General features: G+C 53.6%; 85 protein-coding genes. 46 read left to right on the top strand and 39 right to left on the bottom strand.

The genetic code is table 11. The features are described 5' to 3' along the window. On the top strand, positions 1–94 hold a 94-nt coding region (locus ACO0LK_RS24160; protein ID WP_422974573.1), incomplete at its 5' end, for an IS3 family transposase. 84 nt (positions 95–178) lie between these two features. On the opposite strand, the gene ACO0LK_RS24155 is transcribed toward ACO0LK_RS24160, so the two are convergent. Further along, on the bottom strand, positions 179–1,408 hold the full coding sequence (locus tag ACO0LK_RS24155) for an MFS transporter (protein ID WP_422979633.1): 1,230 nt from the start codon (positions 1,406–1,408) through the stop codon (positions 179–181). 78 nt (positions 1,409–1,486) lie between these two features. Here ACO0LK_RS24155 and ACO0LK_RS24150 point away from each other — a divergent pair, with 78 nt between their 5' ends. The 3 genes from ACO0LK_RS24150 (at position 1,487) to ACO0LK_RS24140 (ending at position 6,610) form a co-directional block, all read left to right on the top strand. Further along, positions 1,487–2,800: a hemolysin family protein gene (locus ACO0LK_RS24150; RefSeq protein WP_422979631.1), complete on the top strand. Its 1,314-nt coding sequence runs from the start codon at positions 1,487–1,489 to the stop codon at positions 2,798–2,800. Between the two features lie 90 nt (positions 2,801–2,890). Continuing rightward, positions 2,891–4,165, top strand: coding sequence for an Hsp70 family protein (locus tag ACO0LK_RS24145; RefSeq protein WP_422979629.1), 1,275 nt, complete (start codon positions 2,891–2,893; stop codon positions 4,163–4,165). A gap of 192 nt (positions 4,166–4,357) precedes the next feature. Continuing rightward, the gene (locus ACO0LK_RS24140) at positions 4,358–6,610 is read left to right on the top strand and encodes a bifunctional diguanylate cyclase/phosphodiesterase (protein WP_422979627.1); all 2,253 of its coding nucleotides are present in this window, start codon (positions 4,358–4,360) and stop codon (positions 6,608–6,610) included. A gap of 147 nt (positions 6,611–6,757) precedes the next feature. Here ACO0LK_RS24140 and ACO0LK_RS24135 read toward each other — a convergent pair whose 3' ends face one another. After that, positions 6,758–7,351: a Spy/CpxP family protein refolding chaperone gene (locus tag ACO0LK_RS24135; RefSeq protein WP_422979625.1), complete on the bottom strand. Its 594-nt coding sequence runs from the start codon at positions 7,349–7,351 to the stop codon at positions 6,758–6,760. A gap of 379 nt (positions 7,352–7,730) precedes the next feature. Between ACO0LK_RS24135 and ACO0LK_RS24130 the strand changes: the two genes are divergently transcribed. Next, positions 7,731–8,456, top strand: coding sequence for a response regulator (locus ACO0LK_RS24130; RefSeq protein WP_186950761.1), 726 nt, complete (start codon positions 7,731–7,733; stop codon positions 8,454–8,456). After that, entirely contained in the window at positions 8,456–9,802 is a 1,347-nt protein-coding gene (locus ACO0LK_RS24125) for an ATP-binding protein (protein ID WP_422979623.1), read from the top strand. Before ACO0LK_RS24130 ends, ACO0LK_RS24125 begins: the two co-directional genes overlap by 1 nt. A 39-nt stretch (positions 9,803–9,841) precedes the next feature. Here the strand turns inward: ACO0LK_RS24125 and ACO0LK_RS24120 are convergent, their stop codons facing one another. Continuing rightward, positions 9,842–10,366, bottom strand: a complete 525-nt coding sequence (locus ACO0LK_RS24120) for a hypothetical protein (RefSeq protein ID WP_422979621.1) — start codon at positions 10,364–10,366, stop codon at positions 9,842–9,844. Between the two features lie 38 nt (positions 10,367–10,404). Further along, positions 10,405–11,181 (bottom strand): 4,5-DOPA dioxygenase extradiol, encoded by a 777-nt coding sequence (gene ygiD, locus ACO0LK_RS24115; RefSeq protein ID WP_422979619.1) that lies wholly within the window; start codon positions 11,179–11,181, stop codon positions 10,405–10,407. 136 nt (positions 11,182–11,317) lie between these two features. Between ygiD and ACO0LK_RS24110 the strand changes: the two genes are divergently transcribed. Next, positions 11,318–11,788, top strand: coding sequence for a DUF2721 domain-containing protein (locus ACO0LK_RS24110; protein ID WP_422979640.1), 471 nt, complete (start codon positions 11,318–11,320; stop codon positions 11,786–11,788). A gap of 211 nt (positions 11,789–11,999) precedes the next feature. Here the strand turns inward: ACO0LK_RS24110 and ACO0LK_RS24105 are convergent, their stop codons facing one another. Continuing rightward, on the bottom strand, positions 12,000–13,397 hold the full coding sequence (locus tag ACO0LK_RS24105) for a hypothetical protein (RefSeq protein WP_422979617.1): 1,398 nt from the start codon (positions 13,395–13,397) through the stop codon (positions 12,000–12,002). Between the two features lie 200 nt (positions 13,398–13,597). Between ACO0LK_RS24105 and ACO0LK_RS24100 the strand changes: the two genes are divergently transcribed. Then, positions 13,598–15,259 carry a long-chain fatty acid--CoA ligase gene (locus ACO0LK_RS24100; protein WP_422979615.1) on the top strand — a complete coding sequence of 554 codons (1,662 nt, stop codon included), beginning with the start codon at positions 13,598–13,600 and terminating at the stop codon, positions 15,257–15,259. A gap of 683 nt (positions 15,260–15,942) precedes the next feature. Here ACO0LK_RS24100 and ACO0LK_RS24095 read toward each other — a convergent pair. Together ACO0LK_RS24095 and ACO0LK_RS24090 are read right to left on the bottom strand one after the other, a co-directional pair. Beyond that, a complete protein-coding gene (locus tag ACO0LK_RS24095) occupies positions 15,943–16,476 on the bottom strand; it encodes a PaaI family thioesterase (protein ID WP_422979613.1) in 534 nt (177 codons plus the stop codon). Next, positions 16,476–16,949 carry a PaaI family thioesterase gene (locus tag ACO0LK_RS24090; RefSeq protein ID WP_422979611.1) on the bottom strand — a complete coding sequence of 158 codons (474 nt, stop codon included), beginning with the start codon at positions 16,947–16,949 and terminating at the stop codon, positions 16,476–16,478. The genes ACO0LK_RS24095 and ACO0LK_RS24090 overlap by 1 nt, the downstream gene beginning before the upstream one ends. A gap of 98 nt (positions 16,950–17,047) precedes the next feature. Here ACO0LK_RS24090 and ACO0LK_RS24085 point away from each other — a divergent pair, with 98 nt between their 5' ends. Next, positions 17,048–18,073: a GlxA family transcriptional regulator gene (locus tag ACO0LK_RS24085; RefSeq protein WP_422979609.1), complete on the top strand. Its 1,026-nt coding sequence runs from the start codon at positions 17,048–17,050 to the stop codon at positions 18,071–18,073. Between the two features lie 196 nt (positions 18,074–18,269). After that, a complete protein-coding gene (locus ACO0LK_RS24080; protein WP_422979607.1) occupies positions 18,270–18,902 on the top strand; it encodes a PilZ domain-containing protein in 633 nt (210 codons plus the stop codon). Between the two features lie 60 nt (positions 18,903–18,962). Here the strand turns inward: ACO0LK_RS24080 and ACO0LK_RS24075 are convergent, their stop codons facing one another. Continuing rightward, positions 18,963–19,670, bottom strand: coding sequence for a glycine-rich domain-containing protein (locus ACO0LK_RS24075; protein WP_422979606.1), 708 nt, complete (start codon positions 19,668–19,670; stop codon positions 18,963–18,965). Positions 19,671–19,929: 259 nt separating this feature from the next. On the opposite strand from ACO0LK_RS24075, the gene ACO0LK_RS24070 reads away from it, so the two are divergent. From ACO0LK_RS24070 to ACO0LK_RS24045, 6 genes are all read left to right on the top strand, one after another. After that, on the top strand, positions 19,930–21,609 hold the full coding sequence (locus tag ACO0LK_RS24070) for a methyl-accepting chemotaxis protein (protein WP_422979604.1): 1,680 nt from the start codon (positions 19,930–19,932) through the stop codon (positions 21,607–21,609). A gap of 61 nt (positions 21,610–21,670) precedes the next feature. Beyond that, positions 21,671–22,522 carry an HDOD domain-containing protein gene (locus ACO0LK_RS24065; RefSeq protein ID WP_422979602.1) on the top strand — a complete coding sequence of 284 codons (852 nt, stop codon included), beginning with the start codon at positions 21,671–21,673 and terminating at the stop codon, positions 22,520–22,522. A gap of 169 nt (positions 22,523–22,691) precedes the next feature. Continuing rightward, entirely contained in the window at positions 22,692–23,672 is a 981-nt protein-coding gene (locus ACO0LK_RS24060; RefSeq protein WP_422979600.1) for an MBL fold metallo-hydrolase, read from the top strand. A 78-nt stretch (positions 23,673–23,750) separates the two neighbouring features. After that, positions 23,751–24,989 carry a cytochrome P450 gene (locus ACO0LK_RS24055; protein ID WP_422979598.1) on the top strand — a complete coding sequence of 413 codons (1,239 nt, stop codon included), beginning with the start codon at positions 23,751–23,753 and terminating at the stop codon, positions 24,987–24,989. Positions 24,990–25,021: 32 nt separating this feature from the next. Then, a complete protein-coding gene (locus tag ACO0LK_RS24050; RefSeq protein ID WP_422979596.1) occupies positions 25,022–26,188 on the top strand; it encodes an ABC transporter substrate-binding protein in 1,167 nt (388 codons plus the stop codon). A 17-nt stretch (positions 26,189–26,205) separates the two neighbouring features. After that, positions 26,206–27,102 carry a polysaccharide deacetylase family protein gene (locus ACO0LK_RS24045; protein ID WP_422979595.1) on the top strand — a complete coding sequence of 299 codons (897 nt, stop codon included), beginning with the start codon at positions 26,206–26,208 and terminating at the stop codon, positions 27,100–27,102. Positions 27,103–27,105: 3 nt separating this feature from the next. On the opposite strand, the gene ACO0LK_RS24040 is transcribed toward ACO0LK_RS24045, so the two are convergent. Both ACO0LK_RS24040 and ACO0LK_RS24035 read right to left on the bottom strand, forming a co-directional pair. Continuing rightward, on the bottom strand, positions 27,106–27,426 hold the full coding sequence (locus tag ACO0LK_RS24040) for a DMT family transporter (RefSeq protein WP_422979638.1): 321 nt from the start codon (positions 27,424–27,426) through the stop codon (positions 27,106–27,108). A gap of 368 nt (positions 27,427–27,794) precedes the next feature. Next, the gene (locus ACO0LK_RS24035; RefSeq protein ID WP_422979593.1) at positions 27,795–28,016 is read right to left on the bottom strand and encodes a SlyX family protein; all 222 of its coding nucleotides are present in this window, start codon (positions 28,014–28,016) and stop codon (positions 27,795–27,797) included. Between the two features lie 165 nt (positions 28,017–28,181). On the opposite strand from ACO0LK_RS24035, the gene ACO0LK_RS24030 reads away from it, so the two are divergent. Further along, on the top strand, positions 28,182–29,582 hold the full coding sequence (locus tag ACO0LK_RS24030) for a glycoside hydrolase family 18 protein (protein WP_422979591.1): 1,401 nt from the start codon (positions 28,182–28,184) through the stop codon (positions 29,580–29,582). Between the two features lie 71 nt (positions 29,583–29,653). Here ACO0LK_RS24030 and ACO0LK_RS24025 read toward each other — a convergent pair whose 3' ends face one another. Then, entirely contained in the window at positions 29,654–30,682 is a 1,029-nt protein-coding gene (locus ACO0LK_RS24025; RefSeq protein ID WP_422979589.1) for an alpha/beta hydrolase, read from the bottom strand. A 320-nt stretch (positions 30,683–31,002) separates the two neighbouring features. On the opposite strand from ACO0LK_RS24025, the gene ACO0LK_RS24020 reads away from it, so the two are divergent. Further along, on the top strand, positions 31,003–32,079 hold the full coding sequence (locus ACO0LK_RS24020) for an HDOD domain-containing protein (RefSeq protein ID WP_422979587.1): 1,077 nt from the start codon (positions 31,003–31,005) through the stop codon (positions 32,077–32,079). Between the two features lie 207 nt (positions 32,080–32,286). Here ACO0LK_RS24020 and ACO0LK_RS24015 read toward each other — a convergent pair whose 3' ends face one another. Continuing rightward, positions 32,287–32,616, bottom strand: a complete 330-nt coding sequence (locus ACO0LK_RS24015) for a hypothetical protein (RefSeq protein ID WP_186950566.1) — start codon at positions 32,614–32,616, stop codon at positions 32,287–32,289. Positions 32,617–32,760: 144 nt separating this feature from the next. Continuing rightward, positions 32,761–32,964: a hypothetical protein gene (locus ACO0LK_RS24010; protein WP_422979585.1), complete on the bottom strand. Its 204-nt coding sequence runs from the start codon at positions 32,962–32,964 to the stop codon at positions 32,761–32,763. A gap of 368 nt (positions 32,965–33,332) precedes the next feature. On the opposite strand from ACO0LK_RS24010, the gene ACO0LK_RS24005 reads away from it, so the two are divergent. Beyond that, positions 33,333–34,898, top strand: coding sequence for a DUF4080 domain-containing protein (locus tag ACO0LK_RS24005; protein ID WP_422979583.1), 1,566 nt, complete (start codon positions 33,333–33,335; stop codon positions 34,896–34,898). A 133-nt stretch (positions 34,899–35,031) separates the two neighbouring features. Here the strand turns inward: ACO0LK_RS24005 and ACO0LK_RS24000 are convergent, their stop codons facing one another. The 5 genes from ACO0LK_RS24000 to ACO0LK_RS23980 form a co-directional block, all read right to left on the bottom strand. Continuing rightward, positions 35,032–35,409, bottom strand: coding sequence for a hypothetical protein (locus ACO0LK_RS24000; RefSeq protein ID WP_422979581.1), 378 nt, complete (start codon positions 35,407–35,409; stop codon positions 35,032–35,034). 49 nt (positions 35,410–35,458) lie between these two features. Next, positions 35,459–36,214 carry a substrate-binding periplasmic protein gene (locus ACO0LK_RS23995; protein ID WP_422979579.1) on the bottom strand — a complete coding sequence of 252 codons (756 nt, stop codon included), beginning with the start codon at positions 36,212–36,214 and terminating at the stop codon, positions 35,459–35,461. Positions 36,215–36,354: 140 nt separating this feature from the next. Next, positions 36,355–36,675: a metal-sensing transcriptional repressor gene (locus ACO0LK_RS23990; RefSeq protein ID WP_422979577.1), complete on the bottom strand. Its 321-nt coding sequence runs from the start codon at positions 36,673–36,675 to the stop codon at positions 36,355–36,357. Between the two features lie 80 nt (positions 36,676–36,755). Further along, positions 36,756–38,234, bottom strand: a complete 1,479-nt coding sequence (locus ACO0LK_RS23985) for a sensor histidine kinase (RefSeq protein WP_422979575.1) — start codon at positions 38,232–38,234, stop codon at positions 36,756–36,758. Beyond that, the gene (locus tag ACO0LK_RS23980) at positions 38,234–38,908 is read right to left on the bottom strand and encodes a response regulator (RefSeq protein WP_422979573.1); all 675 of its coding nucleotides are present in this window, start codon (positions 38,906–38,908) and stop codon (positions 38,234–38,236) included. Before ACO0LK_RS23980 ends, ACO0LK_RS23985 begins: the two co-directional genes overlap by 1 nt. A 377-nt stretch (positions 38,909–39,285) precedes the next feature. On the opposite strand from ACO0LK_RS23980, the gene ACO0LK_RS23975 reads away from it, so the two are divergent. The 10 genes from ACO0LK_RS23975 to ACO0LK_RS23930 all read left to right on the top strand — a co-directional run bounded on the left by ACO0LK_RS23975 (position 39,286) and on the right by ACO0LK_RS23930 (position 49,190). After that, positions 39,286–40,401, top strand: a complete 1,116-nt coding sequence (locus ACO0LK_RS23975; RefSeq protein ID WP_422979571.1) for an ABC transporter substrate-binding protein — start codon at positions 39,286–39,288, stop codon at positions 40,399–40,401. Positions 40,402–40,514: 113 nt separating this feature from the next. Beyond that, the gene (locus ACO0LK_RS23970; RefSeq protein ID WP_422979569.1) at positions 40,515–41,525 is read left to right on the top strand and encodes a Bug family tripartite tricarboxylate transporter substrate binding protein; all 1,011 of its coding nucleotides are present in this window, start codon (positions 40,515–40,517) and stop codon (positions 41,523–41,525) included. Positions 41,526–41,673: 148 nt separating this feature from the next. Continuing rightward, positions 41,674–42,723 (top strand): ABC transporter substrate-binding protein, encoded by a 1,050-nt coding sequence (locus tag ACO0LK_RS23965; protein ID WP_422979636.1) that lies wholly within the window; start codon positions 41,674–41,676, stop codon positions 42,721–42,723. Positions 42,724–42,845: 122 nt separating this feature from the next. Further along, positions 42,846–44,624, top strand: a complete 1,779-nt coding sequence (locus ACO0LK_RS23960; RefSeq protein ID WP_422979567.1) for an ABC transporter permease — start codon at positions 42,846–42,848, stop codon at positions 44,622–44,624. A 70-nt stretch (positions 44,625–44,694) separates the two neighbouring features. Beyond that, positions 44,695–45,759 carry an ABC transporter ATP-binding protein gene (locus ACO0LK_RS23955; protein ID WP_422979565.1) on the top strand — a complete coding sequence of 355 codons (1,065 nt, stop codon included), beginning with the start codon at positions 44,695–44,697 and terminating at the stop codon, positions 45,757–45,759. Between the two features lie 166 nt (positions 45,760–45,925). Beyond that, a complete protein-coding gene (locus ACO0LK_RS23950) occupies positions 45,926–46,345 on the top strand; it encodes a hypothetical protein (RefSeq protein ID WP_422979563.1) in 420 nt (139 codons plus the stop codon). Positions 46,346–46,399: 54 nt separating this feature from the next. After that, positions 46,400–47,341 (top strand): 4-hydroxy-tetrahydrodipicolinate synthase, encoded by a 942-nt coding sequence (dapA, locus tag ACO0LK_RS23945; protein WP_422979561.1) that lies wholly within the window; start codon positions 46,400–46,402, stop codon positions 47,339–47,341. Positions 47,342–47,380: 39 nt separating this feature from the next. Further along, a complete protein-coding gene (locus ACO0LK_RS23940; protein ID WP_422979559.1) occupies positions 47,381–48,028 on the top strand; it encodes a hypothetical protein in 648 nt (215 codons plus the stop codon). 18 nt (positions 48,029–48,046) lie between these two features. Next, a complete protein-coding gene (locus ACO0LK_RS23935; RefSeq protein ID WP_422979557.1) occupies positions 48,047–48,544 on the top strand; it encodes a hypothetical protein in 498 nt (165 codons plus the stop codon). Between the two features lie 22 nt (positions 48,545–48,566). Further along, on the top strand, positions 48,567–49,190 hold the full coding sequence (locus tag ACO0LK_RS23930; RefSeq protein WP_422979555.1) for a hypothetical protein: 624 nt from the start codon (positions 48,567–48,569) through the stop codon (positions 49,188–49,190). Between the two features lie 89 nt (positions 49,191–49,279). Here the strand turns inward: ACO0LK_RS23930 and ACO0LK_RS23925 are convergent, their stop codons facing one another. From ACO0LK_RS23925 to kdpF, 7 genes are all read right to left on the bottom strand, one after another. Beyond that, positions 49,280–50,023, bottom strand: a complete 744-nt coding sequence (locus tag ACO0LK_RS23925; protein WP_422979553.1) for a TorF family putative porin — start codon at positions 50,021–50,023, stop codon at positions 49,280–49,282. 180 nt (positions 50,024–50,203) lie between these two features. Next, positions 50,204–50,923, bottom strand: a complete 720-nt coding sequence (gene kdpE, locus ACO0LK_RS23920; protein WP_422979551.1) for a two-component system response regulator KdpE — start codon at positions 50,921–50,923, stop codon at positions 50,204–50,206. Next, on the bottom strand, positions 50,920–53,670 hold the full coding sequence (gene kdpD, locus ACO0LK_RS23915) for a two-component system sensor histidine kinase KdpD (RefSeq protein ID WP_422979549.1): 2,751 nt from the start codon (positions 53,668–53,670) through the stop codon (positions 50,920–50,922). Before kdpD ends, kdpE begins: the two co-directional genes overlap by 4 nt. 42 nt (positions 53,671–53,712) lie before the next feature. Then, positions 53,713–54,285, bottom strand: coding sequence for a potassium-transporting ATPase subunit KdpC (gene kdpC, locus ACO0LK_RS23910; RefSeq protein ID WP_186950650.1), 573 nt, complete (start codon positions 54,283–54,285; stop codon positions 53,713–53,715). A 48-nt stretch (positions 54,286–54,333) separates the two neighbouring features. Beyond that, complete coding sequence (gene kdpB, locus ACO0LK_RS23905; RefSeq protein WP_422979547.1) at positions 54,334–56,454, bottom strand: potassium-transporting ATPase subunit KdpB; 2,121 nt, start codon at positions 56,452–56,454, stop codon at positions 54,334–54,336. Positions 56,455–56,538: 84 nt separating this feature from the next. Continuing rightward, positions 56,539–58,359 carry a potassium-transporting ATPase subunit KdpA gene (gene kdpA / locus ACO0LK_RS23900; protein WP_422979545.1) on the bottom strand — a complete coding sequence of 607 codons (1,821 nt, stop codon included), beginning with the start codon at positions 58,357–58,359 and terminating at the stop codon, positions 56,539–56,541. Then, on the bottom strand, positions 58,359–58,448 hold the full coding sequence (gene kdpF, locus ACO0LK_RS23895; protein WP_186950609.1) for a K(+)-transporting ATPase subunit F: 90 nt from the start codon (positions 58,446–58,448) through the stop codon (positions 58,359–58,361). The genes kdpA and kdpF overlap by 1 nt, the downstream gene beginning before the upstream one ends. 388 nt (positions 58,449–58,836) lie before the next feature. Between kdpF and ACO0LK_RS23890 the strand changes: the two genes are divergently transcribed. Beyond that, the gene (locus ACO0LK_RS23890; RefSeq protein ID WP_422979542.1) at positions 58,837–61,860 is read left to right on the top strand and encodes a bifunctional diguanylate cyclase/phosphodiesterase; all 3,024 of its coding nucleotides are present in this window, start codon (positions 58,837–58,839) and stop codon (positions 61,858–61,860) included. Here ACO0LK_RS23890 and ACO0LK_RS23885 read toward each other — a convergent pair. After that, on the bottom strand, positions 61,842–62,735 hold the full coding sequence (locus ACO0LK_RS23885) for a Dyp-type peroxidase (protein ID WP_422979540.1): 894 nt from the start codon (positions 62,733–62,735) through the stop codon (positions 61,842–61,844). The two genes, ACO0LK_RS23890 and ACO0LK_RS23885, sit on opposite strands and share 19 nt — an antisense overlap. Before the next feature lie 57 nt (positions 62,736–62,792). Here ACO0LK_RS23885 and ACO0LK_RS23880 point away from each other — a divergent pair, with 57 nt between their 5' ends. After that, entirely contained in the window at positions 62,793–62,963 is a 171-nt protein-coding gene (locus ACO0LK_RS23880; RefSeq protein ID WP_422979538.1) for a hypothetical protein, read from the top strand. Positions 62,964–62,989: 26 nt separating this feature from the next. Continuing rightward, complete coding sequence (alaC, locus tag ACO0LK_RS23875) at positions 62,990–64,243, top strand: alanine transaminase (protein WP_422979536.1); 1,254 nt, start codon at positions 62,990–62,992, stop codon at positions 64,241–64,243. 69 nt (positions 64,244–64,312) lie between these two features. Here the strand turns inward: alaC and ACO0LK_RS23870 are convergent, their stop codons facing one another. Beyond that, entirely contained in the window at positions 64,313–65,479 is a 1,167-nt protein-coding gene (locus ACO0LK_RS23870) for a mandelate racemase/muconate lactonizing enzyme family protein (RefSeq protein ID WP_422979534.1), read from the bottom strand. Between the two features lie 105 nt (positions 65,480–65,584). On the opposite strand from ACO0LK_RS23870, the gene ACO0LK_RS23865 reads away from it, so the two are divergent. Continuing rightward, complete coding sequence (locus ACO0LK_RS23865; RefSeq protein WP_422979532.1) at positions 65,585–66,475, top strand: LysR family transcriptional regulator; 891 nt, start codon at positions 65,585–65,587, stop codon at positions 66,473–66,475. A gap of 32 nt (positions 66,476–66,507) precedes the next feature. Here ACO0LK_RS23865 and ACO0LK_RS23860 read toward each other — a convergent pair whose 3' ends face one another. Continuing rightward, positions 66,508–67,245, bottom strand: a complete 738-nt coding sequence (locus ACO0LK_RS23860; protein ID WP_422979530.1) for a siderophore-interacting protein — start codon at positions 67,243–67,245, stop codon at positions 66,508–66,510. Between the two features lie 38 nt (positions 67,246–67,283). On the opposite strand from ACO0LK_RS23860, the gene ACO0LK_RS23855 reads away from it, so the two are divergent. After that, positions 67,284–67,754: a MarR family winged helix-turn-helix transcriptional regulator gene (locus ACO0LK_RS23855; RefSeq protein WP_422979528.1), complete on the top strand. Its 471-nt coding sequence runs from the start codon at positions 67,284–67,286 to the stop codon at positions 67,752–67,754. A 39-nt stretch (positions 67,755–67,793) separates the two neighbouring features. Next, positions 67,794–68,855 carry a histidinol-phosphate transaminase gene (hisC, locus tag ACO0LK_RS23850; RefSeq protein WP_422979526.1) on the top strand — a complete coding sequence of 354 codons (1,062 nt, stop codon included), beginning with the start codon at positions 67,794–67,796 and terminating at the stop codon, positions 68,853–68,855. Between the two features lie 33 nt (positions 68,856–68,888). Here hisC and ACO0LK_RS23845 read toward each other — a convergent pair whose 3' ends face one another. After that, a complete protein-coding gene (locus tag ACO0LK_RS23845) occupies positions 68,889–69,383 on the bottom strand; it encodes a hypothetical protein (protein WP_422979524.1) in 495 nt (164 codons plus the stop codon). Between the two features lie 7 nt (positions 69,384–69,390). Continuing rightward, positions 69,391–69,876: an asparaginase domain-containing protein gene (locus ACO0LK_RS23840; protein ID WP_422979522.1), complete on the bottom strand. Its 486-nt coding sequence runs from the start codon at positions 69,874–69,876 to the stop codon at positions 69,391–69,393. 160 nt (positions 69,877–70,036) lie between these two features. Between ACO0LK_RS23840 and ACO0LK_RS23835 the strand changes: the two genes are divergently transcribed. Continuing rightward, positions 70,037–70,810 carry an L-asparaginase gene (locus ACO0LK_RS23835; protein ID WP_230412412.1) on the top strand — a complete coding sequence of 258 codons (774 nt, stop codon included), beginning with the start codon at positions 70,037–70,039 and terminating at the stop codon, positions 70,808–70,810. Between the two features lie 27 nt (positions 70,811–70,837). Here the strand turns inward: ACO0LK_RS23835 and ACO0LK_RS23830 are convergent, their stop codons facing one another. From ACO0LK_RS23830 to ACO0LK_RS23815, 4 genes are all read right to left on the bottom strand, one after another. Then, positions 70,838–71,425: a YdcF family protein gene (locus ACO0LK_RS23830; protein WP_422979520.1), complete on the bottom strand. Its 588-nt coding sequence runs from the start codon at positions 71,423–71,425 to the stop codon at positions 70,838–70,840. 102 nt (positions 71,426–71,527) lie between these two features. Next, the gene (locus ACO0LK_RS23825; protein ID WP_422979518.1) at positions 71,528–74,524 is read right to left on the bottom strand and encodes a VIT domain-containing protein; all 2,997 of its coding nucleotides are present in this window, start codon (positions 74,522–74,524) and stop codon (positions 71,528–71,530) included. A gap of 89 nt (positions 74,525–74,613) precedes the next feature. Beyond that, positions 74,614–76,548 (bottom strand): putative bifunctional diguanylate cyclase/phosphodiesterase, encoded by a 1,935-nt coding sequence (locus tag ACO0LK_RS23820; protein ID WP_422979516.1) that lies wholly within the window; start codon positions 76,546–76,548, stop codon positions 74,614–74,616. 419 nt (positions 76,549–76,967) lie between these two features. Then, the gene (locus tag ACO0LK_RS23815) at positions 76,968–77,945 is read right to left on the bottom strand and encodes a D-2-hydroxyacid dehydrogenase family protein (protein ID WP_422979514.1); all 978 of its coding nucleotides are present in this window, start codon (positions 77,943–77,945) and stop codon (positions 76,968–76,970) included. A gap of 424 nt (positions 77,946–78,369) precedes the next feature. Here ACO0LK_RS23815 and ACO0LK_RS23810 point away from each other — a divergent pair, with 424 nt between their 5' ends. Next, on the top strand, positions 78,370–80,220 hold the full coding sequence (locus tag ACO0LK_RS23810) for a phosphoenolpyruvate carboxykinase (GTP) (protein WP_422979512.1): 1,851 nt from the start codon (positions 78,370–78,372) through the stop codon (positions 80,218–80,220). A 161-nt stretch (positions 80,221–80,381) separates the two neighbouring features. Here the strand turns inward: ACO0LK_RS23810 and ACO0LK_RS23805 are convergent, their stop codons facing one another. Both ACO0LK_RS23805 and ACO0LK_RS23800 read right to left on the bottom strand, forming a co-directional pair. Further along, on the bottom strand, positions 80,382–80,804 hold the full coding sequence (locus ACO0LK_RS23805; RefSeq protein WP_422979510.1) for a DUF2798 domain-containing protein: 423 nt from the start codon (positions 80,802–80,804) through the stop codon (positions 80,382–80,384). 60 nt (positions 80,805–80,864) lie between these two features. Next, a complete protein-coding gene (locus ACO0LK_RS23800) occupies positions 80,865–81,182 on the bottom strand; it encodes a hypothetical protein (protein ID WP_422979508.1) in 318 nt (105 codons plus the stop codon). 135 nt (positions 81,183–81,317) lie between these two features. Here ACO0LK_RS23800 and ACO0LK_RS23795 point away from each other — a divergent pair, with 135 nt between their 5' ends. From ACO0LK_RS23795 to ACO0LK_RS23760, 8 genes are all read left to right on the top strand, one after another. After that, positions 81,318–82,292, top strand: a complete 975-nt coding sequence (locus tag ACO0LK_RS23795) for a LysR family transcriptional regulator (RefSeq protein ID WP_422979506.1) — start codon at positions 81,318–81,320, stop codon at positions 82,290–82,292. A gap of 155 nt (positions 82,293–82,447) precedes the next feature. Next, positions 82,448–84,487, top strand: a complete 2,040-nt coding sequence (locus tag ACO0LK_RS23790; RefSeq protein WP_422979504.1) for a sensor histidine kinase — start codon at positions 82,448–82,450, stop codon at positions 84,485–84,487. 63 nt (positions 84,488–84,550) lie between these two features. Then, positions 84,551–85,267 (top strand): riboflavin synthase subunit alpha, encoded by a 717-nt coding sequence (locus ACO0LK_RS23785; protein WP_422979502.1) that lies wholly within the window; start codon positions 84,551–84,553, stop codon positions 85,265–85,267. 65 nt (positions 85,268–85,332) lie between these two features. Further along, positions 85,333–85,773 carry a YybH family protein gene (locus ACO0LK_RS23780; protein ID WP_422979500.1) on the top strand — a complete coding sequence of 147 codons (441 nt, stop codon included), beginning with the start codon at positions 85,333–85,335 and terminating at the stop codon, positions 85,771–85,773. Positions 85,774–85,874: 101 nt separating this feature from the next. Beyond that, positions 85,875–86,378, top strand: a complete 504-nt coding sequence (locus tag ACO0LK_RS23775) for a protein tyrosine phosphatase family protein (protein WP_422979498.1) — start codon at positions 85,875–85,877, stop codon at positions 86,376–86,378. Positions 86,379–86,589: 211 nt separating this feature from the next. Next, the gene (locus ACO0LK_RS23770; protein ID WP_422979496.1) at positions 86,590–91,719 is read left to right on the top strand and encodes an MG2 domain-containing protein; all 5,130 of its coding nucleotides are present in this window, start codon (positions 86,590–86,592) and stop codon (positions 91,717–91,719) included. 74 nt (positions 91,720–91,793) lie between these two features. Then, a complete protein-coding gene (gene pbpC, locus ACO0LK_RS23765; protein WP_422979494.1) occupies positions 91,794–94,199 on the top strand; it encodes a penicillin-binding protein 1C in 2,406 nt (801 codons plus the stop codon). Between the two features lie 117 nt (positions 94,200–94,316). Then, a complete protein-coding gene (locus tag ACO0LK_RS23760; RefSeq protein ID WP_422979492.1) occupies positions 94,317–94,685 on the top strand; it encodes a hypothetical protein in 369 nt (122 codons plus the stop codon). Between the two features lie 128 nt (positions 94,686–94,813). Here ACO0LK_RS23760 and ACO0LK_RS23755 read toward each other — a convergent pair whose 3' ends face one another. Further along, entirely contained in the window at positions 94,814–95,260 is a 447-nt protein-coding gene (locus ACO0LK_RS23755) for a GNAT family N-acetyltransferase (protein WP_422979490.1), read from the bottom strand. Beyond that, positions 95,257–96,336 carry a serine hydrolase domain-containing protein gene (locus tag ACO0LK_RS23750; protein WP_422979488.1) on the bottom strand — a complete coding sequence of 360 codons (1,080 nt, stop codon included), beginning with the start codon at positions 96,334–96,336 and terminating at the stop codon, positions 95,257–95,259. Before ACO0LK_RS23750 ends, ACO0LK_RS23755 begins: the two co-directional genes overlap by 4 nt. 236 nt (positions 96,337–96,572) lie before the next feature. On the opposite strand from ACO0LK_RS23750, the gene ACO0LK_RS23745 reads away from it, so the two are divergent. Then, a complete protein-coding gene (locus tag ACO0LK_RS23745; RefSeq protein ID WP_422979486.1) occupies positions 96,573–96,935 on the top strand; it encodes a YXWGXW repeat-containing protein in 363 nt (120 codons plus the stop codon). A gap of 222 nt (positions 96,936–97,157) precedes the next feature. Here ACO0LK_RS23745 and ACO0LK_RS23740 read toward each other — a convergent pair. Continuing rightward, a partial coding sequence (locus ACO0LK_RS23740) for a beta strand repeat-containing protein (protein ID WP_422979484.1) occupies positions 97,158–99,064 on the bottom strand: 1,907 nt, incomplete at its 5' end.

Genomic DNA, 99,064 nt, shown 5'->3' with positions numbered 1-99,064 from the left:
GGATTATATTCACTACTATAATCACGACCGGATCAAGGTCAAACTAAAAGGACTGAGTCCTGTGCAATACAGAAATCAGTCCTTGGCTACTTAGATAATTAACGTCCAACTTAATGGGGTCACTTCACTTGAAGTCCGCTTTTTTGTTTTTATTGCACCTGCTTTTATTTTCTTCTCATTACGCTTTGCGCAAATGCCGCATCGCCAGCGTCAGCGCCATCACCTGCACGGTAGCCGCCAGAAAGAAGGGCGCTCCCAGCAGGATACTGCCCTTGTCCAGATGGCTGACCTGCCCCACAAGCGATGTTCCTATCAGGGTTGCGAACACACTCATGATGCTGGCCAGCCCAGTCAGTGAACCCATGGCAATACCTTGCGAACGCGCATTCACGGCGCGTGAAAAAAACCCCTGCAAGGCGGGGCCTGCTGCAAATGCCAGCACATTACACAAGATCAGCACATACATCATCCAGCCCTGATTCGCCAGGCCATACAGGGTCAGGGCGATGGCAGAAGAAGCCAGACCAATCAGCACCGCATTGGCATCACCCACACGTTTTATATAACGGCCCAGAAACACGCCCTGCATCAGCACGCTTGAAATACCGACCATGAACAGCGACAAGCCGTTTTGCATCGGTGTCCAGCCAAAGCGCAATTCGGTCGACAAGACCCAGGTGGTCTGAAGGGTGAATTGGGCAAACATGGTCAACGCATAGACCCAGACCAGGGCGCCAACACCGCTCAGGTGCGATAAACCACGCAGACCGGCAAAAGGATTGGCGGCAGTAATATGAAACGCCTTGCGATGATCAGGGGCAAGCGATTCAGGCAAAGAGAAATAACCGTACACCACGTTCGCCAGCGACACCGCAGCTGCCAGGTAAAACGGGTAATGAATATGTGACTCGCCCAGCACACCACCGATTACCGGCCCGCAGATAAAACCCAGACCAAACATGGCACCTATTTTACCCAGTGCCTTACTGCGGTTTTCCGGGCTGGACACGTCAGCGATGTAGGCATTGGCTACCGACAGGTTGCCAGCCGTCACGCCGCCGATGGCGCGCACCACCAGCATCCAGTAAATGCTGGTGACCTGGGTCAGCAAGAGAAAATTCAGCCCCAGTCCAAATACACAGGTCAGCAATACCGGACGACGGCCAAAGCGGTCGCTGAGTGCGCCTATCATGGGTGCAAAGACAAACTGCATAACGCCATAAATGGCGACGATGGCCCCATACCAGTAAGCCTGGCTGTCAGCCTGGCCAATATAGCTGCCCACCAGGCGTGGCAAGACGGGAATGATGAGCCCTATGCCAAGAATATCCAGAAATACGGTAATCAATACAAAACGCACATTGGTCGGTAGCGGTTTGGCCGCATCAACCTGCTCAGGATTCGTCATATCTGCTGACTTTCAGGCGGAATAATCAAAGCGCAATAGTATATGATTACCGCTGGATACACCCGCCAAGAGGACAATATGGCTTTGTTTGACCACTTTCTGATCATTGCCCTGCTGGTCGCCATCAGTGCATTTTTTTCCATGTCAGAAATTTCGCTGGCCGCCGCACGCCGGGTAAAACTGCAAATACTTGAAGCAGAGGGGGATTTGCGCGCTGCCAAGGTGCTGGCATTACAACAGGAGCCCGGGCATTTCTTCACCGTGGTGCAAATCGCCCTGAATGCGGTTGCCATACTCGGTGGTATTTTGGGTGAACAGGCGCTGACGCCGTATATTTCCAGGCTGTTCATCTCTATCGTAGGGCTCAACAACTGGGTGGAAACAGCCAGTTTCGTCACATCCTTCCTGTTCGTGACTTCGCTGTTCATCCTGTTTGCCGATCTCATGCCCAAGAAAATTGCCATGATTTCACCCGAAGCGGTGGCCATGCTGGTGGTCGCCCCCATGCTCTTGTGTGTGCGGCTGTTCAAACCGCTGGTCTGGGTGTTCAACGGCCTGGCCAACCTGCTGCTGCGCATGTTGAATTTGCCTACCGAAAGAAACGAAAAAATTACCTCGGACGAAATCTATGCCATGGTGGATGCCGGTGCCGAAGCCGGGGTCCTGCAAGAACGCGAACACCATATGATAGGCAATGTGTTCGAGCTGGAAAGCCGCACCGTGCCGTCGGCCATGTCGCAGCGCGACAGCATCGTCTACTTCACCTTGCAGGATACGGATGTGGTGATACGGCAAAAAATCGCCGAGCATCCGCATACCAAGTTCCTGGTCTGTGATGGCCATATCGACAACGTGGTCGGCTATGTCGAATCCAAGGACATCCTTAAGCGTGTACTCACCAACCAGGCATTTTCCAAGGTGCAGGAATTATCCATACGCACCGCTTTGGCCGTACCGGATTCGCTGACCCTGTCAGAAATGCTGGAACAGTTTAAGGGGACGCGCGAAGATTTTGCCGTCATCCTGAATGAGTATGCACTGGTAGTGGGCGTGATCACCCTCAATGACGTGCTGAGTACGCTGATGGGTAACCTGGTTCATCCTTTCATGGAAGACCAGATCGTCCAGCGTGATGCCAGTTCCTGGCTGATCGATGGCGCCACGACGATAGAAGATGTCTGCCGCGCCCTTGATATTGATGCCTTGCCTGAGCAGGGCAGCTATGAGACTATCGCTGGTTTCATGATGACCATGTTGAAGAAGATACCCAAGCGCACCGATTACGTCATGGTCGGGGTGTACAAGTTTGAAGTCGTCGATATTGATCATTACCGGATTGATCAGTTACTGGTGGTGCGTATGTCTTCCCACGACGCCATACATACTGTCTGAGCATGTGGTCATCATCCCGCCCGGCAGCACTGCCGGGCAAATCGCTGGAACAGTGTGTTCTGAGTCTTTGGTTTTTTATCAGGAAGTTTCATGTCGCAAGCATGTGGAGTAGATTTTGGTACCTCGAATTCAACGGTAGGCTGGCATCGTCCAGGCCAGTCAGCATTGTTGCAGCTTGAAGAAGACAAAGTCACCCTGCCATCGGTCGTATTTTTCAATGTCGAAGACGATGAAGTCACTTACGGCAGAGCTGCGCTGAGCAACTACCTGGCTGGTTATGAAGGGCGTCTGATGCGCTCCATGAAAAGCCTGCTTGGCACCAGCCTGATGGATGGGCAGACTGAAGTACAAGGCAAGGCCCTGCCTTTTCGCCACCTGCTGGCACAGTTTATTGGCGAGTTGAAACAACGCGCAGAAAAATCGGCCGGCACCCATTTTGACCGCGCCGTACTGGGTCGCCCCGTGCATTTTATCGATGACGACAGCAAGGCCGATCAACTGGCCCAGGATACGCTGGAAGAAATTGCCCGCGCTGCCGGTTTCAAGGAAGTACAGTTCCAGTTTGAACCGATTGCTGCCGCCTTTGATTATGAATCACGCATAGAAAAAGAAGAACTGGTCCTGATTGCCGATATCGGCGGTGGTACTTCCGATTTTTCCCTGGTGCGCCTATCACCGCAACGCGCCAGCAAGCTTGAGCGCAAGGACGACATCCTGGGCAATGGCGGCGTCCACCTTGGCGGCACCGATTTCGACAAATACCTGAGCCTGACCCATGTCATGCCCCTGCTTGGCCTGGGCGGACGGCTGGGTACGCAAATCGAGGTGCCATCCAGCTATTACTTCAACCTGGCCACCTGGCACACCATCAACCTGGCCTACACACAAAAAGTCTGGCGTGAGTTGCAGGAAGTCTATCGCGACATCAACAGTGCCGATCTGCGCCTGCGCTTCGAACGCCTGCTACGCCTGGTGGAAGAACGCGATGGCCACTGGCTGGCCATCCGCTCGGAAGAAGCCAAGATATTATTGTCAGATCAACAATCCATCAGCCTGCCGCTGGATCGCCTGCGCAGCAAGCAAAGCAGCGCAGCCTGCCTGCTGGAACTGGACCAGGCAGGCTTGCAGACTGCCATTTCGCAATTGACCATACAGATAGGCGATACCGTCAACAGCGTACTACAGGCTGCCCAGGTCAGGCCGGAACAGGTCGATACCGTCTTCTTTACCGGTGGCTCCAGCGGTGTACGTGGCTTGCGCCAGCAAATTGCCAGCATCGTGCCAACCGCACGCAAGGTCGAGGGTGATCTTTTTGGCAGCATCGGTTCAGGCCTGGGTCTGGATGCAGCACGTCGTTTTGCCTGAGACACAGAGGCTCTCCATTTCACTATTGCTCACAATAATCTGTGGCTAGTGAAACAAAGAGGGTATTTTTTCCTGCCCTTGTAGCGGCAAACTTACACTATACTGGAATGCATAAGAGCAAGTATCCATGATGCAGGCCCCCGCGCCATGAATCCCAGATCGTAATAATGAACTTTTCTAACCGGAGAAGGCATGTCGAATGTACAAGGTGATGATGACGAACTATTCATCATAGAAGATACAGCAGACATCTCCGGAGACCCCCGGCTGATACGCAGCTGGAAAGTGGCGATCGTCGATGATGATGAAGATGTCCACAGCACCACCTGCTTCGCCCTACAGTATGTACAAATACTGAACCGCCCGCTGGAATTCATCCATACCTATTCCAAAGACGAAACACGCCGGGTATTTGCGGCAGAGAGCGATATCGCCGTGGTCTTGCTGGACGTGGTCATGGAAACCGAACATGCCGGTCTGGAACTGGTCAGTTTCATACGTGACGAGCTGGGCTGGGCAGACACCCGCATCATCCTGCGAACCGGCCAGCCCGGCTATGCGCCGGAAGAAGAGGCAATACGCGACTATGACATCAATGACTACAAAACCAAGAATGAACTGACACGCAAGAAACTGCTGACTTCGCTGACTGCCGCCATCCGTTCGTATGAACAGATACGCACGATAGATGCCAGCCGGCGTGGTCTGCACCAGATTATCACGTCCAGCGCTGCATTCACCTTTGATCATGGCATCCAGGCATTTGCCAGTGGCGTGATTACCCAGATTGCCGCCCTGTGTGGGGTACCGCCCGAAGGCTTGCTGTGCGCCCAGGGTGAATTGAATGAAATGGACGAAGAGGCAACACCCGAGATCTTCAATGTCATTGCTTCGGCCGGGCATTACAGCCAGTTGATGAATTGTCCGATTGAAAAAATTGATGACACCAAGATACGGCATGCATTGCGGCATGTACTGACCAGACGTGAACCACTGTTTGGCCCTTACAGCATGACCCTGTATTTTTCCGGACGTGGCGACCGGCCGCTGGCTGCGTATGTCGACCTGCCTTTCCCGCTGTCAGACATCAACCGTGACCTGCTGGAGGTATTCTGCGCCAATCTCGGGGTCTGCCTGGACAACCTCAGCCTGGTCAATCAGCTTAAAAATCATGCTTACCGCGATCAGTTGCTGAAGCTGCCAAACCGCCTGAAATTCATTGATCAGATCAGCGCGGCACTGGAACAACATCAGCCGGCACAAATGGTGGCATTGCTGGACATTGACGATTTTGCCGAAATCAATGATGTGCTTGGCCATCACTATGGCGACCTGCTGCTGAAAGCCGTGGCTGACCGCCTGCGTGAGCAGTTGGGGGAAGGGGTATTTTTTGCCCGCATCTCTGGCGATGTATTCGGTTTGCTGGGCGACCAGGATTTGCTCGACCCCGATACCCTGCGGCAGTTGTTTAGCCTGCCGTTCACGATAGAAGCCACTGCACATTCGGTGTCCATGTCCATAGGCATGGTGGCACTGGAAGGTTATCACGGCGACGGTGCCGAGCCGCTCAAGGACGCCAGTATCGCTTTGAAACGTACCAAAATACAGCAGCGCGGCAGTTGCACCCTGTTTACCCGTTCCATGGGTATAGAAATACGCGAACGCGCCACCCTGATGCAACATCTGCACAAAGCTTTTGATGCCGAGCGCCTGTTCCTTATGTATCAGCCACAGGTCGATCTGGAAACCGGACATTTTACCGGCCTGGAAGCCTTGATACGCTGGCGCACCGACGAGGGTGTGCTGATACCGCCAAATGATTTCATTCCCCTGGCCGAATATTCCGGCCTGATCATTAGTCTGGGTGCCTGGGTATTGCGTACCGCCTGTTTCATGATGGTCAGACTGCAAAAAGCCGGCATCGCACCACAACGCATGGGAGTGAATGTATCGGTCATACAATTCCGCCAGGATGATTTTATTGATATCGTCGAAAAAGCCCTGAAAGACAGCGGTCTGGCACCATCCAATCTGGAACTGGAAATTACAGAATCGGTCACCATGAGCAGCGCCGCCATGTTTGAAACCCAGCTCAGCAAACTGAAAAACCTGGGGGTCAACATTGCGATTGATGATTTTGGTACAGGATTTTCTTCCCTCAGTTATCTCGACAAACTGCCAGTGGACAGGCTGAAAATAGACCGCGCTTTTGTGAATCAGATCGACACGCCCGAAGGCCCGCGTATTGCCGAACTGATCACCCAGTTAGGCAAGAAACTGGGCCTGCAAGTGATCGCCGAAGGGGTGGAACATGCCATCCACTGGAAGACCCTGGAAGCCATGGGTTGCCACGAAGGCCAGGGTTTTTTTATAGGCCGCCCGATGCTGGAAGAAAATCTGGTGGAATGGATACACACCAAGGGCAACAGCATGCGTCCGCAATAAATCGCGACAGGACCTTGCAAGATGTCTGCTCCAACACTTGCGGTTCCCGCTCTGTCGCACGGGTAACGCTGTATCCATCACCCAAAATGAAAAATGCATACGGGCATTACTGCCAGTCTGCATTCCTGTGCTGCAAATAACTAAAACTTAGTTTTTCTTGTCCATCATCGGTGGACGACCACCGCCATCGCGGTGCATGTCATGGCCAGGACCGCCGGGGCCACCAGGAGCACCGTGGCCGCCCATGTGCGACATACGTTCACGCATACGCGATTCCATATGACGATGGCTGTCATCAAAAATCTTTTGCTGTTCTGGTGACAGCACGGCATAGAAAGTTTTCAATGCAGTCAGACGTGTCTGCATTTTTGCCAGGTGTTCTTTCATTTTTTCCAGGCCTTTTTCCATGCGCTCTGGTGTGCTCAGTTTTGCCAGTTCCTTCTGATCCGGACGGGCCGGCATGGCACCAGGATTCATGGATTCAGTAAAGGTTTTCCAGGCTGATTCCTGTGCGGCAGTGATCTTCAATTTATCATGCATTTCTGCCTGATGCTTGGCCATGCGCTCTTTCATTTTTTCGGCCCACTTGGCCGGATCTGCCGGTGTACGGCCATGGCCAGCGTGATCACCTGCAGGCGGTGCTGGTGGTGTTGATGGAGCGCTTTGTGCAAATGCACCGGCGGCAATACCCATCGTAATAACCGTCAAACCAAGAGCTAATTTTTTTTGTAAGGTATTCATAGTTTTCGCTTTCTTAACAGACTGAACATACTCGACGCCTTGTCTCCGGCATACTGCAAAACGGCGAGCAACCTGACTGTGACGTGACCATCAGGACCTGAACCCAATCAGATAGGCAGGCCGGTTCAGCGCTGGCCACCCATCCCATTTTGCTCACATCCCGGCATTGCTGCCTCAGACATGGAGCGTATCTTGCGGGACAGATGTAACCCAAAAATGTCGGTCTGGCCTCGCTTTGTATCGACGTGTAACAACCTGGAGTACCATACGATGGTATGTTACGTACTGTTGTTACGTACTGTTTCCTGATCGGTTTATCATAACAAGCCGATACAAAATCTTCGTTTCTATAGGACGGACCAGGCTCATAATGAAACCCATGGACACACCTAATAAAATTCTCATTGTTGATGACGACCGCGACATCCGCAATTTGCTGGCCGATTATCTTGATAATAATGGCTACAGTACGGTCACCGCTGCCGAAGGCAATGCCATGTGGGCGGCACTGCAAAATCAGCAAATTGACCTTATCGTGCTCGATCTGAACCTGCCGGGTGATGACGGCCTGACCCTGTGCCGCACCTTGCGCAGCAAATCAACTCTGCCCGTCATCATGCTGACTGCACGCGGCGAACCGCTGGACCGTATTCTCGGCCTGGAAATGGGTGCTGACGATTACCTGCCCAAGCCGTTTGAGCCGCGTGAGCTGCTGGCACGCATACGCAGCGTGTTGCGACGCATCCAGACCAATATCAATCCGCATACCGGCGAAGCGCTACAAAAATTGAAATTTGCCGGCTGGACCCTGGATTTGACGGCGCGTCACCTGATCAGCCCGGATGACATGGTCGTGTCATTATCGGGTGCCGAATTTCGTATGCTGAACATCTTTCTGGATCACCCCAACCGTGTCCTGAACCGTGATCAGTTGCTGAACATGACGCATGGCCGCGATGCCGATCCCTTTGATCGTTCCATCGATATTCAGATCAGCCGCCTGCGCCAGAAATTAAGGGAAGATGCGCGCTCGCCGCAAATCATCAAGACTGTCAGAAATGGCGGTTATGTACTGGCCGTGACCGTCGCGGTGGAGCAAGAATAATGAAAATTTTGTCATCGATGTGGGGCAGGGTATTTGCCATTCTTTTGCTTGGTGTCGTTGCATCCACAGCGCTGACATGGTGGCTGGCTTTTGGCGAGCGCCAGAAAACCATTACCCAATACCGTGACTCGCATGCGGTTGAACGGGCCGAACAACTAGTACTGGCACTGGATGCCCTGCCAGAAGCCAATCGCGAAGCTTTTCTGACCACCGCACCGCGTCTGGGCTTGCAGGTGGCAACACTACCCGCCGAAACATCAGACCAGGCGCCGCGCTCGGAATATGCAGCAGCTGTCAGTGAAAGACTGGGCAAAACCTTTCGCGTGATGTCGCTGGCACAGGACCCGGCGTCCTGCCCGCGCTCGCCGCAAAACATACAGACCAACCGCCTGCCCTGTGAAGCGCTGGGCATCACCCTGCATGACGGCACCGCCTTGCGCCTGACCGTCTTGCCGCCACGTAGCCCGGCACCGCCTTTAAGGCCAGATTTCATCCAGTATCTGTTCCTGTTCCTGGCCAGTATCGCTGTGCTGACCTTCATTATCGCACGCATGTCCATGCGCCCTTTGCAGCAAATGGCGCAGGCCGCCACAGCGCTGGGGCAGGACATCAACCGCCCACCGCTGCCAGAAAAAGGAGCGACCGAAATCCTCCAGGCAACCCGCGCCTTCAATGCCATGCAAGCCAGGATACGCCAGCACATTGCCCAGCGCACCCACATGCTGGCGGCCATCACCCATGATTTGCAAACCCCGCTGACACGTCTGCGCCTGCGTCTGGAAAAGGTCAAGGATGATGAGTTGCGCGACAAACTGATAGAAGATTTGTCAGGCATGCAAATGATGATACGCGAAGGACTGGACTTGGCCCGCAGTATGGACAGCAACGAAGCCCTGAAACCGCTGGACCTGGATTCCCTGCTCGACAGCGTCTGTGCCGATGCGGCCGATGCTGGCCAGAATGTCAGCTTTCAGGGGCAAGCTGGTGTTACCGTCATGGCCAGGCCGCAATCCCTGCGTCGTTGCCTGACCAATCTGATCGACAATGCCGTCAAATATGGTCAATATGCCAAAGTCAGTCTGGTAGCCGGCAAAGATGCTGCCAACGATGTCATGCATATACTGATACGTGACGGCGGTAGTGGCATACCACCAGAATTGCAGAGCAAGGTATTTGAACCTTTTTTCCGCATAGAAACCTCACGCTCACGCGAATCCGGCGGCACCGGCCTGGGACTGACCATCGCCCAGAACATCGCCCAGCAACACGGCGGCAAACTGCAACTCAGCAATCTGTCCGAAGGCGGGCTGGAAGTGCGGCTGACTTTGCCTTTGCAGCTGAATTGAAGACAAATTGAGGACGAATTGAGGACAATAGACAGGAAGTCAGCAAGACTGGCTTTCTGTCAGCTTTTCCCAAGCCACCTGTTGCACTGATTCATGCTGTTTCGCGTGTAAATACGCACGATCGGAGATGGGCATACTGCTACCTGCGGCGTCATCCGTGTTGTGGTTATATAAAGCCAGATCGTTCAGTTTTTGCCAATGCTGTGCCGGAATTTGTATCACCAACTGGCGCTGAAATTCGCATTTTTTCCCAACTATCTGCAGTTGCCGCTTGACGTCGATATGCAAGACACCATGACCCGCGTCATCTACTGTCAGATAAGGTCTGGCGATATCCCCGGAATCATAAAAAGGAGCCCTGAGCGCGAGGCGCAAGCTGTTGTCCGGCGCCACCTGCATGTGGACAAAATTTGGTGTAAAAAATGAGTCTTCGATTGGTTTGCTGGCAGACACCAGATCGACCGCCGTTCCGTACAATCGACTGTTGATTTCGTCAGAAAATTCGCAGTAAGCCAGAATGGGGACAAACAAGAGAAGGAATATATTTCTTTTTTTCAAGTTCAATACCGATCAAAACGCGCAATCATTAATTGCAACATCGCTCAGGAAACCGCCACCGACATCATGCTGATGGCGCCCAGTTCCATGCCTTCGGCAAACAGAGCCAATCGTTCATCTGGTCGCTTGCTGCCCAGTACATACAGCAGGGGCAGGAAATGTTCATTGGTCGGTACAGCCAGGCTGGCATCATTGCCGAACTGTTCATAATGCACCAGCTTGTCCCAGTCTTCATCGAGAATCGCTGCACGCATGTTGTCATTGAAACGTTGCGCCCAGTCATAGGCACGCACCTGTTGTGACATGCGACGCAGATTGTGGACCACATTGCCACTGGCCATCAGCATCACACCTTCGTCACGCAAGACACTCAATTGTCGTCCCAGTTCAAAATGCCAGGCGGCTGGCTGTGACAAGTCCAGGCTCAGTTGCACGACAGGCACATCTGCTTGCGGGTACATCTTTACCAGCACTGACCAGGTGCCGTGGTCCAGACCCCACTGCTGGTCTTGCACCACCGTCATGGGTGCCAGCAATTCAGCCACGCGGGCCGCCAGGGCAGGGGCGCCGGCAGCCGGATACTGAATATCAAACAGGGCTTGCGGAAAACCGCCAAAATCATGAATCGTCCTTGGTCTTGGCATAGCTGTCACGGCCACCCCACGCGTCATCCAGTGGGCCGACACCATCAGGATCGCCTTAGGGCGTGCCACCGTTTGCCCAAGGTCATGCCAGGCACGGGTATATTCATTGTCGGCCAGGGCATTCATGGGACTGCCATGACCCAAAAAGATAGCTGGCGAACGCGGGGATATGGACATGGAAACTCCTACAGGCAATATGCAGATGAAAATGTCAGCGAAAGTGTCAGAATACGCCAAAAGACCTGTTCATGTTTGCCCGCCAGGGCGTGCTCCCCTGTAAAATCCGGAAAAAAGCTTAAGGATAAAAAACATGATTAATTTACAGCTAGGTGACGTCAGCCACATCATCCAACTCGCCATTGCCCCGGTCTTCCTGCTGACCGGCGTGGGCACCACGCTTTCGGTCTTGACCAATCGCCTGGCACGCATCATTGACAGGTCGCGGGTAGTCGAAGAGTTACTGCATGGCGACAACGCCGCTGTACCGGTAACACCCGGTCTGGAAGAAGAATTGCAGGAACTGTATGAACGCTCACACCTGATTAACCGGGCCATCACGCTTAGTACCTCGTGTGGCTTGTTTATCTGCCTGGTCATCGCGACCCTGTTTCTGGGTGACGCCACCAGTTTAAGTCTGGACAAGCCGATTGCACTCCTGTTCGTAGCAGGGGTTTTTTCACTGATAGGTAGCTTCATCTACTTCCTGCGTGAAATTTTCGTGGCCACCAAGACCCTGACACGCCAACGTGAACTGGGCAGGCATAAAATCATTGCACGTGAATAGACACTGAATCAGCATGAAAAAGCCCCGCCGTCCTGGTTGCAAGACAGCGGGGCTTTTTTTCAACTATACATCGCCAATCATTATTTGCCAGTCAGCAGCAGGCGACAGGTCGCCTGAAACCCCGACTGCACCGTAACGACGGAGACAGTACGGAAACTGCGGCGAGGAGCTGCAAGGCAGCTGGGTCGGTTTTGCGTAAGTCCTGTCAATTCTATTTGGGTAAAGGCTGTACCAGTACCAGTACATCAATGGATGCGGTAGCAGGATTGGCGACGGTAATCGGTTGATAACTGCCACTAGCACGGAAAATCAGTATCGTATCAGTAGTCACTGTCGGGGCGATAAACCCGGCGTTAGCGGTGCTCGCACCGGCGATAAATACCGTAGGCCCGGCCACTTGTGACCAGCTGTAATAGACGATATTCGATCCGGTATTCGAAGGTGCATCCACCTTCAGCGTGACGGCACTACCCGACAGCGCAACCTGGGTAGGGGAATACGACACCAAAGAAATCGGTGTCAGCGGATCAACATAAAACACCACATCCAGCTGGGTGATAGGATCCAGTGAAAAACCGCCGGATGTAATCACCGAATTGGATACATTCAGCGTGAACACGAAAGCGGTTCTGGTGCTGATGAGCTTGGGCAGGGCGGTGCTGGCGACACTGGAGAAGGCATTGAACACCTCTACCGTAGGGCCGGATTTTTGTTTCCAGAAATAATAAATCGGTGTGCTGGAGTCCGCTTTGCCATTGACATCATATTTTACGGATTTGCTGCCATCCAGGGTAATCGTGGCACCCGCCACGACAGTTCCACCGCTATAGGAAATAGGTACCACTGTCGGTTTGATGATGGGTGCAACCGTGACTGTCTGGGTGGCAGTACCGACCTTTTGCTTGTCATCCGTAACGCGGCATTGCAACTTGACGGCAGTTGAAGCCGTCACCACAGGTGCGGTAAAGCTGGTCGCAGCGGTATCTGTCGGTGCCAGGGTGATGGTCGTGCCAGCGGCATCGCTGACCACCCATTGGTAAGAATAAGGCTCGCCCGTGGTGGCAGGTGTACCACCGCTGCCGGCGCAAGTCAGGCTGACCTTGTCACCGGATGAAGCGGTGGTATTGCCGCTGACCTTGGCCACAGGGTTGGCCGTGGTGGACGCTTCCTGTTTCACCACCAAAGTCGTGGATGCCTTGACAATATTGCCTTTGACATCAACTGCATTCAGGGTGAACTTGTAGGTGTAGTCGGCGGTGAGCAAGGCGGGTGGCGTCACCTGCAAGACGCAACTGGCTTCCGCACCGCTGGTACTTTTTTGTATGGTTTTGCAATCGGCGTTGGTCACGGCTGATAGTGCATTGGCCGACAGGGTCAGGTTTTCTACCTGCCAGTACATATTCGTGATGACACCGGCCGTGCTGCTGGCCTGGCCGGTAAAACTCAGGGGTGCGCCACTAGTCACCGTCAGGGCATCGGGAACCGAAATCGCCATAGGATTGGCGGTCGTGCCGCCTGACGTGCCCGAACTGCTGCTGCCCCCGCCACCGCAAGCCACCAATGCCAGGCTGGAAAAAACGACTAAGGCTGTTTTGATTTGCTGAAACACGCTGACTCCGATGACTTACAAAATAGAGAAATTCTCACCATTGTAGCTTCATGCTGGCAATTGCAATACCTTTACGCCAAGTGTTGACAAAATGTTTCAAGTTTTGGTCAGACGGGATTTTTTTACGAACGACCGTGCAAAAATGCTTTAGGTGTGGCACTCTAATAAAAAAACCGACCAAAACCCGGAGACACTGCGATATGAACACTTTGCATTATGCCCACTGGCCGCAAGGCCTGCCCCATCATCTGATTACGCCGGAAGCCAGCGTTTACACGAATTTGCAAGTGTCAGCGCTACGTTTTCCAGACAAACCGGCCATCGTCTTTTATGACTCGGTCATCACTTACCGCCAGTTGCACGAAGAAGTGCTGGCACTGGCGGGCTATCTGCAACAGGTTTGTGGCGTACAAAAAGGCGACAGGGTCTTGCTGAATATGCAAAACAGCCCGCAATTCGTGATCGGCTTTTACGCCATCATGCGCGCAGACGCCATGGTGGTACCGGTCAATCCAATGCTGATGTCGGATGAACTGGCACATTACATCGCCGATAGCGGTGCCAGAACGGCCCTGGTATCGCAAGAGATATTTGCGCGCCTGCAACCGTTGATTGGCCATGGGACATTGCAAAATGCCGTAGTAGCCACTTACTCTGACCATTTACGCGTAGCCACTGACCTGACCATCCCTGATTTCGTCAAGGCAGAACGGCAAGTACCTGATCAGGCCGGCGTCAGCAGCTGGCAGGCAGCCATCCAGGCAGGACACCAACCCAACATCCATCAAGCCGGACCGGATGACCTGGCCTGTATGCCTTACACGTCAGGAACTACCGGCAAACCCAAAGGTTGCATACACAATCACCGCTCGGTCATGTTCAACATCGTCGGCAGCCCCACCTGGTCGGGTGCGATAGTCGCCACCCATGTGGCACTGGCAGTCTTGCCTTTCTTTCATGTGACCGGCATGCAGTCGGTCATGAATGCCATGATCTATTGCGGCGGCACCCTGGTGATACTGCCGCGCTGGGACCGCGACGCCGCAGGACAACTGATTACCCGTTATGCCGTCAGCAACTGGACGCTGGTGCCATCGATGATGATCGATTTCCTGTCGAATCCACGTCTGGGCGAATATGACATTTCCAAACTGACCAGGGTATCCGGCGGTGGTGCGGCCATGCCGGCTGCCATTGCCCAAAAACTGCTGGAACTGTCGGGGCAGGTGTATATGGAAGGTTACGGCCTGTCCGAAACCATGGCCCCGTCCCACCTCAATCCGCCGCAGCGCATGAAGCAACAATGTCTGGGCATGCCGTATTTCAACGTCGATTCGCGCGTGGTGGACCCCACCACCTTGCAGGAAGTAAAACAGGGTGAAACCGGCGAAATCTGGATCAACGGCCCACAAGTCTTCCAGGGCTACTGGAATGATCCGCAAAAGACCGCCGATTCATTTGCCGAACTCGACGGCAAGCAATTCTTCCGCTCCGGCGACCTTGGTTACATTGACCCGGAAGGTTTCTTCTTCTTCACCGACCGCCTGAAACGCATGATCAACGCCAGCGGCTTCAAAGTCTGGCCAGCCGAAGTCGAATCCATGATGTACCAGCACCCGGCGATACAGGAATGCTGCATCATCTCCGCCCACGACGCCTACCGCGGCGAAACCGTGAAAGCCGTCATCGTCAAAAAACCCGGCAGCGACATCACCGCCGAAGACATCATGACCTGGGCCCACGACAAAATGGCCGCCTACAAGGTACCGAAATTTGTGGATTTCGTGGACAGCCTGCCGAAGTCAGGTACGGGGAAGGTGATGTGGAGGACTTTGCAGGAGAAGGAATCGGCGAAGAAATAAGGGGAAACACAAGCTAATTACGGTAATTTAATTGCCGTTGTGGTGCCACTGGGTTTGACGTTGCTGTTGGGTTTGACGTTGCCTTTGACGTTAATCCGCTTGGGCCCTGTGTCCCTATAGGGAGACACATCGCCTTGTAAGGCGATGTCGTTACGCAGGCGGATTGCATGCAATCCGAATTCCCTGCTACACCGATGTAATTTGTGCATCACAGAAAATGGATCAGAAAGCTTCGTGTTTGAGCCGAAGGCGAGTTTCGAAACTTTCCCATTTTTTGTGATGCACAAATTGTGCTGAAGCGCAGCGTAAGCACCCGAAGGGCAAGTCTGCGGTCGCCTTTTCTTTGGATACTTGCTTTTGGCGAAGCAAAAGAAAGTATCTCGGCCGCCGGGCCGAGACCCGGCTTGTATCCACGAAGGGCAATTGCTTTACACAACTCAAGCATGCAACGACCACCACTGGAGCACCGCCCAGTGGATTCCAACTTTCGCAATGACGAATACGTGCTTGATGCGCCCAGTGTTGGGCTGATAAAGCGCAGCCCAACCTACAGCGACGAATTTGTGATTGCCGTTCATCGACAGAACCCCATCCTCATCCCTGCCTTCTCCTTGAAGGAGAAGGAGTAAAAATCAGCACAGCAACTGATGCGGCAAACCATCGTGTGGCTTACCAAACCTCAGTCAAGGCAAGGGAAACACCAGACACGTCGTCGTCGCATGCGCATAAACCTTCCCCGCCGCATCCACAATACGCCCCTCTGCCGTCCCCACCTGCCGCCCTACCTGTATCACCTTACCCTCAGCCCGCACCGGCCCGGTCTTGCTGTTCATGGCCCGTATCAGATTCACCTTGATTTCCAGCGTGGTATAACCAACCCCCTTGGGCAGCATGGATTGCACGGCACAACCCACTGCTGAATCCAGCAGGGTACAGAAATAGCCGCCATGCACGCTACCCAGCGGATTGTAATGCTGCACACCGGGCGTGCCCTGGAACACGATACGGCCTGGCTCACCTTCTACCGGAATGAAATCCAGCGTCTTGCCTATGGGGGCGACCGGGTAATCGCCATTCAGGATACCTAGCAGGAAATCGATACCGCTGACGGCTTTCAACTGATCCAGCGTAGCAACGCCAGGTTCTGCCATGCGTGCGCGCACTTCGGCTTCACGGGCCAGCCATTGCTGCAAGACTGCTTCGGTTTCTGTACTCATCATGCATCCTTACGGGGAAATAAAATCATTTGTGTACAACGAAACAAGGCAATGGTCTTGCCCTGGTAACTGACCACGGCATCCCAGACCTGAGTGGTGCGGCCCAGATGTACACCGGTGGCAACGACGCTGATGGTGCCCTCACGGGCTGTACCCAGGTGATTCGACTTCAGTTCCACAGTGGTAAAACTTTGTGCCCCTGCTGGCAGGCTGCTGATGCAGCCATAACCGCAGGCAGTATCTGCCAGCGTCACCACACTGCCGGCATGCAGATAACCGTTGGGGGCCAGCAAATGCGGCTGCACCGGCAATTCTGCGGTGACGCGTCCTTTTTCTACCGACAGTATGCGTATGCCCAAATGGCCGGGCAGGAATGGGGCTCCGAACTGGTTCAGCCGTTGCGCATGTTCATCGGGTGCATCGGGTATGTCGGGTATGTCGCCACTGGGTGCGAGATTTTTTTCTGCCTGCATGCTGGTCTTCCATGTTGACTATTCTTACAGCTATTCTAAATATTGCGGGAAAAGGTGGATAGTGTCAGTATTGACTCTTTTAATGCAGATTACGACAAATGGTTGATATCGAAGTCTGGCTGTACCCACAATGCATGGCATCTGCCGTCACTGGCCCGCTGGATGTGTTTGCGGTGGCGAATGCGATCTGGGCCATCAAAAACCGGGATGATGTCGGTCCGCTATTTAAGTGGAGCCTGCGCTCTCTCGATGGCAAACCCGTCATGACACCAGCCAGGGTCAGCCTGGTTGCGAATGGTCCGATACAGGCAGACAGCAAGGCAGATGTGATTATCCTGCCCGGCATTTATGTCGGCAATGGTGTTGCCGGCCTGCTGGGTAATTTGCATGATATGCGCGATGTCTTCCCTATCCTGCGTGAAAAACACCGTCAGGGTACGGTACTGGCATCGAATTGCAGTGCCACTTTCGTACTGGCCGAAGCTGGTTTGCTGAATGGCGGGCATGCCACCACCACCTGGTGGCTGGAACGGGCCTTCAAGGCCCGTTACCCAGAGGTACAACTGCGTCTGGCCCAGGTATTGAGTGAATATGAAAATATCCTGACCAGCGGCGCAGCTACCAGCTATCTGAACCTGGCCTACCACCTGGTAGAAAGATTTGGCGGGCAGGATGTTGCCACCGGCGTTTCCAAGACACTGCTGATCGATGCCAATCGCGCATCACAGATGCCATACATGCAAATGCTGACCCTGACCCAGCAAGATAGCCAGCCGCATGAAAACCTGCTGGTGCAGCGTGCCCAGAAATGGCTGAACCAGAATCACCACCTGCCTTTCCGCCTGCCTGCACTGGCGGAACATCTGGCCGTCAGTGAACGCACGGTGATACGGCATTTCCACCAGACCCTGGATACCACGCCAGCCAGTTACGCCCAGCAAATCAAGATGGATATCGCCAAACGCCTGCTGGAAAGCACCACACTGACGCTGGAACAGGTGGCCGAGCGCACCGGCTACAGCGACCCCAGTTCCTTCCGCCGCCTGTTTAAACGACATTCGGGATTGTCACCGGCCAGTTACCGCGAACAGTTCAGACCGGCGAAGCGGGTGGTGAGTACCTAAGCCACACCGACACATGCACTGCATACCTAGGCGGCCTGGCAAAATTTGATCATCCCGGCCATGACAATATAGAAAAGAAAGTTCTGTCTTCTTTTGATGTAGTGACTGACAATCACAGGTATAAAAAGCTTTTGATGGGAAATGAGAATAATTTCCATATGGAAATTATTTCGGCTTTTTTCTATATAATGGTGTCATGCACAAACTGCCCGGAAAAAGAAAAGTCTCTTATGGCGCTGATACGGTAGCGCCAGAAACGCCTGTCGTCTTGCCGGATAAGGATGCGAAGGGCGTGGTCGTAGATGCTCCCTTAACTCCACCCTTGGCGTCCCCCTTAACACCGCCCTTTGTTGTTCCCGGGATTGATCCGGAACCGGCTTTTGTGGTTCCGGTGCAGGATGCCCCATCCCCTGACGGTGCACCTGCTTCCAAGATCCTTGTCAAATTCAATGAAATCAAGGCGCAACTGCCGCGTTCGCACAGCCGTTATCTGGTGAAATGGAAAATTGCCCTGATTCATGAGTTCAGTGGCAAAAAACTGACTTATCACGGCAAGATCAATGACATTTCAGAAAATGGCCTCAGCATGTTCTGTGACTACAATGTCTTTTTCAATGGCAGAGTCAAACTGATCATGACCTTGCCACCCTTGAATGTAGGCCTGCACGCCCAGAAAATAGAAGTCGAAAGCAAGATGGTGTACACCATACTGTCGCAATTTTCTTTCCGTATCGGGCTGGAATTCCTGAATTTCCATGATGGCGAAAAGAAAATACTCATGGACAGACTGGAAAGCAGCAATGCTGCCCTCAAGCCGGGCAGCGGCTAAAGCCTGTCGCCATAGCCAGGCCCGCTTCACCGGCCAGCCTCTTAGAATGTGTTTACTGTCTTAATCACTGCCACCACAGCCTCCGCTACAACCACCACCCGAACTGTCGCCACCGCTGTCACCACCACTGTCACTACTGCCGCTATCCCGTGCGGTATCACCAAAATCATACGGGCTGTCACTGCTGCCACCACCATAAAAATCACCGCCGCAATATACAGTGCCATCTGTATTGGTACGCAGGGCGCTGCAATTGGGTTCATAGCGAAAGCCATCGGCAATATTCCATTTGGCATCCAGCGCAAACAGCAGGGGCAAGCGGGTGGCACGACGGGGGTTGATGTTTTCTTCGAGGCAGGCAAACCACCAGGTGCGACGCAGACCACTATTATTGCGCAGATTGCTGCCCAGCACGGCGGCTGGCGTATGGTGCATATAACGGCCAAACGCCTTGTTACAGAATTGTTCGTAATTTTTGGTGTAGAGAATGAATTCATGCCAAAGCTCATCAACGACCAGTGAAGGCATGGCGATATGCTTGTAACCCGACTTCAGATAAACGAGGAAAAACTGCCTCAGTGCCCTTGCCACCAATTGTTGATCTTTTATGGACAGGTCAGTACGCTGTTTGTGGAGTCTTTCCAACAGTCCGGGCGGAAACATATAACTGCGTATGTAGTCAGCCCGGGCAGCACGTCGCCAGCGCGTCCAGACAAAAATCAGGCTGGCAGAGAGTAGCAGCACCACGATGGTCATCAATATAGGCATGTAGTAATCCACAGAATTTAACAAAAACTTGCCGTTTTGCTGCTTTGCAACAAAACAGAATTGGCATAGTATGAATACAGCGTTCACAATTTCTGTATAGCAATGCAATCCAGGTAAGGCGCACTACTTCCTACCGAAGCTTATTTCACCGTTACAAAGACATACCGGATTTTCTCTTCCCCTGAGTCTGATATGTTGAATCTTGAAAAATATTTTTTCGCATTTTGTAGCAAACGAAGTTTTTTCTGGGAGATACACGATGAACTTGCGTCACTTGCGCATAGGAACCCGACTTGCAGTCGGTTTTGGTGTAATACTCGCCACCCTGATTCTCATCCTTGTCATCGACAGCATCTTCAGCGCCAGCAACCGCAAGGAAATGGTCGCTGGCCTGGAGCTTTCGCACGCCAAAACCGAGCTGGCTGCCACCATGAAAAGCAGCATGCTGGAAAGCGGCATTGCCATACGCAATATCGGCCTGCAAAGCGAAATTAGTGAAATCGACAAGCAAAAAGCTATCTCAAAAAAGCAACAGAGTCGCTTTGCCGAAGCACGCGACAAACTGATCGCCCTCGGTCTGAAAGATGAAGAGAAAAAAATCCTCGATACCGTTTCAGAAATGGACAAGGAAATCGATGTTCCCACCAAAGAAGCCTTAAAAATGTTGTTGGCATTCAACGGTGAAGAAGCCGTCAAGGTAATTGCCACCAAAATTGACCCCTTGCAACAAAAGGCTTTACTGGAAATTAATAAACTGGTTGATCTGCAAAACAAGGCCGCCGCTGAACTGTCCAGCATTGCCGAAAGCAAGGGCAAACAACTGACGACCACCCTGTTTGCGATTGGCGCTGTGATTTTACTGATAGGCGCAGGCTTCTCGGTATTTTTGACACGCAGCATTACCACGCCACTGCGCGAAGCGGTCGTCATCGCCAAACAGGTTGCTGCCGGTGAACTATCTTTCCGCGAAACCTCTGACGGTACCGATGAAATCAGCGAACTGCTGAATGCGCTGAAAGAAATGAATGACAATCTGCACCATATCGTCAGCGAAGTCCGTCAGGGTACCGATGCTATCGCGATTGCCGCAGGTGAAATCTCCAGCGGTAACGCCGACCTGTCTTCACGCACGGAAACCCAGGCCGGTGCGCTGGAAGAAACCGCCAGCACCATGGAAGAAATCACCGCCACTGTCAGGCACAATGCAGACAATGCCAGACAGGCGAATGGCCTGGTGACCTCGGCGTCCAACTTCGCCATCAAGGGCGGCGAAGAAGTAGGCAAGGTAGTCCACACCATGAATTCCATCAAGGAAAGCTCGCGCAAGATCGTCGACATTATCAGCGTGATTGACGGCATTGCCTTTCAGACCAATATCCTGGCGCTGAACGCGGCGGTAGAAGCTGCCCGTGCCGGTGAGCAGGGGCGTGGCTTTGCCGTGGTGGCGTCGGAGGTCAGAAATCTGGCCCAACGCAGCGCCAGTGCCGCCAAGGAAATCAAGACCCTGATCAGCGATTCGGTTGAAAAAGTCGATGCAGGCGGCAAGCTGGTCGATGCCGCCGGCAAAACCATGGGGGAGATCGTGACTTCGGTCAAACATGTGGCCGATATCATGACCGAGATCAGTGCTGCCGGCCAGGAACAAAGCTCAGGTATAGAAGAAGTCAACCGTGCCATCACCCAGATGGATGAAATGACGCAGCAAAATGCAGCGCTGGTAGAACAGGCAGCAGCAGCGGCTGAAAGCATGGAGGAACAAGCCAATATCCTGGCCCGCACCGTCACTGCCTTCAAGCTGGATGCTGCCAGCAAGCATGTCCGTCGCGTACAGCCGACCAAAGTCAGTGCCGCGCCGCCGGACAGTGAAAATGCGGATTCCAACTTGATTATGTCAACTGCTGGTAAACTAGTGAGGGTATTGGGTTTCAATAAAAGTTAAAAAGTTAAGCGAGAGATAGGAACAGACCCTCGCTTCGGGTCTTTTCTATCTAGAAATGTATATGAACAAGTCGGAAGCACTAAGAAGCATCGTTGAACAAGCCAGCAATGGGGATTTGGTTTTTCCGACCAATGTCAACGCATCACTCAAAATACAGCAAGCTCTGGATGACCCGGACTGCGGCATAGAAACAGCGGCCAAACTGGTCATGACAGAACCTTTGATGTCGGCCCGCGTGGTGGCCATCGCCAATTCTGTCGCCTATAACCGCTTTGGCGGCGGGGTCACCAATATCCGCACGGCCATCACCATACTCGGTTTCAATACCCTGCGTTCCGTGACGGCTGCCGTTGTCATGCGGCAATTAAGTGCAGCCGTTTCCCATCCTGGCATACGCGCCAAAATGGAGGCGCTGTGGCGTCATTCCGCCTATGTGGCAGCACTGGCCCACCTGATTGCCCGTAAAGTCAGCAAGGTGGATGCCGAAACGGCGCTGTTTGCCGGTATCGTGCATGAGGTAGGCGGTTTTTACCTGCTGTCGCGCGCCCAGGAATTTCCAGCCTTGCTGGATATAGAAACTGCGCCGCCATCGCCGGATGACCTGGCGGAAACCGATGAAACCTTTATCGGTCGTGCCGTCCTGAATAAATTGCTGGTGCCCAAACGTGTGGTCTCTGCCGTCGAAGCACTGTGGTATGGCATGCGCGTCATGCCGCCAGAAACCCTGGGTGATACACTGCTGCTGGCCAATGAACTGGCTGCCGTACCTTCGCCGCTGGACCCACGCTCGCCAGAAAGCATACGCCAATCCGCTTCGGAAATTGATTTCGCCGTCGGTGAAGGCACCCTGTCTTCCATCCTGTCTGAATCGGCAGAAGACGTCGAATCCCTGACCGCGACCCTGATCAGTTAGGCATCAGTTAGGCATCAGTCGCACACCTTGCGTGTGCGGCGACGGACTTTGCAAAAATTCGGCATAATAGCTTCGCTTCTATCCGTAGCAGGAGAGCATTCTGCCTCTTACAGCCAAGCCACAAGCTGGCTGTCACCTGCTGAACCCTACCAGATCCTAAGGAAAAACCATGCAATTGAAAAGTTTGCTTCGTTCCGGCCTGTTCAGCTCATCCATCCTGGCAGGTATTGCCGTGTTTGGTATTCCAGCCATGAGCGCCCACGCCGCCGCCCCCATGGCGAAAACCTCAGCACCAGGTTTTTACCGCAGCATGCTGGGCGATTTTGAAATTACCGTGCTGTCTGATGGCACCGTTGCCTTGCCTGTTGACAAGCTGCTGACCAATACCACGCCAGAAAAAGTCACTAAGGCACTCGCCAAATACCACCAGCAAAGCCCGCTGACGACCTCGTTCAATGCCTTCCTCATCAATACCGGCAGCAAGCTGATTTTGATTGATAGCGGCGCGGGCGTATTCTTTGGACCTACCGTGGGCAAACTGCAGGCCAACCTGAAAGCATCCGGTTACCTGCCTGAACAAATCGATGAAATCTACATCACCCACATGCATGCCGACCACATCGGCGGTCTGGTGGATGGAGATAAGGCAGTCTACCCAAATGCCATCGTGCGTATAGACCAGCATGACACGGATTTTTGGTTAAGTCAGGCCAATCTGGACAAGGCCACTGGTGATGCCAAGGGCGGCTTTGAAAAATCCATCGCTATCCTGAAGCCTTATGTGCAGGCTGGCAAACTGAAACCGTTTGAAGGCGACACTGAACTGGCGCCAGGTATCAAGGCAGTAGCAGCCCACGGCCATACCCCTGGTCACACTGCGTACAAAGTCGAAAGCAAAGGCCAGACCCTGATGTTGTGGGGTGACCTGATGCATGTCGCCGCAGTCCAGTTTGACAACCCTGCGGTCACCATCAAGTTTGACAGTGACAGCAAGGCTGCTTACGCACAAAGACAAAAAGCCTATGGTGATGCAGCGCAGCAAGGCTATCTGGTCGGCGCCGCCCATCTGGCGTTTCCTGCCCTGGGCTATGTGCGCAAAGAGGGCAAGGGCTATGCCTGGACACCTTTGAACTATGCACCACTGCCATAATCTGAATTGTCATCTGCCTGATTGACAGTACCCGGCAAATCGGACACAGTGCAAACTCTGTCCTTTGCCGGGTTTTTTATGCCTTCTCAGTATCAGAATAGCGTCACGCCAGCGCCACTCATCAGCGATGATTTTGACCTGCGCCACCTGCCCGCAGGTTTTTACCAGAACCCCTATCCCTACTACCACGCCCTGCGCGAGCAGACGCCCGTGCGCAAGATGCCGGATGGTTCTTACCTGCTGACGCGCTATGCCGACCTCGTGCAGGCGTACAAGGATGCGAAGACCTTCAGCTCAGACAAGAAACTGGAATTCAAACCGCGCTATGGTGATTCGCTGCTGTATGAACATCACACCAATAGCCTGGTGTTCAATGACCCGCCACTGCACACGCGGGTACGTCGCCTGATCATGGGTGGCCTGACACCAGCAGCCATGGCCGATACCGAACCCGGCCTGATCAAGCTGGTAGATGGTTTGTTGGACCAGATGGAAAACAAGGCAGAGGTTGACCTGATTACCGATTTCGCGTCCGCCATCCCGGTAGAAATCATAGGCAACTTGCTGGCAGTGCCGCATGATGAACGTGAACCCCTGCGTGAATGGTCACTAGCGATACTGGGTGCGCTGGAACCCGCCATCACGCCAGAATTTTTTGCCTATGCCAATCAGTGTGTTGCCGAGTTTTTGGCCTATCTCAAAGAGCTGGTTGCAAGGCGCCGCCTGCACCCTGGTGACCCCAAAACCGACATGCTGACGCGCCTCATAGAAGGTGAAGCCAATGGTGAAAAACTGACGGAAACCGAGCTCTTGCAAAACTGTATTTTCTTGCTGAATGCCGGACATGAAACCACAACAAATTTAATCGGCAATGGCCTGGTCGCCTTGCAGGAATGGCCAGAACAAAAAGCCCGCCTGATCGCCCAGCCAGAAATGATCAACACCGCCATCGAAGAATTTTTGCGCTTTGAAAGTTCCAATCAGTTGGGTAATCGCATGACAACGGTGGATACGCGAATCGGCGACACCGATATTGTCGCTGGCAGCCGCATCAGCCTGTGCATAGGCGCGGCCAACCGCGACCCCTTGCAATTTCCTGATCCAGACCAGCTCGACCTCAGCCGCAACCCGAATCGCCATCTGGCCTTTGCATCCGGCATACATCAATGTGCGGGCATGTTTTTGGCGCGGCTGGAAGGCAGGGTGGCGATTTCGCGCCTGCTGGCACGGTACCCCAATTATGTATTGAGCGCACTACCCGTCAGAGGTGGGCGCGCACGCTTTCGCGGTTTTTTATCGGTACCTTGCACACTATAAAAATTCTTCACAACAAAAAATACGGAGACAACATGAAAACAAATACCCAACTCAAAAAAAGCCTGCTGGCACTGACAGCAACGCTGCTCTGCACAGGTATCAGCGCGCAGGCACAAATCAGGATAGGCGTGACCATTTCATCGACAGGACCGGCTGCCTCTTTGGGCATACCCGAGAAAAATGCGATTGCCATGCTACCCAAGGAAATCGCAGGCAAAAAAGTGGAATACATTGTCCTTGATGATGCGTCCGACACCACGCAAACCGTGACCAATACCCGCAAGCTAATCTCCGAAGAAAAAGTCGATGCCATCATCGGTTCCACCACGACCCCGAATTCCCTCGCCATGCTGGCTGTGATAGGTGAAGGCAAGACACCCGCCATCAGCCTGGCATCCAGCAACCGCATCATCGAACCTATGGATGCCAACAAAGCCTGGATGTTCAAGACGCCGCAGACCGATACCATGATGGCAATCGCGATTGCCGAAGACATGAGCAAGAAGGGTGTCAAGACCATGGGCTTCATTGGATTTTCTGATGCCCTGGGTGAAGCCTTCCTGGTGGAAGTGAGCAAATACGCCGAGCTGAAAAAAATCAGAGTCGTAGCCACAGAACGTTTCAGCCGCAATGACAACAGCGTCGTCGGCCAGGTCTTGAAACTGATGGCCAGCAACCCCGATGCCATCGTCGTCGGTGCCTCTGGCACGCCTGCTGCGCTGCCACCCAAAACCCTGGCCGAACGTGGCTATAAGGGCCGCATCTATCATAACCATGGCGTCGCCAACAGCGACTTCCTGCGCGTTTGCGGCAAGGACTGCGATGCCACCTACCTGCCGACCGGCCCGGTCATGGTGGCCAGACAACTGGCCGACAGCAATCCCGTCAAAAAAGCTGCGCTGGATTTTTCCAACAAGTTTGAAGCCACCTATGGTGCAGGCAGCCTGGCCGCATTTGCATCCTATGCCTGGGACGCCGGTTTGCTGTTGCAGCAAGCCATACCCGTGGCCTTGAAGAAAGCCACTCCTGGCACCGCCGAATTCCGCGCCGCCTTGCGTGATGCCCTTGAAGCTACTCAAGGGCTGGCCACCACCAATGGTGTCGTCAACATGAGTAAAAGCGACCACCTGGGCCTGGATCAAAGAGCACGCGTGATGGTACAGATCAAGGGTGGAAAATGGGTATATCAGGCAGAATAAACGAGACTGAATACACCATGAAAACTGTTTGGATCATGGCGGCACTGCTGGTCGGTAGTGCCGTACCGGCATGGGCTGCCGACACCTTCGATATTACCATCACCGTGGACGACATGCCGGCTCATGGCCAGCTGCCACCAGGAATGACACGGGCAGGCATTGCCGCATCCCATATCAAAAGCTTCAAAGCGCACGGCGTGCCGGAAGCCTTCGGCTTTGTCAACGCCGCCCGGCTGGCTGATGATACGGGCAACGCCGCCGTTCTTGATATCTGGCGTCAGGCTGGCTACCCGCTGGGCAACCACACTTACAGCCACATGAACATTGAGAAAGCAGCATCGCTGGAAGCCTGGCAAGCCGATGTGATTGCCGGCGAGCCAGCAGTTGCAAGCAGGATGGAAGAGGCCTTCTGGCGCTATCTGCGCTTTCCCTACCTGTCCGTCGGTACCACCCGACGCGATGAGGCGTTCGCCTTCCTGCGCGATCGCGGCTATAAAATTGCGGATGTCAGCATTGCCTTCAGCGACTGGGACTATACCGATGCCTATGCACGCTGTGTCGGCAAGGCGGATACCGCCAGCATAGAACGTATGAAAGTCCACTACCTGCAAGGCGTCGACACCGGCATCGCCAACATGAAAGAAAACTCAAAGCGCGTGTACGGGCGCGTTATCCCGCAAGTGCTGCTCACCCACATCGGCGGCTGGAGCGCCGTCACGCTGCCCGACGTATTGGCCCGGCTGGATGCCGCCGGTGCCCGTTACGTGACACTGGCCCAGGCACAGGCTGACCCGGCCTATGCAGAACCCGGAGGCGGTAGCGTCATCGGTCGCAGCGCCAGTAAAAACAACATCAGGCTGGTTACAGATACATCCGGCGATCCGGCGCTGGATCTCAAATCCATCTGCAAATAGACCTTAATCTGGTGACGACATTTTCATCATCACCAAGCCGGACAGGATAAGTACAGCAGCACAAACGCGAGTGAAATTCAGTTGTTCGCCCAAAAAGACTATGCCTACGATGAAGGCACCAAGGGCACCGATACCGGTCCAGATTGTGTATGCAGTACCAAGTGGAAGACTGCGCATGGACAGTGACAGCAAAACGATGCTAATGAGCATGCCAGCAATAGTCACGGCAGAGGGGATTAATTTTGTGAAGCCATCCGATTGCTTCATAGCGAAAGCCCAGACGACTTCAAAGAGTCCTGCAACGACCAATAATATCCAAGCCATGATGGCTCTCCTTTCAAAGAGCCGGGCCGTCCCGGACATTCGTTCCCAAAGCGGGGAAGGTCGTTCCTTCTGGTGAATCTGTGTCCATTCACCTGCATCTGGCTTGAATAGCCAGACATATAAATTATAGCTCAGCCAGTAATCATCTGCTTTAGGGCTTGGGATGAGGTTTTGCTGCAAATTCATTGACAGTCAATTGACCGGAACCCATCCCCACCCTAACCCTCCCCTTGAAAGGGAGGGGATTGATCAGTCATTTTTTTGTGAAGCATATTGCTCCGGATAGCAGTGCGCCTGCGCTGAAGTAAGGTCAACAAGAATACAGTGCTTCAATTGGCCAGAATCTGCATCAGCAAACCACACCAGCCTCAATAATGCGGCGGCCTTTCATCCACCACCGCTGTCCGCTGACTGGCCGTCACGGCCACTTCGCGTATGCGTACCGCCATCGCGGTACACAGCGCTTCAAGTTCATCAATTTTCTTTTGCTGCCTGTAGACCTGGGTATTCAGGGTATCCACCAGATCATCCTGACGTGTCAGGCGTATCTCCAGGTCAATCAATCTTTCTTCGGTTGCGGTGTGTGTCATGATGCAGCTTTCCTTCACAGTAGGCAGACAGTATGCCATACCAGTCTGGTATGCTGGTGGACTGGTATGCTCATAGCTAAAGCCAGTAGCATCAGTGGTATGCCCCGATAATCCAACAAACAAAAATCTGTTGACCCATTTCATCTGTGCTTGCATGCTGTCGCCATGAAACCTTTTGTCCAACTCTTCACCTCCTCCTTGCTTCGCGGTTTGCCGGGCGTGCTGGCTTCGCTGATCTTGTGTACAGCTTCTGTCGCTATGGCAACTGAAGTGAAAAAACCTGTCGTCATCGGCTATTACCTGCTGGAAAAAGACCAGATCAACAGCTATGCCGATGGCAAGACAGAGTTCCCGGTATCTGCCATCACGCCAGAAAAAGCGCGCATGCTGACCCATATCAATTACTCTTTCCTCAACATCAGTGAAGAAGGGCAATGTGCACTGGAAGAAGGTACCGACCCACGAATGGCACGCAAGGTGTTTGATGAATTACAGGGCCTGAAAAAACACAATGCCGATTTGCGCATTCTGTTTTCCATAGGAGGCTGGTCTTACACCAATGATGACAGTGCCACGGTAGGACGCTACCGGAAGGCTGCTGCCAGCAGCAATGCCAGACAAAAACTGGCACAGTCCTGCATCGCCTTCATGCGTGAATATGGTTTCGATGGAATCGACATAGACTGGGAATATCCGCGTGCAGAAGACAGTGCCAACTTTGTGGCATTGCTGAAAGAAATCCGCCAGCAACTGAAACAGGAAAAGCGTACCGGCAAACCCGCCTGGCAACTGACCATCGCTGCTGCCGGCGGTGCCTTTAATATGGCGCGCACCTACCTGTATTTGCCACAGATTGCCGCCCAGCTCGATTACATCAATCTCATGACCTATGACTTGAACGGCCCGTGGGAACAGCAGACCAACCACAATGCCCATCTGTACGGCAATGCTGGCGAACACCTGTTTGAAAACCCATTGCGCGCACTGCCTTTCAAACCGGCGCTCAGCAAGAAAGTGCTGGAACAGCGCTTTCCTTCACCGTTTGCACTGACCGTGGATGCAGCAGTGCAGCAATATCTGCATGCTGGCGTACCCGCTGCCAAGCTGGTGCTGGGCCTGCCATTTTATGGCCGCGCCTTCTTTCAGGTCGGACCGGACAAGCGGGGTTTGTATCAAACTCATGCAACGCCGTCTGGTGACGAATATGTCGGCGACCCTGGATTGCTGACAGGTTGTGATGCCTGCGCCGCCCGCAAAGACCCACGCATAGCCACGTATGCCGACATCAGGAAACTGCTGGCATCTCCACTGGGATATAAAAGCTATTTCGGCGCGGACACCAAAGTGCCGTGGATATACAACGCCGACAAGAAAATCTTCATCAGCTATGACAATGAAGAATCCTTTGCCTACAAAGTCACTTACCTGAAAAAATACGGCCTGGCCGGTGCCATGTTCTGGCACCTGGGGCAGGATGATGAACAGGGCAGTCTCTTGCGCAGCCTATACATGCACCTGAATCCCGAAACCAGCTTGCAGGGTGGCGTGCAATACATTTCAAAGTAGCCGCCATGACATAGGCTGGCGAATGGATCGGCAGGTGCAGATCCATTCGACACATGACAACAACATGTGGGCTAAGGCAGGGAACTGTCCACCTCTTTCAAAAACTTGTCCACCGCAGCCGTATAGGCACTATCCTGCCCCAGTGTTTTATTGATATCCGCATGGCTCATGGCTTGCGGCAGGGTCTGGGCCAGCATCCCCAGGGATTTGGCCTTGCTGACAAAAGCTTCCGCCTGCAGGCAGGGTTTGTCCGGTCTTTGTGAAGAACAGATGGCCAGGAAGGCTGCGGCTGGTTGCTTCAGCAACAGGCTGGGTGAAGCCGCCTTCCAGTAGGCAGGGTCATTGCCAAAGGCCTCGTCATAAAAACGGTAATGCTTTTGTTCCATGATGCTGTTGATGTCATAGGCAGCACTATCAATGGAAATGGTAGCCAACCAGGGGCTGGCACCCGCTTTGCCGGCGATGGCAGGATTACTGGCCAGTACGGACACCAGATGGGCACCGGCAGAATGCCCCATGAGAATGAATTTGCTGCGGCTGCCACCCCATTCTGCTGCCCGGCCCTGTGCCATCGCCAGTGCACGGGCTACGTCATCGGCCTGTTCCAGCGGTCTGGTATCGGGCAGCATGCGGTAATTGATGGAAATAAACACATAGGCTTTCGGTAGCCAGTGCGCCGCCTTGTTTTCAACCACCCCACGCGCGGTTTTGTTACCTATTTTCCAGGCACCGCCATGCACCATGAATATGACAGGCATGTCGGGATGAGCAATCGCCGTAGCTGGCATATACACATCCATGGTCTGCCGCTTGTCGCTGCCATAGGCAATATCACGTAGCACGCGGGTACCTGGCGGCAGCCCGGCTGCATTGACAGTTGTTGTATCTGCGTCACTCTGGCCGCCATCTGATTTACCGTCCGATTTGCCATCCTGCATGGCTTTTTGTTCCTGTCGCTCTTGCCGCCGTTCCATGATTTTGTCACGCAAGGTACCGGCCATGACAGATGCGGGCAAACCAACCATGGCCGTGCTGACGCAGACAAGCGTTAGCAACAATTTTTTATGATGAAGGGTAAATAATTTGAGAAATATGGCCATTTTTTGAACTCCCTGAATATTCAAACTGACATGGAAGGATGAAAAGCTTAATCTTATGAAAGTTGCCTGGATTTGTCCCTGCTGCATATGCAACAAAATGTAGGTCCCCACAGAATATTTACCAAAAGATACATGTAAGATAAGCGCAAAAAGATACGCACATATACCTACATATACCTACATAGACCTACATCAACCTACACACAGCCCACAGGCCCACAAAGGAAAACTCCAGATATGTTGAAGCCCTGCCTCCTGGTTCAGGAAATCTACCCCGCCATCATGCGTGGACAAGGGCAGGTATCATGCTAGGGCTGGATATGTTGAAACGCCTTTTCGGCCTGACAGCAGATTCCGGCAGCGCGGCTGGCAATGACCATGCACAGCATGCAGGCTCATTGGCAACAGGCGCATCCAGCAAAATGGCCGGTGTAGCAGAAGAAGCCCCAAATGACCTGAACTGGAAACCTGCATTCGATGTCGACGCCCGGTTTTTTCCATGGCTGCTGGGTGACTACGGCAAATCATTCGGCCATGATCTCGAAAAACCCTTGCTGATGGCGCTGGAAAAGGTATGCCGGTCCGAATTTGCCGGTTCCAGCCTGATCCCGCGTGTACCCAGCGTCTTGCCGCAATTGCTGAAAAGCCTGCGGAATGAAAATGTGTCCGGTGATGAACTGGCCAGGCATATCGCCAAAGATGTGTCACTGGTGGCTGAACTGATCGCTGAAGTCAACAGTTCCTACTACAGTACCAGCGACAAGATCAGCAGTCTCGACAATGCCGTGCGCCTGTTGGGTATCAATGGCTTGCGCATGCTGGTCGCACGTTCGGCTTTCCGGCCACTGATACAACTGCAATCCGGTCAGTTGACCAAACACGTGGCACCAGTCGTCTGGCAGCAATCCGAGTATTGCGCGCTGGCCTGTCGCCTGCTAGCGCAGGAAAGAGGGCTGGACAGTTTTCATGCCTATCTGGCCGGTCTGCTGCAAAACGTGGGTTTGATCATTGCCTTCCGCACTATGGATCAAAGCATACAATATCAGCGCATGCCGCTGTCCACAGAATTCAGACTATCGTTTTTGCGCATGGCGCAGTCGCTGTCTTTCCGCGTTGCCCAACAATGGGATTTTCCCGATGCCGTAACGGCTGCTCTGCAAGCCCAGATCAACAACGATCATGCGACACAAAGCCCGCAGTATCGGCACGATCTGCACAATCTGCACAATCTGGGCCTGGTCGTCAGACAGGCGAGCGAACTCAGCAAACTACGTCTGCTGGTGAATGACGATGTCGTCAGCCAGCAGGACAAAGAATTGCAATGGGCCGCCGCCAGCAATATACAAAGCTGTTTTGCAGCATTGCAATTGGGGCAGCGAGATAACCAGTCTGCATAATGAGACGGGACCGCACATCAGTAGCGCTGAATTTTGCAAACCCATTTTCAAAACAAATATCTCCGATTATTTACTTATCCGCATCGAAGAACTTTGTTTTAAAAACGGGCCACTAGCGCATAAAAAGATGCGTGAAAACAGCGCGGGTCCGGTTCAGCTCATCTGCATCAGGCAGCACATCTTTCCAGTACATGAAACACATACCTCTCAGCCTTGAACGCGACGGGCTGGTGTTTTTTCAGCCAGTTGTGAACGTTCAAACTGGTCTTCTTTGTCCATTGCCATCTTCTGTTCTGCTGTCAATCTTTTGGCACTGATCATCACAACATGGGTTGCATCCTGTGCAGTATCAAAAGCGATTTTCTGTTCTTCGCTCATGCGTTTTGCAACGATGGTGACGCTTTGCACGGCAACGTTATCTTGCTTGTCTTGTGCCTGAACCTGAGTGTATGCAGAGCCGATTGCCAGTACGCCGGCGACCAGTGCTGTAGACAGAATCAAGCCGCTTTTCATTGTGTTTGCGATTGTGTTTTTCATTTCGTTTTCCTCTTTAGTGGTTGGTTGATGTGTGTACTTTAGAGCTTGCCCTGTCAATCTGCGAGGCCTATGCGACGAAATGCAGAATTCGGAGAATGAAGTGCTTAAAAAGCATTCCAAAGTATTTTTCGACGTCCGGAAAATTCAGAAAAAAAACGTCGAAACGGGGCGCAGCAGGCAAAACACAGGTGACATCAGGAACCGGCAGAAGGAAGGAATCGTGCAAAAAAATGCGATACGAGCAGCCACCTTACCCGCCGCAAAAAATTCATAACCCGCACTGCGCATCAGGACAAGCTGCGGTACCCGCATGCCCGTCACCATCACATCTGGAAATATGAAATTCACATGACATTCACATTTTATATAATAGACATCCAAATATGTGATTGGATTAGCAAGTATTGATCTTTTATGATGACACTGTATTCATTTTTACAAGGAAAAATACCATGTTGACCGTCATCGTCTTTGCGCAATTAATCGCTACCATCGTCATGCTGACTGCTGCACTGACAGACTAATCTCTGCTTCGCTGCACACTGACTTGCCCCACCGGCAGTCCCCGTTTGTCTATTGCAAACCTGATCGCAGACACAGGCATCCATAGTTTGCCAGGCTGACCTACCAGCCAGACGCGCAAGCTGTCTGCGGAACAGGCAAGGGCCTTACTACAGCGTACAATAGCGCTTTTAGTCGCTGCGCCCTCCTGTACCATGTCCATCCTGCTGACCACCCTCAATGCCCGCTACGCCCACGCCTCACTGGGCTTGCGCTATCTGCTCGCCAACATGGGTGACTTGCAGCCCATCACACAGATACAGGAATTCGTGACCGGTGCACGCAGCACGGATGTCGTCGAAAAAATCCTGGCACACCGCCAGCCCGGCAAAAAATTCGTCGTCGGCTTTGGTGTCTATATCTGGAACGTGGTCGAGACTACCCAGATCGTCGCCGTACTGAAGCGTGTCGCTCCCGATGTCGTGGTCGTGCTGGGCGGACCCGAAGTGTCATATGAAACCACCGAACAAGAGATTGTCCGGCTGGCAGATTACGTCATCACCGGCTGGGGCGATGTCAGCTTTCCTTCTTTGTGCCAGCAGATCCTCGCTGGCCCCAAACCGCTGATGAAAGTGCATGCTGGCCTGCAACCACCCATGGCAGACATACAACTGCCCTACAGCCTGTATAGCGACCAGGATATTCGCCATCGCACCCTGTACGTAGAGGCATCACGCGGTTGCCCGTTCAAATGCGAATTCTGTCTGTCAGCACTGGACAAAACCGCCTGGCCCTTCGATATAGACCAGTTTCTGCAAGAGATGGAAGGTCTGTATCAACGCGGCGCACGCCTGTTCAAATTCGTTGACCGCACCTTCAACCTGAATATCAAGACCAGCCTGAAGATCATGCAGTTCTTCCTCGACAAGCTGGAAGCCGCACCACATGACCCGGTGTTTGCCCACTTTGAAGTAGTGCCCGATCATTTGCCGGATGCATTGAAGGAAGGCATACAGAAATTCCCCGACGGCACCCTGCAATTTGAAATCGGCATACAAAGTTTCAACCCCGAAGTGCAGGCACTGATCAGCCGCAAGCAAAACAATGAAAAAGCCGCCGAGAACATACGCTGGTTGTGCCAGCATTCAAATGCGCATCTGCATGTGGACCTGATTGCCGGCCTGCCGGGCGAAACCATGGAAAGTTTTGCTCAGGGTTTTAACCGCCTGGTAGAACTTGGCCCTCACGAAATACAATTCGGCATCCTCAAACGCCTGCGCGGCACGCCTATCATCCGCCACACCGAAGCCTTTGAACTGGCCTTTGACCCGCAACCACCGTACACCATCCTGGCGAATAAACACATCCCCTTTGCCGACATGCAAAGACTGGTGCGCTTCGCTCGCTACTGGGACATGATCGCCAATTCTGGCCGGTTTTCCCATACCCTGCCGCAGATACTGGCAGACGCCCCGTTTGAACATTTCATGGCCCTGTCCGACTGGCTGTACGCCAACACCGACGCCACCCACCGCATCGCCCTCGACCGCCTGGCGAGCCTGGTCAGCAAATGGATGCAGGAAGTACGCGGCATGAGTGCAGAAGCCGTGCAGGCAGCCGTTTCCAGCGACTATGCCGGACAAACCATGCACAAGCAGGGCAGCAACAAAACCGATGCATCTGCACCGGCCAGGCAAACAAAGAAAGAAGCAGCGAAAGAAGCAAAAAACGAAGCTGCACGGGCCCTGCCGCAAAGACAGGCACGACACCTGGCGGCCTGATTGCCGAAATCAGGTCTGATGAATAGCGTATGGGCAGCACAATTCTGGTGCACCCATAGTCGCTATCAGCTCCAGCGGGAACTTAAAGTATTGGCAAACGACATGCCCTGGGCAAAAATCATTGACACTGGTATCACAGCAGCGGGTTGGCCAGTTCAAATGCGTCCTCAGGAGGCACTGCTCCTGAAAAAACACCGATCACTGCCATATCAAATCTTTCTTTCAATGCATACATATCGTCCGTACTCAGGTTGACGATTTTAAAAACATCATTCTTATTAAAATGCGCAGCAAACAAGCGATCAACATTCGACTGTAGCCTGACTATTGCTGAGGCCAATTCCTTATCCACTGAACTCAGGTTTTTTAATTTATCTGCGGCCAGGACAAGATCCTTATGCAACATCCAGAAAGCATGTTTATCCCATATCCCGCATTCAGTTAGCTGCTCATAAAAACTGCCCTTCCAATTTGCATTGCCTGGAAGATTGCGGGAAATATTTTCAAACATGGAAATTTGCACATTCACTTTCTATTTCTGAAAATCGTTGATCAATACCTCATTTATCCCGCAACAACAGGCGATTGATTTCACCTGATTTTCTTCCAGCGAGTATGGCCAGGTTCAGTTTCTGTATCCACTCATCATACTGAGGTGACATGGCGGCGAAATGCAGGTCATCTACCATCAGCGGTTTGGGCAATACCTTGAAACTCTGCTCCATGGCTGTTTCCGCAGAACTGGTTTCATTGCGTAACAGGTCGATCAAAAACTGTTTCACTTCTTCAGGTTGTGAACGGCGGTCACCAAAGACCATGACATCCATTCTTTTGTTCAGCAGTTTTTTCAGGCGTGCGCCATGCGAGCTGACATCTTCCTCCACCTGAAACAGGACATTACGCAGGCTGTCAAATTCATCGCCATAACTGGCACCCCGGACCACACCCACTGTCTTGCCTTTAAGATCCTGCATACTATTGAAGACAAAACTGGCATCGCTACGTGTGACCAGCCATACATAATGCGCATAGATAGTTTCAGAAAAACGGAAGGTCGCCAGGCGTTCACGATTTTTGGATAAGCCGAACACGATACCTTCACCATTTTTGGCATTATTCAGAAGACGTAACCAGGGATAGTGATGGATTTCAAAACGTATGTGCAATTCACGTTCAAAATAGTTGAGCAACTGGCGGATTTCTTCGCGTATGGGAACCAGATCACCCTCTTCATTACGCAATTCCCGAATCAACAACACCAGCGACTTATTGGCATTACTTGCTTCTGCTGCCTGCAAGACTGGCGCTAAAGGCAAAAGGGACAACGCCGCAAGCAACAACATGTTCCTGCGCAGAGCGCAACAAGACCGGTAAAAACTGCTTGATGATGTCAACACGCACATAATGACCTCGACAAAGATCTCGATAAAGATCTCATTTTGTTGCGGGCAATGCTTCAGGCAAATTTTTCCAGCAGGGAAGCCAGGCGGCGGGTGCTGGCGATAGCTTCTTCCGTGGTATCGGCTTTTTCTGCATGCGTGACCACGGCACTGGTGAGGAAAGTCACAAATGAACGGTCCAGTGCCTTGCGTGCGGCCGACATCTGCTGGGCTACCGCTTCGCAATCCTCTGGTACGGCTGCCTTGGCGATCAGTTTTTGCACGCCGCGCAACTGGCCTTCAACACGTGCCAGGCGATGCAACAGATCTTTCTTTTGCTGATCATTCAAGGCCGTACCCTGGACTATTTTCAGTGGGGGCGTATCTGCCACGATCATGCTCCTTCGCTATAGTGGGATAATGATTGATGCCCGAAATGATCAGGGCCTGCATACTCTACGGAGTATCGTAACACCATTCAGGCGTGGCGCGGAAAACGGATATGAACACGCAGGCCACCAAGTGTATTTTTATCTTCGCCAGCAACAGACGCTTCATCTGCACCGGCCTGATTACCCGTATCCGCATCTTCGTGCGCATCCCAAAGGACAATGTCGCCCCCATGCAGCTTGACAATGTCATGCACGATGCATAAACCCAGGCCGGTGCCGCCGGGGTTCAGCACACTGCTGCTGGCTGCACGGTAAAAAGGTTCAAACACTTTTTCACGTTCTGATGCGGGGATGCCTGGCCCGCTGTCTTCAATTTCTATCATCGCCTGTTCATCCTGCAAATAAACCCTTAGGACGATACGTCCCTGTTCCGGCGTATAGCGGATGGCATTGTCGAGCAGGTTGCTTAGCATTTCATGCAGCAGCAAAGCCTGGCCCCTGAAAGGCACATCGTCATCCGCTTCCAGCGCCAGGTCGATCTGCTTGCGCACGGCGGGCATCGCCAGTTCCAGGCAAACCTGACGCGCCATTTGATTGAGTGACAGGTCTTCCAGTTCGGCAGCGGCGGCTCCATGGCCGGTACGTGCCAGCGTCAGCAGGCGGTTTGCCAGATGGACAGTGGCATCCGTGGTCTGGGCAATGCTTTGCACGATCTGGCGCATGGCGACCGGGTCATTTTCGCGCAGGGCCAGTTCAGCCTGGGTTTTCAGGACCGTAAGCGGGGTACGTAACTGGTGCGAGGCATCGGCGATGAAACGCTTCTGGCCATTGATCAGGGTTTGCAGCCGTGCCATATAACCATTCATGGCATTCACCAGAGGGCGAATTTCCTTGTGCACCACACTGGGGTCAAAATCTGACAGATCGGTAGGCTCACGCGCTTCGACATCGGCACGCAACTGCATGATAGGTGCCAGCACGAAACGCAGGGCAACCCACACCATCAGCGCCACGGCCAGCACCAGCGTGGCCTGGCGCAGCAGGGTGTCGATCAATATCTTGCGTGACAGGCCACGGCGGGCATCCAGGGTCTCACCAACCTCGATCAGGGCGATACCGCGCATCTGGTCGTCATACACAGGCTGGTGCAGGGCTGCGATACGCACTGCCTGATCCTGATAATCGGCATGGAAAAAATGGACCAGTGCCGGATAGATTTCCGAACGCGGCACATTTTTTGGCAAGTCAGGCAAATCTTCATAGCCGGATACAAATTCGCCATTGACGCCGGTAACCTTGTAATACAGCCGCCCGAGGGTATCGGTTTCAAAACTGTCGAGTGCCACATAGGGCACATTGGCGACCACCTTGCCATCCACGATCTCGACTCTTTCTGCCAGCGCCCGGGCAGACGACAGCAAGGAACGGTCATACGCCAGATCAGCCGCATCCAGCGCATTGCGGTACACCGAAAAAGCATTCAGGGCGACCAGCAACACCAGAGGTATCAGCAGCCAGCGTAAAAACTGGCCACGCAGGCTGCCAAGGCGTTCTGGCGATGACATCAGCGCGCTTCCAGCAAATAGCCTATGCCACGCAGGGTCACGATCACCACTTTACCGGCACTGACACCATCGAGCTTCTTGCGCAGGCGATGGATATAAATTTCTATGGCATCCAGATTTGCATCGTCATCCAGGGCAAACACTTCATCAAACAACTTGTCCTTGGATACCGCCTGGCCGGGGCGACTGATCAGGGCTTCCAGCACTGCATATTCACGCGGCGTCAGTGACAGCGCCTGGGCGTCATAATGAAACTGACGGGTGACCGTATCAAAGCTGAGGGCACCGCAAGTCAGGGTCACGGCTTCATTGCCCTGCGCGCGGCGCAGCAGGGCCTTGACCCGTGCTTCCAGTTCGGCCAGTTCAAACGGTTTGGGCAGGTAATCATCGGCGCCGGAATTCAATCCATGCACGCGGTCATTCAAACCACCACGCGCTGTCAGTATCAGTACCGGTGCCTTGTTGCCACGGGCACGCATGCGTTTCAATACTTCCAGCCCATCCATTTTTGGCAGACTGAGGTCGAGTATCACCAGCGCGTATTCCTGCGTATGCAGCAAGGCGTCGGCATCGGCCCCGTTATGCGCCGTCTCCACCGTCAGATGGGCATCGCGCAAAGCCTTGGCCAGCCAGTGCGACAGTTCGATGTGATCTTCAACCAACAGGATGCGCATAATTTACCATTGTTATCGATGCCGCCAGACCGCGCAGCCAATCAGGAAAACCCGATTGCCGGGTAGCGTGCTTGCCATGTTTGTACTTACACTTGCTTGTAATTGCTTGCACTTGCCAATATTGTATATCCACCTGACAGTGCACATGCCCGCTTATGTTAACTGGTTTATCGCCTGTCTGGTGATGTTGCTGTTGTCATCAGGCACCTCTGCATTTTCTTTTGTACACTCATTTCTTGTTAAGAAGAAATTCCTGAAGCCTCCAATATATTCCCTGCTCATTGCAAGCTCATTGCAAGCTGATTGCAAGCAAAGTGAAAGCTCACGCGCTTTAAGCTTCGCCATAAAACTGAAATACAAAAATAACGGAGACTGTCATGCACCACTTACGCCTGGGGTTCGCCCTGCTGGTTTACCTTGCCCTGCACGCTACTGCCTGGGCAGAAGGGAAAATCCTGCTGGGACAGTCCGTAGAATTATCCGGACAAGCCACCGGCAGGGAAAACCGTGAAGGTGCGTTGCTGTATTTTGACTGGATCAACAAGCAGGGTGGTGTGAATGGCAAGAACATCGAGCTGATCAGCTATGATGACCAGCGTGACCCTGTCAAAACCAAAGAAAACACCCTGAAACTGATCAATGACGATCATGTCATCGCCCTGTTCGGCTACCGCAGCACACCCACTATAGAAGCCGCACTGCCGCTGCTGGAAAAATACCGTATCCCACTGATCGCGCCATTTTCCGGGGCCCTGAGCCTGCATCAGCCGCTACAGCCTCATGTCTTTAATCTGCGCGCCAGCTACCGTGATGAAGCCGCCAAAATGGTGGATTCACTCGCAGACCTGCACATCAGCAAGATCGCCATCCTGCATCAGGACGACAGCTTTGGTAAAGACGGCCTGAACGGATTTGTCAGCAAGCTGGGCGAACGCAAGCTACAAGCCGCTGTCATCGCCAAATATGACAGGAAGGACATGAAACTGGATGCTGCGGTAGCACAAATCGCCGCCACCACACCACAGGCTATCCTGATGGCCTGTACCCCTTCAGCCTGTGCCGACTTTATCAAGCAAATGCAGAAAACAGGGCAAAAACCACGCTTTTTAATGCTGTCCAACGTCAATTCGGATGAATTCTTTAAATCGCTGGGTGATGACGGACGTGGCATCGGTGTCATGCAGGTGATGCCCTATCCGCGTGATTTTGGTATTCCTGTGGTGCGTGAGCTGCAAAAAGTCCTGAAATCCATTAAAAATCCGCCGCCCTTGTCCTATGCTGTACTCGAAGGCTTTGTTGCTGCAAAATTAATGGTGGAAGCACTGCGCCGGGCTGGCAACCGCCCTGATACGCAAAAACTGACGCAGGCACTGGAAAACATGCGTCAGGTTGATCTGGGCGGTGTGCAGGTCAGCTACAGTGCCAAGGATCACGATGGCTCGCATTTCGTGGAACTGACCATCGTAGGTAAAAACGGTGCGATTTTGCGTTGAACATTACGTTGAACCTTGCGTTGAACATTGCCTTAAATATAGCGCTGAATATTGCGCTGAAACCACACCCTGACAGGTGAAAGCGTACTGAAAGATTCATTTCGGTATGATCCATGCAATCAATCAAACATGGTCTCATCATGCAACTGCGGCGCAACCATCTGGCACTGATACTGACAAGCCTGCTTGTCAGTCTTCCCGTGGCCGCTGCACGCCCATCGGTCAGTCAGGTCAGCCCTGACCAGGCCATCTGCCTGGTACCGGCCAAACCCGGTGGCGGCATGGACCTGACCTGCAAGCTGGCCCAGACTACCTCTGCCGACCATCAGATGCAGATCAATTATCTGCCTGGTGGCGTCGGTGCCATCGCCTGGACCACCATCATTTCGCAAAGAAAAGCCGAAGCCAATACCCTGGTTGCCTATTCTGGCGGTTCGCTGCTGAACCTGGCCGAAGGCAAATTCGGTAAATCCGAGGCCAGCAATGTGCGCTGGGTCGCCGCCATAGGTACTGACTACGGCATGATCGCGGTACGCAAGGATTCTCCCTACAAAAACCTGCGCGAACTGATGGATGCCATCAAAAGCAAGCCTTCCCAGATCGCCATCGGTGCTGGTGGAACAGTCGGCAGCCAGGATTGGCTGAAGATGGCGCAAATCGGCAAACAGGTAGGCATCGATTCAAAAACCATGCGCCTGGTCGCCTTTGAAGGCGGCGGTGAATCATTTACCGCCTTGCTGGCTGACCATGTGCAGGCCGTATCCGGCGATGCTTCTGAAGCCAGCCTGCATGCGCGCGACGGCAAGATACGCGTGCTGGCGGTGTTATCCGATGCACGCCTGCCAGGTCCGCTGTCAAATGTACCGACTGCCCGCGAGCAGGGCTTTGATGTCACCTGGCCGATTATTCGCGGTGTGTATATGGGGCCGCAGGTCAGCGAAACGGACTACCAGAAATGGGTCACACATTTCCAGCAGGCCATGAACACACCGGCATTTGAAGAACAAAGAAAAATCCACGGGCTGTTTCCCTTCGCCATGACCGGCAAGGAACTGACCGATTACATCAACAAGGCGGTCAGCAATTACCGCCTGCAGGCAAAAGAATTTGGCATGGTGCGTTAAGACTAAGCTAAGGCCAAGGTCTCAGCTGGCGCAGCATGGTAACAAATGATCAGGCAGTATTTATCTCAAACAAAAAAACAGGAGAAGACAAATGAAAGCAACAAACTACTTCGTCAAGAGCGTGGCGGCACTGGCCGTCGGCAGCATCATGATGCTGAATGCCCAGGCCCAGGCGCCGGCTGGCTATCCGGCTGACTACAGCAAGATCGTCGATGGCGCAAAAAAAGAAGGCAAGCTGGTCATCTATAGCGCCACCGATACCAAGGCCGTAGAACCGCTGATCAAGGATTTCCGCACCATGTATCCGGATGTGCAGGTCGAATACAATGACATGAATTCCACCGAAGTCTATAACCGCTATATTTCTGAAATGGCTGCTGGCGGCAACAGTGCCGACCTGATGTGGTCATCTGCCATGGATTTGCAAACCAAGCTGGTTTCCGATGGTTATGGCCTGGTATATGCATCACCAGAAATCAGCGGTATACCGCAATGGGCGATCTGGAATAATTCGGCCTACGGCACCACATTTGAACCAGCGGTTTTTGTTTATAACAAACGTCTGGTGTCAGCCGATGAGGTACCAAAAACCCATGCCGAATTTGCCAAGCTCATCAACAGCAAGCTGGATAAATTCAAGAACAAGGTCACTACGTACGACATCGAAAAATCTGGCGTAGGTTTCATGTTCATTACCCAGGACAGCCGTGAAAACAAGGATTTCTGGGAACTGGCCAAAGCCTTCGGTAATGCAAGCGTTCGCGTGCAGTCATCTACCGGCACCATGCTGGAACGTCTGTCTTCCGGCGAAAACCTGCTGGGCTACAACATCCTTGGTTCATACGCCCTGGTACGTGCGGCCAAAGACCCATCCATCGGTGTGCAGATCCCTAAAGATTACACACTGGTACTGTCACGCGTGATGTTCATCAGCAAGGCCGCCAAGCATCCGAATGCAGCCAAACTATGGCTGGATTACACCCTGTCCAAACGCGGCCAGACCATGATTGCGAATGAAGCCAAGCTGTATGCGATACGTGCCGACGTCAAGGGTGAAACCACCTATTCTGACCTGGCAAAACTGATCGGTATCGGCCTCAAGCCTTTGCCAGTCAACCCGATGTTGCTGCAATACCTGGATCAAACCAAACGCCTCGCTTTCCTGAAACAATGGAAAGAAACCGCAGGCAAGAAATAAGCCTGAGGGCACGGCGCATGTTATCCATTGCGCCGTGCTAGCCTGTTCTTCCTGTGGGCCTTTTTTCCACACTGTCTTTTTTTGCAATCGACTGAATCTCAACCCTTGATATTGGGCCAAGCATGAGCACCCTGAGTCTACCTCCGCGTGGCAGATGGTCACAACTGAACTGGCCACGTGGCCTGGTCGTGACGCTGACACTGCTGGCGATTTTTACGCCACTGTCACTGATACTGTTCCAGAGTTTTTTGAATGCCCCCTTCTTTTCGCCGGTAAAAGAACTGGGACTGGATTCCTATCGTTTCATTTTTGATGATCCTGATTTTCGTCAGGCGTTCTGGAATGGCCTGATCCTGGCCTCCGGCCTGGCTGGCATCGCCGTTCCCATGGGCGCCTTGCTGGCCTTCCTGATGATACGTACTGATTTGCCGGGACGCAGCTGGATAGAACCCATGCTGCTGGTACCGATTTTTGTGTCACCCATGGTGATGGGTTTCGGTTATGTGGTGTCGATGGGCCCGGTTGGTTTCTACACCTTGTGGGTCAAGCAGCTGACCGGTGTCGAACCATGGAATATCTATTCCTTCTTCAGCATCGTCATGATTGCCGGTCTGACGCATGTGCCGCACGTCTACCTGTATTCATCTGCCGCGCTGAAAAGCCTGGGCTCGGACGTGGAAGAAGCAGCACGGGTCGCCGGTGCATCGCCTTTCCAGGTGGCGCTGCATGTGTCGCTGCCCATGATCATGCCGGCGCTTGCCTTTGCTGCCGTGCTGGTATTCTTCCTGGGTTTTGAAGTCTTCGGTCTGGTACTGGTGCTGGGCGATCCGGAAGGCCATCTGGTGCTGGCAACTTATCTCTACAAGCTGACCAATAAGCTGGGTACACCGTCGTATCACCTGATGGCGGCAGCGGCTGTCTGTCTGGTTGCGGTCACCATGCCACTGGTCATGGTGCAGCGCTGGTTGCTGAAGTCGGCCAACAAATACGTATCGATCAAAGGCAAGGGTTCACGCCAGAAACCGCTGCCACTGGGCAAGTGGAAATGGCTGGCCTTTGCCGTACTGGCAGCATGGCTGATCTTTACCATCGTCTTGCCACTGTCCGGTATCGTACTGCGTGCCTTTGTGTCTTACTGGGGTGAAGGTGTGAAACTGGCTGACGTGATCACGCTCCAGCATTTCCGCGACATCCTGGAACAGCCTTCGCTGATGCGTGGCATTTTCAATACCGTGCTGATCGGCATCATCGGTGGTGCGCTGGCAGTCATCTGCTATGCCGGTATTGCCCTGGCCATGCACCGCAAGCCGGATGGCATTACCCGTCTGCTGGACTATAGCGTGCTGGTACCGCGTGCCATTCCTGGCTTGCTGGCCGGTTTGTCCTTTCTCTGGGTATTCCTGTTCGTGCCAAGCTGGCTGGAAGGTGGTCTGAAAGGGTTCGACAATGCCTTCTGCATCTGGCTGATCGAGAATGTCATCCCACAATTGCGGGCCTTGCGTTCCACCATCTTCTCGGTCTGGATTGCGTATTCCGTGGTGTGGATGGCGTATGGCCTGCGCCTTATTTCCACTGCCCTGCTGCAAGTCGGGCCAGAACTGGAAGAAGCCGCCCGCGCTGTCGGTGCCAGCCGTGGCCAGGTGACACGTGATGTCACCCTGCCGCTGGTCAAATATGGTTTGCTGGGTGCCTGGCTGATGGTATTCCTGATTTTTGAACGTGAATATTCAACCGGCGTGTATCTGCTGTCGCCGGGTACAGAAGTGATCGGTGCATTGATCGTATCATTATGGGCAGGTGGTTCGGTGGATCTGGTGGCGGCATTGTCCTTCATCAATATCACCCTGGTCGCTATCGGTCTGGGTCTGGCATTGCGCTTTGGCGTCAAGCTCAGCCACTGATCTGCTGATCAGTATCTGCTATCCAACTGATATCCATCAACGCGACACACTATAAAAACGAGAGAACATTATGTCTGAACTGAGCGTACAAGATTTAACCCTGGAATATGGTTCCGGCGCGACCGCCAACCCCATTCTTAAAGGCGTATCCATGAACTTGCAGCGCGGCGAAGTGGTCGCCCTGCTGGGCCCTTCGGGTAGCGGCAAAACTACCTTGCTGCGTGCGGTAGCCGGCTTGGAATCACCCAAGACCGGCACCATCACCATTGGCGAACGTGCCATTTTTGATGGCGCCAAAGGGCTGGAAGTATCTGCCGAACAGCGCAACCTGGGGCTGGTGTTCCAGTCATATGCGCTGTGGCCACACAAAACCGTGTTTGACAATGTGGCCTATGGCCTGAAGTTGCGCAAGATGAATACCACCGATATCGCTGCCAAGGTCAAGGATGTGCTGGGCCAGCTGGGCCTGGGTCATCTGGGCGAACGTTTCCCGCACCAGTTGTCCGGTGGCCAGCAACAGCGTGTCGCCATCGCCCGTGCACTGGTGTACAACCCACCTGTCATACTGCTGGATGAGCCACTGTCGAACCTGGATGCCAAGCTGCGTGAAGAAGCCCGTGCCTTCCTGCGTGAACTGATCGTCAGGCTGAACCTGTCAGCCCTGATGGTGACGCATGATCAGGGTGAAGCGATGGCAATTTCAGACCGCATCCTGTTGCTGAACAACGGCGTGATTGAACAGCAGGGCACGCCACAAAGCATGTATGAAACACCGAACACCCTGTTCACTGCCGAATTCATGGGCAGCAATAACAAGCTCAAAGGTAAAGTCGTACAACGCGACGGCGACAGCGCCACGATACAGGTCAGGGGCACACAGTTGAAAGCCACTGTACGCGGTAAAAACCTGGGCGAAGAAGTAACTGCCATCATCCGCCTGGAAAAAGTAAAAATCGCCGACAGTCAGACAGAAAACGCCATCAAATTGCCACTGACCACCTGCATGTACCTGGGTGACCGCTGGGAATGCCTGTTTGGTCACGCAGAAGACGGCTTGCGTGCCTATTCACCCTACAAGCTCGATCAGGGTGAGTATTACCTGCAACTGGATGCAGACAAGCTCTGGCTGTATTAAGCAAATTGCACCAGATGCCCCCCGTGCTGCCATGCGGTCACGGGGGTTTTTCTTTTGTATGGTCAGTAAAATTTACGCGGCGTTTACGACGCAGGCCCTGCTTTTTAGAGAATCTTTATACCTCAACTGCTAATCTTGAACTGTGTCAAACAGCCAGAGATTATCCATGAACCAGCATACCAGGGTGTCGTCGTCAACTCGCTATCGTTACCTGAATGAAGATTTTACCGATGCCTTGCAGACATCCAAGCGAGAAAAGTTTCTGTTCGAAGATGGTAATGAGCGCAGGCAAGACAGCTCAGCCATGCCCATCATCAGTTATCGCAAGGCGCCTGTATTGAAGCAGGATGATTTCATCATGCGCATTACCGTTGATGCCGCTGCCATCACGGAACTGCGTCATCTGATACTCAGGAACTGCGGTGACCTGGTGCTTTTCATGCGGGTCAAACCGGTCGACCATGCCAGCAAGATGAAGGTCTGGCTGTGTCTGAGAAAATCGTCCGTGGACACCATCATCAGCCATATCATACGCGCCCTGCCCAAGGCAGAGTTCGGCAAGATCACGCCGTTGTTACCGGTCTGAATTTAACTTGAGCTATCTGCTCAAGCATCTTTTCAACTATTTTTTCAAACTATCATGTCCCAATTTGAAGGCATCTGGGTTCCCCTCGTCACGCCTTTCCGGCAGGGTGAACCCGACTATGAACAAGCACAACTGCTGGCCCAGCAATTGATACTGGCTGGCGTACATGGCCTGGTGGTCTGCGGCACGACAGGTGAAGCCGCCTGCCTGAGCGAATATGAACAGGCACACATGCTGGCTGCCATACTGGAAGTGACAAAAAATACCTGCCCGGTGCTAATGGGCATGGGTGGCAGCGATACCTCCGTACTGACAGAAAAAATCCGCCGCTATGACGACCCGCGCCTGACGGGTTTCCTGGCCAGTGCACCGGCCTATGTACGTCCGGCACAAGAAGGCATACGCCGGCATTTTGAAGCTCTTGCCACGGCAACCGACAAGGCACTGGTGCTGTATAACATTCCCGCCCGCACTGGCGTAAATATTGATCTGGGTACCTGCATCTCCTTGCAAAGACACGGCAATATCGTCGCCATCAAGGAATCTGCCGGCCTTGCCACACAATTGTCCGGCCTGATCAACTGCACTGGCCTGAAGGTATTGTGTGGCGATGACGCTCTGCTGTTTGACGCCCTCGGTTTGGGTGGACATGGTGCCATTTCTGCCGCTGCCCACGTGCGACCAGATCTGTTCGTGGCCCTGTATGAACTGATGCGTGCCGCCCGTTATGCGGAAGCCAAGCTCTTGTTCGAACAATTGCTGCCCTTGATACGCCTGCTGTTTTCAGAACCCAATCCGGCACCGGTCAAGGCCGCACTGGCCTTGCAGGGTTACATCCATGACGAACTGCGCTTGCCAATGACACCGATGTCGCTGGCTGGCAAAACGAAGCTGGCAGATGTACTTGACAGCCTGACACAGGTATCAGGACAAGGTCCACGCCATTCGATGGCCACGGACCATACCGGACACGCCCTGCTGAAATTGCTGAGCTGAATGCGGCAATCATAAATTTATCTTATTCCATCACATACCATGATCATCACCATTGCCGACGGCGCCGGTGGCGCGGCCAAATCCATTCTTGCTGACAACCTGGCAGCCCTGAGAACACTCGCAGGCCACAAGGTCATCTTGCTGGACAATGATCCCCAGCTTGCTTCGCTGAAATGGAGCTGTGAAAGACGCAATAACGGCCATACTGTTCCCATCACTGCCAGAAAAATCAGCGGCAAGGGCCTGCAGCCCGAACTGGAGAATTTGCGTTGCCACTACCAGGATATCGTCATCGACAGTGCGTCCCGCGATTGCATGGGCAGCCGCTCAGCCTTACTGGCCGCCCATGTAGCGGTGATCGCGGTTGATCTGGATCAACTGGATCAACTGCACGAAGAAGAACTGTTGCAGCGTGTGGAAAAGGCATGTGCATTCAACCCCGGTTTGCGCATTATGGTGGTGATGAGTTCTGTCCACATCCAGCCTTCGCCCGAAAAAATAGCGCTAGTGCGCAATTTTTCGCAAAAATTCAAATCTGCCCAGTTATTTGCCAGGGTCATTCATTCCGGTTATGCGCTACAGCTGGCCTATCGCGATGGTTTGTCGATCAGCGAATATCTGCCTGCCGATCATCTGGCGGTAGCAGGCATGCAGGAATTATTTGGTGCCGTGTTTGCCACACATTGAAATTTGCCTGCTTAGCCCATGTTTCCCTTGTTTATGACCTTGCTGCTGGTACTGAATAGCCTTGCTCAGGCAGTACCGGCAAGTGTTGTCACTGGTTGCGGCCGCTTGCTGGCGACAAGCCTGTCGGCACTGGCTGGTATGGCTCTGTTGCACCTGCTAGGTTTGATGCCCGCCATGCAGTTATTTGCCGGCCTGGGCTTGTTGCTGCTGGCGTTGCACATGCTGTCACGCAAGTGCAAGCTGTGCCGCTATATCATGGCCACCGTCGTGCTTGCCTGCCTGTTATGTCTGGCGATGATGCAGGCAACGGAGATACTGGAAATATTCACGGCATTGGCTGGCGCCATCTGCACGGCTATGGTGCTGGCAGGGATCAGCAGCCTCATGCAAGGATCGCCATATCGTTACCGCTTTGCCGTAGCTGCCACGGCAGCCAGGCATTTCTGCGCTTTTGTGCTGGCAGCCATTGCCGTACACCATATCCTGATGGGGATACGTCAGCAATTGCTGACATAAATATGTGTGACAGGGATACAGCATGCTGTTAAGCCTGGTTTCTGCCTGTGGTGCCAGTTTGCATACCAGTCAATACGCCAGCCAATACGGCGGCCTTGCTGCTGCCATCGCACAACGTCGCGCGCTGGCGGGCAGGAATGTATTATTGCTGACGCAATGCATGCCGGACAAGCAGGCTAATCAATACAAAAACCCCGCAGAAAATCGGATGTGGCAGACCAGAGAAATGAAAATCGCCGCTACTAGCCGCACGGTAAACAGTGAGGCCTTGATGGCTGAACTGGCGATTGCCAGGCAATCCACCTGCGATGTCATCCTGGAACTACAGCAGGCGCATACAGATGTCGCCCTGCATCTGCTGGCCGAAAGCCACATGCTGGTTTTTTATATACAGACCGCATTGTGGAAGCGCGACCGGCACACCAGAATGATGCAATGTATTCGTGCGGCAAGAGAGAAAAATCAATCACTACCCGTGCTGTTCATACTTGATGACATCAACAGCAAGACTGGACAGGATCTGGTCAACAAACTGGCGCGACAATTGCACGATGTGCGTTTCCTGTTGGCGAATACATCTGCCGATCTGGCTCTTGCCAGTATCTACAAAAGCATCTTTCTACCTGCTGCCCTACAATCCATCTGAACACATCAGACACCTGAACAAAAACCTGGACGGCCTGAAGCCTGAATCATTGCGATTCGTGGCTTCAGGCCGAAAAAAGAGCAGGCTTATCAGAAAGTTTTACTGATTGCCACCACCACAGCCGTCTTGCCCAGGAACTTGCCATTCGCTGGTGATGCGTAGGCGACTTCACTGGCATTGGTTCCTATGACTGCCAGGGACGCCGTAAGTACACCGAAGTCCTTGCTGACACCCAGTTTCCAGTCGGTATAACTGGCGGCGCCCGTGTTTTTCACCTGTTGATGACCGGCATGCAGATTCAGGGTCAGACCGCTGCTGATGTTGCTGATATCGATATTCGCACCCAGGTCCAGGTAGCCGCTATTCTTGCTGTCGGCAAAGCCGAACAGGTTGGTAACTGAATGCGAATACTTGGCATACGCAGGGCCGTAGGATAATTGTCCATAAATTTCCGTGGTGTTGGCACTGACTGCCAGGCCATTCGATGGATAGACATACGTCAGCACACCGACGTCATAGCTGACATCCTTGCTGATTTCGCCGCGCTTGCCGGCATACAGGTCGATTTCCACATCGCCACCGCCACCGGCATCCTTGGTCCATTTGATACTGGACGCCCAAGCGCCTGCATAAAAACCGCTGGGATTATGGGTGTAATCGGCCCCGCCTTGCAAGGCTGGCTGCAAGCGGGTTTGGGAAATACCGCGATAGCGATAATCGGATGTGATGGCGGCATTGAAACTGACTTCATTGTCAGGCTTGGCATCTTCGGCAGCGGCGATGCCGGTAAAAAATACGCTGCTGATAGCGGCTGCCATGATCAATTTCTTCATATTACTTCCTCTCACTATTAAGGACGCTTCGTCCTGGTTGGTGCTGATGTCACCCGACTACATCGGGGGGTGTTGATGACATCAGTCACGTTAAAATTCATGCCTATACAAAATTTCGGGCGCAAAAATCCCTCCGGCAAAAAAACGTGTTGCCGAGTATTCAAGCCGCTTTATCAGTTTTTAGTTTGGCAAAAGGAGTCGATAGCCTATGGCTGTCTCCGTCAGCAAATAGCGCGGTTGCGCGGGATCGTCTTCCAGCTTGTGGCGCAAGTGGCCCATATAAATACGCAGATAATGTCCATTTTCGGCATGGCTGGGGCCCCATACCTCACGTAATAATTGCGGGTTGGTGACAACCCGTCCGACATGGGTGACCAGCACCATCAATAGCCTGAATTCTGTCGGTGTCAGTTTCACCATTTGCCCGGCCTTGGTCACCAGGCGTGCTTTCATATCGACCTTGACATCACCAAACTGCAGCACGCCATCAAGGCTGATGCCGGGCTGACGTTGGCGCCTGAAAGTGGCACGCACCCGTGCCAGCAACTCACCGACACCGAAAGGTTTGCTCAGGTAATCATCGGCACCAGCATCGAGTGCCTTGATCTTGTCTTGCTCACTGACACGGGCAGACAAAACGATGATGGGTACGCTGGACCATTTGCGCACGTCGCGGATAAAGTTGAGGCCGTCACCGTCCGGCAAACCCAGATCAAGCACGATCAGGTCAGGCTGGCGGGTACCGGCATCGACCAGCCCGCGTTGCAGGGTGGCAGATTCGAAGACCTGCCATTCTTCGTCTTCAAGGGCACTACGGACAAAGCGGCGGATTTGTGGTTCGTCTTCCACCAGCAGGGCAGTGGGTGTACTTGCAAGGGTACTTAAAAGGCTGGGTGTCATGATGCTGCGATCAGGTTCTGTTCTTCAGGTTCAGGTTCAAGCTCTGGCAGGGCCGGTGGGGTACCCAGTGGTAAACTGAATACGATGCAGGCACCGCCATCAGGTGAATGACCAGCGCCCATGCTGCCGCCATGGGCGCTGACGATGGCGCGGCAAATTGCCAGGCCCAGGCCCACACCCGGCAAGGCAGATTCACGTTCACCACGGGTAAATTTTTCAAATACGGCTTCTTCACGGCCGACTGGCAAGCCGGGGCCGTTGTCATAGACACGGACTTCCAGCAGGTCGCCACTGGCCTGGGCCGCAATCGTGATCAGGGATGCTGGTGGCGTATATTTGGTCGCGTTTTCCAGCAGATTGCACAAGACGCGTTCTATCAATACCGCATCAAAACTGATCAGTGGCAAATCGCGGTCCAGCCGGGTTTCCACCCTGTGCTGCTGCAACTGGAAGGCACAGATACGCAAGGCACTGCCCACCACTTCTTCAAACGGTTGCCATTGCAGATTCAACCTGACTTCACCGCTTTCTATTCTCGCCATATCCAGCAGATTGGTGACCAGGGCGCTCATGCGCAGGGTTTCATCACGCAGGGCCTGGGCCATTTTCAATTGTGTGTCCGCCAGTGCCGGTTTCGACATTGCCAGTGATTCTGATATACCGACCAGTGACGTCAGCGGTGTACGCAAATCATGCGACAGCGCCGCCAGCAGGGAATTGCGCAGGCGTTCCGATTCCATATGGATCAGGGCATTTTGCGCCACTTCAATATAGTGCACGCGTTCCAGCGCAATCGCGGCCAGGGCGGCAAAGGTATCCAGTTGCTGTCTTTGCTCGGGGATCATGATCCAGCGCCGGCTTTCCGGCTGTATGGCTAGCAAACCACGCGTGCGCATGGGCGCCACCAGCGGCAGATAAAAGAAATTGCCAGCGGGCAGAGTGTCGGTACCTATGCCTGCCGCTTCCACCTTGTCAAAGGCCCATTGTGCAATGCCTATGTCAAGACCAGGCACGCTCGTGGCTGGTGCTTGCAGGCGTCCGTTTTCATCTGGCAGCAACAAGGTCGCCTGCGCCCGGAACGCTCTTTGTATGATGACTTGCGTGGTTTCGGAAATCTGTTCTGCCAGCAGCACACCAGACAGATCACGCGCAAATTCATACAATGCACGAGCACGGGATTCACGGTGTGAAGCCACCCGCGCCTGATAGCGCAAGTCAGCAGTCAGGTGCCCGGTAATCAAACCAACCACCAGCATGACGACAAAGGTCATCAGGTATTGCAGATCACTGACAGCAAAAGAAAAACGTGGCGGTACAAAAAAGAAATCAAATACGGCAATACCGATGACTGTCGCCACCACCGACGGGCCACGCCCGAAACGCACGGCCACCAGTACTACCGTCAACAGGAACAGCATCGCGATATTGACCAGATTGAATACATCAATCAGGGGCGTGGCGATGAGACCGGTAAATATGCTGGCCAGTGCCGCAAACCCATAGCGCCAGTTGCGCGGCGGTACACGCGGGCTGGCGTACTCGGCAGGACGCGGCGACGTGGTGTCCTTGCTGCTGGCAGATTCGGCAACGGCGTTAGCGGCCTGGCCCACCTCGATCAGATCCAGGTCTGGCGCATACGCGGCAATGCGTTGCAGTTGGGAGGCACGATGCCATTGCAAATGCCATTTGTGTTGCTGCTGGCGACCCAGTACGATGCGTGAAAAATTATGGCTATGGGCATAATCGACGATAGCCTGGGCGATGTCCTTGCCTGTCAGCACCGCTGTGCTGGCCCCCAGGTCTTGCGCCAGCTTCAGATTTTTCAGGATACGTTCGCGCTGTGCCGACGGCAGGCGTTGCAGTTGTGGTGTTTCCACATACACGGCATGCCATTCGGCATTCATCTGGCTGGCCAGGCGGGCCGCACTGCGTACCAGATGGCCGGATTCTGCCTGTGGCCCGACGCAAGCCAGCAGGGCAGCATCGGTCTTCCAGATCGCACCTATGGATTTTTCTATGCGATAGGCCTGTACATCATCTTCTATGCGATCTGCGGTACGGCGCAGGGCCAGCTCGCGCAAGGCGATCAGGTTCCCCTTGCGGAAAAAATTCTGGGCTGCGCGTTCGGCCTGCTGCATTTTGTAGACCCGGCCTGATTTCAGCCTGGCCAGCAATTCGTCAGCGGGTATATCCACCAGCACCACTTCATCGGCTTCATCAAATACCTTGTCGGGCAAGGTCTCGGCCACACGTATGCCGGTGATGCCGCCCACCACATCATTCAGGCTTTCCAGATGCTGGACATTCACCGTGGTGAACACATCGATACCGGCCGCCAGCAATTCATCCACATCCTGCCAGCGTTTCGGATGGCGTGAACCGGCAGCATTGGAATGTGCCAGTTCATCCATCAGTATCAGGGCAGGGCGGCGTTGCAGCGCCGTGTCGATATCAAATTCTGTGAGTGTCTTGTCACGATAGGCAATGGCACGCGGCGGCAAGACCTCCAGCCCATCCAGCAGGGCTGCGGTTTCATCACGGCCATGGGTTTCTATGACGCCTATCAGTACTTCATGGCCTTCTGCGATCAGCTTGCGGGCGGCAGTCAACATGGCATAGGTTTTGCCCACACCGGCTGATGCACCGAAATAGATACGCAGGCGACCGCGGCTGGCACGCCTTTCCTGCTCCTGCACGTGGGCAAGCAAGACATCGGGGTCAGGACGCTGATCGCTGTGATTGGCCATAAAGTAATGAATTCGTCGAATAGAAACCGTGAATGACTGTGATTATCCTTTTTTATCCAGCGCCATGTTCAATTCCAGCACATTCACCCTGGCTTCGCCAAGTACACCGAACACCGGCTGTTTGCCAAATTGTTCGATCAGGGCATTCACCTGCTTCAATTCCAGTTTGCGCTCACGCGCTATCCTTGCAGACTGATAATACGCTGCTGCCAGGCTGATGTCAGGATCCAGCCCGCTGGCGGATGCGGTTACCAGGTCGACCGGGATTTTGGCGGTATTGCCAGGGTCAGCTGCTTTCAGGGCGTCGATACGGCCTTTGACTGCATCGGTTTGTGCCGGATTGGTGGGGCCAAAGTTGGAGCCGCTGGATGCCAGGGCATTATTCGGCATGGGGCCGGTAGCCGATGGCCTGCCCCAGAAATAGCCAGGGGAAGAAAAAGCCTGGCCGATCAGGGAAGACCCCACGGTCTTGCCGTCACGCACGACCAGACTGCCTTCTGCCTGGTCATTGAAGGCAACTTTGCCTATACCTGTCATGGCATACGGATAAATGACACCGACGACCAGAGTCAGGCCGGCAAACAGGGTCAGGGCCGGACGCAGGGTTGAACTGATGCTGTTAGTCATGATGATTTCCTTTTTCAGTGTAATGGTGAGCACAGATCAGGCTAAATGTAGCAGGGCCAGAATGACGTCAATCAGCTTGATGCCGATGAAGGGCAACACGATGCCGCCCAGGCCATAAATTAGCAGATTGCGACGCAACAGCAGGGATGCACCGATGGCGCGGTATTTGACGCCTTTCAGGGCCAGCGGGATCAGGAACACAATGATCAGGGCATTGAAGATCACCGCCGACATGATGGCCGACGACGGGCTGGTCAGATGCATGATATCGAGCGCCTTCAACTGTGGATAAGTGGCGACAAAGGCCGCCGGGATAATCGCAAAGTATTTGGCGATGTCATTGGCGATGGAGAAGGTGGTCAGGGAACCACGTGTCATCAGCATCTGTTTGCCGATTTCCACAATCTCCAGCAGCTTGGTGGGATTGGAATCCAGATCCACCATATTGCCGGCCTCTTTTGCGGCCTGGGTGCCGGAACTCATAGCGACAGCAACGTCGGCCTGTGCCAGCGCCGGGGCGTCATTGGTGCCGTCACCGGTCATGGCAACCAGACGGCCTTCTGACTGGTAGCTGCGTATCAGTTTGAGCTTGTCTTCAGGCGTGGCTTCTGCCAAAAAGTCATCAACACCTGCTTCTGCGGCAATGGCGGCAGCAGTCAGCTTGTTGTCACCGGTGATCATAATAGTTTTGATGCCCATGCGGCGCAGTTCGGCAAATCTTTCCTTGATGCCGCCCTTGACGATATCTTTCAGTTCTATCGTACCCATGACTTTGCCGTCATCCACCACCACCAGCGGTGTGCTGCCGCGACGGGAAATGTCTTCCACTACACGCGATACGTCAGCAGGAAATGGCCGGCCCATGGATTCCACATATTTCTTGACAGAATCGGCTGCGCCTTTACGTATCTTGCGTTCGGCAATATCAACACCGCTCATGCGGGTCTGTGCCGTGAATTGCACGAAGCTGGCGTTCAATGACGCCATTTCGCGTTCGCGCAGGTTGTAGCGCTGCTTTGCAAAAATGACGATGCTGCGGCCTTCTGGCGTTTCATCCGCCAGCGATGCCAGTTGGGCAGAATCCGCCAGTTGCGGCAGGCTGACGCCAGGTGCCGGGAAAAAATCCGAAGCCTGACGGTTACCCAGAGTGATGGTGCCGGTTTTATCCAGCATCAGAACATCAACGTCACCCGCAGCTTCCACTGCACGGCCAGAAGTGGCGATGACATTCGCCTGCATCATACGGCTCATGCCAGCCACACCAATAGCTGACAGCAAACCACCGATGGTAGTGGGGATAAGGCATACCAGCAAGGCAATCAGCACGGTAATAGAAATAGGTGCCGACGCAATGCCAGCGGCTTTGGCCGCATCCACACTGAACAATGAAAATGGCAACAAGGTCACGGTGACAGCCAGGAAGATGATGGTCAATGCCACCAGCAAGATGGTCAGGGCAACTTCGTTCGGGGTTTTCTGGCGCTTGGCACCTTCTACCATGGCGATCATGCGGTCAATAAAGGCTTCGCCGGGATTCGACGTGACTTTCACCACCAGCCAGTCGGACAGCACGCGGGTACCACCTGTGACAGCAGAAAAATCACCGCCGGATTCACGTATCACCGGTGCAGATTCACCGGTGATCGCGCTTTCATCGACGGTGGCCACGCCTTCGATGACTTCGCCATCAATAGGGATGACATCATTGGCTTCGACCAGCACCACATCGCCTTTGCGCAAGTCATTGGCAGATGCTGGCAGCCAGGTGGTGCCGTGTTTTGGCGTCGCCAGCTTTTTGGCCATCACGGTTTGCTTCAATGCGCGCAGTGAAGCAGCCTGGGCCTTGCTGCGGCCTTCTGCCAGGGCTTCGGCAAAATTCGCAAACAGGACGGTGAACCACAACCAGACAGAGATGGCGAGAATGAAACCAGGGCTGGCTTCCCCTTGCCCCATCAGTGATTGTACGAACAGGGCGCTGGTGATGATGCTGCCGACATACACGACAAACATCACCGGGCTGCGCAGTTGCGTGCGTGGACTCAGTTTTTTGAATGAGTCGATAACAGCTGGCAGTATGAGGCTGGAATCGAACAAAGACAGGCGTGGCTTGCTGCCACCAAGGCTGTCCGCGGTTTTTTGTACACTGGTACTAGACATGAAAATCCCCTTAAACTACGTGTGGGCCTGAAGCGCGCGGCGAAGAACGTGGAATCAGCCGCGCCTCTGGTTCAGGCATCCGCTTTATTTCGTCATGAGCTGCAAATGTTCGACCACCGGTCCCAGTGCAAGCGCAGGTACATAGTTGAGTACACTGATGAGAACGACGGTACCGACCAGCAAGGCGATGAACATGGGTCCATGCGTGGGCATGGTGCCGGCGTTCGCTTCCAGGCGTTTCTTGCTGGCCAGTGAACCGGCAATCGCAAGAATGGGAACGATCATGGCAAACCGGCCAAACCACATCGCTATCGCCAGCATGATGTTATAAAACGGTGTGTTGGCGCTGATGCCGGCAAAGGCACTGCCGTTATTATTGGCAGCCGAGGTAAACGCATACAGCACTTCAGAAAAACCATGCGCACCGGGGTTCAGAATACCGGCCTTGCCAGCGTCCGCCATCACTGCAATCGCGGTGCCCGCCAATACCAGTACCGGTGTCACCAGGATGGCGATGGAGGTCATCTTCATTTCATAAGCCTGGATTTTCTTGCCCAGGTATTCGGGTGTGCGGCCTATCATCAGGCCGGCAATAAATACCGCCAGTATCGCGAAAATCAGCATGCCATACAGGCCACTGCCGACACCACCAAACACCACTTCACCAAACTGCATCAGAACAATAGGGACCAGGCCACCGACAGGCATCAGCGAATCATGCATGGCATTCACTGCGCCACAAGATGCTGCCGTGGTAATCGCCACAAACAGACTGGAAGCGCTGATGCCGAAGCGGGTTTCCTTGCCTTCCATATTGCCGCCGGCCTGCAATGCCGAGCTGGCCTGGTCCACATTCATGGATGCCAGTAACGGATGGGCTTGTTGTTCCGACACCATGACCGTTACCGTCATTGCCACAAACAGGACCGTCATGGCAGCCAGCACTGCCCAGCCCTGACGCATATCCCCCACCAGACGACCAAAGGCAAAACAGAGTGCCGCCGGGATCAGGAAGATGGCGATCATCTGCATGAAATTCGTCAGATAGCTTGGATTTTCATACGGATGGGCAGAGTTGGCATTAAAGAAACCGCCACCATTCGTACCCAGCATCTTGATCGCTTCCTGCGAAGCAACCGGCCCCATGGGCAGAGTTTGTACCGAAGTTGTCAGGGTTTCCATGACGGGTGCACCCTTGTCATCTTTCAGGGGCTGACCATCGGTGCCCAGCTTGGGCTGGCTGTAGGTGACAGGGTCCAGCAACTGCACGTCCTTGTAACCGGAAAAATTCTGGATTACGCCCTGCGCCATCAGAAAGACGGTAAAAATAACCGACAAAGGCAGCAACAGATACAGGGTGGAACGCGTGATGTCGGTCCAGAAATTGCCTATGGAAGCGGCAGAGTGACGGGTAAAACCGCGTATCAGCGCAAATACGACCGCGATACCGGTGGCGGCAGAAAAGAAATTCTGCCCGGCCAGTACCAGCATCTGGGTCAGGTAACTCATGGTGGATTCACCCACATAGCCCTGCCAGTTGGTATTGCTGACGAAGCTGACAGCAGTATTGAATGAGGAATCGACACTCACATTGGCAAAACTCTGGGGATTCAATGGCAACCAGAGTTGCAGGCGCTGCACCGCATACACGACCAGCGCACCCAGGGTATTGAAGACGATCAGGGCAATGACATACTGCTTCCAGCCCATGCCGCTGTCTACTTTAGTATCAACCTTCACGCCAGCCAGACGATACAGTCCCTTTTCCAGCCAGGCCAGCCAGCCCATGCCGGGTACAGCTGCCTTGTCATCGGCGATTCTGGCGATCAGCAAACCCAGGGGATAAGACAACACCAGCAACACGCCGAGAAACAGCACCAGCAACACTATCGCTTGCGTAGTCATCACAGCTCCTCTGCATTCAACAAGGCTACTACCAGATACACAAACAAGGCGGCAGCCACCACCGTGCCGATGACGTAAAACGTGTTCATGCTTTTGCTCCCAATTTGTCGCAGGCCTGTATCAAGGCCCAAACCAGCAGGAAAAAAACACCTAACCCGCCGACATATAAAATTTCCATCAAATAATCCATGTGCTTCCCCATTGATTTTTTACACAGTGAAGAATAGCGAGCAGGCAGTAAAAAATTTATAAAGACTTGGCGGGGCCGCGTAAAGAAAGTGTAAAGATGGGAGGAAAAATACGTGCTGGCGACGGTAATGGCGGGGGATTTTATGTTTGCGACAATACTTTCATGCGATTACACCTGCTCCTGACATGCAGGCAGCGTGTAAGTAGGTGATTTGTAGCAATAGTTCACTTATGCGTTTCGTGCTTTGCAGCATAATGGAGAATCATCAAGGTACTTATACAAATGTTATGGCTAAGCCCCCGCCAGTTGGTCGTTCCACGGAAATTCGACAAGAAATCCGGATCGGCCATTTTCTGCTGCTGATGCTGGCGTATTTTTGCGCCGGCCGCGTAGGTCTGGCCATTCCTTATGCCAATCCGAACGTCAGCCTGATCTGGCTACCCACCGGCATTGCCATTGCCGGTTTTCTTCGATATGGAAAAAAAGCACTGCCAGCTGTCTATCTGGCATCCTTGCTGCTGGAACTGTCTGCTGGTTTCGGGTTGGCTGTGTCTGCAAGTATTGCGATTGGCAGCACGCTGGGGCCATGGCTGAGCAAGTGGGTATTGCGCGAGCAGTTGTTTCGCCGTGAGTTTCCGCGCCGTCGTGATGTGATCGGTTTTGGCCTGGCTGTCATGACCGGCATGTGTGTCTCTGCGACAGGAGGTGCACTGAGCCTGTGGTCCTATGGCCTGGCAGATAATCCGGGAACAGTCTGGCTGACCTGGTGGGCCGGGGATACTGTCGGTGCCTTGCTGGCCGCCCCCTTGTTGATTTCCTTTTCCTGGCGCGAGGTTTCGGAGCTAATGCGGCGAAGAAAGGAAATCGCCGGGTTCCTGATTCTGTTCGTGGCTGCAAACTGGCTGATCTTTGTTTCACCATATAACCGCCTGCACCTGACCTTTATTACGGTCAGTGTGATGATCTGGGCTGCCATGCGTTTTGGTGTTTCAGGTTCTTCGTTTGCAGTGCTGGCCACTTCTTTGTTTGCCGCCTGGGCTACCTCACACGGCATGGGCCCCTTCTATGATGGCGGTCAGGCCAACCTGCTAATACTGTGGGCCTACATGACAACCATGGTGCTGATCACCCTCATCATTACTGCCCTGCAAACCGAAAGCATAGATGCCACCCGCCGCATACAGGATGCCTACAAGCGCATCAACAAGGTAGCATCACGCCTGCCTGGCCTGGTACTGCAATACCGCATACGCCCCGACCATAGCGGTTCCATCCCCTTTGCAAGTGATGCCATCGTACAGATGTTTGAAGTCACGCATGAAGAAGTACGGGAAGATGCGCTACATCTGTTTACCCGTGTAGACAGCCGTGACATAGAAAGCGGTACTGAAATCATTCGCCATGCCATGCGCAATCTGTCGCCTTGGCAAAGTGAATTCCGTATGCAGCGCAAGGATGGCAGCGTGCGCTGGCTGTATCTGGATGGCTTGCCGGAACCCGAGGCAGATGGCTCCATGCTGTGGCATTGTTTTGTCACCGATATTACCGAACGCAAGCAGGCCGAGCAGGATATGCGTATCGCTGCCTGCACCTTTGAATCGCAGGAAGGGATTTTTGTCACGGATCCTGACTGGACCGTCCTGCGTGTCAACCAGGCGTTTACCCGCATCACCGGCTATCACCCGGAAGACCTGATAGGGCGACGCCCTCCCATGCACAAGACCAAACAGCAGGACAGGGATTTCTATGTGCAGATCAATGAATCGCTGACGCAACATCGCTACTGGCATGGCGAATTGTGGAGCCGCCGCAAGGGCGGTGAAATTTATCCACAGATGATCACGCTGACTGCGATTACCGACAACCGCGGTGAAGTCAGCAATTACATAGGTTCATTCACTGACATCAGCCGTCACAAGGGCTATGAGGCCGAGATCCGTAACCTGGCTTTTTATGATTCGCTGACGCAGTTGCCGAACCGGCGTTTGCTGATGGACCGTCTGCAGCACCTGATTTCTGTCAGCAACCGCAATGACAGCCACAGCGCGATTCTGTTCATTGACCTGGACAATTTCAAGACTCTCAACGATACGCGCGGCCATGATGCCGGTGATTTGCTGTTGATAGAAACCGCCAGCCGCCTACAGACCTGTGTGCGTGACAGCGACACCGTGGCGCGACTGGGCGGGGATGAATTTGTGGTGGTGCTGGAAGAACTCAGCAGCCAGCGCGATGATGCTTTGCGCCAGGCAGACCGCATCGCTGAAAAAATCCGCCTGCTGTTGAGCCAGCCTTACCAGATCACGGATTTTGAACACCATGGTTCCAGCAGTATCGGCGTCTGCCTGTTCCAGGGTGGCGATGTTACCGTCAAGGATCTGTTCAAGCGCGCCGATACTGCGATGTATGAAGCCAAGACAGCCGGTCGCAATGCGGTACGTTTCTTTGACCCGGCCATGCAGGCCATACTGGTGGTACGCATGATGCTGGAATCGAATCTGCGGATCGCACTGGCAAACCGCCAGTTCATGCTGTATTACCAGGTACAGGTGAATTCGGACGGCAAGCTGATCGGTGCCGAAGCCCTGCTGCGCTGGCAACATCCGGATCGCGGATTTATTTCACCCGCTGAATTCATACCGCTGGCTGAAGAAACCGGCCTGATCATCCCTATCGGCCTGTGGGTACTGGAAACTGCCTGTGCCCAGATCAAGCAATGGGAAGAACAGCCTGAAACACGCAACCTGACCCTGGCGGTGAACGTCAGCGCCAAGCAATTTCAGCAATGCGATTTTGTCGAAAGCCTGAGTGAAATCGTCGGACGCCATCAGATTGATCCTACCCGCCTGAAAATAGAACTGACGGAAAGCACAATCCTTGACAATGTCGATGCCACTACGGCAAAAATGCATCAGTTGAAAAAACTGGGCATCGCTTTTTCCATGGACGATTTTGGTACTGGCTATTCTTCACTCGCCTATCTGCAACGCCTGCCGTTGAACCAGTTGAAGATCGATCAATCCTTTGTACGTGATCTCAATCATGATGAAAACGACGCGACCATCGTGCGTGCCATCATTTCACTGGGCGTTAACCTGGGCCTGAACGTGATTGCCGAAGGGGTGGAAACCAGCGCCCAGCGTGCCTTTCTGATCGAACATAACTGCTATGCCTTCCAGGGCTATTTCTTTTCCAAGCCCTTGCCGCTGGAAGGCTTTATGGCGCTGCTCAAGAGTGATCGGGCTGCGCACGCTGCCGAGGCTGCTGACCCTGCCGACCCTGCCGACGACAATCAGACGATACCAAGCTGACGCAAATCCAGCTTGCCGTCCAGCATGGGCGGGCACCAGAAATAACTGCCGGTCTGCGGCTGGGTTAACTGGAACAGGGCATCAACGATGCCATCTTCAGCGCCACTCATGCGTCGCAACTGCACTTCAAAAGGGTAGAAGGAACTGGCAAAGGCGACGAAGAACAGGCCCGCCTTGTCCTGCGCTGACCAGGGCATGGAACGCCTGAGCATAAAGGCTTCAGGCGTGAAGTTTTCTTGCGCCGTGCGTTTGACGTGGGCAGATTCTGGTGCGTCTTCCAATTCTTCGTTATCGCTTTTGCGACGACCTATCGCATTGTCCTGCTCATCACATGGCATGGCATCAAAACGTTCAAACCTGTGCAGCCATTGCTGGACGGCGACAAAGCTGGAACCTGCCAGCCCTGCCGCTGTACCATCGACAAAGGCCGCAGCCAGTGCTGCATCCTCTTCGGGGTTTTCGGTGCCGTCTTCATAACCGCTGAGATCACGACCTTCCTGATATTTGAAAGCGTCGACCTGTTGCTGCAATTCAAACGCGGGGGCCAGTAGCGGCATCAATTGGCGCAATTGATGCACCAGCGCCCCGCGTTCACTTTGACGCAGCCAGCAAAACAGGGCGGCCGGTGTCGTTGGCAGACGCATGCGACTGCCGTCGACGCCTTGAAACTCTTTCAGGCCATCGACATTTTTCCCCAGCGCCTGCAACAGGCTGGCCCCCAGGCCGGTAACCAGGGTATCACCGTCTGTCAGCGCAGCCAGGGCGCGCACTACCTGTTGTACGGTCGCGATTTCGACAGCGGCCTTGATTTGAAAGCTAAGATAAATGGCATGGGCAGGTATGGGCTGCAAAATACCTTTCTGATACAACGACATGAATAACTCCTTGGCTTGAGGCTATGTGAATGTTAGAAAATGAGTGTTGGAAAATGAATGCTGAAAAATAACAGGCTGTTGTGGCAAGGATACCGCAGCTTGTGCAATTTGGGATTGCTGGCTACAATCAAAGCAGATTTCATTTTTGTTGAAAAATGGATTCCAGAGGCAATCGCCTCGACGTCGCTCGGACGGTTCCGGGCGCCCGTTCTGATGGTCAGTTTTTGACTGTTTGAACTACGTACAATTTGATCATGACAAATACATCTACTCCGCCGGGCCGGGGTTCGGTTGTTGAGGGCACGCCTGCGCCTGCAACAAAGTTCTCCTTTGCTCGTATCAATCGCCTGCCCCCTTACGTATTCAATATCACTGCCGAACTGAAGATGGCAGCGCGCCGTCGCGGCGAAGATATCATCGATATGTCCATGGGTAATCCTGACGGTGCCACACCTGCACACATCGTTGAAAAGCTGGTGGAAGTTGCCCAGCGCCCCGACACCCACGGTTATTCGGCGTCCAAAGGTATACCGCGCCTGCGTCGTGCGATTGCACACTGGTACAAGGACCGCTATGACGTCGACCTGAATCCGGATTCAGAAGCCATCGTCACCATAGGTTCCAAAGAAGGCCTGGCGCATCTGATGCTGGCGACGCTGGACAAGGGTGACACGGTGCTGGTGCCAAACCCCAGCTACCCCATCCACATCTATGGCGCGGTCATCGCCGGTGCCGATATACGTTCCATACGCATGAGCCCCGGCGTGGATTTTTTTGCCGAGCTGGAAAGAGCCATACGCGAAACCTATCCCAAGCCCAAGATGATGATCTTTGGTTTTCCGTCGAACCCGACCGCGCAATGCGTGGAGCTGGAATTTTTCGAACGCGTGGTCAAGCTGGCGAAAGAACACAATATCCTGGTGGTGCATGACCTGGCCTATGCCGACATCACCTATGACGGCTGGAAGGCCCCCTCCATCATGCAGGTACCGGGCGCACGCGATGTGGCAGTCGAATTTTTCACGCTGTCAAAAAGCTATAACATGGCTGGCTGGCGCATAGGCTTCATGGTCGGCAATAAAGAATTGGTGGCAGCACTTGCGCGTATCAAAAGTTACCACGACTATGGCAGCTTCACACCTGTGCAGGTGGCAGCGATTGCAGCGCTGGAAGGCGACCAGACTTGCGTCAACGAGATACGTGACCAGTACCAGCGCCGCCGCGACGTCCTCGTCAAGGGCTTGCATGAACTGGGCTGGATGGTGGAAAAACCAAAGGCATCAATGTATATCTGGGCGCATATCCCGGAACATTACCGTCACCTGGGTTCACTGGAATTTGCCAAACAGATGCTGGAAAAAGCCAAACTTTGCGTGTCACCCGGCATAGGCTTTGGTGAATATGGCGATGAATACGTACGCTTTGCTTTAATCGAAAATGAATCGCGCATACGCCAGGCCCTGCGTGGCTTGAAGACCATGTTCAAGGATGATGGCGTAGCCAAATAAATCCTTTGCACCGGATGCCAGACAGGCCTGCATGATCATGCAGGCCTGTCTGGTCTCAAGCGGTGTGAATCACTCAGCGATTTTGCGCATCTCCGCATACAGATCCGCCTTGCCTTCAAAGCCTATACCCGGCAATTCTGGCAGCAGGATGTGGCCGTTGACTACCTTCACACCATCCGGAAAACCGCCATACGGCTGAAACAGGTCAGGATAGGATTCATTGCCACCCAGGCCAAGGCCAGCAGCAATATTCAGTGACATCTGATGACCACCGTGAGGTATGCAGCGTTTGGCTGACCAGCCATGTTCATGCAGCATGTCCAGCGTGCGTAAATATTCCACCAGCCCATAGCTGAGGGCACAGTCAAACTGCAGCCAGTCGCGGTCTGCACGCATGCCGCCATAGCGTATGAGATTGCGGGCATCCTGCATGGAGAACAGGTCTTCACCTGTCGCCATGGGATTGGGGTAGTAATTGCGCAATGTCGCCTGCAATTCAAAGTCCAGCGGGTCGCCCGGTTCTTCATACCAGAACAAGTCGTATTGCGAGAGTGCCTTGGCATATTTGATGGCAGTGTCGAGGTCAAAGCGACCATTCGCATCGACCGCGAGTTTTTGGCCGTCACCCAGCACGCTCAGGATGGAATCGATACGACGCAGGTCTTCGTCCAGCGAAGCGCCACCTATCTTTTTCTTGACCACGGTGTAGCCACGGTCAATATAACTGCGCATTTCATCTTTGAGTTTATCGTGGTTCTGGCCCGGATAATAATAGCCCCCTGCTGCGTAGACAAAGATGTTACGGTCCGGCGTGCCATTGCCATAGCGTTCTGCCAGTAACTGGAACAGTGGCTTGTCAGCGATCTTGGCGACGGCATCCCAGACTGCCATGTCGATGGTGCCGATGGCTACCGAGCGTTCACCATGGCCACCTGGTTTTTCATTGGTGAACATGCGGTTCCATATCTTGTGCGGGTCAAGATTGTCACCGGCATCGTTGATCAGGCTTTCTGGTGCGGCTTCCAGCACACGGGGAATGAAGCGCTCACGCATGAGCTTGCCTTGCCCGTAGCGGCCATTGGAATTGAAACCGTAGCCGATGACAGGCTTGCCATCGCGGATGACATCAGTCACCACCGCGACCAGACTCAGGGTCATCTTGCTGAAATCGATGTAGGCATTGCGTATGGGGGAACTGATGGGTACGGTTTTTTCGCGGATTTCAAGAATTTTCATTTGGCTTTGTCCTGACAGGTATAAAAAGGAAACTGTATGGTCCAAAGCTTACTCTTCATTTATAGATATATAATTAACTCATATTGAAACCATTATTTACTTCAAGTGAATATAGACATTGCACCCGAGCTGACTTTCTTTGTCTTGCTGGCCAAACTGGGCAGCCTGTCGGCGACGGCACGTGAACTGGGTATCACTCCACCTGCGGTGACCAAGCGGCTGATGCTGATGGAACAACGCCTGGGCGTGCGCCTGGTCAACCGCACCACACGCCGCCTGAGCCTGACCAGTGAAGGCGAGTCTTATCTGGCGCAGGCAAGCCAGATCCTGGCTGGCATCCGTGATATGGAAGAATCGGTATCGAGCAGCCGTGCCACACCCAAGGGCTTGCTGCGGGTGAATGCGACACCAGGCTTTGGACGTACCCGTATCGCACCGCTCATATCACGCTTCGCCCATCTGTATGCTGAAGTGGAGGTGCAATTGCAATTGACTGATCGCCCTATCGGTCTGGTGGAAGAGGCGTATGACCTGGCGATACGCTTTGGTGAACTGCCGGATTCGCGTCTGGGTGCACGCAAGCTGATGGCCAACCGGCGCTTTTTATGTGCCTCACCCGCCTATCTGAAGCAGGCCGGATACCCACAAACCCCGACCGAGCTGCATCACCATCGCTGCATCCTGCATCGTCAGAATGATGACGTGTATGGCACCTGGCGTCTGGAAAAAGGACGCCAGGTGGAACTGGTCAAGGTGCGTGGTGCGGTCTCAAGCAATGATGGCGACGTGGTGCTGAACTGGGCACTGGATGGCCACGGCATACTGGTACGTTCGGAATGGGATTTGAACAAATACCTGGAAAGCGGCCGGCTGCAAATCGTCCTGCCCGCCTACACACTACCGGCGGCTGATCTGTATGTGTATTACCTGAGCCGCCGCCAGCAACCGGCCAGGGTCAGGGCATTTATTGATTTTTTGGTGGAAGAGTTCAAATGAGAATCCGGCTGTAACCGGATTCCATTATTGAATCAGCTTTCCAGGTTTTCATGATGCGCAATCAAGCCGCGCTTCCAGTATGCCGCCACCCGCATGGCAGTTCCAGCATGGCCTTTTTCTTCCGCCAGTATGCGGCGTGTTGCTGCCATGGTTGCAGCTTCACCGGCGCACCAGGCATAACCATCGCCTGTGGGCAAAGGCAGGGCGCGCAGGGTATCAAGAAACTCTTGTGCACTGTCTACCCAGACGATGCTGATGTCGGCTGCACTGCTTAAATCGCGGCGTTCGGCTGGCGGTGCTTGCAGGATGACGATGGCACGCACACCCGCCGGTAATTCTTCCAGGCGTCTGGAAATGGCAGGCAAGGCGGTTTCATCACCGGCCAGCAGATGCCATTCATAGTCGACCGGAATCACCAGCGAGCCACGCGGCCCGGCAACAGTGACCGTCTGGCCAATATCGGCCTGGCTGGCCCAGGCCGCAGCGGGGCCATCGCCATGGATGGAAAATTCCAGCACCAGTTCACCTTTGACAGGGTCGTAATGCCTGGGCGTGTAGTCACGCATGAAGACATTGTCTGTGTCAGCGGCCAGTATCAATTTAAGATGATCATCAAAGGATGCGCTGATAAAACCCGGCAGGTCAGCACCCGTCAGGGTAATGCGGCGGAAGTGCGGGGTCGGGCTTTCAACACGGACAACTTGCAGCTTGCGGCGTTTGATTTCATGGCGTATGCGTTGTACGCGGCTGGTTTCAGAGGCTATACTCATTTATTCACCTATCAAATTAGTTGATAATATCTACTATAATGCGCAAAACAAATGACAATGTCAACCATTCCCGGCAAAATAATGAGGATGGGGTGCTGGATCTTATCCATACCGTCATGCACCAATACCGGTCCATGCAATACCAGGCTTTGCGTGACGGCCCGCATGACATCACGCATATGGAAGGCAAGGTATTGAGTTTTTTTGGACGTCAGCCCAAGGCTACCCAGAGTGATCTGGCCAAACACAGCGGGCGCGACAAGGCGCAGCTGGCACGCCTGATCAAGGGCTTGCGTGACCGTGGGCTGCTGGATGCCGAAGCCGATGCAACGGACCGCCGCAATGTCCATCTGGCGCTGACCGCCGATGGCCAGGCGATATTGAGTGGCCTGCATCAGCAGGCAAAACGCCTCAACAGCAAGGCTGTCAGCGGCATGGATAGCGCGGAGCAACAGCAATTGCTGCAGTTCTTGCTGCGTGTCAAAAACAATCTGGATGCGACAGAATAAACGCCCTCCAGTATCAATTTTTATGTAAAAACCAATATCATGAGTCAATACTGGAGTGAAGTTGTACACAAGCTGACACCGTATGTCCCCGGTGAACAACCGAAGATAGACAGGCTGATCAAGCTCAATACCAATGAAAATCCCTATCCACCATCCCCCCGGGTGCTGGCAGCGATACAGCAGGCAGCCAGTGCAGACTTGCGCCTCTATCCCGATCCCGGATCAGACAGCCTGCGCGACACCATCGCTGCCTATCACGGCTTGCAGGCAGAGCAGATATTCATTGGCAACAGTTCGGATGAGGTGCTGGCACATACCTTCCAGGCTTTACTGAAACATGAGCAGCCCTTGTTATGTCCGGACATCAGCTACAGCTTTTACCCTGTGTATTGCGGCCTGTATGGCATCAGTTATCGCAGCATCCCGCTGGATGCGGATTTTCGTCTGAACGTGGAAGATTATCTGCAAGCCAATGGCGGAATTATTTTCGCCAACCCGAATGCGCCTACCGGTTGCCTGCTGGAGCTGGATAAAATTGAATTCCTGCTGCAACACAATCGCGATTCTGTCGTGGTGGTGGATGAAGCTTATGTGGATTTTGGCGGCAGCACGGCGATTACGCTGATCAACAAGTATCCCAACTTTCTGGTGATACAGACGCTGTCAAAATCACGTTCACTGGCCGGCTTGCGGGTAGGTTTTGCAGCAGGTCACCCAGACCTGATCGCCGGCCTGAACCGTGTCAAGAACAGTTTCAACTGCTACCCGCTGGACCGGTTGGCGGTCGCTGGTGCGATTGCCTCATTTGAAGATGAAGCGCATTTCCAGCAAAATTGTGCCGCCATCATCGCCAGCCGCGACCGGCTCACAGACAGCCTGAACCACCTGGGATTTGAAGTCTTGTCTTCAGCCGCCAATTTTGTTTTTGCACGACACCCGCAGCATGAGGTGCTACAACTGGCGCAGGGCTTGCGTGCTGCTGGCATTATCGTGCGGCATTTCAAACAGGAACGCATCAGCGAATTCTTGCGCATTTCCATCGGTACCGATGTCGAATGCGAAGCGCTTGTGTCAGCGCTGAAGATACTGTTACAGGCTTAAAACTCGTTTCAAGCCAGGGGATCAGTTAGCTTACTATTCGGGCCAGATCGACAACACCAGCTCTTCAATATTGTTAGGATCATTGATCTTCTTTTTGGCATCTGCCCAGTCTGCCGGTGCCGGTACGGCTTTTTTGGTATGCACGGCGGTATCTATCGCCATCTTGATGCCAAACACCAGGACGCCGCTGGTGACCTCTACCGGCGGAAGTTTCTGCACTATTTCATAGATCTGGTTGTCATAATATTCATGCACGGCTGGCGTCATGTCCAGCCAGGATGTGACGGCACCGTCAGAGCGTATGGCCACCACCAGATAACCGGCGCTTTCGGGCATTTTGACTTTTTTCAGCGCCCTGTAAATCTGCGTCTGCAAGGCCCGTGTATAGCGGCCAAAGCTGTCGACATTGATACCTTTCTGTTCCAGCTGTTTTTGTGACTGGAAAAAATAGATGGAATCAAAACGGGTTTCTGCTGCTTGCGTCAGCGCGGAAAAACACAGTAGCAGAGTAGCCAGCAGCAGTTTCATACTTACCTCATTTCGTGACAAAAACACCGGCACTACGGTTTTTCTGTACATTGTCCCATGCAAATACCTTGCCGTTCATGGCTACATGCACACCGGCTGGCAACAACTGCGCTGCGCTACAGGCAAACCCCAGGTTGAAGAAGGCATCGGAATTGGCAATTTCGTAAGGAATCATGGCGCCAGTAAAGACTATGGTCTTGCCCAGGTTGGCCGCACCCAGCACTTCAGCTGTTTCACGCATGGTGTCGGTGCCATGGATGATGACGATGGCATCTTCAGCAGAATTCTGGCAAGCCTGCAAGACGGTCTGGCGATGGCTGTCATTCATGTCCAGCGAATCCACCAGCATGCAAACTTCCAGCTCAACCGGAATAGTCAGGCGGGCGCGTTGCAACACCTCGGGCAGGTGGCTGTCGGCAAAGCTTAATTTACCTGCCAATTCATCATAATGTTTATCAAAAGTGCCACCGGTGGCGATAATGCGCAAAGTCATGGTCTTGTCTCAAAATAGTCGTGGTTGATTTGTTCTGCATTGTAACGCGGCAGGCACCTGGCTGAAAACTCCATGCTAAGCTGCTACACTAAGCCGCTGGAATAAACATTACTGCAATATGCTGCCAGGTGCAGATACATCGCGAATACTTTGTTGATATATGAAAGCCATTGCCCCAGGAACCGTTATTTTCCACCGCCATCGTGGCTATGGTGTGCTGACCTCTGTCAATTTACTGACCGGCTGGGTAGCGGCCCGCTTTGGTGACGAAAAACGCACACTAGACTTGAATCTTTCCACAGATGAAGTCCAGCATGCGGATGGTGAAGCCATCCTGTTCCGCCGCTCGCCGCCAGAACGCATGCCACATGCACGCCTGATGGCGATGGTGAAAGAATTGCATGCAGCAGGTTACCAGAAGCTATATCTGTATAGCTGGCCCAAGCCTTCCGGCCTGCACTGGCGCTGGCAGTTATTCACCGGACCACGCAACTGGATGCAAAGACCCTGGCGTGAAGGCTGGTATGGCTCAGGCGCAGATTACAATTTCAATCCCGTGATGGGTTGGGGCGATGCTCCCGGTGCCAGCACCGCCGAGCTGATTGAGGCATTTGCCCGCTTTGATCCGGCCGGACTGGCACAGGCGCTGGGTAAGGATGAAGATCATGCTGCCTGGTTTGCCAGTGTCTGCGATATCTTGCTACCGAATTATGCCTACAGCCTGGGGGCAGATACACCCGAACATCCGCTCCCCCTGCATTTGCCAGTCATCGCAGTACGCCAGCGCCTGCCGGAACGCGAAGAACAATTAGCTTATCCACCCGGCTGGGAACAGACCTGGAGCCCGGACAGCCTGCAACGCCGCCATCAGCAAAGAAGCAATGTGCGACATGATGTGATACCCACAGGCTGGCACCTGCCGCTGGAATTCTGATCTGTACCTGTACATCGGCACCAATATTCAGCGTACTTGCGAGGGTTTCAGCATGTATCCGCCATAGGCAAACACTTCACGCAGCAGCGAATACGCATCCCTCCCTTCAAAATAATCGGCGTGTACATGCGCCTGGCCAGGCAGGCCGAACTTTTTCATTGCCAGTTGAAAACGGGCGAGATGGAAGAACTGGCTGACCAGCACGGCGGAAGTCCATCCCTTTTGTTGCATCAGGCTGGCAGCAAAACGTGCTGTTTCCAGGGTATTGATGCCGTGGCTGTCGGTATGGATGGCAGCGACCGGTACGCCATGCGCGAACAGGTAGTTTTTCATGACTTCGGCTTCGTCATGCCCTTCCACACCTTTTGCACCACTGACCAGTATGGCCTTGCAGCGGCCATCAACAAACAGCTTGAGAGCAGCATCCAGCCGGGCTTGCAGACGCTTTGAAGCTGTCCCGTCCGGGTGGACGGTATTGCCGGGCACAATCGCCAGGTCGGTGCTGACCAGTCTGTCGTTAAGGCCATACAGGCTGATAGCCGATGCCGCCAGCAAAAAGCCCAACAACAGGATCAGGGTCAGCCAGGCGGCCAGGCGTTTCAGTGTGACAGACATGACAGTACAGACCCTGGCAGTAAGATGCCGATATGGCAAACCCCTTGATTGTACAGGCTGCGATACGAGTAATAGCTACAGCACCTGCAACCAGGCTGTGTGCTACCGCCCCGCAGGTGCCACAATCTCAAATTCGCCTACCATTACCACATCTTTTTGCCCGTTCAGACGCAATACCACCATGTTATCTTTTTGGTTGGCGGTGCCAAAGCCTGTGGATAAACGCAACATCAGCGTAGTGGCCGCAGCCACCAATTGTTGACGATGACCAAAGAATTGCGCTTCGACCCGGTATTTGCCCGGTTTAGCGTTACGCAGAGAAAATTCTTCTGGTCCGTAACCGCCAGTAAAATCGCGCGACATGCGGCCACCCTGATAACTGAGCGGGCTGGCGTAATAGGTCTTTTCTCCATTCGGGTCTGTCACCCATAAATCGATATCGGTATTGTCCGCATCCCAGGTCATGACTGCGCGCAGGTCTAGCGGCAAATTACGCAAAAAACGTGTGTCCATGCGTGACGTATCCAGTTTTTGCGTTGCCGGTTGACGGGCAATGATGGCATTCATTTCTGCCAGGGCAATCAGTTCTATATCCGGGAAGCGATCATGCCAGGGACGACGCACGACTTGCCACAACTGATCAACGGCCGCCTGTGGCTGGCCCGCTTCAGCATAGGCCAGGCCCAGGTCCCGGTAAGACTGCGGTTCTTCCGGACTCAGTCGCTGCACTGTCTGTAACACGGGTATCGCCAGTTGAGGCTGTTTGGCCTGAATCAGGCGATACGCCAGCAAACGCAGGATGTGGCGGTTTTCCAGCTGCATTTCTGCCAAATTGGACAAGATACGCAAGCCAAGTCCGGTCTGACCACGGTCCATGAAGAGGTCCGCTGCATCCAGGAAAAAAGCGCTGCTGTTCACATAGGCTGGCCTTTCATCCAGATAAATGCGGTACATGTCGGCCACGCTGGCCGCTTGCAGGCGACGATAATAGGGTGCATCCGGCTCCCATTTCTTCATAGTGATGCTGGCGACAGCATTTGTTTGCCCGGATGCATCCAGCCCCTTTATTCCTGTGCGGACGCGCTCAGTTGCATTTCTCGGGGCCTCTGCCGTCATCATCGGTGGTGCCAGGGCCAGGGCTGGGCTCGGTGGCGGCACCATTCTGGGTTCTACCATGGGTGCAGGCATGACGGGTGCTGCCATACCGACAGAACGGGCTGGTCTGGCAACCGTATCGCTGCTGGCCGGTGGCAGCGGACGATTGGTTTTCGGAAAATCCCTGTTCCACCATGCCTGTTTTTCAGTAAAGCGGGCCAGTATTTTATCCAGATGCGCCTGTTGCTCACCGCTGGAGTCCTTCGCCTTCTGTGCCAGCAATTGTTCATAGTCAGCACGCAATTCTGCTGGCGGTGTGATTTCGTAACGCACATAATCCTGTACCGCATCCAGCACAATAAGAGAGGTTTCTGCGGTAGCGATACTGAATTCACGGCCCAGACGACGTATTTCTGCGCGCTTGAAGTCTGTCTGTTGTTGCAGGCGTGCCAGTTGCAGGTCTGCCCAGCGTCGTGCGGCTATGCTGCCTTGCAGTTTTTGTGGCTGGAAACTCAACACGACTTCTTTTTGCATGGCCTGCCCTTGCGCCGTCTGCAAGTTCAGCATCACTTTGGCGGTACTGGCTTGCATGACACCGGCGATACGCAATCGCCCCTGTTCCGGAAACACCGAAGCCGACACCAGTTGTGTGGCGTCAACCGACTGCATGGCAAGCAGGTGCAGGGATTGTGTTCGCAGAGCCTTCACGGCTTGTGGTACATCCAGTTGTAGCAGGTTCAGCAACTGACCTCCGCTATTTTCGGCCATGGCACGCAAGGCAGGCTGATCGGCGCTAGTACTGGCCAATAGTGCATACACGGGGACTTTGCTGTCGGGCAGGGGCTGATTGCCATAATTCATGATGCCGTCAGAAAACACGAGACCGAAGTCGGCATTTTCGGGCAACACAAAACCTGCACTATTACTGGCCCCGTCATACGCCAGGTTGTCGAGCGTCTTGCGCAAGTCCTGCCAGTTACCCTGGTGCACGGCAAATGTCCGGGCAGGTTCGGCCTTGTCGCGGACCACAATCAATTGCACATCAAGATTCTGTACAGCAGCAAAATACGCATCCAGCGCCGCCAGTTCACGCCCATGGTCACGGTTGGCACCAGAACCCGAAGCATCCCATAATATGGCAAGCTGCTTTGGAGCCGGGCGGGCGGCTGTGCTGGCAGCCAAAGGTACTTCTGCATAGAAGTACGTTTTGTCCTGCCAACGTTGATACGTGCTGTTGATTTGTGCACTGACTGGCAATTGCAATTCCAGACGATTTTTGCCTGGTGAGAAATCGCGTTTTTTTAGCTGTACTATGGTATTGCTGTCGTCATCAAGTTTTTGTACATCCTCAGCAGCACCGCCCAGCAGGGTATCAAGCTGGACCCGGTTGGCACGCACACCATTGATTTTAATTTTTGCATCGAAGTTGCCTATGCTTTGGCCGAACTGCAAGGGCAGGGTATAAGGTAAAAATGCGGGCTTGCCTGCAATGGTCTGAATGCTCAATACCTGCTCCAGTGTCAGTTGTACCGTACGTGTACCTTTGGCAGGCAAGGGATACAGACGCAAGCGGTAATGATTTCCGCGTGTCACTTCCAGCAAAGCCGGGTCTACTCTCGCCCTGGTCACATCTTCAAATACCTGCTGCCCCCGGGCTTTATCAACGACCACCGCAGGTCGCAGCTTGCCATTGATATCGAGCGCAAAACCCGTGACACTTTGGCCAGCATCCAGCGGAAATTCAAGCTGCCCTTCAAGCACGCGTTCATTGGGATTATAAAACCTGAGTTCCACCACGGTATGGGCCAGGCTGCCATTGATTTCCGTCACGATATTGACTGCATCCAGCCGTACCGGGATACGCGCTTCGGATGCCGTCAAAATCGGTGGTATCGGGGGGATGATTCTGGGAACAGGGGTCACTGCCATGGCATTGATGGCGAAAAAACTACTCAGTGCCAGGCCAAGCAAGGCGAATTTTTTGTAGCAAGCGGGCAGTTTCATGTGCGTCCCTGTCGTTGTAATATTGCAATAACGTTCAAGTTAGCACTTTGGACGACATTCAGGGTGCATTGCCCCCAAACAAATCAATCCTATAACACAGACTCCATCCGGCTTTCGCGCAAATGCATCCAGGTGCTGAAGGCATCTGCCGGTATCGGCTTGCAGAAATAATAGCCCTGCGCCATATCACAGCCCATGGCTTGCAACTGCTGCTCGGTCTGCCTGGCTTCTACCCCTTCGGCCACCACGCGCAGATGCAACTGATGCGCCAGTTGTATGCAGGTATCCACCACGGCGTAGCTGCCGCTGTCTGTGCATAAGCTGTGGATAAGTTCATGGTCTATCTTCAATTCATTGATGGCCAGGCCTTTCAGTTGCGACAAGGGTAAATGACCGCTGCCAAAATCGTCAACAGACAGACGAAAACCCATGGCGTGCAGACTATGCAGGGTTTCCATGGCGATGTCGGTGGTATCGGCAAATGCGCTTTCCGTCAGCTCCAGCACCACATATTCGGGCGGCACGGCAAATTCATCCAGCAAACGGCGTATATCGGCTAGCAGTTCCGGGTCACAAATACTGCGTACCGACAGGTTGATGGCGATGCTGATATCGAGGCCTTCGTCACGCCACAGCAGCCACTGACGAAACGCGGCGCGCATCACCCACAGATTCAGCGGTTTGATGAGGCCGGATTTTTCTGCCACGGGGATAAACTCCTTCGGCGACATCTCGCCGGCAAGCACATCGGTCCACCTGAGCAGGGCCTCGGCCCCGACCACGCTGCCGGTCAGCATATCGATCTGGGGTTGGTAATGCAGGCTCAGTTCTGCTTTGTGCAGGGCATCGCGCAATTGGCCGCATAGCAAATGCTGCCGCAAGAATTGCTGCTCATGTTTTTCTTCATAAAAAGCCAGCTTCATGTGGCCAAGCTGCGCATGCAACAAAGCTTGCGCAGCTTTTTTCAACAAGTTTTCGGCGTCGCCCGCGTGCAGGGGATAGCTGGCGATACCTATGGTGTGATCGATTTCCAGCGCATAATCATCGATCTTGAATTCCAGCCGGAACGCCAGAATTTCACGGATGATGTCGCTGGCATTGATATCTTGCGAATGCTGGCGATAAATGCAGACAAATTCATCGCGCCTGGTTCGCACGAACAGCCCGCGCGAACCTACCGTCGCAATCATGGTGTCAGCGATGGAACGGATCAGCTTGTCTGCGACTTCAGCACCAATGATATTGGTGGTTTCAAACATCTTTTCCAGACGAATGTTAACCAGCAGCAAACCATGTCCACGCTCACGAGCCGCGGCGATTTCTTGCGTCAGTATTTCAGGCAAGCCCAGGCCATTCGGCAAGCCGGTGACAGTATCCTGATAGACGGTCTGTTGCAGTTGTTCCAGATAAACTTGCGTTCTGGCCAGGCCAGCCTGTTCACTGACACGCAGTTTTTCTTCGTATTGCGTGCGGCTATGGTTCAGCCCCAGGGCAATGCAGGTGTAAAAAAGCAATGCCGCAATGACCTGTTCGGCAAACTGGTCTGCATAATGAAAAGCATACGGACCATCCACGCCCAGTTTGAAAATCAGCACCATTGCGCCTAGCCAGCATAAACTCCATCGCAAGCCCCTGGTCTGCCCCTTGAGCCACAGAGCCAAAAAAGGGAAACTGAAGGTCCACAACACGCCGCTGCCCTGATTGCCACCAAAATAGGCCAGTGTCAGCGTGGTCACCATGACATACAGCAAAATGATGGATTCGGCATAACTGATCTTGTCATCACTGCCAGACAGGATAAAAGCCGGTACCAGCAAGAAAATCGTCAGGCAGGCTTCAATCAGCCACAGTACAGGATAGGCGGATTGCAGATAACTGCCCAAGGTCAGGATCAGGGTGACTGGCAAGAGCAGGGCAATCACGGTTCTGACATAGCGTCGCCGGTCAACCGGGCTGGAAACATCTTTGGTGACCAATCCCAGCATGGTTTTCAGCATGGGAAACTGCAACACATAAGGTCTCATCGTCAGGATCTCCTTCCAATTGTTCAGACCGTAGCCGTGGTTAATTTTGGCAATGTTTTGGTGATGCGCTCTGCGTTTTTGTAGCGACCAGGATCAAACACGAATGCTGACCACCGGAAAGCCGGGCAATGCTGTGCAGTTTAGTGTATTTTTTACAAAGTTAAAGTATTTACAACGTTATTTTTTAAATATTTTTTACATTTGTGCAGGAGTATGCCGCCCGACATGTTTTTCACATGCCGGGGGTCAGGATGAATGTCAGGATGAATAGCGGAGTTTGAATGCCGTCTTAGAATGCCGTCTTAGAATGCCGTCTTAGAATGCCGTCTTAGAATGCCGTCTTAGAATGCCGTCTTAGAATGCCGTCTTAGAATGCCGTCTTAGAATGCCGTCTTAGAATGCAGTCTTATATAGTCAAGCTATGACGGCAAGAGCAGATTGGCAGGCTTGCCGGCGGCAAAATCCACGATATTCTGGAAAGCTGCACGGAAATACAATTCATAACTGGCCTGTTCCACATAACCCAGATGCGGGGTCGCCAGTACATTTTCGCGATGTAACAGCGGGTGGTCTGGTGCAACAGGTTCGCTTTCAAAGACATCAATGGCGGCAAAGCCGGGGTGACCCGCATCCAGCGCGGCTTCCAGTGCGCCGGGCTGTAGCAATTCTGCACGGCTGGTATTGACCAGCAAGGCATCGCTTTTCATCAGGGCCAGGTCGGCCGGGCTGACGATGCCTTTGGTGGCATCATTCAAGCGCAGGTGCAGGCTGATGATGTCGCAACTGGCAAAGAAGGCTTCTTTGGATTCTGCCACCAGCAATCCATCCTGAGCCGCCTGCGCGCGGCTGGGCTCACGTCCCCAGACCATGACTTGCATGCCAAATGCTTTGGCGTAGCCGCTGATGATCTTACCTATCTTGCCATAACCCCAGATACCCAGTGTACGCTTCTTCAATACCCGGCCCAGCTGGTTATGGGCTGGTTCCAGCGACGACGCCTGCCATACGCCCTCCTGCAAAAGCTGGGCATAATTTGGCAGCCTGCGCCAGGCCGCCATGATCAGCGTCCAGGTCAGCTCTGCCGGCGCGGTCGGGTCACCGACACCTTCGGCGATGGCGATGCCGCATTCATGTGCTGCGGCTATATCGATGTTGCCTGCCACTTTGCCCGTTTGCGAAATAAGCTTCAGATTGGGTAATTTTTGTAGTAACGGCTTGCTCAGGCGCGTGCGCTCACGTATCAGTACCACTGCATCAAACGGTGCCAGCCGTATCGCCAGTTGTCCCACGCCCACGGCGGTGTTGTTGAAGACCTTGACCTCATGCTCGCGTAGCAGATCAAAGCAGGGTAAATGACGGACTACATCCTGATAATCATCCAGTATGGCAATTTTCATGGTTTTTCCTCACGGCTGAAATAAGTTCTCAATCTATACATTGATGGACAAAGCATAAGCTGGATTGCCAATTTTTTCAGGCTCATGGGGAAACATGAAAACATATTGTGCAGCGACTGAAAAATCTTCACTTTCACAAAACGTAAAACAATGATAATAAAACTGACGCAAAATTCGCGTGAAGCCAGACTCGCGTGTACAATGTTCGCCTACGTAGCTTTTTGATTCTTCCGCCCCGCGCCATCCTGCCGGGCGCAAGCCAGGAGCCAAGACACCCTCTTGTCTTCGTATTATCCGACAGAACCGCCGCTATGGTGTCCGCCTTGCTTGAACGCTTCCTGCGATCGCATCGCCACATTCCAACGACGATCCTGCCGTGCCGCTACACCGGTTTTTTTATTGAAATGGCATTGGAGGTAGTATCGTGAATCAACCCATCATGCAAGGCGTGGCAGCATTGAATGCCCCCGCTTACGTGAAACATCAGAAATTGATCAACTGGATCGCCGATATGGCGGCCCTGACCAAACCTGACAACATTTACTGGTGTGACGGCTCGCAAGAAGAGTACGACCGTCTGTGCGCCCAGATGGTTGCCGCCGGCACCATGAAAAAACTGAATGAAGCCAAGCGCCCCAACAGCTACCTGGCCTGTTCTGACCCATCTGACGTGGCACGCGTCGAAGACCGTACCTATATCTGCTCAACCAACAAGGAAGACGCGGGCCCGACCAATAACTGGATGGCCCCGGCAGAAATGCGCGCCACTCTGAACCCGCTGTTTGATGGCTGCATGCGTGGTCGTACCATGTATGTTGTGCCGTTTTCCATGGGTCCTCTGGGTTCGCCTATCGCCCATATAGGCGTTGAACTGTCTGATTCGCCTTATGTTGCCGTCAATATGCGCATCATGACGCGCATGGGCAAGGCTGTGTATGACGTACTGGGCGCGGATGGTGATTTCGTCCCTTGCGTACACACAGTAGGCGCACCTTTGGCTGAAGGTCTGGCCGATGTGGCATGGCCATGCAATAACACCAAGTACATCGTGCATTATCCAGAAACCCGCGAAATCTGGTCTTTTGGTTCTGGCTACGGTGGTAATGCGCTGCTGGGCAAGAAGTGCTTTGCCTTGCGTATCGCGTCCACCATGGGCCGCGACCAGGGCTGGCTGGCAGAACACATGCTGATCCTGGGTGTGGAATCGCCGGAAGGTAAAAAGCATTATGTGGCAGCAGCCTTCCCGTCCGCCTGCGGCAAGACCAATTTCGCCATGCTGATTCCCGCCATCAAGGGCTGGAAAGTGACCACCATTGGTGACGACATTGCCTGGATCAAACCTGGCAAGGATGGCCGTTTGTATGCCATCAACCCGGAAGCCGGTTATTTTGGCGTGGCACCAGGCACCAATACAGCCACCAATTCCAACTGCATGGCATCCCTCACCGCCAACACCATCTTCACCAATGTCGGCCTGACCGATGATGGCGATGTCTGGTGGGAAGGCATGAGCAAGGAAGCGCCAGCACACCTGATCGACTGGCAAGGCAAGGACTGGACACCAGAAATCGCCAAAGAGACAGGCCGTAAAGCCGCCCATCCGAATGCACGTTTCACGGTTGCAGCAACGCAAAACCCCGTCATCGACGCCGCATGGGATGATCCGGCTGGCGTACCTATTTCAGCCTTCATCTTCGGTGGCCGTCGCTCGACAACCGTACCATTGGTGACAGAAGCCCGTAACTGGGTCGAAGGCGTCTATATGGCCGCCACCATGGGTTCTGAAACCACGGCTGCTGCCGTTGGCCAGCAAGGCGTGGTACGTCGTGATCCTTTCGCCATGTTGCCTTTCATGGGCTACAACATGAGCGATTATTTCCAGCACTGGCTGGACATGGGCAAGAAAATCGAAGCTGCTGGCGCGACACAACCGGCAATTTTCTGCGTCAACTGGTTCCGTACGGATGAGAGTGGCAAATTTGTCTGGCCAGGTTTTGGCGACAATATGCGCGTGTTGAAGTGGATGCTGGAACGCATAGAAGGCCAGGCCAATGGCGTCGAAAACATCTTTGGCCTGACACCGACATTTGCCGACCTGACCTGGGATGGCCTGGACTTTACCCAAGCCCAGTTCGATACCATCACTTCCATCGACAAAGCCGCCTGGGCTACAGAACTGAACCTGCACACAGAGCTGTTTGAAAAACTGGCCTACCATCTGCCAGCAGAACTGGAAGCAACCCGTGTAGCTCTGGAAAAACGCCTGACGGCCTGATGATCTGATTGATTTAGTCCATCTCTAACAAAAAACGCGGCTAAGGTCGCGTTTTTTGTTGTTATCCACAAGTCATTCAGGGAAGAATCAGAAAGAGACAAGCGCAAGATGCAAAAAAGCCGTCTGCAAAGACGGCTTTTCATTCATCACGACCAGACAGCCTAGCGATGTATAGGCAACAAAATTGGTTTACGCTTCAGACCGCTTTCTGCGCTGGCACGATCAGATACTTGCATAATCGTATTCACACTCAAGCCTGCCTGTGGCAGATCAGCAGCAGGCAAGGGCTTGCTGAGACTGCGCGCCAACTGGTTCACCAGCGGCTTGCTGAGATAGGCTACCGGAAAAGCGATAGGCCAGATAGTCAGCCAGGCTTCCATCCAGGCAGCAAAAAAGTCATTGCCATAACCTATCCACAGCAACCGCATGGCAGCGCTGGCAACCAGAGTAACTACACCAGTAGTCAGAATGGTCGGCAACATCGATGCGAGGCTCTTTGAACCAGCCACCGCACGTGGCTGCCGGACAATCGCAGGCTGAAACTCTGCGACTGACATGCCGGAAAATGCTGAAGAATGTTGCATAAAGCTGAAACCGTATTTATTTTGAAATTAACTACGAATTAACTACGAACTAAGCACAAATTAACCGCGTGCAGCCAATGCGCGCAATTCAGCAGCCATATTTGGCGATGTGCCGTCCAGATCGTTGGCAATACGGCGGATAGCCAGCATGTTGCGCAAATTGCGACCCGCTGTTTTTTCTTCACGCGATTTCTTTGGGTTGATGACCAACAGAGCAGCGCGCAGCATGCCAACCAGCAAAGGTTTGAAAACGATCAGCATGGTAGCCAGGATACCCAGACCCAGCAAAGGACGGGCGGAACCGATAACGGTACTGATGGCCAGTTGGGAAACAGGCAGGGCGCTGGCGACTGGAAAGGCAATATTCAGGAAAGACATGATTCACTCCACTTTTTTTCACTTTGTAATAGCAGCATAATATTGCGGCGCACCATATAAATCTAATTTTGATTTATCATATCAATTATACTTTTCGTGAATAATTGTTTTTAAATCCTGATGGGAGCAAATACGATGAACTTCCTGACACTGGACTTGAATCTCTTGCGTGTCTTTGATGCCGTCATGATCGAGCAAAATCTGACACGGGCTGCCGACAAGCTGGCCATGACCCAGCCGGCGGTATCGAATGCACTGAAACGTTTGCGTCACTCACTCGGTGATGAATTATTGATACGTACTGCCTATGGCGTGAAACCGACGCCGCGTGCGGAAACCCTGTGGCCAGCCATACGCCAGGCGCTTTCCAGTCTGGAAAGCGCGATTGCCCCGACCAGTTTTGATGTATCCAAGACCCAGATAACTTTCCGTCTGGCAATGGCAGATGCTACCGCTGCCCTATGGATGCCGACCCTGGTACGCTCAGTGGAAAAGGAAGCCACCGGTGTCACCATGCGCATGGTGCCGCTGACCACACGTGAGCCACGCCCCATGCTGATGCGTGGTGATATTGATATTGCCGTCGGTTTTTTCCCGGGTGTGGTCGCCCAGCTGACCGGGGGCCAGGGTGCTGCCAACAGCGCAATCCGGCATGAAAGGCTGTATTCCGGTCACTATGTCTGCGTGATGCGGAAAGACCATCCGCTGGCAAACAGCGCCATGACGATGGATGATTATTGCAATGCAAAACATTTATTGGTGAGTTTTTCCGGCCGTGCGCATGGCCTGGTGGATGAAGCACTCGCTCAGATGGGGCGCGAGCGCCGCATCCTGCTGACGGTGAATCAATTCTTTACCGGTGGCCGCGTGGTCGCCAATTCCGACTTGCTGACGGTCTTGCCGCACCACCTGATTTCTGCCACCGGCATGACGGACGCGCTGATCTGGAAAGAACTGCCCTTCAAAATGCCCGACGTGCATATAGATATGTTGTGGCATGAAAGAGATGGCCGCAACCCTGCCCATCAATGGCTGCGCCAGAACCTGGTGAACATGACCCATTCCACCCTGATCCCGGAACTGGAACATCATATAGAACTAGATACCTAGAACTTGATACCTGAGCACGCTGCAACAAACAGCGTGCATAACGGCAGCATATATCGGTGCAACTATTGCCGCCCCACAAAAAACTTGTTAGTCTGAAAGAGGTGAAATAAAACACTTCCCTTGTGATAAAACGATAATCACCAAGACTAGACGACATGCCCGAGACCTGTTCTGCCCTGGTTCGATTCCTGCAAGCTGTAGTACTGTTTGTGGTGCTGTGCTTTTGCAGCGTGGGTAACAGTGTGCTGGCTGCACCGCTGAACCTCAAGGGCGACACCGGCAAACTGGCGCTGACTTCCCAGTTTCAGCTGATTGAAGACAAAAGCGGCCAGTTGAGTATCAACGACATCATGCGGCCCGAAGTAGCCAGCCGGTTTCGCCCGTTGCGCGGCAACCTCAGTGCCTCGTATTCAACATCCGCCTATTGGTTAAGACTGGATTTACAAAGAGCCAGTCCCAGCATCGGCCAGCAATGGCTGCTGGAACTGACGCCGGTCATGCTCGACGATATTCGCCTGTATCACCCCAAAGCAGATGGCAGCATAGAAACTCACCGTGCCGGCGACCGCATGCCTTTTTCTGCACTGGAAATCCGCCATCACTTCCCCATATTCCTGCTCAACCTGCCTGACACCAGTGCCAATGTGGTCTACCTGCGGATACAGAGCACCAGCGCAGTCTTCCTGCGTGCCACGCTGTGGACGCCGCAGACCTTTGTCGAGGAATCGAATTTCATCTCGAACATGATGGGGGTGTATTACGGCATCATGCTGGCGATGATCGTCTACAACCTGTTACTGGCGGTCACGCATCATGAACGGTCCATGATGTATTACCTGCTGCTGTCCCTGCTTACCCTGATTGCCGGCATGAGCCTGAACGGCCACATCGGCATGTATTTCGCGCCCAACTGGCCAGCGCTGGTGGATATACTGCCGGGGCTGGTGTCACCGCTGATCGTGCTGGCGGCATCGCTGTTCATTTCCAGCTTTCTCAAACTGCGCGAGAAAATGCCGCGCATACACTGGTTTTTTGTCTTTATCCAGATATTCTGTAGCGCTGCTGCCATCACGGTACTGGCAGGGTATAACCATGTGGTTGCACCGTTTGTGCAATCGCTGGGCTTGCTACAGATGCTGCTGATATTGCCAGTCTGTCTGGTGGTTGGCCTGCGCGGCTACCGGCCCGGCTATATTGTCTTTATGGCGTCCATGACCTGGATCGCCGGGGTCTTGCTGGTGGCACTGCGCAACCTGGGGCTGATAGAACCTAGCTGGATGACTGATTACGGCTTCCAGGTCGGTTCAGCGGCAGAAGTCATCTTGCTGGCATTGGCCCAGGCAGACCATATCAGCCTGATGAAAAAGGAAAATGCCAACAACCAGGCGAAATTGCTGGAAATCTCGCAACGTGCCGAACAGGAACTCGATGCCAAGGTCAGGCAACGTACCGAAGAACTGGCCGATGCAGTTGCCCGCCTGCAAAAATTGGACAAGGAAAAAAATGACTTCCTCGGCATTGCCGCGCATGACCTGAAAAACCCGCTGACCAGCATCATAGGCATGAGCGACCTGCTGCGCAAATTGCAGCATGCCATGCCAGAACCACAACGCCAGCACTACCTGGAACGCATCAGCTATAGCGGCCAGCGCATGATGCGCATCATCAGCAATCTGCTGGAAGTGAATGCTATGGATACCGGTCACCTGCACCTGAATCTGCAAAACCTGGATCTCGGTAAGGTCTTGCATAATGTTGTTCAGCAATATGAAGAAATGCTGAAAGCCAAGGACCTGATGCTGGTCAACCAGATACAGGACAGCGTGATGGTACATGCCGATCTCGACGCCTGCGTACAGATCATCGACAATCTGGTTTCCAACGCCATCAAGTATTCACCACTGGGCCGGCATATCTGGCTCAGCGTCAGGGCCGGACAGGGCATGGGCATATTCCAGGTGCGGGATGAAGGTCCGGGTCTGTCGGCAGAAGATCAGTCACACCTGTTTGAAAAATTCTCACGCCTGTCCAGCCTGCCGACTGCCGGCGAACATTCCACCGGTCTGGGCCTGTCCATCGTCAAGAAACTCAGTGAAGCCTGTGGTGGCAGCGTCCATTGCGCCAGTGAAGCCGGGCAGGGCTGCACCTTCACCATAGAACTGCCACTGGCTGTATCACAGAAGCAAGACCATTAAGGAAACAACGGCGTCAGCTACATCGCTTACAATCACCGTATTCCCTCATTTCAGCATCTATCTATGTTTACAGGCATCGTTCAGGGCATCGCCCGCATCGCACAACTCAATGACAAAACCGGCTTGCGCACTTATCAGCTGGAGTTTCCTTCCGGTTTCTGCAAGGACCTGGAAATTGGTGCCAGCGTCGCCGTTGACGGCGTCTGCCTGACCGTGACCGCTCTGCATGGCGACAACGCCGCAGAATTCGACGTCATGCAGCAAAGCCTCGCCATCACCACCCTGGGCGAATACCAGCCGGATGGCCGCGTGAATGTAGAACGGGCCGCCAAAGATGGCGCAGAAATCGGTGGCCACCCCTTGTCTGGCCATATCGACTTCAAGGCCCATATCGCCCAGATACGCGAGCTGGAAAACAATTACGTGATACGCATCGCTGTCCCACCCGAATGGCTGCGCTATATCTTTGCCAAAGGCTATATCGCCATCAACGGTGCCAGCCTGACCATTGCCGAAGTCAACCGTGCAGAAGGCTGGTTCGAAGTATGGCTGATACCGGAAACCCTGCGCATGACCGTCTTTGCCGAAAAGAAAACCGGTGCCAGCCTGAACATAGAAATTGAACGAACCACCCAGGTAGTGGTCGATACCGTACGCAATATGCTGGCAGAAACCCTGGGGCCGCTACTACCAGCGCTGGAAAGCCTGCTGGCACAGCAAGGCAAGGATCTGGGGCAAATCATACAAGCGCCGGTCGCCACAAGTAAAAAAACTGATTAGACACTGAAGCGGCTGATCACGGCATCAACCGTCGCCCGCAACAACAAAGCAAAAAAAGGATAGCCATGCACTCTGCCGTACCGGATCAAGCCAGCACAGCAGATGCCATCGCTGTCATACAAAACCGCATACATCTATGGCAGGATGCCACGGCGGCCGGCGATGTGGATACCTTGCTGGATCTGATGGATGAAGAGGTAGTATTTCTGGTAGCTGGCAATGCCCCCATGAAAGGTCGCCAGCAATTTGCCCAGAACCTGCAGGCAGTATTGCAGACACACAGCATCGCTTCCCGTTCCGAGATCCATGAAATCGTGGTGCAGGCAGACCTTGCTTACAGCTGGGCCTATCTGCAAGTCAGCATCAGCCCCAGACAAGGTGGCCAGCCCATACAGCGCAGCGGCAATGTCCTGAGTATCTGGCGTCTGCAGGCAGATGGCCAATGGCGCATTAGCCGTGACGCCAATCTGCTGACGCTGGAAACAGCTTCCATACCCGTAGCATGAGCATGGGCGCACTATTTCGCTTGTTTCTCAACAGCTTATCCACAAGCTTATCAACATACTTACGCACATACTTGTCTACAGGCTTATCCACAGGCATGTGCATGGCATTTCTGGCCGGATTTTCAAGCGCCAGCCAGGCACAGAGCCTGGATGCACCGAATGTCGTCCCTATCACCGCGCAACTCACCAGTTCTGGTCAGCCCACCGCCAAAGCGCTGGAAGGACTGGCTGCACAAGGCTATGAAGCCGTCATCTACTTGGCCCCGCCGCAGGTATCAGACGCCGTGCGTGAAGAACACCTGATCATCGGTCGCCAGAACATGGTCTTTGTGAGTATCCCCATCGTTTTCAACAAGCCCACCGTCAAAGATTACGAGATGTTTGCCGCCATCCTGCAAGGCCTGGGAAATAAAAAAGTGCTGGTGCACTGCCAGGTAAATATGCGCGCATCCACCATGGTCTTTTTGTACCGCGTCGTGGTTGGCAAGGAAGACCCCGGCCTGGCCTATGAAGCCGTCAGCAAGGTCTGGTCACCCAGCGGACCATGGAAACAACTGATGCTGGATGTCTTGCAAAAACATCAGATCGGTTTTGAGCCGTATTAAGATTATTTTCTGTACTGAATCTGCACCGCCATCCTGCCTGAAAGTCCCTCGCAAAAGTCCCTTGTATTTCACACCCCGGAAGAAATCGTAACACCGGAAGGTATCGTAACGCGTGAAAATAATGGCAATACCCATGCCATAATCCTTGTACAAAATTTGAGCAGTTCATCAGTCGTTCATTTCATACCGCCGATACAGTCAGGGAAGCAAAATGCAAAACAAATCGTTCAAGATGGCGATGCTGTTCGCCGTGATTATCATCTTCATCGGCGGCGCTTACTGGTTTAAAACCAGTCGTACTGCACCCGGCGTGGAAACGCATGATGATCCGAATGCACCCTTTACCCTGATTGATGCGAATGACCGCAGCCTCGATGGTGCACCGGCGCTGGCACTGACTTTCAGCCTGCCGCTCGACCCCGGTAAAAATTACGAACAATATCTACAGGTATTTGAAATGCCGCTGTCTGCTGCCGATCTGAAAAAAAACGAAAAACCAGCAGGTGATGCTGACGCCAGTGATGAGGCTGACGACCATAGCCAAAAGCCAAAGGTCAGTGCCGTCAGCAACGTCAGCACCAAAGCCGAAGATACCGACAGCAAGGGTGGCAAGCTGGTGAGCGGTGCCTGGGTCAGGGGCGACAATCCCCGTCTGCTGTACTTCCCGCATATCAAGCCACAAAACCGTTATGTGATACGGATACAGCCCGGCCTGCCTGCGCGCAATGGCAAGACCCTGGCAGCAGAAATGCGTTATTCGGTACTGACTTCGCCGGTTGCACCCTCGTACTATTTCGCCAGCAATGGCATGGTATTGCCAGCCAAACAGAATGGCGGTCTGCCCGTGGTCACGGTTAACATCCCGGAAGTGGACGTACAGTTCATGCGGGTGAAAAATGAACAGTTGCCGCGCTTTCTGGATAAGGTCATCAATGGCAAATCGCTGGCATCTGAGGATAAGCCAGATGACAATTATGGCTATATGCGCACCAGCCTGCATGGTGCCGTATCCAGCTATCTGCTTGACGATATGAAAGCGCATAGCGACAGCGTGTATCAGGGTCGTTTTCTGACTGAGCAAAAACCGAATAAACGCAGCGTCACTTACATCCCGGTAGAAGATATCAAGGAAGTGCGCGAGCCTGGCGTATACATCGCCGTCATGAGCCTGCCGGGCCGCTTTCTGACTGAATTCCAGACGACCTATTTCTATGTCACCGACCTCGGTTTGCAAACCCGCCTGTATGAGAAATCTGCTGATGCCTTTGTCAGTTCGCTGACGGATGGCAAGGCAGTCAGTGGCGTTGAAGTTTCATGGCTGGATGAAAAAGGCAAGGCAATTGCGCGCGCAGAAACCGATGCTGACGGCCATGCCCGTTTTGCTGATCAGCCAAAGAATGCCCAGGTGGTGCTGGCACGTAAAGGCGAACAGATTTCGGTACTGCCACTGAAAGAACCGGCACTGGATTTGTCTGAATATGACATCACCGGCGCGCCCTACAAGGCGATGCGCCTGTTCGCCTATGCGGGCCGTGACCTTTATCGCCCGGGTGAGCAGTTTGACCTGTCGGTACTGGCACGCGATGCCGATGGCCGCAGTGTACCGGTGCAGGCCATACAGGCCAGACTGAAACGCCCGGACGGCAAGGACCAGTTGACCACCACCTGGCGCCCTGACCAGCGCTTTGCCGGTTATATGGTGAAACGCCTTGAGATACCTGCGGATGCGCCTACCGGTTTCTGGACGCTGGAATTGCGTGCCGATCCTGCCGATAAAATACCGGCAACGGTATTTCGTTTCGGTGTCGAAGAATTTTTGCCCGAACGCATGAAACTTGACCTCAGCAGCAAACAGACGGTACTCACCGCCGACAGCAACTACAGTGTGGATGTAGTTGGTAATTATCTATATGGTGCACCGGCCGCAGGTAACAGCCTGTTAGGCGTGATGCAACTGGAACGCAACAATAATCCCCTGGCCAAACAGTTCCCCGGTTTTGAATTTGGTGATGTCACCGAAAATGAAGTCAGGGTACGTACCGAACTGGAAGCCAGCCAGCTCGACAACCAGGGCAAGACCAGCGTCAAACTGGATCTGTCAGCGGCAGCCAAACGCCATTCACCTTTCACCATACGCACTACCCTCAGCCTGCTGGAAACCGGTGGTCGCCCCGTTGTGCGCAGCCTGGAAAATGTGATCTGGCCGGTATCCAGCCTGGTCGGTCTGCGTCCTTTGTTCAACGGTGAATATGCGCCGGAAAACAGCCCGGTAGAATTTGAAGTTATCCGCACCAACAGAGACGGCAAGTTGCTGGCAGCATCTGCGCTGCCGGTACGCCTGTTCCGTGAAGATCGCAATTATTACTGGCGTTATGAAAACCAGCACGGCTGGCAATCCGGCTTTACCCAGACGGATGAACTGGTAGACACTGCCAGCGTCACTGTGCCTGTGAATGGCAGGGGCAAATTGCGTATGCCGGTAGGGTATGGTCACTACCGACTGGAACTGCTGGACCCGGACACCAGACTACCAACTGTCTACCGCTTTTATGCCGGCTGGCGTGCACAGGATGATGAAACCCAGGGTAGTCGCCCCGACAAAGTCAGCATGAAACTGGACAAGCCCGCCTACAAGGATGGCGACACGGTGCGTCTGAGCTTCACGCCACCGCACAAGGGCGAAGCCCTGATCACGCTGGAAGGTGACAGCACGCTATGGATGAAACGCATGACTGTTGGTGCTGACAGCACCAGCATCGATATTCCGCTCAACAAGGAATGGAAACGTCATGACCTGTATGTCTCAGTGGTAGTGCTGCGTCCCGGTAATGAAGGTGACAAGGTGACACCAGCGCGCGCGCTGGGGCTGACCCATATTCCACTGGAAAGAAGCGACCGTAAATACGTGGTCAATCTGGAAGCGCCGGTCAAGGTGCTGCCAGAAACCACTGTCAAGGTCAAAGTCAGAGTCCCCGAAGCCAAAGGCCAGAAAACCATGGTCACCTTATCCGCAGTGGATACCGGTATTTTGAATATCACCAAATTTGCCTCACCCGATCCGCTGGCCTTCTTTTTCGGCAAACTGCGCTATGGCCCGGACCAGCATGATGTATATGGCCGCCTGATAGAAAAAATGCAGGGCCAGAAAGGCAAGCTCAAATTTGGTGGTGATGCCACTGCCAGCAAACCGGGTAGCAACCTGCCGAAAAAGGTCAGGCTGGTCGATATCTTCAGCGGCCCGGTACAATTGAATGAGCAGGGTGAAGCCGAGATACCGGTCGCGATACCGGATTTCAATGGCACGCTGCGCCTGATGGCAGTCGTCGCTGGTGCAGAACGCTTTGGTGCCAAAGACGCCGAGATGACTGTAGCAGCGCCGCTGGTGGCAGAACTGATTACACCACGCTTTATGACCGTGGGGGATACCGCTGTGCTGGCACTTGACCTGCATAATTTGTCTGGTACGACGCAAAACCTGAAAGTCAGGCTGGACGGTGGTGCTGCGCTCAAGCTGGGCGAAGCAGAACGCAGCCTGAGTCTGAAAGACCAGGAAAAACGTACTTTGCGTTTTCCGGTTGAAGCCAGGGCCCAGACCGGCCTGCAAAATATCAGCCTGAACATCAATGGCAGCAATCTGAAAATCGCCAGAAACTTTACGCTGGCGGTACAGGCTGGCACACCACAGGCAGAAATCACGCGCAGGCTGAGTGTCAAACCGGGTGACAGCCTGGATATCCGCGATGCTGAATTCGGTGGCCTGCATCGTTCATCCCTGCTGGCTCACCTGACCGTATCCAACAAGCCGCCGATTGACGTCAAGGCAGCGATACAAGGTCTGTTGACGTATCCGTATGGCTGTGCGGAACAGACTGCCAGTACGGCTTACCCGTATCTGTTTATCGATGAGGCAAGCGCGAAACGTTTTGGACTGAAGCCCTTCAGCCTTGAACAAAGAACAGAAGTCATAGGCAAGGCAGTAGCGCGTTTGTCTGGCATGCAGGCAACGAATGGCAGTTTCAGTCTGTGGGGCGGTCCCGGCCAGTATGATGCTGATTACTGGTTATCTGCCTATGTCAGCGGCTTTTTGATGGATGCGCGCGAACAGGGTTTCAATGTACCGGATGCCGTGTATAACAAGGCGCTTGACTACCTGCTGCGCGGCTTGCAGGAAGGCGTGGCACGCATGCCGGCCACCATCGCCGCCGATGCTGCTGCCAACGCTGCCGCTGCCACCAGCAGCTACCGTTCATGGGAAAACCGTCGCGGCAATGACAATGGCCATTTTGATGTACTGGCCCATGGTGCCTATGTGCTGTCACGTCAGAACAAGGCTCCGCTGGCCACCCTGCGCCAGTTGCATGAATACCGTGCCCAGGCACCATCCGCGCTGTCACTGGTACACCTGGGTATCGCTCTCAAGCAGATGGGTGACAAGGGCAGGAGTGATATCGCCCTGGCTGAAGGCCTGAAGAAGGAACGCAATGGTGGTTATTGGTGGTATGACTATGGCAGCGAGTTGCGTGATGTCGCCATGTCATATGCCCTGCTCGACAGGCACCAGATCAACATCCCTGGCCGCGACAAACTGATACCTGTGATTGCCAATGAAATGCAAAAACATCCGTATCACAGCACCCAGGAAAAATTGGCACTGTTCCTGGTTGGCCGGTCGTATGCCAATGCCGCCAATACAACCTGGAGTGCCAGCCTGAACGTCAACGGCAAAACCGAAGAATTGTCAGACAAGGGCATGTTGTTCCGTGAAGCGAATGCAACTGAACTTGCGAGCGGAATGAAACTGACCAACAAAGGCAAAGACCCGCTGTATGTGGAACTGTCACTGACAGGAAATCCGGTCAGAATGCCGGCCGAGAAAAAAGATGTCATCGAACTGGGACGCAGGATGTACACACCGGATGGCAAGGAAATCAGTGGTCGCCCGTTGAAGGTGGGTGAAGTCGTCATCGTGCGTGTGACAGCGCGTGCCGGCAGCCCGTTTGGATACGGCATGATCATAGACCGGGTACCAGCCGGACTGGAAATTGAGAACCTGAATATCGTCAACGGTGAACAATTGAACACGCTGAAGATCGATGATCTGTCTCCCCAGGATGCCATGCACGACGGACGTATCAAGCGCGTGGAATTCCGCGAAGACCGGTTTGTTGCCGCCGTAAATCTGGACACCGCTGTGCTGGACCTGTTTTATGTCGCCCGTGCGGTGACGCCAGGCAGGTTCGTGATACCGCCGCTGTATGCAGAAAACATGTACCGGCCAGAACTGTATGGCTTAAGCGGCGGCCAGGATGTCATCACGATTGTGGAAAACGGCAAACCTTAGGAACAAAGTAGAAAATTGAGGGGCTATCCAGGCCAGCATAAGCCCGGATAGCCCTGCCATCAGCTATGCCAACAATGAAACACTATCCAGAAATAAAAGCCATGCTGCTGCGTTGGAGTAAAGCCCTGCTTTCCCGTAAAAAAACCTGGGCTGTGGCCGTTTTTTTACTGGCCAGCCTGGTACTTCTGGACCTGGCTTTTCCACTGCCGCCACCTGGCCGTGATTCGCCATATGCGATGGTGGTGCTGGCGCGCGATGGCTCGCCCCTGCGCGCCTTTCCCGATAAGGATCATATCTGGCGGCATGCGATCAGTCTGGACGAAGTCTCACCCTATTATGTGCAGGCACTGACCGGCTATGAAGACCGCGCTTTCTGGTGGCACCCTGGCGTCAACCCGCTGTCCATGCTGCGCGCAGGCTGGCAGTGGCTGCACAATGGCCGCATCATCTCGGGTGGTTCGACCATCACCATGCAGGTGGCACGCATCATTGATCCAACACCACATACGGTGACCGGAAAACTGAAACAGGTAGCACGCGCCCTGCAACTGGAAGCCCATTATTCAAAAAAGGAAATTCTCACGCTCTACCTGAACTACGCTCCCATGGGTGGCGTGCTGGAAGGCGTGGAAGCAGCCAGCCGCGCCTATCTGGGCAAGCCTGCCAATCGCCTCACGCATGCCGAAGCGGCAATGCTGGCTGTATTGCCACAAATGCCATCGGTATTAAGACCGGACCGTTATCCCCAGCGCGCTCAACAGGCACGTGACAAGCTCATCAGGCGCCTGGCAGACCGGTGGAGTAAGGACATCGTTGCCGATGCCCTGAGCGAGCCTGTGGTCGCCCAGACCGTGCGTGAACCCCTGCTGGCCCCTTTGCTGGCGCTACGCATGAAACTGCAGGCCAGGCGTGAGCGCAAATCGGCTGGCAACACGATGGATACAGGTCAGCAAAACGTGATCCGGACCACAGTCGACCCGGCAAGCCAGCAGATCGTGGAAACGCTGCTGGCTGACCGCATACGTCTGTTACCACCGCATGTATCGATGGCAGCAATGGTAATGGACAACCAGACGTTTGAAGTACTGGCCTATGCCGGTTCAGCCGACTTCAGCGACCGCAAGCGTTTCAGCGATGTCGATATGGTGCGGGCATCGCGTTCACCGGGATCGACACTGAAACCCTTTCTGTATGCGTTTGCCCTGGATGAAGGTTTGATCCATTCGGAATCGCTACTGTCGGATACGCCGCAGTCATTTTCCGGTTACCAGCCGGCAAATTTTTTCCAGAACTTCAATGGCCCGGTCAGCGTGTCCGAAGCCTTGGTGAAATCCCTGAATGTGCCTGCGGTGGAAGTGCTGGAACAACTGGGATCAGACAATTTTGTCTCCATGCTCAGACGTGGTGGATTGAAACTCGATTTTCCGCGTGGTGCCGCGCCGAATCTGAGCGTCATCCTGGGTGGGGCAGGGGCCAGACTGGAAGACATGGTGGGTGCCTATTCTTCACTGGCACGCAAAGGTATGGCGGGCGTTCCACGCATGACCCCGGCAACACCCCGCAAAGAACAAAGAATGATGAGCGAAGGTGCGGCTTTCATCGTGCGCGATATTCTGGAAACTGGTGGTCCGGTAGCACGGGCGGTGGAAGGCAATGGCAGCTATCGCGGCATCGCCTATAAAACCGGCACCAGCTTTGGCTTCCGTGATGCCTGGGCGATTGGCGTCAGCAATCGCTACAGCATAGGTGTGTGGGTAGGGCGGCCGGATGGCACGCCCAATCCGGGCTTTTTCGGCGCGAATGTCGCGGCCCCCCTGCTGGTCGATATTTTTACAGCCCTGCCGGATGGCCGCAATGCTGGCCCCAATCCGCCACCGGCCTCTGTCAGCCAGGAAAAAATCTGTTGGCCACTGGGTATCCGCGCCAGCGAGCAAACCGACGCCAGCCTGTGCCCGGTGCAGCGCACGGCCTGGTTGCTAAATGCCACCGCACCACCCAGCTTTGCCGACAGACTGAAAGCTGCAACACCGGTCTTCAGCTATCTGGTAGATACCCGGACCGGCCTGCGGGTTGCCCCGGAATGTGCCACGCATGCCAGCGAAACCCGCCAGGCTGCACGCTGGCCATCATCGCTGGGTCCCTGGCTGAATGCCGGTCTGCGCAAAACTGCGTTGCCACCGGCCTGGGCACCCGAATGCGCCACCATCTACAAGGCCAACGACAATATACAGATCGTCGGGCTCAGTGATGGTGAGATTTTGCACCGGGCAAGCAGCAAGGACGTACCCAAAGCGCGTTTGGAAATTCGCGGTTCGCAGGCAGACATCAGCTGGATGGTGAATGGCCACATCGTAGCCAACAAGACTGCCAGTCAGCCGCAGGTCATCGAATTTCCACAGGCAGGGCGCTATGATATTACTGCCTTTGATACCTTTGGCAGGTATGACAGAATCAGTGTCAGCATGCAGGCCAGCCCTTAAATAATTTTGCGGGAACGTTTGGAAAAACAGATACAGCTTCATTTTTTCTCCATATTTCTGCGCCATCATCGGTTCTGGAATGAATGTCCCTGTAACCGACTGATGCAAAGGAAAAATATGAAACCACTGTTATCCCTGTCACGCGCCAGTATCCTGCTGGTGATACTGGCACTGAGTAATACCGGACAAGCGCAGCCTCAGCCACCTTATGGTGAACAGAAAAAACCACCCGAGGCCGGCAAGGACGGCCCTCCACGACGTGAACCGCCACCACAGGCCTATGAATCCTGCAAGGGCCAGAAGGAAGGTGCGGTAGTGCAGATCACCACACCACGCGAAGGCAAGATTTCAGCGACCTGTACGACTTCGCCCAAAGGCCTGTTCGCCCGCCCTGAGCGCCCGCCAGCGCCACCAGGTCCACCGGAGGGATCGGCAAATAAGGCAGCAAGCGCACCACCTCCACCGCCGCCACCTCCGAAAAAATGAGTCGCTCCCAGCCCAAGTAGGTGCGAATAGCTAAGCGTATTCGCATGTATGTCTGGCCTAAAAATACTACTCGTCTTCTTAAAATCATGCGTGCGAATACGCTTAGCTATTCGCACCCTGGGCTGCCTCTAGCTTGGTGACAGTGGATAACGCAGATAATAATTATCAAACTCAGCTACTTCACGCAAAACAAAACCGTGGCGAAGGTAAAAGCGGTTAGCGTCGCTGTCACGCAAAGCGCCAACGTGGATGATCTTTCCCAGTGCGTCGGCTTCTGCCAGCACAAGCTCGATGGCTGCACTGCCAAGACCACGTTGCTGGAAATCTGGATGCAGGTAAAAGTGGTCAAGTAAAAGATCGTTGTCCTGTGGACGTTGTACCAAAAAACCTGCAAGTAATCCGTCCAGCTTGATGAGCCTGGTGTACTCCGCTACAAAATTCCCCAACAGCCGTTGCCGTGCCCTTTCTGCATTAAAGCGCCCTATCTTTTCCAGACTGGGGCGCATGGCCAGCACGCGCAATTCTGCCAGTTCTGTTGCGTTTTCGAGTTTTGCAAATTCGAGTGTAAGTTTCATTGCTGACAGGCTCCTGCCAATGTGCTCGCTACGTGGAAGAATGCCTGCCTGCTGACTTTGGGCACATCCCATTTACCATCCACAGGCACCTTGCGCTGATGGGCGATCACCATATTTAGCTTGGGGATAACCAGAATATATTGCCCATGCAAGCCCCAGGCCATATACGCCTGATACAAAGGCGAGGTCGCTGGTTCTTCCAGTACCCACCACATATAACCGTAGCCAATCTGGCGGGCGGCTGTTGTGGCTGGATGCATGGCGGATGACGGTGTGAACATGCTGGTAGTTTTTTGCATCCAGTCTGCCGGTATCAATTGCCTGCCGTTCCATTTGCCCTGATGCAGAGCCAGATAACCAAGGCGCGCCATGTCGCGGGTGGACAGTAAAAAATGATAAGGCAGGTGCCGGGATTTGCTGGTGTCACCAAATTTCTTTTGCGCACTCAGTTGAAAATCCTGCAATTGCAGGGCCTGAGCAATGTCTTCATCAAACAGTTGGTACACACTTTTGTGGGTGGCGTTTTCGAGTACCGTACCGGCCACATTGAAATCCCAGTTGTTATATAAAAAATAGTTGCCCGGTATTTGTGAGCCACGTGCCGGCGCATTGGACAGGTCATCGCCGGTATTGGCTGCCGCATGGAATACGCCAGAGCGCGCAGTCAACAAGTCACGAACGCGTGCCTGTTTTTCGCTATCCAGCAAACCACCGACATCATCGATACCCAGTTGCGCCAGGGTCTGATCCAGGTCTATGGTGGCATTTTCCACATACTTGCCATACAACATGGACAAGATGCTTTTGCGCGCTGATTCGACAATGCCGGGTACATCAGTACGGCCATAACTGAACAGCACGCGGCCATCGCGGATAAACAGCAAGGCTGTGCTGGCTTGCTGTTCCAGCAAATGCTGCGCTTTGGTCTGCGCCTGAAGACAGCTTGCAGTTTGCATGGCTGCTGGAATCTCTTCCCAGGTTTTTTCAGGGAAAACTGCGTGGGCGTTGGACACCGTGCTGGCCATCAATAGCAATAGCAACATGCCTGCATTGTTTAAAAATCTTTTGGAAATCAATCCCTGCTCCTGAAGTTTGATGTGACTTTATACATGACTATCTGACAGCGACTTGGTTCACCATGTAGGCTATTTGCCTTAGTTTGTTACAAAACCCTGTCCTTCGTCTTATCTGCTAAACCTTGTTTCATTTCTTTACAACTGCACCGTCAACAAGCCTTTTATCCGCACCGTTAATATCAGCACAGGGCAACCATGCCAGCCGCGGCTTGCGGCGAATTTGTGAAGAGTCAACAATGAAAACCATACCTCTCTGCCTGACGGCTGTCGCCGTGGCAACTTTGATGTCGGCTTGCGTGGTGGCACCACGGCCGGTATATCATCCACAACCTGTGTATGCACCACAGCCTTATCCTGTCGGTACAGTGATCATACAGAACGAGCCACCTGCGCCGTATGCGGAAGTAATAGGTGTGCCCCCTACGCCTGGCTATGTCTGGATAGGCGGTGCCTGGTTCTGGGAAGGTGGCCGCCATGTCTGGCACGGTGGTTACTGGTCAGCACCACGATCCGGTCACTACTGGGTGGCGCATCACTGGGAACGCGCTGGCAATGGCTGGTACTTCAGGGAAGGACACTGGGAACCGCATCGCCGTTAATGCACGCGACTTATGTCGTTTGAACTTGTGCACTCAATTTGTGGATTTAATATGTACACTTGACTGGTCTGACCACACAGATTCACGCACATAGTCAGTTTGAAAAAGCAAAAAACCCACCGCTTTACAGAGGTGGGTTTTTTGTTTTGCACAACAGAGAGGCTGTTTTCTCCCTGTTACATGGGTACCGGAGTACCCCTTATTGCATTGCTTGCTACTGAATTAAGCGATGAAGTCGCCGGCAACGATAGAACCTGCGCCAACCAATTTAACGATAAAGTCAGTTGCATCAACTGTACCTACAGTGCCACCGATGTTTTGGAAGGCGTATGTACCAGCTGCTGTACCTGCGGCTACAGTGATGACGTAAGCCTGGGTAGTAGCTGCCAAGGATGCGCCAGCTGCTGTTGCTGCTGTAGCGATAGCTGCTGCCAGTGTGGATGTATCAGCTGTAGCGATAGACAACAAGTTCAATGTTGTTGCTGCTGTGCCTGTCTTGAACACGTCAGCGCCAACTACTTTGAAGTTTGCCACTGTATCGATTGCAGAGATGACGGAACCAACACCGATTGCATCAGCACCAGTTGCAGTTGTTGACAGGTTGATTGTATCCACACCAGCACCACCAGTAATAGTGATTGCGCCCGTAGCTGTACCCAGGATGTTAACAATTTGACCGCCAGCGCCCAATTGAACCGTGTCGCCACCGAAAGCACCCTTCGTAAAGCCTAAGGTTACAGCGCCATCTGCATTTTGGAAAGCATACGCAGCAGCAGCACCACCTGTAACACCAATAAATTCAACGCCTGTTACTTTAGGTTGAATGTTTGTAGCGGCAGAAAGAAGACCCAAGTTCAGACTATCAGTACCCAGGCCGCCAACAATACCATTATTTGCAGCAAGCAAAACATTTGCTGCAGAAATGTTCAACGTATCATTACCAGCGCCACCGATGACAGATACCAGACCGGCAACAGCATTGAAAGTGTTACCTGCTGCTGCCAGATTGTAGTTTTCGATACCAGCCAAACCAGTTACTGTGCCAGCCGTTGTCAAAGTAATGGCTTGAACACCAGTAACATTCGCTGTTGATGTGAATGCAGCATGTTGTGCTGTTGTCATGGTAACCGTGCCAACGCCGTTAGCAAAATCAGCGATTTCAAAGCCACTTACATTCGCGCCGGAAATATTAGAACCTGGCAGGAAGCCCAAAGTATCTGCAACACCGGCACCAGAAGTAAAGGTACCAGTGTAAGTATTGCCCAGCAAATACAGTGTGTTAGTACCGGCACCCAGATTTACATTACCAGCATTAAATTGGTTCACCGTGTTGGTAAAGTCAACTGTATCTGCACCATTGCCACCAGTGATTGTAGTGATACCAGAAGTCGCATTAGCGAAGCTGATTGCGCCACCAGTGTTATCAGTGATCAGAGACTTGATGTTGGTGATTGTGCCACCAGTTGCGCCATTGATTTGGACAGTGGAGTTACCAGTCAAAGTAATTGTGTCTGTATCACCAACATTACCACTGATGGTAGTACCGTTCAGGTTAGCGACTGTACCTGTGAAGTTGTCGTTCACATTAACAGCGCTTGTGTAAGTACCGCCAGCTACGAATGCTGTTGCAGACAATGCTGTACCACCACCGTTGACTGGGGATGTACCAACAACACCTGTTGTTACCACTGCACCGCCAGATACGGTCACTGCATTGGATGTCGTTGTGTTGTTCACGCCGCCGCCAGTTGCATTGGAAGAAGACGTTGTATCAATCACCAAAGTGCCGCTAGTGACAGAGATCAGGGACAGATCAATGTTGTTTGCGCCAGCGATGTCATCAACGATAGTCAGTTGATGTGGCACATTGCCTGTGAATGTGATCACTGGTGTGCTCAGGGACAAGGCTGTACGGGCAGCTACCAGAGCAGCGTATTGGCTGGCAGTGATAACAACAGCAGAGTTTGCTGTGATGTTTTCAATACCGGACAGTTGTGCACCCGCCAGGTTGATCGCACCGTAAGTAACCAGTGTATCGTTACCGTTACCCAGGTTGATGGTGTCTGTCACTACACGGGCCACGGCTGTTGCTGTGGATTGTGTATTGAGGTTCACACCGTTTTCTGTCA

Origin of the sequence: Undibacterium sp. Ji49W, assembly GCF_049340205.1 — a bacterium.
Lineage (GTDB): Bacteria > Pseudomonadota > Gammaproteobacteria > Burkholderiales > Burkholderiaceae_D > Undibacterium.
This window is presented reverse-complemented; position numbering and strand designations above follow the sequence as displayed.

What these genes read in the sequence shown, in the direction of transcription:
- ACO0LK_RS24155 (WP_422979633.1), bottom strand. Translation starts at nt 1,408, where the DNA reads ATGACGAATCCTGAGCAGGTTGATGCGGCCAAACCGCTACCGACCAAT.
- ACO0LK_RS24150 (WP_422979631.1), top strand. Translation starts at nt 1,487, where the DNA reads ATGGCTTTGTTTGACCACTTTCTGATCATTGCCCTGCTGGTCGCCATC.
- ACO0LK_RS24145 (WP_422979629.1), top strand. Translation starts at nt 2,891, where the DNA reads ATGTCGCAAGCATGTGGAGTAGATTTTGGTACCTCGAATTCAACGGTA.
- ACO0LK_RS24140 (WP_422979627.1), top strand. Translation starts at nt 4,358, where the DNA reads ATGTCGAATGTACAAGGTGATGATGACGAACTATTCATCATAGAAGAT.
- ACO0LK_RS24135 (WP_422979625.1), bottom strand. Translation starts at nt 7,351, where the DNA reads ATGAATACCTTACAAAAAAAATTAGCTCTTGGTTTGACGGTTATTACG.
- ACO0LK_RS24130 (WP_186950761.1), top strand. Translation starts at nt 7,731, where the DNA reads ATGGACACACCTAATAAAATTCTCATTGTTGATGACGACCGCGACATC.
- ACO0LK_RS24125 (WP_422979623.1), top strand. Translation starts at nt 8,456, where the DNA reads ATGAAAATTTTGTCATCGATGTGGGGCAGGGTATTTGCCATTCTTTTG.
- ygiD (WP_422979619.1), bottom strand. Translation starts at nt 11,181, where the DNA reads ATGTCCATATCCCCGCGTTCGCCAGCTATCTTTTTGGGTCATGGCAGT.
- ACO0LK_RS24100 (WP_422979615.1), top strand. Translation starts at nt 13,598, where the DNA reads ATGAACACTTTGCATTATGCCCACTGGCCGCAAGGCCTGCCCCATCAT.
- ACO0LK_RS24095 (WP_422979613.1), bottom strand. Translation starts at nt 16,476, where the DNA reads ATGAGTACAGAAACCGAAGCAGTCTTGCAGCAATGGCTGGCCCGTGAA.
- ACO0LK_RS24090 (WP_422979611.1), bottom strand. Translation starts at nt 16,949, where the DNA reads ATGCAGGCAGAAAAAAATCTCGCACCCAGTGGCGACATACCCGACATA.
- ACO0LK_RS24085 (WP_422979609.1), top strand. Translation starts at nt 17,048, where the DNA reads ATGGTTGATATCGAAGTCTGGCTGTACCCACAATGCATGGCATCTGCC.
- ACO0LK_RS24080 (WP_422979607.1), top strand. Translation starts at nt 18,270, where the DNA reads ATGCACAAACTGCCCGGAAAAAGAAAAGTCTCTTATGGCGCTGATACG.
- ACO0LK_RS24075 (WP_422979606.1), bottom strand. Translation starts at nt 19,670, where the DNA reads ATGCCTATATTGATGACCATCGTGGTGCTGCTACTCTCTGCCAGCCTG.
- ACO0LK_RS24070 (WP_422979604.1), top strand. Translation starts at nt 19,930, where the DNA reads ATGAACTTGCGTCACTTGCGCATAGGAACCCGACTTGCAGTCGGTTTT.
- ACO0LK_RS24065 (WP_422979602.1), top strand. Translation starts at nt 21,671, where the DNA reads ATGAACAAGTCGGAAGCACTAAGAAGCATCGTTGAACAAGCCAGCAAT.
- ACO0LK_RS24060 (WP_422979600.1), top strand. Translation starts at nt 22,692, where the DNA reads ATGCAATTGAAAAGTTTGCTTCGTTCCGGCCTGTTCAGCTCATCCATC.
- ACO0LK_RS24055 (WP_422979598.1), top strand. Translation starts at nt 23,751, where the DNA reads ATGCCTTCTCAGTATCAGAATAGCGTCACGCCAGCGCCACTCATCAGC.
- ACO0LK_RS24050 (WP_422979596.1), top strand. Translation starts at nt 25,022, where the DNA reads ATGAAAACAAATACCCAACTCAAAAAAAGCCTGCTGGCACTGACAGCA.
- ACO0LK_RS24045 (WP_422979595.1), top strand. Translation starts at nt 26,206, where the DNA reads ATGAAAACTGTTTGGATCATGGCGGCACTGCTGGTCGGTAGTGCCGTA.
- ACO0LK_RS24040 (WP_422979638.1), bottom strand. Translation starts at nt 27,426, where the DNA reads ATGGCTTGGATATTATTGGTCGTTGCAGGACTCTTTGAAGTCGTCTGG.
- ACO0LK_RS24035 (WP_422979593.1), bottom strand. Translation starts at nt 28,016, where the DNA reads ATGACACACACCGCAACCGAAGAAAGATTGATTGACCTGGAGATACGC.
- ACO0LK_RS24030 (WP_422979591.1), top strand. Translation starts at nt 28,182, where the DNA reads ATGAAACCTTTTGTCCAACTCTTCACCTCCTCCTTGCTTCGCGGTTTG.
- ACO0LK_RS24025 (WP_422979589.1), bottom strand. Translation starts at nt 30,682, where the DNA reads ATGGCCATATTTCTCAAATTATTTACCCTTCATCATAAAAAATTGTTG.
- ACO0LK_RS24020 (WP_422979587.1), top strand. Translation starts at nt 31,003, where the DNA reads ATGTTGAAACGCCTTTTCGGCCTGACAGCAGATTCCGGCAGCGCGGCT.
- ACO0LK_RS24015 (WP_186950566.1), bottom strand. Translation starts at nt 32,616, where the DNA reads ATGAAAAACACAATCGCAAACACAATGAAAAGCGGCTTGATTCTGTCT.
- ACO0LK_RS24005 (WP_422979583.1), top strand. Translation starts at nt 33,333, where the DNA reads ATGTCCATCCTGCTGACCACCCTCAATGCCCGCTACGCCCACGCCTCA.
- ACO0LK_RS24000 (WP_422979581.1), bottom strand. Translation starts at nt 35,409, where the DNA reads ATGTTTGAAAATATTTCCCGCAATCTTCCAGGCAATGCAAATTGGAAG.
- ACO0LK_RS23990 (WP_422979577.1), bottom strand. Translation starts at nt 36,675, where the DNA reads ATGATCGTGGCAGATACGCCCCCACTGAAAATAGTCCAGGGTACGGCC.
- ACO0LK_RS23985 (WP_422979575.1), bottom strand. Translation starts at nt 38,234, where the DNA reads ATGTCATCGCCAGAACGCCTTGGCAGCCTGCGTGGCCAGTTTTTACGC.
- ACO0LK_RS23980 (WP_422979573.1), bottom strand. Translation starts at nt 38,908, where the DNA reads ATGCGCATCCTGTTGGTTGAAGATCACATCGAACTGTCGCACTGGCTG.
- ACO0LK_RS23975 (WP_422979571.1), top strand. Translation starts at nt 39,286, where the DNA reads ATGCACCACTTACGCCTGGGGTTCGCCCTGCTGGTTTACCTTGCCCTG.
- ACO0LK_RS23970 (WP_422979569.1), top strand. Translation starts at nt 40,515, where the DNA reads ATGCAATCAATCAAACATGGTCTCATCATGCAACTGCGGCGCAACCAT.
- ACO0LK_RS23965 (WP_422979636.1), top strand. Translation starts at nt 41,674, where the DNA reads ATGATGCTGAATGCCCAGGCCCAGGCGCCGGCTGGCTATCCGGCTGAC.
- ACO0LK_RS23960 (WP_422979567.1), top strand. Translation starts at nt 42,846, where the DNA reads ATGAGCACCCTGAGTCTACCTCCGCGTGGCAGATGGTCACAACTGAAC.
- ACO0LK_RS23955 (WP_422979565.1), top strand. Translation starts at nt 44,695, where the DNA reads ATGTCTGAACTGAGCGTACAAGATTTAACCCTGGAATATGGTTCCGGC.
- ACO0LK_RS23950 (WP_422979563.1), top strand. Translation starts at nt 45,926, where the DNA reads ATGAACCAGCATACCAGGGTGTCGTCGTCAACTCGCTATCGTTACCTG.
- dapA (WP_422979561.1), top strand. Translation starts at nt 46,400, where the DNA reads ATGTCCCAATTTGAAGGCATCTGGGTTCCCCTCGTCACGCCTTTCCGG.
- ACO0LK_RS23940 (WP_422979559.1), top strand. Translation starts at nt 47,381, where the DNA reads ATGATCATCACCATTGCCGACGGCGCCGGTGGCGCGGCCAAATCCATT.
- ACO0LK_RS23935 (WP_422979557.1), top strand. Translation starts at nt 48,047, where the DNA reads ATGTTTCCCTTGTTTATGACCTTGCTGCTGGTACTGAATAGCCTTGCT.
- ACO0LK_RS23930 (WP_422979555.1), top strand. Translation starts at nt 48,567, where the DNA reads ATGCTGTTAAGCCTGGTTTCTGCCTGTGGTGCCAGTTTGCATACCAGT.
- ACO0LK_RS23925 (WP_422979553.1), bottom strand. Translation starts at nt 50,023, where the DNA reads ATGAAGAAATTGATCATGGCAGCCGCTATCAGCAGCGTATTTTTTACC.
- kdpE (WP_422979551.1), bottom strand. Translation starts at nt 50,923, where the DNA reads ATGACACCCAGCCTTTTAAGTACCCTTGCAAGTACACCCACTGCCCTG.
- kdpD (WP_422979549.1), bottom strand. Translation starts at nt 53,670, where the DNA reads ATGGCCAATCACAGCGATCAGCGTCCTGACCCCGATGTCTTGCTTGCC.
- kdpB (WP_422979547.1), bottom strand. Translation starts at nt 56,454, where the DNA reads ATGTCTAGTACCAGTGTACAAAAAACCGCGGACAGCCTTGGTGGCAGC.
- kdpA (WP_422979545.1), bottom strand. Translation starts at nt 58,359, where the DNA reads ATGACTACGCAAGCGATAGTGTTGCTGGTGCTGTTTCTCGGCGTGTTG.
- kdpF (WP_186950609.1), bottom strand. Translation starts at nt 58,448, where the DNA reads ATGAACACGTTTTACGTCATCGGCACGGTGGTGGCTGCCGCCTTGTTT.
- ACO0LK_RS23890 (WP_422979542.1), top strand. Translation starts at nt 58,837, where the DNA reads ATGGCTAAGCCCCCGCCAGTTGGTCGTTCCACGGAAATTCGACAAGAA.
- ACO0LK_RS23885 (WP_422979540.1), bottom strand. Translation starts at nt 62,735, where the DNA reads ATGTCGTTGTATCAGAAAGGTATTTTGCAGCCCATACCTGCCCATGCC.
- ACO0LK_RS23880 (WP_422979538.1), top strand. Translation starts at nt 62,793, where the DNA reads ATGCTGAAAAATAACAGGCTGTTGTGGCAAGGATACCGCAGCTTGTGC.
- alaC (WP_422979536.1), top strand. Translation starts at nt 62,990, where the DNA reads ATGACAAATACATCTACTCCGCCGGGCCGGGGTTCGGTTGTTGAGGGC.
- ACO0LK_RS23870 (WP_422979534.1), bottom strand. Translation starts at nt 65,479, where the DNA reads ATGAAAATTCTTGAAATCCGCGAAAAAACCGTACCCATCAGTTCCCCC.
- ACO0LK_RS23860 (WP_422979530.1), bottom strand. Translation starts at nt 67,245, where the DNA reads ATGAGTATAGCCTCTGAAACCAGCCGCGTACAACGCATACGCCATGAA.
- ACO0LK_RS23855 (WP_422979528.1), top strand. Translation starts at nt 67,284, where the DNA reads ATGCGCAAAACAAATGACAATGTCAACCATTCCCGGCAAAATAATGAG.
- hisC (WP_422979526.1), top strand. Translation starts at nt 67,794, where the DNA reads ATGAGTCAATACTGGAGTGAAGTTGTACACAAGCTGACACCGTATGTC.
- ACO0LK_RS23845 (WP_422979524.1), bottom strand. Translation starts at nt 69,383, where the DNA reads ATGAAACTGCTGCTGGCTACTCTGCTACTGTGTTTTTCCGCGCTGACG.
- ACO0LK_RS23840 (WP_422979522.1), bottom strand. Translation starts at nt 69,876, where the DNA reads ATGACTTTGCGCATTATCGCCACCGGTGGCACTTTTGATAAACATTAT.
- ACO0LK_RS23835 (WP_230412412.1), top strand. Translation starts at nt 70,037, where the DNA reads ATGAAAGCCATTGCCCCAGGAACCGTTATTTTCCACCGCCATCGTGGC.
- ACO0LK_RS23830 (WP_422979520.1), bottom strand. Translation starts at nt 71,425, where the DNA reads ATGTCTGTCACACTGAAACGCCTGGCCGCCTGGCTGACCCTGATCCTG.
- ACO0LK_RS23825 (WP_422979518.1), bottom strand. Translation starts at nt 74,524, where the DNA reads ATGAAACTGCCCGCTTGCTACAAAAAATTCGCCTTGCTTGGCCTGGCA.
- ACO0LK_RS23820 (WP_422979516.1), bottom strand. Translation starts at nt 76,548, where the DNA reads ATGAGACCTTATGTGTTGCAGTTTCCCATGCTGAAAACCATGCTGGGA.
- ACO0LK_RS23815 (WP_422979514.1), bottom strand. Translation starts at nt 77,945, where the DNA reads ATGAAAATTGCCATACTGGATGATTATCAGGATGTAGTCCGTCATTTA.
- ACO0LK_RS23805 (WP_422979510.1), bottom strand. Translation starts at nt 80,804, where the DNA reads ATGCAACATTCTTCAGCATTTTCCGGCATGTCAGTCGCAGAGTTTCAG.
- ACO0LK_RS23800 (WP_422979508.1), bottom strand. Translation starts at nt 81,182, where the DNA reads ATGTCTTTCCTGAATATTGCCTTTCCAGTCGCCAGCGCCCTGCCTGTT.
- ACO0LK_RS23795 (WP_422979506.1), top strand. Translation starts at nt 81,318, where the DNA reads ATGAACTTCCTGACACTGGACTTGAATCTCTTGCGTGTCTTTGATGCC.
- ACO0LK_RS23790 (WP_422979504.1), top strand. Translation starts at nt 82,448, where the DNA reads ATGCCCGAGACCTGTTCTGCCCTGGTTCGATTCCTGCAAGCTGTAGTA.
- ACO0LK_RS23785 (WP_422979502.1), top strand. Translation starts at nt 84,551, where the DNA reads ATGTTTACAGGCATCGTTCAGGGCATCGCCCGCATCGCACAACTCAAT.
- ACO0LK_RS23780 (WP_422979500.1), top strand. Translation starts at nt 85,333, where the DNA reads ATGCACTCTGCCGTACCGGATCAAGCCAGCACAGCAGATGCCATCGCT.
- ACO0LK_RS23775 (WP_422979498.1), top strand. Translation starts at nt 85,875, where the DNA reads ATGGCATTTCTGGCCGGATTTTCAAGCGCCAGCCAGGCACAGAGCCTG.
- ACO0LK_RS23770 (WP_422979496.1), top strand. Translation starts at nt 86,590, where the DNA reads ATGCAAAACAAATCGTTCAAGATGGCGATGCTGTTCGCCGTGATTATC.
- pbpC (WP_422979494.1), top strand. Translation starts at nt 91,794, where the DNA reads ATGAAACACTATCCAGAAATAAAAGCCATGCTGCTGCGTTGGAGTAAA.
- ACO0LK_RS23760 (WP_422979492.1), top strand. Translation starts at nt 94,317, where the DNA reads ATGAAACCACTGTTATCCCTGTCACGCGCCAGTATCCTGCTGGTGATA.
- ACO0LK_RS23755 (WP_422979490.1), bottom strand. Translation starts at nt 95,260, where the DNA reads ATGAAACTTACACTCGAATTTGCAAAACTCGAAAACGCAACAGAACTG.
- ACO0LK_RS23745 (WP_422979486.1), top strand. Translation starts at nt 96,573, where the DNA reads ATGAAAACCATACCTCTCTGCCTGACGGCTGTCGCCGTGGCAACTTTG.